Source organism: Pseudarthrobacter sp. LT1, from assembly GCF_035621795.1.
In the GTDB taxonomy this organism is placed as follows: Bacteria; Actinomycetota; Actinomycetes; order Actinomycetales; family Micrococcaceae; genus Arthrobacter.
Map to the genome: position 1 here is coordinate 1,296,453 of NZ_CP141830.1, position 115,343 is coordinate 1,411,795.

The 115,343-nt window shown below is 66.3% G+C and carries 104 protein-coding genes and 1 tRNA gene; 65 read left to right on the forward strand and 40 right to left on the reverse strand.

Annotated features, from left to right (window positions below; genetic code table 11):
• The first annotated feature begins 325 nt into the window (after positions 1–325).
• Entirely contained in the window at positions 326–2,545 is a 2,220-nt protein-coding gene (locus VIK36_RS06215; RefSeq protein WP_324644521.1) for an NADP-dependent isocitrate dehydrogenase, read from the forward strand.
• Between the two features lie 87 nt (positions 2,546–2,632).
• Here the strand turns inward: VIK36_RS06215 and VIK36_RS06220 are convergent, their stop codons facing one another.
• The 7 genes from VIK36_RS06220 to VIK36_RS06250 all read right to left on the reverse strand — a co-directional run bounded on the left by VIK36_RS06220 (position 2,633) and on the right by VIK36_RS06250 (position 10,856).
• Positions 2,633–3,154 carry a hypothetical protein gene (locus tag VIK36_RS06220; RefSeq protein WP_324644522.1) on the reverse strand — a complete coding sequence of 174 codons (522 nt, stop codon included), beginning with the start codon at positions 3,152–3,154 and terminating at the stop codon, positions 2,633–2,635.
• The gene (locus tag VIK36_RS06225; protein ID WP_324644524.1) at positions 3,151–4,452 is read right to left on the reverse strand and encodes a serine/threonine-protein kinase; all 1,302 of its coding nucleotides are present in this window, start codon (positions 4,450–4,452) and stop codon (positions 3,151–3,153) included. The genes VIK36_RS06220 and VIK36_RS06225 overlap by 4 nt, the downstream gene beginning before the upstream one ends.
• Positions 4,453–4,734: 282 nt before the next feature.
• A complete protein-coding gene (locus tag VIK36_RS06230) occupies positions 4,735–6,249 on the reverse strand; it encodes a hypothetical protein (RefSeq protein ID WP_324644525.1) in 1,515 nt (504 codons plus the stop codon).
• Between the two features lie 90 nt (positions 6,250–6,339).
• Positions 6,340–7,299: a hypothetical protein gene (locus VIK36_RS06235; protein WP_255174821.1), complete on the reverse strand. Its 960-nt coding sequence runs from the start codon at positions 7,297–7,299 to the stop codon at positions 6,340–6,342.
• Positions 7,300–7,506: 207 nt separating this feature from the next.
• Positions 7,507–8,577 carry a Gfo/Idh/MocA family oxidoreductase gene (locus VIK36_RS06240; RefSeq protein WP_324644526.1) on the reverse strand — a complete coding sequence of 357 codons (1,071 nt, stop codon included), beginning with the start codon at positions 8,575–8,577 and terminating at the stop codon, positions 7,507–7,509.
• A 144-nt stretch (positions 8,578–8,721) separates the two neighbouring features.
• Complete coding sequence (locus VIK36_RS06245) at positions 8,722–9,429, reverse strand: ABC transporter ATP-binding protein (protein ID WP_324644528.1); 708 nt, start codon at positions 9,427–9,429, stop codon at positions 8,722–8,724.
• Between the two features lie 2 nt (positions 9,430–9,431).
• The gene (locus tag VIK36_RS06250) at positions 9,432–10,856 is read right to left on the reverse strand and encodes an ABC transporter permease (RefSeq protein ID WP_324644529.1); all 1,425 of its coding nucleotides are present in this window, start codon (positions 10,854–10,856) and stop codon (positions 9,432–9,434) included.
• Between the two features lie 352 nt (positions 10,857–11,208).
• Between VIK36_RS06250 and VIK36_RS06255 the strand changes: the two genes are divergently transcribed.
• Entirely contained in the window at positions 11,209–12,594 is a 1,386-nt protein-coding gene (locus VIK36_RS06255) for a pectate lyase family protein (RefSeq protein ID WP_255174824.1), read from the forward strand.
• 78 nt (positions 12,595–12,672) lie between these two features.
• On the opposite strand, the gene VIK36_RS06260 is transcribed toward VIK36_RS06255, so the two are convergent.
• The 4 genes from VIK36_RS06260 to VIK36_RS06275 all read right to left on the reverse strand — a co-directional run bounded on the left by VIK36_RS06260 (position 12,673) and on the right by VIK36_RS06275 (position 18,030).
• Positions 12,673–13,770: a sugar-binding protein gene (locus VIK36_RS06260; RefSeq protein ID WP_324644530.1), complete on the reverse strand. Its 1,098-nt coding sequence runs from the start codon at positions 13,768–13,770 to the stop codon at positions 12,673–12,675.
• A gap of 49 nt (positions 13,771–13,819) precedes the next feature.
• Positions 13,820–15,106, reverse strand: coding sequence for a multiple monosaccharide ABC transporter permease (mmsB, locus tag VIK36_RS06265; protein WP_324644531.1), 1,287 nt, complete (start codon positions 15,104–15,106; stop codon positions 13,820–13,822).
• A 45-nt stretch (positions 15,107–15,151) separates the two neighbouring features.
• Positions 15,152–16,708: a multiple monosaccharide ABC transporter ATP-binding protein gene (gene mmsA / locus VIK36_RS06270; protein ID WP_255174827.1), complete on the reverse strand. Its 1,557-nt coding sequence runs from the start codon at positions 16,706–16,708 to the stop codon at positions 15,152–15,154.
• Positions 16,709–16,839: 131 nt separating this feature from the next.
• Positions 16,840–18,030: an ROK family transcriptional regulator gene (locus VIK36_RS06275; protein ID WP_324644533.1), complete on the reverse strand. Its 1,191-nt coding sequence runs from the start codon at positions 18,028–18,030 to the stop codon at positions 16,840–16,842.
• A gap of 235 nt (positions 18,031–18,265) precedes the next feature.
• On the opposite strand from VIK36_RS06275, the gene VIK36_RS06280 reads away from it, so the two are divergent.
• Positions 18,266–19,126 carry a nitrilase-related carbon-nitrogen hydrolase gene (locus VIK36_RS06280; protein ID WP_324645226.1) on the forward strand — a complete coding sequence of 287 codons (861 nt, stop codon included), beginning with the start codon at positions 18,266–18,268 and terminating at the stop codon, positions 19,124–19,126.
• A 10-nt stretch (positions 19,127–19,136) separates the two neighbouring features.
• Here the strand turns inward: VIK36_RS06280 and VIK36_RS06285 are convergent, their stop codons facing one another.
• The gene (locus VIK36_RS06285; RefSeq protein ID WP_255174828.1) at positions 19,137–20,753 is read right to left on the reverse strand and encodes a PucR family transcriptional regulator; all 1,617 of its coding nucleotides are present in this window, start codon (positions 20,751–20,753) and stop codon (positions 19,137–19,139) included.
• 188 nt (positions 20,754–20,941) lie between these two features.
• Here VIK36_RS06285 and VIK36_RS06290 point away from each other — a divergent pair, with 188 nt between their 5' ends.
• Together VIK36_RS06290 and VIK36_RS06295 are read left to right on the forward strand one after the other, a co-directional pair.
• Entirely contained in the window at positions 20,942–22,468 is a 1,527-nt protein-coding gene (locus VIK36_RS06290) for an amino acid permease (RefSeq protein ID WP_420716251.1), read from the forward strand.
• A complete protein-coding gene (locus tag VIK36_RS06295) occupies positions 22,465–24,201 on the forward strand; it encodes a flavin monoamine oxidase family protein (RefSeq protein ID WP_255174830.1) in 1,737 nt (578 codons plus the stop codon). The genes VIK36_RS06290 and VIK36_RS06295 overlap by 4 nt, the downstream gene beginning before the upstream one ends.
• Here the strand turns inward: VIK36_RS06295 and VIK36_RS06300 are convergent.
• Together VIK36_RS06300 and purU are read right to left on the reverse strand one after the other, a co-directional pair.
• Positions 24,198–24,719, reverse strand: coding sequence for a gamma carbonic anhydrase family protein (locus VIK36_RS06300; protein ID WP_324644535.1), 522 nt, complete (start codon positions 24,717–24,719; stop codon positions 24,198–24,200). The genes VIK36_RS06295 and VIK36_RS06300 overlap by 4 nt on opposite strands.
• 40 nt (positions 24,720–24,759) lie before the next feature.
• The gene (gene purU / locus VIK36_RS06305; protein WP_159632582.1) at positions 24,760–25,620 is read right to left on the reverse strand and encodes a formyltetrahydrofolate deformylase; all 861 of its coding nucleotides are present in this window, start codon (positions 25,618–25,620) and stop codon (positions 24,760–24,762) included.
• 276 nt (positions 25,621–25,896) lie between these two features.
• Between purU and glyA the strand changes: the two genes are divergently transcribed.
• The 10 genes from glyA to VIK36_RS06355 all read left to right on the forward strand — a co-directional run bounded on the left by glyA (position 25,897) and on the right by VIK36_RS06355 (position 34,855).
• Positions 25,897–27,195, forward strand: coding sequence for a serine hydroxymethyltransferase (gene glyA / locus VIK36_RS06310; protein ID WP_159632581.1), 1,299 nt, complete (start codon positions 25,897–25,899; stop codon positions 27,193–27,195).
• A 3-nt stretch (positions 27,196–27,198) separates the two neighbouring features.
• Positions 27,199–28,101, forward strand: a complete 903-nt coding sequence (locus tag VIK36_RS06315) for a bifunctional methylenetetrahydrofolate dehydrogenase/methenyltetrahydrofolate cyclohydrolase (RefSeq protein ID WP_324644537.1) — start codon at positions 27,199–27,201, stop codon at positions 28,099–28,101.
• Between the two features lie 187 nt (positions 28,102–28,288).
• On the forward strand, positions 28,289–29,425 hold the full coding sequence (locus tag VIK36_RS06320; RefSeq protein ID WP_324644538.1) for a sensor histidine kinase: 1,137 nt from the start codon (positions 28,289–28,291) through the stop codon (positions 29,423–29,425).
• Complete coding sequence (locus tag VIK36_RS06325; RefSeq protein ID WP_324644539.1) at positions 29,422–30,087, forward strand: response regulator transcription factor; 666 nt, start codon at positions 29,422–29,424, stop codon at positions 30,085–30,087. Before VIK36_RS06320 ends, VIK36_RS06325 begins: the two co-directional genes overlap by 4 nt.
• Positions 30,088–30,237: 150 nt before the next feature.
• Positions 30,238–30,570: a hypothetical protein gene (locus tag VIK36_RS06330; protein ID WP_324644540.1), complete on the forward strand. Its 333-nt coding sequence runs from the start codon at positions 30,238–30,240 to the stop codon at positions 30,568–30,570.
• Positions 30,571–30,645: 75 nt separating this feature from the next.
• Complete coding sequence (locus VIK36_RS06335) at positions 30,646–31,209, forward strand: hypothetical protein (RefSeq protein WP_255174835.1); 564 nt, start codon at positions 30,646–30,648, stop codon at positions 31,207–31,209.
• A gap of 10 nt (positions 31,210–31,219) precedes the next feature.
• The gene (locus VIK36_RS06340) at positions 31,220–32,053 is read left to right on the forward strand and encodes an exodeoxyribonuclease III (protein WP_324644541.1); all 834 of its coding nucleotides are present in this window, start codon (positions 31,220–31,222) and stop codon (positions 32,051–32,053) included.
• Between the two features lie 16 nt (positions 32,054–32,069).
• Positions 32,070–33,113: a tryptophan--tRNA ligase gene (gene trpS, locus VIK36_RS06345; RefSeq protein ID WP_255174837.1), complete on the forward strand. Its 1,044-nt coding sequence runs from the start codon at positions 32,070–32,072 to the stop codon at positions 33,111–33,113.
• A 4-nt stretch (positions 33,114–33,117) separates the two neighbouring features.
• A complete protein-coding gene (locus VIK36_RS06350; RefSeq protein WP_324644542.1) occupies positions 33,118–33,822 on the forward strand; it encodes a 2'-5' RNA ligase family protein in 705 nt (234 codons plus the stop codon).
• A 58-nt stretch (positions 33,823–33,880) separates the two neighbouring features.
• Positions 33,881–34,855 (forward strand): YihY/virulence factor BrkB family protein, encoded by a 975-nt coding sequence (locus VIK36_RS06355; protein WP_324645227.1) that lies wholly within the window; start codon positions 33,881–33,883, stop codon positions 34,853–34,855.
• A gap of 21 nt (positions 34,856–34,876) precedes the next feature.
• On the opposite strand, the gene VIK36_RS06360 is transcribed toward VIK36_RS06355, so the two are convergent.
• The 5 genes from VIK36_RS06360 to sdhC all read right to left on the reverse strand — a co-directional run bounded on the left by VIK36_RS06360 (position 34,877) and on the right by sdhC (position 39,368).
• Entirely contained in the window at positions 34,877–35,653 is a 777-nt protein-coding gene (locus VIK36_RS06360; protein ID WP_324644543.1) for an alpha/beta hydrolase, read from the reverse strand.
• 177 nt (positions 35,654–35,830) lie between these two features.
• A complete protein-coding gene (locus tag VIK36_RS06365) occupies positions 35,831–36,613 on the reverse strand; it encodes a succinate dehydrogenase iron-sulfur subunit (RefSeq protein WP_255174839.1) in 783 nt (260 codons plus the stop codon).
• A 1-nt stretch (position 36,614) separates the two neighbouring features.
• A complete protein-coding gene (gene sdhA, locus VIK36_RS06370) occupies positions 36,615–38,414 on the reverse strand; it encodes a succinate dehydrogenase flavoprotein subunit (RefSeq protein WP_159632569.1) in 1,800 nt (599 codons plus the stop codon).
• A 108-nt stretch (positions 38,415–38,522) separates the two neighbouring features.
• Positions 38,523–38,984, reverse strand: a complete 462-nt coding sequence (locus tag VIK36_RS06375) for a succinate dehydrogenase hydrophobic membrane anchor subunit (RefSeq protein WP_142130710.1) — start codon at positions 38,982–38,984, stop codon at positions 38,523–38,525.
• 3 nt (positions 38,985–38,987) lie between these two features.
• Positions 38,988–39,368 (reverse strand): succinate dehydrogenase, cytochrome b556 subunit, encoded by a 381-nt coding sequence (sdhC, locus tag VIK36_RS06380; RefSeq protein ID WP_081620212.1) that lies wholly within the window; start codon positions 39,366–39,368, stop codon positions 38,988–38,990.
• Between the two features lie 275 nt (positions 39,369–39,643).
• On the opposite strand from sdhC, the gene VIK36_RS06385 reads away from it, so the two are divergent.
• The 28 genes from VIK36_RS06385 (at position 39,644) to VIK36_RS06520 (ending at position 68,649) form a co-directional block, all read left to right on the forward strand.
• The gene (locus VIK36_RS06385) at positions 39,644–40,777 is read left to right on the forward strand and encodes a mannose-1-phosphate guanylyltransferase (protein WP_159632567.1); all 1,134 of its coding nucleotides are present in this window, start codon (positions 39,644–39,646) and stop codon (positions 40,775–40,777) included.
• Between the two features lie 97 nt (positions 40,778–40,874).
• Entirely contained in the window at positions 40,875–42,092 is a 1,218-nt protein-coding gene (locus VIK36_RS06390) for an amidohydrolase (protein WP_255174842.1), read from the forward strand.
• A gap of 128 nt (positions 42,093–42,220) precedes the next feature.
• Positions 42,221–42,655: a MarR family winged helix-turn-helix transcriptional regulator gene (locus VIK36_RS06395; RefSeq protein WP_255174843.1), complete on the forward strand. Its 435-nt coding sequence runs from the start codon at positions 42,221–42,223 to the stop codon at positions 42,653–42,655.
• A gap of 44 nt (positions 42,656–42,699) precedes the next feature.
• The gene (locus VIK36_RS06400) at positions 42,700–43,131 is read left to right on the forward strand and encodes an organic hydroperoxide resistance protein (RefSeq protein WP_324644544.1); all 432 of its coding nucleotides are present in this window, start codon (positions 42,700–42,702) and stop codon (positions 43,129–43,131) included.
• Positions 43,128–44,144: an NADP-dependent oxidoreductase gene (locus tag VIK36_RS06405; RefSeq protein ID WP_324644545.1), complete on the forward strand. Its 1,017-nt coding sequence runs from the start codon at positions 43,128–43,130 to the stop codon at positions 44,142–44,144. The genes VIK36_RS06400 and VIK36_RS06405 overlap by 4 nt, the downstream gene beginning before the upstream one ends.
• A gap of 254 nt (positions 44,145–44,398) precedes the next feature.
• Complete coding sequence (locus VIK36_RS06410) at positions 44,399–45,508, forward strand: BMP family lipoprotein (RefSeq protein ID WP_420716252.1); 1,110 nt, start codon at positions 44,399–44,401, stop codon at positions 45,506–45,508.
• 180 nt (positions 45,509–45,688) lie between these two features.
• Positions 45,689–47,275, forward strand: a complete 1,587-nt coding sequence (locus tag VIK36_RS06415; protein WP_324644546.1) for an ABC transporter ATP-binding protein — start codon at positions 45,689–45,691, stop codon at positions 47,273–47,275.
• On the forward strand, positions 47,268–48,650 hold the full coding sequence (locus VIK36_RS06420; RefSeq protein ID WP_324644547.1) for an ABC transporter permease: 1,383 nt from the start codon (positions 47,268–47,270) through the stop codon (positions 48,648–48,650). Before VIK36_RS06415 ends, VIK36_RS06420 begins: the two co-directional genes overlap by 8 nt.
• Complete coding sequence (locus VIK36_RS06425) at positions 48,647–49,972, forward strand: ABC transporter permease (protein WP_324644548.1); 1,326 nt, start codon at positions 48,647–48,649, stop codon at positions 49,970–49,972. Before VIK36_RS06420 ends, VIK36_RS06425 begins: the two co-directional genes overlap by 4 nt.
• 20 nt (positions 49,973–49,992) lie before the next feature.
• The gene (locus tag VIK36_RS06430; protein WP_324645231.1) at positions 49,993–50,400 is read left to right on the forward strand and encodes a cytidine deaminase; all 408 of its coding nucleotides are present in this window, start codon (positions 49,993–49,995) and stop codon (positions 50,398–50,400) included.
• Positions 50,397–51,713 (forward strand): thymidine phosphorylase, encoded by a 1,317-nt coding sequence (locus VIK36_RS06435; protein ID WP_324644549.1) that lies wholly within the window; start codon positions 50,397–50,399, stop codon positions 51,711–51,713. Before VIK36_RS06430 ends, VIK36_RS06435 begins: the two co-directional genes overlap by 4 nt.
• 6 nt (positions 51,714–51,719) lie before the next feature.
• Positions 51,720–52,349, forward strand: coding sequence for a DedA family protein (locus VIK36_RS06440; protein WP_324644550.1), 630 nt, complete (start codon positions 51,720–51,722; stop codon positions 52,347–52,349).
• A 133-nt stretch (positions 52,350–52,482) separates the two neighbouring features.
• Positions 52,483–53,208, forward strand: a complete 726-nt coding sequence (locus VIK36_RS06445; RefSeq protein ID WP_324644551.1) for a DedA family protein — start codon at positions 52,483–52,485, stop codon at positions 53,206–53,208.
• A 53-nt stretch (positions 53,209–53,261) separates the two neighbouring features.
• Positions 53,262–54,398, forward strand: a complete 1,137-nt coding sequence (locus VIK36_RS06450; protein WP_324644552.1) for an adenosine deaminase — start codon at positions 53,262–53,264, stop codon at positions 54,396–54,398.
• 79 nt (positions 54,399–54,477) lie between these two features.
• Entirely contained in the window at positions 54,478–55,068 is a 591-nt protein-coding gene (locus tag VIK36_RS06455) for a MazG nucleotide pyrophosphohydrolase domain-containing protein (RefSeq protein WP_324645234.1), read from the forward strand.
• A 118-nt stretch (positions 55,069–55,186) separates the two neighbouring features.
• Complete coding sequence (gene eno, locus VIK36_RS06460; RefSeq protein ID WP_110542781.1) at positions 55,187–56,467, forward strand: phosphopyruvate hydratase; 1,281 nt, start codon at positions 55,187–55,189, stop codon at positions 56,465–56,467.
• 136 nt (positions 56,468–56,603) lie between these two features.
• Complete coding sequence (locus VIK36_RS06465) at positions 56,604–57,284, forward strand: FtsB family cell division protein (protein WP_324644553.1); 681 nt, start codon at positions 56,604–56,606, stop codon at positions 57,282–57,284.
• A gap of 27 nt (positions 57,285–57,311) precedes the next feature.
• Positions 57,312–57,983, forward strand: coding sequence for a DUF501 domain-containing protein (locus VIK36_RS06470; protein ID WP_255174851.1), 672 nt, complete (start codon positions 57,312–57,314; stop codon positions 57,981–57,983).
• On the forward strand, positions 57,980–58,927 hold the full coding sequence (locus VIK36_RS06475) for a Ppx/GppA phosphatase family protein (RefSeq protein ID WP_324644554.1): 948 nt from the start codon (positions 57,980–57,982) through the stop codon (positions 58,925–58,927). Before VIK36_RS06470 ends, VIK36_RS06475 begins: the two co-directional genes overlap by 4 nt.
• A 4-nt stretch (positions 58,928–58,931) precedes the next feature.
• Entirely contained in the window at positions 58,932–60,314 is a 1,383-nt protein-coding gene (locus tag VIK36_RS06480; RefSeq protein ID WP_324644555.1) for a S8 family serine peptidase, read from the forward strand.
• Positions 60,315–60,373: 59 nt separating this feature from the next.
• Entirely contained in the window at positions 60,374–61,837 is a 1,464-nt protein-coding gene (locus tag VIK36_RS06485; RefSeq protein WP_324644556.1) for an NAD(P)/FAD-dependent oxidoreductase, read from the forward strand.
• A gap of 112 nt (positions 61,838–61,949) precedes the next feature.
• Positions 61,950–62,023 (forward strand) — tRNA-Leu (locus VIK36_RS06490).
• Positions 62,024–62,270: 247 nt separating this feature from the next.
• On the forward strand, positions 62,271–63,503 hold the full coding sequence (locus tag VIK36_RS06495; protein WP_159632549.1) for a branched-chain amino acid ABC transporter substrate-binding protein: 1,233 nt from the start codon (positions 62,271–62,273) through the stop codon (positions 63,501–63,503).
• Positions 63,504–63,656: 153 nt separating this feature from the next.
• Complete coding sequence (locus VIK36_RS06500) at positions 63,657–64,664, forward strand: branched-chain amino acid ABC transporter permease (RefSeq protein WP_159632548.1); 1,008 nt, start codon at positions 63,657–63,659, stop codon at positions 64,662–64,664.
• Positions 64,661–65,908: a branched-chain amino acid ABC transporter permease gene (locus tag VIK36_RS06505; RefSeq protein ID WP_324644557.1), complete on the forward strand. Its 1,248-nt coding sequence runs from the start codon at positions 64,661–64,663 to the stop codon at positions 65,906–65,908. Before VIK36_RS06500 ends, VIK36_RS06505 begins: the two co-directional genes overlap by 4 nt.
• Positions 65,905–66,885, forward strand: a complete 981-nt coding sequence (locus VIK36_RS06510) for an ABC transporter ATP-binding protein (RefSeq protein ID WP_255174856.1) — start codon at positions 65,905–65,907, stop codon at positions 66,883–66,885. Before VIK36_RS06505 ends, VIK36_RS06510 begins: the two co-directional genes overlap by 4 nt.
• Positions 66,878–67,585 carry an ABC transporter ATP-binding protein gene (locus VIK36_RS06515; RefSeq protein WP_369693215.1) on the forward strand — a complete coding sequence of 236 codons (708 nt, stop codon included), beginning with the start codon at positions 66,878–66,880 and terminating at the stop codon, positions 67,583–67,585. Before VIK36_RS06510 ends, VIK36_RS06515 begins: the two co-directional genes overlap by 8 nt.
• Positions 67,586–67,734: 149 nt before the next feature.
• On the forward strand, positions 67,735–68,649 hold the full coding sequence (locus tag VIK36_RS06520) for a Bax inhibitor-1/YccA family membrane protein (protein ID WP_255174858.1): 915 nt from the start codon (positions 67,735–67,737) through the stop codon (positions 68,647–68,649).
• A 101-nt stretch (positions 68,650–68,750) separates the two neighbouring features.
• Here the strand turns inward: VIK36_RS06520 and galK are convergent, their stop codons facing one another.
• Positions 68,751–69,938 (reverse strand): galactokinase, encoded by a 1,188-nt coding sequence (gene galK / locus VIK36_RS06525; RefSeq protein WP_324644558.1) that lies wholly within the window; start codon positions 69,936–69,938, stop codon positions 68,751–68,753.
• A complete protein-coding gene (gene galT / locus VIK36_RS06530) occupies positions 69,935–71,092 on the reverse strand; it encodes a galactose-1-phosphate uridylyltransferase (RefSeq protein ID WP_324644559.1) in 1,158 nt (385 codons plus the stop codon). Before galT ends, galK begins: the two co-directional genes overlap by 4 nt.
• 101 nt (positions 71,093–71,193) lie before the next feature.
• Here galT and VIK36_RS06535 point away from each other — a divergent pair, with 101 nt between their 5' ends.
• Genes VIK36_RS06535 through VIK36_RS06550 form a run of 4 tightly spaced genes read left to right on the forward strand, consistent with a single transcriptional unit; the run spans position 71,194 to position 75,412 of the window.
• Entirely contained in the window at positions 71,194–72,150 is a 957-nt protein-coding gene (locus VIK36_RS06535; protein WP_324644560.1) for an aldose 1-epimerase family protein, read from the forward strand.
• 35 nt (positions 72,151–72,185) lie between these two features.
• On the forward strand, positions 72,186–73,532 hold the full coding sequence (locus tag VIK36_RS06540) for an AI-2E family transporter (protein ID WP_324644561.1): 1,347 nt from the start codon (positions 72,186–72,188) through the stop codon (positions 73,530–73,532).
• A 3-nt stretch (positions 73,533–73,535) separates the two neighbouring features.
• The gene (gene ilvA / locus VIK36_RS06545) at positions 73,536–74,774 is read left to right on the forward strand and encodes a threonine ammonia-lyase (protein WP_159632540.1); all 1,239 of its coding nucleotides are present in this window, start codon (positions 73,536–73,538) and stop codon (positions 74,772–74,774) included.
• An 8-nt stretch (positions 74,775–74,782) separates the two neighbouring features.
• On the forward strand, positions 74,783–75,412 hold the full coding sequence (locus VIK36_RS06550; RefSeq protein ID WP_324644562.1) for a rhomboid family intramembrane serine protease: 630 nt from the start codon (positions 74,783–74,785) through the stop codon (positions 75,410–75,412).
• Positions 75,413–75,531: 119 nt separating this feature from the next.
• Here VIK36_RS06550 and greA read toward each other — a convergent pair whose 3' ends face one another.
• A complete protein-coding gene (greA, locus tag VIK36_RS06555) occupies positions 75,532–76,026 on the reverse strand; it encodes a transcription elongation factor GreA (RefSeq protein ID WP_159632538.1) in 495 nt (164 codons plus the stop codon).
• 151 nt (positions 76,027–76,177) lie between these two features.
• Positions 76,178–76,636, reverse strand: a complete 459-nt coding sequence (locus VIK36_RS06560) for a DUF4307 domain-containing protein (RefSeq protein ID WP_324644563.1) — start codon at positions 76,634–76,636, stop codon at positions 76,178–76,180.
• 133 nt (positions 76,637–76,769) lie between these two features.
• On the opposite strand from VIK36_RS06560, the gene mca reads away from it, so the two are divergent.
• Positions 76,770–77,675, forward strand: coding sequence for a mycothiol conjugate amidase Mca (gene mca / locus VIK36_RS06565; RefSeq protein WP_324644564.1), 906 nt, complete (start codon positions 76,770–76,772; stop codon positions 77,673–77,675).
• A gap of 97 nt (positions 77,676–77,772) precedes the next feature.
• Positions 77,773–78,114 carry a hypothetical protein gene (locus VIK36_RS06570; RefSeq protein WP_324644565.1) on the forward strand — a complete coding sequence of 114 codons (342 nt, stop codon included), beginning with the start codon at positions 77,773–77,775 and terminating at the stop codon, positions 78,112–78,114.
• A gap of 25 nt (positions 78,115–78,139) precedes the next feature.
• On the opposite strand, the gene trhA is transcribed toward VIK36_RS06570, so the two are convergent.
• On the reverse strand, positions 78,140–78,883 hold the full coding sequence (trhA, locus tag VIK36_RS06575) for a PAQR family membrane homeostasis protein TrhA (protein ID WP_324644566.1): 744 nt from the start codon (positions 78,881–78,883) through the stop codon (positions 78,140–78,142).
• A gap of 147 nt (positions 78,884–79,030) precedes the next feature.
• Between trhA and VIK36_RS06580 the strand changes: the two genes are divergently transcribed.
• Both VIK36_RS06580 and VIK36_RS06585 read left to right on the forward strand, forming a co-directional pair.
• Positions 79,031–79,792, forward strand: a complete 762-nt coding sequence (locus VIK36_RS06580) for an isoprenyl transferase (RefSeq protein ID WP_255175547.1) — start codon at positions 79,031–79,033, stop codon at positions 79,790–79,792.
• Positions 79,793–80,031: 239 nt separating this feature from the next.
• The gene (locus tag VIK36_RS06585) at positions 80,032–81,450 is read left to right on the forward strand and encodes a PhoH family protein (protein WP_324644567.1); all 1,419 of its coding nucleotides are present in this window, start codon (positions 80,032–80,034) and stop codon (positions 81,448–81,450) included.
• Positions 81,451–81,615: 165 nt separating this feature from the next.
• On the opposite strand, the gene VIK36_RS06590 is transcribed toward VIK36_RS06585, so the two are convergent.
• On the reverse strand, positions 81,616–82,263 hold the full coding sequence (locus tag VIK36_RS06590; RefSeq protein WP_324644568.1) for a GNAT family protein: 648 nt from the start codon (positions 82,261–82,263) through the stop codon (positions 81,616–81,618).
• A gap of 42 nt (positions 82,264–82,305) precedes the next feature.
• Entirely contained in the window at positions 82,306–83,100 is a 795-nt protein-coding gene (locus tag VIK36_RS06595) for a hypothetical protein (protein ID WP_159632532.1), read from the reverse strand.
• 60 nt (positions 83,101–83,160) lie between these two features.
• Between VIK36_RS06595 and VIK36_RS06600 the strand changes: the two genes are divergently transcribed.
• Positions 83,161–83,706, forward strand: coding sequence for a prepilin peptidase (locus tag VIK36_RS06600; protein ID WP_224025452.1), 546 nt, complete (start codon positions 83,161–83,163; stop codon positions 83,704–83,706).
• 40 nt (positions 83,707–83,746) lie between these two features.
• Positions 83,747–84,217, forward strand: a complete 471-nt coding sequence (locus VIK36_RS06605) for an NUDIX hydrolase (protein ID WP_159632530.1) — start codon at positions 83,747–83,749, stop codon at positions 84,215–84,217.
• A gap of 18 nt (positions 84,218–84,235) precedes the next feature.
• Here the strand turns inward: VIK36_RS06605 and VIK36_RS06610 are convergent, their stop codons facing one another.
• From VIK36_RS06610 to VIK36_RS06630, 5 genes are all read right to left on the reverse strand, one after another.
• Entirely contained in the window at positions 84,236–85,924 is a 1,689-nt protein-coding gene (locus VIK36_RS06610) for an MDR family MFS transporter (RefSeq protein WP_159632529.1), read from the reverse strand.
• Entirely contained in the window at positions 85,921–86,592 is a 672-nt protein-coding gene (locus VIK36_RS06615) for a TetR/AcrR family transcriptional regulator (RefSeq protein ID WP_324644569.1), read from the reverse strand. The genes VIK36_RS06610 and VIK36_RS06615 overlap by 4 nt, the downstream gene beginning before the upstream one ends.
• Before the next feature lie 136 nt (positions 86,593–86,728).
• Positions 86,729–88,156: a class II fumarate hydratase gene (locus VIK36_RS06620; protein ID WP_159632527.1), complete on the reverse strand. Its 1,428-nt coding sequence runs from the start codon at positions 88,154–88,156 to the stop codon at positions 86,729–86,731.
• An 87-nt stretch (positions 88,157–88,243) separates the two neighbouring features.
• On the reverse strand, positions 88,244–88,858 hold the full coding sequence (locus tag VIK36_RS06625; RefSeq protein ID WP_255174874.1) for a carbonic anhydrase: 615 nt from the start codon (positions 88,856–88,858) through the stop codon (positions 88,244–88,246).
• A 9-nt stretch (positions 88,859–88,867) separates the two neighbouring features.
• The gene (locus VIK36_RS06630) at positions 88,868–89,548 is read right to left on the reverse strand and encodes a DUF4245 domain-containing protein (RefSeq protein ID WP_255175548.1); all 681 of its coding nucleotides are present in this window, start codon (positions 89,546–89,548) and stop codon (positions 88,868–88,870) included.
• Positions 89,549–89,772: 224 nt separating this feature from the next.
• Between VIK36_RS06630 and glpX the strand changes: the two genes are divergently transcribed.
• A complete protein-coding gene (gene glpX / locus VIK36_RS06635) occupies positions 89,773–90,795 on the forward strand; it encodes a class II fructose-bisphosphatase (protein ID WP_200830737.1) in 1,023 nt (340 codons plus the stop codon).
• A gap of 89 nt (positions 90,796–90,884) precedes the next feature.
• A complete protein-coding gene (locus VIK36_RS06640) occupies positions 90,885–91,940 on the forward strand; it encodes a lipid II:glycine glycyltransferase FemX (protein ID WP_324644570.1) in 1,056 nt (351 codons plus the stop codon).
• A gap of 92 nt (positions 91,941–92,032) precedes the next feature.
• Here VIK36_RS06640 and manA read toward each other — a convergent pair whose 3' ends face one another.
• Genes manA through VIK36_RS06660 form a run of 4 tightly spaced genes read right to left on the reverse strand, consistent with a single transcriptional unit; the run spans position 92,033 to position 96,757 of the window.
• Complete coding sequence (manA, locus tag VIK36_RS06645; RefSeq protein WP_324644571.1) at positions 92,033–93,277, reverse strand: mannose-6-phosphate isomerase, class I; 1,245 nt, start codon at positions 93,275–93,277, stop codon at positions 92,033–92,035.
• A 42-nt stretch (positions 93,278–93,319) separates the two neighbouring features.
• Positions 93,320–94,969: an LCP family protein gene (locus tag VIK36_RS06650; RefSeq protein ID WP_255174877.1), complete on the reverse strand. Its 1,650-nt coding sequence runs from the start codon at positions 94,967–94,969 to the stop codon at positions 93,320–93,322.
• A 10-nt stretch (positions 94,970–94,979) separates the two neighbouring features.
• Complete coding sequence (purE, locus tag VIK36_RS06655; protein WP_324644572.1) at positions 94,980–95,564, reverse strand: 5-(carboxyamino)imidazole ribonucleotide mutase; 585 nt, start codon at positions 95,562–95,564, stop codon at positions 94,980–94,982.
• Positions 95,561–96,757, reverse strand: coding sequence for a 5-(carboxyamino)imidazole ribonucleotide synthase (locus VIK36_RS06660; RefSeq protein ID WP_224025459.1), 1,197 nt, complete (start codon positions 96,755–96,757; stop codon positions 95,561–95,563). The genes purE and VIK36_RS06660 overlap by 4 nt, the downstream gene beginning before the upstream one ends.
• 174 nt (positions 96,758–96,931) lie before the next feature.
• Between VIK36_RS06660 and VIK36_RS06665 the strand changes: the two genes are divergently transcribed.
• A complete protein-coding gene (locus tag VIK36_RS06665; RefSeq protein WP_159632519.1) occupies positions 96,932–97,492 on the forward strand; it encodes a GtrA family protein in 561 nt (186 codons plus the stop codon).
• Positions 97,493–97,505: 13 nt separating this feature from the next.
• Here the strand turns inward: VIK36_RS06665 and VIK36_RS06670 are convergent, their stop codons facing one another.
• Positions 97,506–98,207 (reverse strand): TIGR03089 family protein, encoded by a 702-nt coding sequence (locus VIK36_RS06670; RefSeq protein WP_255174878.1) that lies wholly within the window; start codon positions 98,205–98,207, stop codon positions 97,506–97,508.
• Positions 98,208–98,597: 390 nt separating this feature from the next.
• Here VIK36_RS06670 and VIK36_RS06675 point away from each other — a divergent pair, with 390 nt between their 5' ends.
• Genes VIK36_RS06675 through VIK36_RS06685 form a run of 3 tightly spaced genes read left to right on the forward strand, consistent with a single transcriptional unit; the run spans position 98,598 to position 104,282 of the window.
• Positions 98,598–99,131 carry a WhiB family transcriptional regulator gene (locus VIK36_RS06675; RefSeq protein WP_159632517.1) on the forward strand — a complete coding sequence of 178 codons (534 nt, stop codon included), beginning with the start codon at positions 98,598–98,600 and terminating at the stop codon, positions 99,129–99,131.
• A gap of 29 nt (positions 99,132–99,160) precedes the next feature.
• A complete protein-coding gene (locus VIK36_RS06680) occupies positions 99,161–102,526 on the forward strand; it encodes a glycosyltransferase family 2 protein (RefSeq protein ID WP_420716253.1) in 3,366 nt (1,121 codons plus the stop codon).
• Positions 102,519–104,282, forward strand: a complete 1,764-nt coding sequence (locus VIK36_RS06685) for a DUF5719 family protein (RefSeq protein ID WP_324644573.1) — start codon at positions 102,519–102,521, stop codon at positions 104,280–104,282. The genes VIK36_RS06680 and VIK36_RS06685 overlap by 8 nt, the downstream gene beginning before the upstream one ends.
• 35 nt (positions 104,283–104,317) lie before the next feature.
• Here the strand turns inward: VIK36_RS06685 and VIK36_RS06690 are convergent, their stop codons facing one another.
• On the reverse strand, positions 104,318–104,830 hold the full coding sequence (locus VIK36_RS06690) for a metallopeptidase family protein (protein WP_159632514.1): 513 nt from the start codon (positions 104,828–104,830) through the stop codon (positions 104,318–104,320).
• Positions 104,831–104,948: 118 nt separating this feature from the next.
• Here VIK36_RS06690 and VIK36_RS06695 point away from each other — a divergent pair, with 118 nt between their 5' ends.
• The 4 genes from VIK36_RS06695 to VIK36_RS06710 all read left to right on the forward strand — a co-directional run bounded on the left by VIK36_RS06695 (position 104,949) and on the right by VIK36_RS06710 (position 108,487).
• Positions 104,949–105,335 (forward strand): DUF3499 domain-containing protein, encoded by a 387-nt coding sequence (locus VIK36_RS06695; protein WP_159632513.1) that lies wholly within the window; start codon positions 104,949–104,951, stop codon positions 105,333–105,335.
• A gap of 79 nt (positions 105,336–105,414) precedes the next feature.
• On the forward strand, positions 105,415–105,642 hold the full coding sequence (locus VIK36_RS06700) for a Trm112 family protein (RefSeq protein WP_056332930.1): 228 nt from the start codon (positions 105,415–105,417) through the stop codon (positions 105,640–105,642).
• 75 nt (positions 105,643–105,717) lie between these two features.
• Positions 105,718–107,184 (forward strand): adenosylhomocysteinase, encoded by a 1,467-nt coding sequence (ahcY, locus tag VIK36_RS06705; protein ID WP_324644574.1) that lies wholly within the window; start codon positions 105,718–105,720, stop codon positions 107,182–107,184.
• Between the two features lie 64 nt (positions 107,185–107,248).
• Entirely contained in the window at positions 107,249–108,487 is a 1,239-nt protein-coding gene (locus VIK36_RS06710) for a L,D-transpeptidase (RefSeq protein ID WP_255174883.1), read from the forward strand.
• Position 108,488: 1 nt separating this feature from the next.
• Here the strand turns inward: VIK36_RS06710 and VIK36_RS06715 are convergent, their stop codons facing one another.
• Positions 108,489–109,289 carry an RDD family protein gene (locus VIK36_RS06715; RefSeq protein WP_324644575.1) on the reverse strand — a complete coding sequence of 267 codons (801 nt, stop codon included), beginning with the start codon at positions 109,287–109,289 and terminating at the stop codon, positions 108,489–108,491.
• Between the two features lie 88 nt (positions 109,290–109,377).
• On the opposite strand from VIK36_RS06715, the gene VIK36_RS06720 reads away from it, so the two are divergent.
• Together VIK36_RS06720 and VIK36_RS06725 are read left to right on the forward strand one after the other, a co-directional pair.
• The gene (locus VIK36_RS06720) at positions 109,378–110,370 is read left to right on the forward strand and encodes a stage II sporulation protein M (RefSeq protein ID WP_324644576.1); all 993 of its coding nucleotides are present in this window, start codon (positions 109,378–109,380) and stop codon (positions 110,368–110,370) included.
• A gap of 124 nt (positions 110,371–110,494) precedes the next feature.
• Complete coding sequence (locus VIK36_RS06725) at positions 110,495–111,712, forward strand: TIGR01906 family membrane protein (RefSeq protein WP_324644577.1); 1,218 nt, start codon at positions 110,495–110,497, stop codon at positions 111,710–111,712.
• Here the strand turns inward: VIK36_RS06725 and VIK36_RS06730 are convergent.
• Together VIK36_RS06730 and VIK36_RS06735 are read right to left on the reverse strand one after the other, a co-directional pair.
• Positions 111,703–113,532 (reverse strand): AMP-dependent synthetase/ligase, encoded by a 1,830-nt coding sequence (locus tag VIK36_RS06730; RefSeq protein WP_324644578.1) that lies wholly within the window; start codon positions 113,530–113,532, stop codon positions 111,703–111,705. The genes VIK36_RS06725 and VIK36_RS06730 overlap by 10 nt on opposite strands.
• A gap of 67 nt (positions 113,533–113,599) precedes the next feature.
• Positions 113,600–115,327, reverse strand: a complete 1,728-nt coding sequence (locus tag VIK36_RS06735) for a dolichyl-phosphate-mannose--protein mannosyltransferase (RefSeq protein ID WP_324644579.1) — start codon at positions 115,325–115,327, stop codon at positions 113,600–113,602.
• Positions 115,328–115,343: the final 16 nt, after the last annotated feature.

Genomic DNA, 115,343 nt, shown 5'->3' on the forward strand with positions numbered 1-115,343 from the left:
TGTCCTGTCTGAACGGGGTTTGGCCCTGGATCGGGAGTGACTTAGCGAATTTATCGCCACGGGACAAGTTTGTACACAGTAGTGAGATATCAAATACCGGCTTAGGACCCTTTCCCTGCCCCGGCTGTCTTCTGGTTGACGACGGTGGCCCCGGCACCCGGGCGTGTCCCGCCGTCGGCCGTTCTCTATCGCTGTAATCCTGCTCACCGCCGGGGTAACGCTGGGACTCCGGTACGGTTCAACGCCATGTCCTCGGGTAAGTTGTACATGGTGAAATAGACCGAATTTTTCACAATCAAGCCGACCCACAGGGAGACGCCCGCGCATGTCCAAGATTATCTACACCCACACCGACGAAGCGCCGATGCTGGCTACCTATTCGTTCCTGCCCATCATCGAGGCGTTCGCTTCGACTGCAGGTGTGGAGGTGGAGACCCGCGACATCTCGCTCGCCGGCCGCATCATTGCTGTGTTCGGTGACTACCTCACCCCGGAGCAGCAGATCGGTGACGCCCTTGCTGAACTCGGTGAGCTGGCGAAGACGCCGGAAGCCAACATCATCAAGCTGCCCAACATCAGCGCCTCCATCCCGCAGCTGAAGGCGGCCATCGCCGAGCTGCAGGGGCAGGGCTACGCCCTGCCGGATTACCCGGACAACCCCTCCTCCGACGAGGAAACCGCCGTCCGCTCGCGCTACGACAAGATCAAGGGATCCGCCGTGAACCCGGTCCTGCGTGAAGGCAACTCGGACCGCCGCGCCCCGCTGTCCGTCAAGAACTACGCACGCCAGAACCCCCACTCCATGGGCGCCTGGACCGCTGACTCCAAGACCAACGTGGCCACCATGGGCCAGGACGACTTCCGCTCCAACGAGAAGTCCGTGGTCATCGAGTCAGACGGCACGATCGCCATCCAGTTGGTCCGCGAGGACGGCTCCGTGAAGGTCCTGAAGAAGGCATTCCCCGTCCTGGCCGGCGAGGTCATCGACGGCACCGTGATGCGCGCCGCCGCCCTGGACGAGTTCCTGAAGGCCCAGGTTGCCCGTGCCAAGGAAGAAGGTGTGCTGTTCTCCGCGCACCTGAAGGCCACCATGATGAAGGTCTCGGACCCCATCATCTTCGGCCACGTGGTCAAGGCCTACTTCTCGGAACTGTTCCAGACCTACGGCAAGCAGCTCTCCGCCGCTGGCATCAGCCCCAACAACGGCCTTGCCGCCATCCTCAGCAGCCTCGAGGACCTGCCGGAAGACGTCCGCGACGGCGTGCAGAACCTGATCAAGAAAGGCCTGGAAGACGGCCCCGCCCTGGCCATGGTGGATTCTGACAAGGGCATCACCACCCTGAACGTCCCCAGCGACGTCATCGTGGACGCCTCCATGCCCGCCATGATCCGCAGCTCGGGCCACATGTGGGGCCCGGACGGCAAGGAAGCGGACACCCTGGCAGTCCTGCCGGACAGCTCCTACGCCGGCATCTACCAGGTGGTCATCGATGACTGCCGCGCCAACGGCGCCTACGACCCCACCACCATGGGCACCGTGCCCAACGTCGGTCTCATGGCACAGGCGGCTGAGGAATACGGCAGCCACGACAAGACGTTCGAGATCCAGGAAGCCGGCAAGGTGCAGATCGTTGACGGCTCCGGCAACGTCCTGATCGAGCACGAGGTCTCCGAGGGCGACATCTGGCGCGCCTGCCAGACCAAGGACGCCCCCATCCGCGACTGGGTCAAGCTGGCCGTCACCCGCGCCCGCGCCTCCCAGACCCCTGCCGTGTTCTGGCTGGACGAGGAACGCGCCCACGACGCCAACCTGATCGCCAAGGTCAACGAGTACCTGAAGGACCACGACACGGAGGGCCTGGACATCCAGATCATGGCCCCGGTCAAGGCCACTGCCTTCACCCTGGAACGCATCCGCAAGGGCCAGGACACCATCTCCGTCACGGGCAACGTGCTCCGCGACTACCTGACGGACCTGTTCCCCATCCTGGAACTGGGCACCAGCGCCAAGATGCTCTCCGTGGTCCCGCTGATGAACGGCGGCGGACTCTTCGAGACCGGCGCCGGCGGCTCGGCCCCGAAGCACGTCCAGCAACTGCTCAAGGAAAACCACCTCCGCTGGGACAGCCTGGGTGAATTCCTGGCCCTGGCCGTGAGCTTCGAGCACCTGGCCACCACCACGGGCAACGCCCGCGCCCAGGTCCTGGCCGACACCCTGGACCGCGCCACCGGAACGTTCCTGCTGGAGAACAAGTCCCCGAGCCGCCGCGCCGGTGAGCTCGACAACCGTGGCAGCCACTACTTCCTGGCCCGCTACTGGGCCGAGGAACTGGCCAAGCAGACCGACGACGCCGACCTGGCCGCCGCGTTCAGCTCGGTCGCCAAGGAGCTTTCCTCCCAGGAGGAAACGATCGTGGGCGAGCTGGCCGAGGTCCAGGGCTCACCTGTGGACATCGGGGGCTACTACCGCCCGGACGACGCCAAGGCTTCGTCCGTGATGCGTCCTTCCGCCACCCTGAACAAAGTCATCGCCAGCCTGGCCTAATACCGGCTGGTAAGGCAGAGAGAAGCGGTGCCCCGGTTTCCACCGGAGCACCGCTTCTTTTGCTTTGTCGCCTTGTCGGGCGCGGGTTCAGTTCTTGCCTTTGCCCTTGTCGCCGTTGTTCTTTCCGCCGTCCGTTCCGTTGCCGGCGGTGTTGCCCTGTGCCGGTGCCTGTGCCGGTGCCGGTGCCACTTCGGGAGCTGGCTGCGGCGCAGGTGCGGGGGAGGGGTCCTGTGCTGCCTGGCCGGCGGCAACGCGGGCGTCTTCTGCAGCCTTCGCGGCCGCCGCCTGCGCGGCAACCGCTTCAGTGAGGTCTGCCCGGACGGCAGTGGCCACCGTGGTGATGCTGCGGCGGCGCTCTTCGGAGACCTGGCCCTTTGCCTGGGCAGCTGAAAGGTCCGCTTCCAGACCCTCCAGTGCCTTCAGCGCGGCTGCCGGATCGTTTTGGGATGAAGCCTGGGTGACCTCAAGGACCCGTGCCTGGAGCTGTGTTGCCGCTTGGCGCTGCAGTCCGCTCCCGGGGGCGGCGCAGGCGTTAAGGACGGTGGCAGCCAGCAGGGCCGCGGTGCAGGCCAGCAACAGCCGGCCCGGCACACCCTGCCGCAGGCTCACGGCGCCACGCTCTTTTGAAGTTCCTGGAGGTGGTCGCCCAGGACGCCCGTCACCGTGGGGTAAGGGACGACGTCGGCGGGCCGGGCGGTGATGCTCATCAGCACCGCGGCAGCGGCTGCGGCGATCACCAGGGCAGCGAGCACTACGGCCAGCCAGATCCGCTGGTTCCTTGACAGGCGGGGCTTGCCGGAGGCCTTGGCCGGGGAGGGGGCGGCTGCCGTCCCGGAACCGGATTGCCGGACAGGATCAGATTCAGGCACAGGATCAGATGCGGTTGCAGGAGCCTGGGCCGACGGATCGTCAGAGGACCCGGAAGCCATGGCCCCGGTGGCCTCAGCTGCCTCCCGGACTTCATCCACTGATTCTTCGGCAGTGATGGTCGGAGGGTGGAAGGGCATGGCCGGCAGTACCCGCGTGGTCTCCGGCGCCAGTTCTCCGGGCGTTGAGGCCGGGGAAACCAACGCCTGGCGGAGGGCGGTCTCTATGTCGGCGGCCGATGGCCGCTCCAGCGGCTCGATGGTGGTCATGGAACGGATGAGGTCGGCCCATTCGGAGGGGACGTCGTCGGGAATTTCCGGGGCGCGGTGGAGCCGGGCAACCGCGGATTCCACGGCGCTGCCGGGGTATTCCACGGTGCCCTTGATGCATTCCAGCAGCACCAGCCCGAAGGAGTAGATGTCCGTGGCTGACGACAGCGGCTTTCCCAGGGCCTGTTCCGGGCTGAGGTAGGCGGCGGTGCCCACCATGGTGCCCGTGGCCGTGAGCCGCGTAGAATCGACAATCCTGGCGATGCCGAAGTCCGTGAGCTTGGGCCGCAGTGGCTCGCCTGGCCGGATCTGGACCAGGAGGATGTTGCCCGGTTTGATGTCGCGGTGGATGATGCCCAGGCCGTGCACATAGGCCAGCGCGTCGGCGATGCCTGCGCCGATGACGCTCAGCTCTTCAAGGGGTACCCTGCTGTGCCGGATACGGGCACGCAGGTCCTGGCCCTCCACGAGCTCCATGGTCAGGAAAGGCCGGGGCTCATCCGGAATGCGGTCATCGATACCGGCGTCGAAGAGGGTTACCAGGCCGGGGTGGTTGAGTGTGGCGAGGAGCTGGATTTCCGCTTCCTGGCGCTTGAGTTCCTCCGCGTCCGGGGCCTGCGGGGCGAAGAGCTTCAACGCCACATCGCGGCCCAGGTTTTCGTCCCGCGCACAGTACACCGATGACATTCCGCCGCGGCCAATGACATCACCCAACCGGTAGCGACCGCCGACAACTTCATTCTTGATGGAGCTAGGCGATTCCGCCACCATGACCGTTCCTCCCGGTGCGCTGCGGCACTGTCGTACCTCAAATTATACGGGCGGTGAGGTGGAACCGGCGATTGACCGGGGTCTTTCCCGTGGCGGCAGGCCGACGGCCCGGCGGTGAAAGCGTCTACCTCCACCGCCGGACCATTGGCTACAAGGACATGCGTGCTGATGACATGTTTTGTATCGTTGCTTCGTTTCCGGGCTGGTGTCCTCCTTCCGTCAGCCCGCTGAGCGCTGCCGCTTCAGGCGCCTCGCTGCGGGCGTTTCCTGTTGCGGGTGAAGTTAGGACACCTTGCGCTTGCGGAGCGCCAGGAGTCCGGCGGCCAGGAGCAGCAGGGCGAGGGGGACCAGTGATCCGTCCCAACCGGTGTTGGCGAGGCCGGTGTGGGCACCGCCTCCGTTGGCAAGGGCAGCATTGCCGCCGGCCGGGGTGCCGCGGGGTACCGTCACGGTGGCGATTGCCCCGCCCACCGCAGTTGAGCCGGCCGGTGCTGCCGTGAAGCCCTCTGCTCCCGTATCACCGGTGCCCCCGCTGGAGTCACCGTCCGTGGTGCCATTACCAGCGCCGTTGTCGCCACTGGTGTCCGAGCCCGGGGTGCTGGTGCCGGGATCCATTGTTCCGGGATCAACTGCTCCCGGATCAAGGGTGCCGGTGTCGCCCGTGGTTCCGTCGCCCGGGGTGGAGCCGGGACCTGATGTTCCCGGCGTGCCCGTGGTGTTGTCGCCGCCGAGCCCGATGCCGAGGTCAACGCCAAGATCGACAACAGCATCCAGGCCGCTGCCGTCTGCAGTCCCGGCGCCCACAGCAGCACCAAGGTCTGCGGCTGCATCGATGGCTCCTGCCGTGTCACCGTTAGTGACAGCCCCGAGGGTGATGTCGAGGGCTGCGTCCACCGTGCTGCCGGCTCCGGTGGCGTCACCATCTGTGAGGCCGCCCAGCCCCAGGCCTACGGCTGCATCGACCACGAGGTCTGCCGTGGTGCCGTCCGTAGTACCAGTGCCGGCGGTGGCGGGGTCGGTGATGGTCACAGTCCCGAGGCCGAGGTTGACGTCTGCCGCGGCTGCCAGGTCGGTGGTGCCTGTTGTAGCCCCGGTGCCGGGGGTTGCAGGATCAGTAGTCGCCACAGTGCCGAGTCCGAGGTTGACGTCTGCTGCCGCTGCCAGGTCGGTGGTGCCGGTGGTGGCGGGATCGGTGGCTGTCACTGTCCCGAGTCCGAGGTTGACGTCTGCTGCCGCTGCCAGGTCGGTGGTGCCGGTGGTGACGGGATCGGTGGCTGTCACGGTCCCGAGTCCGAGGTCCACGGTGGCGCCGACGGCGAGGTTCGCCGTGGTGCCGTCCGTCACTCCGCTGCCGCTGGTTGCAGGATCAGTAGCCGCCACGGTGCCGAGTCCGAGGTTGACGTCTGCTGCCGCTGCCAGGTCGGTGGTGCCGGTGGTGGCGGGATCGGTGGCTGTCACGGTCCCGAGTCCGAGGTCCACGGTGGCGCTGACGGCGAGGTTCGCCGTGGTGCCGTCCGTCACTCCGCTGCCGCTGGTTGCAGGATCAGTAGTCGCCACAGTCCCCAGCCCCAGGTTGACGTCCACTGCGGCGGCGACACCTGTTGATCCGGACGGCGTTGGGTCACCCAGCAGGCCCAACGATGTCGAGTCAGCGGGTGCCGCCGCCGAGATGAGGGCGGAGGCGGAAAGGTCCGTCCCCCTGGTGGTGTCCGCCGCGTTGGCGGTGGCGCAGCCGAAGGCCAGGAGGCCGCCGGCAAAGAGGGTGCTCAGCAGCCCTCTGCGAAGAGTGCAGTTCATGGTGTTTACTCCTGAAATAGTTGAGTGTCCGGGCGCTGGACAGCTGCCCGTAAAGCCGCGTGCTGCCCTCGGGAGGGCAGAGGGCCTCAACTAGTCAGGGGAAGAACCGGGGTCGAATGACACCGGCGCAGGGGCATGCTCGGGGGACCGGTCGGCGCGAACACTCCCGGCCCGGTCAAAGTCAAAGTAGAAGGGGTTGAACCACGCGGCGGCAGGGGATGTGCCGCCCGATGATCCTCCGCTGCCCGTGCCGGACGCCGGGGCTGCGGGAGCCTGGGCAGGCAGGGGCAAGGGGTCCGGCAGGGGCTGCTCTGCAACAGAGCCAGCCGTCGCGGATACCTCGAACTGCGGCGCCGCCGTATGGGCCAGGATGCCCGCGCCCGAGGGTTCCATGCTCGTACCGTTGTGGGCTGCGGGTGAGGCGGATGACGACTCAACAGCCTGGTCAGATTCCGGGGCCGTGACCATGCCATCCGGCGCATCTTCCACGGCTGCGGGCTGATCCTGGGCGGGAGCAGGGACTGCTTCGGTGGGGACATCCACTTGCACGGCATCCAAAGGCGGGACGGGCAACGGGGCAGCGCCGGTCAAAAGATCTGAAACCGGTTGGAGCACCGGCTCAAGGACCGGAACCGTCTCGGCTGCAGGGGCTGCAACTTCCTGGGCCACACCGGCAGCCACGGTATCGGCCAACTCAACAAGGGGAGCCGAGACCTCGGAAACAGTTCCGGCCGGAACCAGCTGGTCCACCACGGGAACGGCGGCAATAAGGTCGTCTGCGAGGCCGGCAACCGGCGTTACGACAGGCTGCAGCAGCCCGGGGGATTCGGCGGGTCCAGTCGTGGAGGCGGCAGGAACGGGTGAAACCGTAGCCGCAAGATCATGGCTCAGGGACGACACCGAACTGGTAACGCCACCGAGCAGTGAAGTGGAATCGGTCCCGGCATCGGCAGTTGCAGCCGTAGATGAAAGGGTTAACCAGGTGGCCGCGGCCGCTCCTGCCAGGAGCACCGGGCGCAGGGCATGCCATGGAGAACTACTACGAGCCATGCGTACCACCCCCCAGTGACCGGCGCAATCGATGCTTTCTAAATGCTAAGACTGCTTATCGCATGAAGTCCAGCATTCACTCAAGGGAATTTACAAATGCCGGTAACGGACGCAGAAACTGTCAATGGCAGAACCGGGCCGTCACGGTGACTTGACGTTCGGGCAAGAGCTGCCCGCCGCCGTCGTACGCCGCCTTTGAGGATCCTGCTAGTGGCTGTCGTTGGGGTAGGTCACTCCGAGTTGGGCGCGCACACCGTCGAAGAGGCGCATGGTGTTCAGGGTGTCCTCAAGCGGCATGACCGGACTCTCGGTCAGCCCCTGCTGGACACACCTCATCACCTCGCGCAGCTCGTAGGCGTAGCCCTTTCCCACGACGTCGAAGGTCTCCGTCCGGCGATCCTCCCACCCCTTGGCGATGACGAGTTCGCGGGGGTTGTTGATGGAACCAACGCTTTGCAGGAAGCCCAGGCTGCCGGCCACCGTGGCAGTGCGGGGTCCGTGGGCCAACAGGGAGGAGGTGAGCTGGACCTGGGCGGCGTGGCCGTAACCAAGGCTCAGGGCGTTCTGCGCATCGACGCCGTCGTCGTTGACGAAGCCTGTGGCGCTCACGGTCTGCGGGAAGCCGAGCGTGCCGAGCGCCCATAGGAGCGGGTAGACGGACAGATCCAGCAGTGCGCCCCCGCCGTCCTTCCGGGCCCACAGCCTCGCGGTGGGGGAGTACGGTGCCGGGAAGCCAAGGTCAGCGGTCACCCAATGGATGTCGCCCAGCTCTCCGGAAGCAGCGATTTCGAAGGCACGCTGCATCGAGGGCAGGAACCGGCTCCAGACCGCCTCCATGAGGAAAAGCTTCCGGCTGCGCGCCACCTCGATGAGCTCCGCCGCTTCCCGGGCGTTGATGGTGAAAGCCTTCTCGCACAGCACGTGCTTGCCGGCGTTGAGGGCGGCGAGAACCATCTCGTGGTGCTGCGCGTGCGGCGTCGCGACGTACACAACATCCACGGCGTCATCGGCGAGCAGCCGCTGGTAGCCGGGCACCCCGCCGTCGTCCCCGTACGCCTTGGAAAAGTCATACGCCACGGCAAACGCGTCCGCGCTGTCCTGCGCCCTGGAACTGACCGCGTACAGTTCGGCATCATCAAGCAGCGCGAGATCCTGGGAGACGGCGCGGGCAATGCTGCCCGTGGCGATGATTCCCCAGCGCAGGGGAGCCCCGGTGGCGGACCGGGGATCCTGGTTGGGCTGGGTGGAAAGCCACGGCTTTGCGATCGGAGCAGTCATAGCTGCAATCCTGTCACAGGGCCGCCGGACGGCCCCGGAATTCCGCACTTTGTGCGGTGGCGGGCAGCGGGAAGAGGCCGACGGCGGGAGGATACGTTGGGCGTTCCCCCCGCCGCCGGCCCTGCCGGGCCAGGTTTCTCCGGGTCAGGCCGTGGCGACGACGGCGCTCCGTCCCCGGACCGGCTCTTCCGTCAGCTTGCCCTGCTGCAGGCGGAACCGGCGGTCGGTCTTGTTCGCCAGGACCTTGTCGTGGGTGACCACCAGGATGGTGGTGTTGTGGTCGCGGCTCAGCGAGCTGAGGAGCTCGATGATGTGGTCGCCGGTCTGCTCATCCAGGTTGCCGGTGGGCTCGTCGGCCAGGATCAGCTTCGGCTCATTGGCCAGGGCACGGGCAATGGCCACGCGCTGCTGCTCGCCGCCGGAGAGCCTGTTGATCCGCCGGTCGTGCTTGGACGGATCAAGCTGGACCTGTTCCAGCAAGTCCTTGGCGCGCTGCAGCCGGGCGGCCTTGCGGACCCCGGCGAACTCCATGGGCAGCATGACGTTGTCCACGGCGGACAGGTTGGGGATCAGGTTGAACTGCTGGAACACGAAGCCGATGTCCCGGCGTCGGTATTCCGTCAGCTTGGTGTCAGGCAGGCTTGCCAGGATGACGCCGTCCACCACGACGTCCCCGCTGGTGGGTTTGTCCAGCGCGCCCAGCAGGGACAGCAGGGTGCTCTTGCCGCTGCCGCTCTTGCCCACGATGGAGGCCCGGGTGCCCTGCTCCAGGACAAAGCTGACGTCGTTGACCGGCTTGATGGTGCGGTCACCGGAGTTGAAGGTGCGGACGAGGTTCTTGACTTCAATCATGGCTATTCTCCTCGCAGGACTTCGATGGGACGGATGCGCGCGGTGAGCAGCGCGGGGACCAGGGCGCCGATGATGGCGACGCCGAACACGGCGGCGATGCCACCGGCGATGACGCCGGGTGATGCGCTCGCGGTGACCGAGTTCAGCAGTTGGGTGGCGCCACCCAAGGGGCCGCCCTGGAAGCCGCCTGCCCCGCCGGGCCCGCGGCCCGTGGTGGCAGTGGTTCTGGTGGTGTTGCTGCTGATCAGGGCGGACGCGATCCCGCCGCTGGCGAAGGATGCGATGGCTGCGCCCACTGCGCTGCCCAGGGCCGCCAGGACCAGGGCTTCGAGGACGAACTGCAGGCCGATGGTGCGGTTGGGTGCGCCGATGGCCTTCAGGACGCCGATTTCGCGGCGGCGCTCGCGGACCAGCATCACCATGATGAGCAGGATGATCAGTCCGGCGGTTCCGAGGGCGGCGATGAAGGCGATGAAGGAGATGTTCTTGACGCTGTCCAGGGAGCTGACCGCGGTCTGCAGGTTCTGCCCCTGGGTGACGTCGGCCTTGCCGGTGCCCAGGGCGGCCTGCAGGGCCGTCTTGGCGGTGGCGACGTTGTCCATCGAGTTGACGGTGACGATCATGCTGGACAGTTCACCCGGTGTCCCGGCGAGCGTCTGGGCGGTGGGGAGCGTGACGTAGACGGCGTTGTTCCCGAAGGCAGTGCCGGCGTCGAACAGTCCCGTCACCGTGTAGGTCTGGTCGTTGATGGTGAAGGTGGACCCAACGGTGAGGCTGTTTTTCTCCGCCAGCGTGGTGCCCAGCAGTGCTCCGGTGGAGGCTGCCGAGTAGTCACCCAGCCCGGTGCCCTGCGTAATGTTCAGCGCCTTGCCCGTGGTGTCCACCTCAGCGCCGATGCCGGTGGCTGTGATCGGCAGGGACCGGACCGGCTGCTGTGTGGTTCCGGTGGATCCGGTGGTTCCGTTGGCCTGCTGGTTGCGGTTGCCCAGGGTGCCTGCATCCACTGCCGCGGTGAGGCTTGTGGTCAGGGTGGTCGCGGCCTGGCCGCCGGGGGCCGCCTGCCCGGTTTGGCCGCCCGGTGCGGTTTGTCCAGCCTGCGCCGTCTGTGCCGCGGCAGCAGCCGTGTTCCGCAGCCGCAGGGATGAGGTCCCGACGACGGCACTGACGTTGGGGACGCCGGCGGCGGTGGCTGCCTGGTCGGCTGTGAGCGGCTCGCCGCCGCCTTCGAAGCCTTGGCCGCCGGCAGGGTTGACGGTCAGGACGGTGCCGACGGAGGCGTTAAGCTCCTGCACTTTCGCCCCGACTGCCTGGTTCGCCACCAGCATGGCCAGTGCCAGGCCAATGGCGACGGCCAGCACCGCAACAACAGCTGCGGTGCGGACCTTGTTTCTGAAGGCATTGCCTACGCTTCGGGCAAGGACGCTCACGTTACTCCTATGGCTCAGGTGCCGGCGCGGGAGGCCGGCTTCCCACCAACCCTCGCCGGGCATGCTGTGCAGGAATCCGGCCAAAGCTGTGTGTGTGCTGTGAAGTACTATTGACAGCTTTGTCACAGGAGTACTACTTATTAAGGGTCTCCTCAGAAAGCGTTTTCTGACTGGAGGCGTAAACCCATCCGATGCACCACGTACCAAGGCATGTGGTCTATTTGGCATGCCGGAAACCAGGCCAATGACGTCCCTGAAAAAGCTTCGACCCTCCTCAACCATGCAGCGGTCCCTACCGCGCGTCGCTTCGATCTCCACTTCCGTCGCCTGTGCGCTGGCCTTCGGAATTTCCATGGCAGCTCCCGCCCCGGCTACGCCCGCTCCAGGCGGCGGCGGCATCATCCGTGCCGATGATGGGGCACCAACTGGCTGGGCCGCCGTCGGAAGCGGTACCAAGGGCGGCGCCGGCGCACCTGCCGCAAACATCTATGAGGTGGGCACACTTGCCGGGCTGAGAACTGCACTCGCCAACCATGGCGAGCCAACAGCGCCGAAGGTGGTTTACGTCAGTGGCACCATCGACGGAAACCAGGCCCCGGACGGCCGCATCCTCGGAGAGCAGGACTACGCGTCCGGATACGACATCACCAAGTACATGTCCTGCTTCGGGCCGGAGGGCAAGGCGTGGAGCGACCAGACCTTCGATTACTGCAAAAAGCAGCGCCAGCTTCGCCAGACGGGCAGCAACAACATGAAGCGGCAGATCGAGGTCAGCATCCCAAGCAACACCACCCTTGTTGGGGTGGATGGCGGCGCTGGCTTCGTGGGTGCCAACATCGTGATCCTCAACTCCTCGAACGTGGTGATTCGAAACCTCAGCATTGAAGCGCCCGTGGATTTCTTCACCACATGGTCTCCCGACGACGGTGACGGTGCCTGGAATGCGCGCTTTGATGCTGTCTCTTCGGTGACCTCCGACCACGTTTGGATAGACCACGTCCAATTATCCGACGGCAGGTTCCCCGATATTGAGGCGCCCATGGGCTTCCGTGGGAAGCCTGCGAACCGACACGATGGACTGCTGGATCTTAAGGACGGCACCAATTTCGTCACTGTTTCCAACAGCAGGTTGTCGAACCACGACAAGACCATGCTCCTGGGCTCGGGCGATGAGCATGTGGATAAGGACGGCGGGAAGCTTCGTGTCACGTACATTGGGAACCTTTTCGAGAACATCCAGCAGCGCGGTCCGCGCGTACGCTTCGGCCAGGTCCACGTGGTCAACAACTACTTCGTTGGCAGCACGGATCATCCCGAGTACCCCATGATCAGTGAAGGGCAAGGCGGGCACAGCTACTTCCTCGGCGCCGGATATGAATCACGAATCTATTCCGAGCGGAATGCGTTCGAGTACACCGGGCCCGGAGCTGACCAAAGCGTCATGGTCAGCAGCTACAACGGCAACCGCTTCAGCGATACTGGGTCCTGGTTCAATGGCTCGGAAGCCGACCTGAACGCCGTAGCCCGTGCATCTTTTGAGCAGCACCGCGCGGAGGCTCTTACTGAAGCAGAAGCGACAGGAATTCCCGCCGCCGACTGGACCGGCTGGGACTTCACCACAGATGTTGGCTGGGACCCCAATGACGCATATAGCTACAAGGCATTCACAACACGGGAAGCCGTCCGGAACCACGCCCTGCAGTTCACGGGACCGGGGGTGCTGAGCGTCAAGCGATAAGCACACGCAGGAATGCCCGGCCCCACCGAGGGACCGGGCATTCCGGTTGCCGGGCGTACCGGCTGGTTCTAAAGGGTGTTACTTGGTGATCGGGCCGAGTACGGGATCGTCCTTGTAGGCCGTCTTCACGTTGGCGGCGGTCACGATGACCGGCTCCAGCAGGTAGGCCGGAACGGTCTTGACCTTGTTGTTGTAGGACTTGTCGTCGTTGACCTCAGGCTTCTTGCCTGCCTGGAGGTCCTTGACCATGGTGATCGCGTGCTCAACGAGCTTGCGGGTGTCCTTGTTGATGGTGGAGTACTGCTCGCCCGCGAGGATGGACTTGACGGATTCAACCTCGGAGTCCTGGCCGGTGATGACAGGAATCGGCTTGCCGGCTGCCTTGACCGAGGTCAGGACGGCGCGGGCCAGGGTGTCGTTGGGGGAGAGTACTCCGTCCAGGGTTGCGCTGCCATAGCTGCCCGTGAGCAGCGTGTCTGCACGGCGCTGGGCGTTCTCTGCCTTCCAGCCCTGGGTCACTGCCTGCTCAAAGCCGGTCTGGCCGGACAGGACCTTGAGGGTGCCGTCGTCGATCTTCGGCTTCAGGACGCTCATGGCGCCGTCGAAGAACACCTTGGCGTTGGCGTCGTCAGGGGAGCCGGCAAAGAGCTCGATGTTGTACGGGCCTGTCGGCTTCTTGGCCTTCATGCCGTCCAGCAGGGCCTGTCCCTGGAGGACGCCGACCTTGAAGTTGTCGTAAGCGACGTAGTAGTCCACGTTCTCGGTGTTCAGCAGCAGGCGGTCATAGGCGATGATCGTGGCGCCGCTGTCCTTGGCCTGCTTCAGCTGCGTTCCCAGCTGGGAGCCGTCGATGGCGCCCACGATGATGACCTTGGCACCCTTGGTGACCATGGCGCTGATCTGGTTCTGCTGCTCCGACACGCCGCCGTTGGCGAACTGGACGTCAGCCTTGAACCCTGCACCGCTGAGGCCGTCGTTGAAGAGCTTTTCGGCCAGAACCCAGTTTTCACTGGTCTTCTGCGGGAGTGCCACGCCGATGGACGAGTCCTGCGGGAATCCGCCCGCGCCGCCGCTGGCTCCGCCCGAAGGGGACTCCGAGCGGCCGCAGCCCGTCAGCGCCAGTGCTGCGATGGCAGCAACCGCTGCGGCCTTCCCTGCTTTACCAATCATTCGCATTGTTGGTTCTCTCTCTGTGTTGTGTGTAACTCGGTCAGGTCGCGCGAGCTCAGGCTTCCCTGGCGATCGCTTCCTTGGTGGAGGTGGTCTCGTCGGGCTGGAGCGGGTTGCTCGGGCCACTGCCGGAGGGACGGTTGAAGTTCCTGGTCAGCATGCCGATGATCGAGGTCTTGCCCTGGGATTTGTTGTAGACGTCGAAGGCGACGGCGATCAGGAGCACCAGGCCCTTGATGATCTGGGTAAGGTCGGCGCCGACGCCCAGGAGCTGCAGGCCGTTGTTGAGCACTGCCATGACCAGGCCACCGATGATGGACCCAATCACGGTGCCTACGCCGCCGGTAACAGCGGCGCCGCCGATGAAGACTGCCGCGATGGCGTCAAGTTCCCAGCCGACACCATCGAACGGACCTGATGCGGTGGACCGGCCGACGAAGATCATGCCGGCCAGGCCGGCCAAGATGGACATGTTCATCATGACCAGGAAGTTGACCTTCTTGGACTGGACGCCGGAGAGCTCTGCTGCATGGCGGTTGCCACCCACTGCGTAAACGTGGCGGCCGATGACCGTGCGGGAGGAGATGAAGCCGTAGATCAGGACCAGGACGGCCAGGATGAGGCCCGGGATGGGGAAGGACGTGCCCGGACGGCCCGTGGCGAACAGGTATGTGGCGTAGAGAATGGCGGCGCAGACGAGGACCAGCTTGAGGACGGTGACCCACATTTCTGGAACTTCAGCACCGAGTGCCTTGGCCCTGGCGCGGGACCGGAGTTCGCTGACAACCACGAAGGCAGCGGCGGCAAGGCCGAGCAGCAGGGTCAGGTTGTTGTAACCGATGTTGGGTCCTACTTCGGGCAGGTAGCCGGAGCCCAGGTACTGGAAGTCCGAGGGGACGGGGATGGTGTTGGACTTGCCCACGAACTGGTTGAAGCCGCGGAAGAGGAGCATGCCGGCCAGCGTCACGATGAACGCCGGGATTCCGACGTACGCGGTCCACCAGCCCTGCCAGGCACCGATCAGGGCACCCAGGAGCAGGCCGAGGAGGACCCCGGCATACCAGGGAATACCCCAGTCTCGGATAGCCAGGGCCACGGTGACGCCCACGAAAGCCGCGACCGAGCCGACGGAGAGGTCGATGTGTCCGGCAATGATCACCAGCACCATGCCGATGGCCAGGATGAGGATGTAGGAGTTGCCGTTGAAGAGGTTGATGACGTTGCCGGAGGTAAGCGTCCGGCCTTGGGTGGCAATCTGGAAGAAGATGATCAGCGCCACCAGGGCGAAGATCATGCCGAATTGGCGGGTATTCCCACCAAAAAGCTTCTTGAGGGCGTTCATGGTTTCAGTCCTTGTGTCCGGAAGGTTCTGGAATGGGCCAGAGGGTCAGGCGGCTTTGCGGGCGGAGGTCATCAGCTTCATCAGGCTTTCCTGAGTGGCCTCGTCTTTGTTCAGGACGCCGGTGATGGCGCCTTCGAAGATCGTGTAGATGCGGTCGGACAGGCCCAGGAGTTCGGGGAGCTCCGAGGAGATGACGATGACTCCCTTGCCCTGGTTGGCCAGCTGCTGAATGATGCCGTAGATCTCGTACTTTGCCCCGACGTCGATGCCGCGCGTGGGCTCATCCAGGATCAGCAGGTCGGGATCGGTGAACATCCACTTGGCCAACACAACCTTCTGCTGGTTGCCGCCGGAGAGTTTGGCCACGCCTTCCTCCACGGAGGGCGTCTTGGTGCGCAGGGATTTGCGGTATTCCTCCGCCACCGTGAACTCCTGGTTGGCGTCGACCACAAAGTTGTGGCTGACTTTCCTCAGGTTCGCCGCCACGGTGGTGGTCTTGATGTCGTCGAGCAGGTTCAGGCCCAGGGTCTTGCGGTCCTCGGTGACGTAGCCCAGCCCGGCGTCGATGGCCTGGCGGACATTCTTGAGCGTGACCTCGCGGCCGTCCTTGTAAATGTGGCCGCTTACGAACCTGCCGTAGGACCTTCCGAAGACTGATCGGGCCAATTCCGTGCGTCCTGCCCCCATCAGGCCGGCAAATCCCACGATCTCGCCACGGCGGACGAAAAAGTTGGAACCCTTGCACACGAGGCGGTCCTGGACGGCCGGGTGGCCCACGGTCCAGTCCTTGACCTCGAAAAACACTTCCCCGATTTTGGGGGTGTGGTCCGGGAACCGGGATTCGAGGGTGCGGCCCACCATGCCCTTGATGATCCGGTCCTCGTCGACGCCGTCAGCCTTGACGTCAAGGGTCTCAATGGACTGGCCGTCGCGAATAATGGTGATGGAGTCGGCGATCTGCTCGATCTCGTTGAGCTTGTGGGAAATGATGATTGAGGTAATGCCCTTGGCCTTTAGGCCCAGCATCAGGTCCAGCAGGTGCTGTGAGTCCGATTCGTTCAGGGCCGCGGTGGGCTCGTCCAGGATGAGGATCTTCACGGACTTGTTCAGGGCCTTGGCGATTTCCACCAGCTGCTGCTTGCCGACACCGATTTCCTTGATGGGGGTGTCGGGGTCGTCCCGCAGGCCCACACGCGCCAGGAGGTCCAGGGACCGCAGCCGGGCCTCGGCCCAGTCGATCACGCCGCGCTTGGTGGGTTCGTTGCCCAGGAAGATGTTCTCCATGATGGACAGTTCGGGGATCAGTGCGAGTTCCTGGTGGATGATCACAATGCCCGCGTGCTCGCTGGCGCGGATGTCCCGGAACTGCTGGACCTGTCCCTGGTAAACGATGTCGCCGTCGTAGCTTCCGTACGGGTACACGCCGGACAGGACCTTCATGAGCGTGGACTTGCCGGCGCCGTTTTCGCCGCAGATGGCGTGGATCTCGCCGGCCTTCACCCTAAGGCTCACATTCGACAAGGCTTTAACGCCGGGGAATTCCTTGGTGATGGACCGCATCTCGAGGATGACCGGATCCGTGTGCGTGGTCTGGGACGTCATGAACCCTAACCCTCCAATGCAATGACTTCTTTGTCCGGCCGGCAAAGCGCAGGGCCGTCTGAACCAAAAGTAAACTGGATCACAGCTATTGTCGTCAAGTCTTTAACGCAATTACCGGATAACGAAATGGTCTAGGGCTTCCGGATGCCGGCGTGCTGGAAGACGAGGGCGGCCGCTCCCAAGGCCTCTGCACGGTCGCCGAGCGAGGACATGGTGAGGGTTGTCGTCTCACCGATTACCGGCACTGCATGGCGGATCAATCCTCTGCGGATGGGGTCCAGCAGGATGTCGCCAAGGCCCGCCAGGGGTCCTCCCACCACGATGACCTCGGGGTTGATCAGGTTGGCCACGTTGCCCAGTGCGCGGCCCACGGCGAGTCCGGCATCGTCCACGACGCGAAGGGTGGCGGAGTCCCGGTTCAGGGCTTTGCGGACAATGTCAGCCGGAGTCATCGGAGGGTCTTCGCCGCGGCTGAGGAGCTCGATCATGGTGGTGGTGGAGGCGATGGTTTCCAGGCAGCCGCGGTTGCCGCAACGGCACACCAGGCCCTGCTCATGGATGGTCGCGTGCCCTATTTCGCCGGTGATTCCCACGTTGCCGTAGTAGGGGGCGCCGTTGAGGATCAGGCCGGCGCCGATGCCCGATCCGATTTTCATGAACATCAGGTTGCTGACCCCGGAGTGCTGCCCCCACGTCACCTCGGACCAGGCGCCAAGGTTGGCGTCATTGTCAACAAACACTGGAATTCTCAAGGTTTCCTCAAGGTGCTGGAGGATGTTGATGCCCACCCATTCGGGAAGGATTGCGCCCTGGGCCACCGTCCCGGTCCGGCGGTCGATGGGGCCCGGAATGCCGACGCCGGCGCCCACTACCGAGGAGCGCTCCACCCCGCTTTCCCGCAACAGTTTCTCCAGCACCGCCACCGCGGCCTGAATACCGTCATCCGCCTGGTGGCCCAGGGGGAGCATTATCGATTCTTCGGCGATGACGTGGTAGCTGAGCGAGGCGAGGACCACCCGCAGGTGCCGCCGGCCGAAGTCGATGCCCACGGCCACGGCGCCGTTGCTGTTCAGCCGCACGTTCAGTGCCCGCCGCCCGGAACTGGTGATCGGCTCGGTGGATGCCAGGCCCGAATTGAGCATGATCTTGACGATGTTGGAGACCGTGGCGGTGGACAGCCCCGTCTGCCGGGCCAGTTCCGCCTGGGTGGACGGGCCGCCCATCAGGGTCTCGATAATCCGCTGTTGGTTCAGCTGCCGCAGGGCGGACTGCGATCCGGGATTTTTAGGTTTGCTCCTCGTTGAGCGCGTAGTTGCGGACATGCTAAGAAGATTGCCCTACCGCTGCGCTTGTAGTCAAGAAGTTAACGCATGACTCCGGCGGACGCAGTTGGCAACGGTACGCAGGGCTCCGACCGAATCCCCGTGCATTCCGTCCCGGCCTGCGTGCGGGTGGGTCCAAACGACCCGTCATCCACCGTCTGGGGCTGGCTAGGCTGGTAGGCGGAAACAGTCCAGCCCAGCCACGTTCCCGTGGACGGGCATGAAGAAGGTGGTAATGATGCTGCTCTCCGTCCTGCAGGCGAACGCGGTGGTCCTGGATATTGGGGCAAACCTGCGCATCGTGGACGATGCCGCCCGCCGGGCCGCGCAGGCCGGCGCCCACGTGCTGCTCACGCCGGAACTGTTTCCCGTGGGCTACGCCCCGCTTCGGCTGCGCAGCGAACTGGATCCGGCGGCCCTCCCCGCCATCCGCGGACGCCTGGCGGACATTGCGCGCCGGAACAGGATCGCGCTCGTCTACAGCCTGCCCGCCCCGGTGGGCGCCGAACCGAAGTCCGCCGGTGCGGCCGGATGGCACATCTCAGCCACCCTGGTGGACGCCTACGGCGTGGAGATCCTCAACTACGCCAAGGTGCACCTCTTTGGCGGTGAGGAACGCGAGGCATTTGTCGCAGCCGGGGAACCTCCCGCCGTCGTGGATTTCCACGGCATCCGTACCTCACTGCTGATCTGCTACGACATCGAGTTCCCGGAGGCCGCACGGGCGGCTGCTTCCCGGGGCGCCGAGCTGGTCCTGGTGCCCACCGCATTGTCGGCCGGCTTCGAGGCAGTGCCGCAGGTGCTTGTCCGCGCCCGTGCGCTGGAAAGCCAGCTCACTGTGGCGTATGCCAACCACTGCGGAACCGAGGACGCCTACGCCTTTGGTGGCGGAAGCGTGGTGGCGGGGCCCGACGGGACGCTCCTCGCCGAGGCCGGCGACGCCCCGGCGCTGCTGTTTGCCGAGGTGGGCGCGGAGGCCGTCCGGGCAGCACGCAATGAGGTCCCGTACCTGCGGGAACGCCGGCCCGGACTGTACCGGGAGTGGGAGGAAGCTCTACTGCGGGAACCGGGCCACCCGGGGGGCAGCGGCGAGTAGCCGCTGCCCGTCAGTCCGCCCTGCCTGCCAGGTTGTCTGCATACTGCAGCGCAATCCACAGCTCTGCCCGCACCTGTGCCTGGTTCAGGTCCATCTCGAGCAGTTCACCCAGGACGCCGATCTGCCGCCGTACGCTGTTCCGGTGCAGGCCCAGCAGCTTGGCGGACGCGTCCCAGCTGCCGTTCTCGCTGAGCCAGCCGCGGAGGACTGCCAGCAGCGGATGGCGCCGGTCCGGCTCCAGCGCCAGGACCGGCCGCAGGAGGCGTTGGGCCAGCAGTGTCCCGGCGTCACGGCCCAACAGTCCGGTGACCGACCAGGACACCTCATCGGCCCGGATGCTCACTCCGCTCCTCTGGACCTGGCTGCGCAGGGAGGTAGCGCGCTGGTAGGCGGCGGGCAAGTCCGTGAGCTCGGTCGGTTCGCCGACCACCAGGCGCCACCCGAGCTTCTCCACATCGGCAAGCAGGGCATCATCCACCCTGAGCCGGGTCACGGCGGCGAACCCGTAGTCAGTGATCTCCACCAGTTTTGTGTCGAGCATCCGGCGCCACTGCAGCAGCTCCCGGACCGGGCCGTCACCGGCCGGCCAATGGGGTGCTTCCACGTTGATGCCCTGCACAACCCGCATGGGCGCGGACCGGGTGGAGGAAAGGCTCTGCGCCATCAGGTCCTTGAGCCCGTTTACATGCTTGGTGCCGCCCGTGGTGAGGCTTTCGGGGTGCAGCAGGACGGCGGTGGCCAGCTGGCTCGGGGCCAGTGACCCGCTGGTCCGTTGCCGCACCAGCAGCTCGAGCAACCCGACCGCGGACTGGACCACGTTGTTCTGCGCAGGGGTCAGCGGAACGTCGGAGCCCAGAACCAGGGCACCAAGATTGGCGTCCTTGGTGCTGCGCAGCGGGTGGCCCACCACCAGCGCCGAGCCCGGCAGGTCAAAGCCGTCCATCTCCACCCGCGGGCCGCGGCCGGACAGCAGCCGTTCCAGCATGGGTTCGAGCAGGGAAAGTTCGACGGCGGTGCTGCCGCCGGCACTGGTGCCGCGTGCCCGGACCCGGCCGTCCGCCCCCACCATGACCGCCCATACGGGCACGCGCTGGACCAGGGCGGCCAGCAGCTCATGCTCCGGTCTGGGTGAGAGGACAGCCCGCATGAGTTGCCGGTTGGTCTCCGCCAGCTGTCGGAAAACCCGGGCATTGTCGGTCTCCAGGAGCTGTGAGAACTGGAGGCCGATCGCCGCGAACGGAAGCGACTCAGGCACCTCGAACAGGGTGAGGTTGTGCCGCCGGCACGCGTCCAGCACCACGTCCGGGACGGCATCGAAGTAGGGCCTGATCCCGAACCCGAGGGCCGCCACCTTGGCCTCCACCAGCCGCTGGACATACCCATCCACCCTGGCCGGCGTGCCGCCGTCGCCCAGGAAGGGAAGCCCGGCGGTGAGCAGGAACTCACCCTCGGGCAGGTAGGGTGTGGGGTCCTCCAGTTCGCTGGGTTCAACCCACCGCAGGAGACGGCCGCCGCTGCCGCCGTCGTGGAGCGTTTTCAGCAGCGGCGGCAGCTGGTCAAGGAACTGCTGGAGGGTGACGAAGCTCAGCCGTCCGGACTCCGCGGGTTCAGCGGTCGTGGCTAGCACCGGCGTCGGCCGGCTTCCGGCAGCCGGCGCACCCGGGGGCCGCAGGCGCCGTATTGCAGGATCCGCTGTGTTTGTGCATAAAGTCTCACGGTGGATCACTATAAGTCATTTTGCACCGGGTTGAGAGTTGGCTCACATGCCAATGTTGGTGAGGGGAAACCGACAACTACTCTGAAGGGACGTCAACGGTGACTGTGCCTGTGACCACCGAAAAACCCATTGCGCCAAGCGTCGGACGGCCTGGCCTCCGGGCCCAGTTGCTCCGGCGTAAACCGATAGGCCAAATGGTCAGCGAAGCCGAAGGTGCCGGTGCGGGAACCGGCCTGGTGCGCAGCTTCGGCGTTCTGCACCTGACGATGATCAGCGTGGGTGCCACCCTGGGGACGGGCATCCTGGTGATCCTCGGCGAATCGGTTCCGCTGGCCGGGCCGGCCATCTGGATTTCATTCATCATCGCCGGCCTGGCCGCGCTGCTCTCCGCGGTGTCGTACGCCGAGATGGCCGGCCTGGTTCCGGCCGCAGGGTCGAGCTACTCCTATTCCTACGCCACCATGGGAGAGGGCATGGCCTGGATCTGCGGATGGTGCCTTGTCCTTGAATACGCCGTTTCCGTGGCCGCCGTGGCCGTGGGCGCGGGCCAGTACGTCAACGAAACGCTTGCCGTGTTCGGGCAGGTGCTGCCCGACGCGATGTCGCAGCCTCCCGGCGACGGCGGCCTGGTGAACGTCCCGGCGGTGGCCATCGTCGTGCTCGCCACCGTCCTGCTGGTCCGCGGGGCTCGGGAAAGCGCCTGGATCAACACGGCCATCGTCGTCGTCAAAGTAGGCATCCTGCTGTTCTTCTGCGCCGTGGCTTTTACCGCCTTCAACGCAGGAAACTTCGAGCCGCTCATGCCCATGGGGGCCGCAGGCGTATCCGCCGCCGCTTCCAGGGTGTTCTTCTCCTATATTGGGTTTGATGCCGCCTCCACGGCCGGCGAGGAAGCCAGGAACCCCAAGCGCGACCTGCCCCGCGCCATCCTGCTGTCCATGGTGATCGTCACCAGCATCTACGTCCTGGTGGCCGTTGCCGCCATCGGCGCCCGCCCGTGGGGCTGGTTCGACGGAACCGAAGCCGCCCTGGTCCAGATCCTTGAGGAGACCACGCACCAGCCGTGGATTGCGCTGGTCTTCTCGGTGGGCGCCGTCCTGGCCATTGCCAGCATCGTGCTCACCGTCCTGTACGGGCAGACCCGCATCCTCATGTCGATGTCCCGGGATGGACTGGTTCCCCCGGTCTTCAGCCGCGTCTCACCCCGCACCGGCACCCCGGCCGCCGGTACCCTGATCGTGGGCACCGCCGTCGCCCTCACCGCAGGGCTGGTGCCGCTCGGCGCCCTGGCCGACGCCACCAGCATCGGAACCCTGTTCGCGTTCGCGCTGGTCAACGTGGCCGTTATCTACCTGCGCCGCAACCGCCCGGACTTGAAGCGCAGCTTCCGGGTGCCGCTGTACCCTGCCACCCCCGTGCTGGGCACGCTGATGTGCGCCTACCTGATGGCCAACCTCGGCGCCGATACCTGGGTTGTGTTTGGTGCCTGGATGCTCGTCGGTATCGCCATCTACTTCGGCTATGGACGCCGGAACTCCAAGGTAGCGGCCCTGAGCGAGCTCGACTACCGTGAACTGACCGCCAAGGCCCCCAGCCAGGAACCTGTGAAAGCAGAACAATCATGACCATCGCCACCGAACTGCCCGCCTTCGACCCCTCGAGCACGTCCACGCCGCCGGCGGATGCGGCAGGGCGGGACGCGGGGGGACAGGCAGCGCCCATCACTATGTTGAACCCCGATTTCCCGTTCAGCTACGACCACTACCTCGACCACCCGGACGGACTGGGCGCAGTCCCGCCGGAGCTGTACGGCACGGAAGTGGCCGTGATCGGCGCCGGGCTTTCCGGGCTGGTCACCGCCTATGAACTGATGAAACTCGGGCTGCGGCCTGTGGTCTATGAAGCGGACCAGATCGGCGGGCGGCTCCGCACGGCCAACTTCCCGGCAGCGCCCGGCGTGGTGGCTGACCTCGGGGGGATGCGGTTCCCAGTCTCGGGCAAGGCTTTCTACCACTACGTGGACCTGCTGGGCCTGGAGACCCAGGACTTCCCCAACCCCCTTGCCGAGGCCACTTCCAGCACGGTGATCGAACTGGCAGGCAAGAAGTACTACGCGGAAAAGCCAAGCGACCTTCCGCCGTTCTTCCGCGAAGTGGCCGACGCCTGGAAAGCCGCAGTCAACGACGGCGCCAGGTTCGCGGAGATGCAGGATGCCATCAAGGCCCGGAACATGGCCAGGATCAAGGAACTCTGGAACGAACTGCTCCCGCTCATGGACGAGCAGACCTTCTACGGGTTCATCGCCGCGAGCGAGTCCTTTAAGAAGGCAGGGTTCGCACACCGGGAGGCGTTTGGCCAGGTGGGGTTTGGCACCGGCGGCTGGGATACCGATTTCCCCAACTCCATCCTGGAAATCCTGCGCGTGGTCTACACGGATGCCGACGACCAGCACCGGCTCATCCGCGGGGGAGCGCAGAGGCTGCCCGAGGCACTGTGGCAGCACGCGCCGTCGGACATGGTGCACTGGCCCGCCGGCACCTCCCTGGCCTCGCTGCACTCCGGCTCGCCCCGCGGCGCGGTCGGAAAGATCAGCCGGGACCCGGACGGAAACCTGCGGGTGCGTGAACGGTGGGGCCGCGAGGCCAGCTACCCGGCCGTGGTGACCACCTGCCAGTCATGGCTGCTGTCCACCCGCATCCACACCGAGGAAGCCTTGTTCCCCGCCGAACTGTGGACCGCGATGGAGAAATCGCACTACATGCAGTCCTCCAAGACCTTCGTCATGGTGGACCGGCCCTTCTGGAAGGACATCGATCCCGCAACGGGCCATGAGGCCCTGTCGATGACCCTGACCGACAGGCTCAACCGGGCCACCTACCTGCTGGACAACGGTCCGGACCAGCCCGCCGTCATCCTGCTCTCCTACACCTGGAATGACGACGCCCTTAAGTGGCTGGCCCTGGACGCCGACGAGCGGGTGGAGCTGATGCTGCACTCGCTGGAGCAGATCTACCCCACCGTTGACATCGCCAGCCACATCGTGGGCCAGCCCATCACCGTGTCCTGGGAGGCGGACCCCAACTTCATGGGCGCCTTCAAGGCGAACCTGCCCGGGCATTACCGCTACCAGCAGCGGCTGTTCACGCACTTCAAGCAGGACAGGCTGCCGGAATCCCAGCGCGGCATTTTCCTGGCGGGCGACGACGTCTCCTTCACCGCCGGCTGGGCCGAGGGCGCCGTGACCACCGGGCTGAACGCGGTGTGGGGCGTGGTGAAACACCTGGGAGGGTCATCGGCACCGGGCAACCCTGGTCCGGGCGACCTGCTGGACCAGTTCGGGCCAATCAGCCTCGACTAGCCAGCGTGGAGCTCGCGGTGTTTCGCCGAGAGCTCCACGTAGCGCGCCGCGTTGGCGCGGACGCCGTCGAACTCTTCATCCGTGAGTTCGCGGCGCACCTTGGCGGGCACGCCCGCCACCAGCGAGCGGGGCGGAACCACTGTTCCTTCCAGCACCACGGCGCCGGCCGCAACCAGCGAGCCGGCGCCGATCACGGCACCGTTGAGGATGGTGGCGCCCATGCCGATCAGGCAGTCGTCCTCCACCGTGCAGCCATGCACGACGGCGGCGTGCCCCACGCTGACCCGCTGGCCCACCGTGCAGGGGAAGCCGGGGTCGGCGTGCAGCACCACATTGTCCTGCAGGTTGCTTCCGGCGCCCACGGTGATGGCCGCTGTGTCGGCGCGGACGGAGACGCCGTAGAAGGCGCTGGCGTCCGTGCCCAGGGTGGCATTGCCGATGATCGAGGCCGACGGGGCCACGAACGCTGAATCATGGACAGCCGGGGAATTGCCGGCGAAAGGGTAGAGAGGAGCCATGGCTTCACCCTAAGCCACCCCTCCACCCAACCGCTGCGACCTAGTTGAAGACCACCGTCCGGTTGCCGTCCAGCAGCACCCGGTGCTCGGCATGCCACTGCACGGCCTGCACCAGCGTGCGGCCCTCCACGTCCCGGCCCATCTGCACGAACTGCTCGGGCGTGCGCGCATGGTCCACGCGGATGACTTCCTGCTCGATGATCGGACCCTCGTCCAGGGCTGCGGTCACATAGTGTGCCGTGGCTCCGATCAGCTTCACGCCGCGGGCATGCGCCTGGTGGTACGGCTTGGCACCCTTGAAGGACGGCAGGAACGAATGGTGGATGTTGATGGCCTTGCCGGTCAGGTCGGTGCAGAGCTCGTCGGAGAGGATCTGCATGTAGCGGGCCAGGACGGTCAGCTGGATGTCGTGCTCGGCGATGAGGGCGCGGAGCTTGTCCTCGGCCTGGACCTTGGTGTCCCTGGTCACGGGGATGTAGTGGAACGGGATGCCGTAGAACTCGGCGAGCCCTGCCAGGTCCTGGTGGTTGGAGACAATGGCGGGGATTTCAATGGGAAGAGTGCCGGAACGCTGCTGGAAGAGCAGGTCGTTGAGGCAGTGGGCCGAGGTGCTGGCCATCACCAGGGTGCGCACCTTGTCGCCGACGGTGTCGAGGTTCCACTGCATGGAGAACGCTTCCGCCACCGGCTCCAGCGCCGCCCGCAGCTCGGACTTGGGTGCTGCAGTGGTCACCTCCACGCGCATGAAGAAGTTGCCGGTGGAAGGGCTGCCGTACTGCTGCGAGTCCATGATGTTGCACCCTGCCACCAGCAGGGCTCCGGCCACGGCGTGCACGATTCCGGGGCGGTCCGGGCAGGACAGGGTGACGACGTACGCTTGGTTCAGCTGCTCTTGATTCACGCGTAATAGCCTACCCGCGCCGCGGGTGCCGGTTTTGGTAGGCTGGAAGGGTCGCAACTGGCGTTGGGTGGCTAACCACCAGGGAGCGGCAATCACGAAGACCACGGATCGTACGCCTGGGCCGAGGGTCATGTCTTGCCGGAATTGGGGTTGCCCCTGCGTCAGCACAGCAGCACCATGTTCGGGCTTTCACGCCCTGTCATCAACGCGGTGCGAAAGCGCGCCAGCCGGTAGCCTGACCTAAGCAGTGCCCGTATCCCTAGCCAGGAGTTCTTCGTGACTACTACAGCCACCTCAACCACAGCCGTCAGCAACCAGCCGCTGGCTGAGCTTGACCCCGAAATCGCCGCAGTCCTTGACCAGGAGCTGGGCCGCCAGCGCGGCACCCTGGAAATGATTGCTTCCGAGAACTTCGCGCCCCGCGCCGTGATGGAGGCCCAGGGCTCGGTCCTGACCAACAAGTACGCCGAGGGCTACCCGGGCCGCCGCTACTACGGTGGCTGCGAATACGTCGACGTTGCAGAGCAGCTGGCCATCGACCGGGTTAAGGCCCTGTTCGGTGCCGAGTTCGCCAACGTCCAGCCGCACTCCGGTGCGCAGGCCAACGCCGCCGCGCTCTCCGCCATGATCACTCCCGGCGACAAGATCCTGGGCCTGTCCCTGGCCCACGGCGGCCACCTGACGCACGGCATGAAGCTGAACTTCTCCGGCAAGCTGTACAACGTGGCTGCCTACCAGGTGGAGGAAGACAACTTCCGGATCGACATGGACAAGCTCCGCGAGCAGGCCATCGCCGAAAAGCCCCAGGTGATCATTGCCGGCTGGTCCGCCTACCCGCGCCACCTTGACTTCGCCGCCTTCCGCTCCATCGCCGATGAAGTGGGTGCGCTCCTCTGGACCGACATGGCCCACTTCGCCGGCCTGGTGGCAGCCGGGCTGCACCCCAGCCCGGTGCCGCACTCCGACGTCGTCACCTCCACCGTGCACAAGACCCTGGCCGGTCCCCGCTCGGGCGTGATCCTTGCGAAGGAACAGTGGGCCAAGAAGCTGAACTCCAGCGTCTTCCCCGGCCAGCAGGGCGGCCCGCTGATGCACGTCATCGCTGCCAAGGCCGTGGCCTTCAAGATCGCCGGCACCCAGGAATTCAAGGAGCGCCAGGAGCGCGTCCTGGAAGGCGCCAGGATCATCGCCGACCGCCTGAACCAGGCCGATGTCGCCGAAGCCGGCGTCTCCGTCCTCACCGGTGGCACGGACGTGCACCTGGTGCTGGTTGACCTGCGCAACTCGCAGCTGGACGGCCAGCAGGCCGAGGACCTCCTGCACTCCGTCGGCATCACCGTCAACCGCAACGCCGTGCCGTTCGATCCGCGCCCGCCGATGGTCACCTCCGGCCTGCGCATCGGCACCCCGGCCCTGGCCACCCGCGGCTTCGGTGCCAACGAGTTCACCGAGGTTGCCGAGATCATCGCTACCGCCCTCAAGGCAGGCAGCAGCGCCGACGTCGAGGCACTCCAGGCCCGCGTGGACAAGCTGGCGGCCGACTTCCCGCTCTACCCGCAGCACGAGCAGTGGTAAGCAATGACTGAAACCACAACCGCACAGATCCTTGACGGCAAGGCCACCGCCGCTGCCATCAAGGCCGAGCTGACCGAACGCGTGGCCGCACTCAAGGCCAAGGGCGTCACTCCGGGCATCGCCACTGTGCTGGTGGGCGCTGACCCTGCCTCGCAGCTGTATGTCTCCATGAAGCACAAGCAGTCGGTGCAGATCGGCATGAACTCCATCCAGCGCGAGCTCCCGGCGGACGCCACCCAGGAACAGGTGGAGGCCCTCATTGATGAACTCAATGCAGACCCCTCCTGCCACGGGTACATCGTGCAGTTGCCGCTGCCCAAGCATCTGGACACAGACGCCATCCTGGAGCGGATCGACCCGGCCAAGGACGCGGACGGGCTGCACCCCACCAACCTTGGCCGGCTGGTGTTGAACGTCAACAACAAGATCACCACGCCGCTGCCGTGCACCCCGCGGGGTGTCATCGAGCTGCTGGAGCGCAACGGGTACAGCCTGGCCGGCAAGCACGTTGTAGTGGTGGGCCGCGGCGTCACGATCGGCCGCTCGATCGGCCTGCTGCTCACGCGGCGGGACGTCAACGCCACCGTGACCTTGACCCACACCGGCACCACCAACCTGTCGGACCTGCTGCGGCAGGCGGACGTCATTGTGGGTGCAGCGGGCGTGAAGCACATCGTCAAGGCCACGGACGTGAAGCCGGGCGCTGCACTGCTGGACGTCGGCGTCACCCGCGAGACCGATCCGGAGACCGGCAAGAGCCGCGTCTATGGCGACATCGATCCCGCCGCCGCCGAGGTGGCGGGCTGGATCTCGCCGAACCCGGGCGGGGTGGGCCCCATGACGGTGGCGCTGCTGATGACCAATGTGGTGGAGGCTGCGGAACGCGCAGCAGGCGTCGGGGAGTAGTCCCGGCCCAAAGCGCTCGACGGCGGCACGGTACCTTTCGCGATGGAAGGTACCGGGCCGCCGTCGGCCATTTAAGCGCAGCGCTGGGTAAGCCCGGCGAGGCCGTGCACCTACTCCTGGGGGAGTAGGGACGCTACGCCGCCCATCTGACGACTTTCGCAGCCTGCGGCGGGAATAGGCTCGGACCATGCAGCGCCGTTTCAGGGGACCACCCACCGCCGTCATCGTGGTGGTGGTCGCCGTGATCCAGGTGGCGGGGTCGGTGTTCGCGTCGGTGCGGCAGCCCGGACACGCGCCGCTGGACCCCCTGGCGCTGGCATTGCTGCTGCTGGGGCCGGCCGCGCTGGCTTTCCGCCGGCGCGCGCCGCTGGTGATGCTGCCCGTTGCCGCCGGGGCCACCGCGGCCTACCTTGCACTGGGCTACGCGTGGGGCCCGGTGGTCCTGTCCTTTGCGATGGCACTGATCCTGACGGCGGCGGCCGGAAAGCGCGCTGTGGCATGGTCGGGGGCCGCGGCGGGAATCCTGGCATTGTTTTTTGCCGCCGCGCGCAGCGGCGATGAAGCGGCGTTCGTCCGCGCCTTCGCCGGGTCCTCATGGCTGGCCATCCTGGTCCTGATCGGGGAAGGGGTGCGGTTCCGCGGCGAACGGGTGGCCGAACGGCGCCGCCAGGAGGCCGCGGCGGAGCAGGCTGCCCGCGACGAATACCGGCTTGCCCTGGCACGGGACATCCATGACGTGGTGGCCCATTCGCTGTCCCTGATCAATGTCCGGGCCTCGGTGGCGCTGCACCTGGGCGAGAAGGATCCAGCGCAGCTCCGCCCTGCCCTGGAAACCATCAAGGCAGCGAGCCGGGAATCACTGGCTGAAGTCCGCCAGCTGCTGGGCGTGCTCCGGGAAGATGCGCCGTTGAGCCCCACCAGCCGGCCCAGCCTGGGCCGGGTCCCGGAAATAGTTGACAACGCGCGGCGGGCCGGGCTCGATGTCCGGCTCCAGACCGGCGCGCATCTGGAACACGTTCCCTATGCAGTGCAGGAAGCGGCGTACCGGATTGTGCAGGAAGCCCTGACCAATGTGGTCCGGCATTCCGGGGCGCGGACGGCCCAAGTCACCATCCACGCGGCGAAAGGGGAGTTACTGGTGGCCATTGACGACGACGGCGCCGGGGCCGGCACAGCGCCCGAAGGCAACGGCATCACCGGCATGCGGGAGCGGGTGGCAGCTTTGGGCGGCAGGCTTGAGCTGGGGCCGGAGCAGTCCGGTACGGGCTGGCGGGTCCGCGCGGTCCTCCCTCTGGCCGCCGGTGCAGGGCAGGAACCAGGATGATCAGCATCCTGCTGGCCGATGACCAGAACCTGATCCGCGCGGGCTTCCGGGCGCTGCTGGACGCCGAAGCCGACATGACGGTCGTGGCCGAATGCGGGACCGGGCGCGACGCGGTGCGGCTGGCCCGCCAGTGGCATCCCGACGTGGTCCTGATGGATATCCGCATGCCGGACGGTGACGGCCTGGAGGCAACACGGCAAATCCTCTCCGACTCGGCGCTGCCAAGTACCCGGGTGGTCATACTCACCACCTTCGAGCTGGATGACTACATCGCCGAGGCGGTGCGGGCAGGGGCTGCCGGTTTCCTGGTCAAGGACACTGAACCGGCCGAGCTGCTGCGTGCAGTCCGCATTGTGCACGACGGCGATGCGCTGCTGTCGCCCTCGGTCACGCGGCGGATCATGGCCCAGCTGGCGCGGCACTCCCGCGCCGCGGAACCGCCGGTGGCACTGGACCGCATCACCGACCGGGAGCGGGAAGTCCTCCAGCTTGTGGGGGAGGGTTTGAACAATGCGGAAATCGCCGGTCGCCTGTTCATCACTCCGCTCACGGCCAAGACGCATGTGTCTCGGATCATGGCGAAGCTGATGGTCAGGGACAGGGCGCAGCTGGTGATGCTGGCCTACGAATCCGGCCTGGTCCGGCCCGGCTGGGCAGGCTGAGTCCGGTACGGGAAGCAGCAGCGGGACTCCCCGGGGAGTACGCGGCCCGGTGCAGGTGACTCCCGCCGCCGGACGCCACGGCCGGGGTGCGGCAACGACTCGATACAAGGCCGGGTCCCCGGCCGGTTAAGAGAGTCTGGAGAACAAAAAATGTTGGCTTCACTGACCACCGCACTGTCCACCACGGCACTGTCCACTGCGCCCCTGTCCGCGGCTGCGCAGGTGCCGGCCGATACGGTCGTCTACGGACCCTGGCACGGTGCCTTTTCCCCCTGGTTCCTGTTGTTCCCGCTCTTCTGGATCCTGGTCATCGCGCTGTTCATCTTCGTGGCCCGCAGGACCTGGCGCCGCAACCAGCACTGGGCAGCCGCCCAGGGGGCCGAAGGAGTGCTGCGTGAGCGCTATGCCCGGGGCGAGGTTGACGAGACCGAGTACCGGCAACGGATGGAGGTCCTGCGCAGCGGGGACCGGCGGCAGAAGTGACCCGGCCCGCCCGGAGCTGTTCGCCGGCGGTGGAAGGCGGCCGAAGCACAGGCCGGCGTTTGAGACAATAGCTCCATGCGAACTTTGGGCAGCTCCTCGTCATCCGCCAAACCCGCCAGGGCCGGTTTTTCGATGTTCCGGATCAGCGGGCCCGGCCTGATGGTCCTGGTGACGGCGTTCATTGTGGCCGTCATCTTCGCCGCCAACCAGAACGACGTCGTGGGCTGGGTTGTTGCCGTCATCGCCGCGTTCTGGCTGGCACTGGCCGCCTTCGTGGTCTTCAGCATCCAACGGGCCGCCAAAAAAGCCGGTGCCAAGCTGTCCGAGGCACAAAGCGCCTTCCACACCGCAACCGGCCGCGCCCCGGTGCAGGCATCGGCCGATCATGGGGGCACCCGGGTGGTGTACGAACGCACCGAGGCCGACGAAGTGCGCGACCTGAAACTGGACCACTCCTTCAAAATCGTCCAGGTACAGATCCGCGTAGTGGAAGAGGAACGGGCCAAAGGCGCCGCCGCCAACCAGGACACCATCAACCGCGCGCTCGAGACCATCGAGATCACGGCCACCAATGCCAGGGACATGATCAAGTCCTCCGGCGGCAGCGGAGAGCCGGTGACCGGAACCATCATCGACTAGAGTGGAGCGGGTGAGCTCGGCATTGAACAAGGACCACCTTCGCATCGCATCAGTCAACGTCAACGGCCTCCGGGCTGCCTACAAAAACGGCATGGCGGCGTGGCTGGAGCCGCGCGAAGTGGACATCCTCTGCCTGCAGGAAGTGCGCGCCCCTGACGCCGTCGTCCGGGAGCTGCTCGGGGAAGGCTGGCATATCCTGCACGCCGAGGCGGAAGCAAAAGGCCGTGCCGGCGTCGCCATCGCCTCCCGCCAGGAGCCGCTCGAAACCAGGAACGGCATTGGGGATGACTACTTCGCCACGGCCGGGCGCTGGGTGGAGGCTGATTTCCGCATACCTGACGCTGCGGGGAACCCCGTCCAGCTCACCGTTGCCAGCGCCTACGTGCACTCCGGCGAGGTAGGGACTCCCAAGCAGGACGACAAGTACCGCTTCCTTGACGTCATGAGCACGCGGCTTCCGGAGCTGACCAAGCACAGCGACCACGCGCTGGTGGTGGGGGACCTGAACGTCGCCCACACGCCCCGGGACATCAGGAACTCCAAGGGCAACCTCAAGAAGGCCGGCCACCTGCCGGAGGAACGCGCCTACTTCGACCGTTTCTTTGGTGAGGAAATCGGCTGGCATGACGTCCACCGGAACCTTGCCGGCGACGTCGACGGGCCGTACACGTGGTGGTCCTGGCGCGGCAAGGCGTTCGACAACGACACCGGGTGGCGCATCGACTACCACATGGCCACCCCCGGACTGGCAGCGTCCGCCATTTCGGCCGTTGTTGACCGTGCAGCCTCGTGGGATACCCGCTTCTCCGATCACGCCCCGCTGGTAGTGGACTACCAGCTCTAAGCCCGAAAGTTTTTCCATGACCACCCAGACTTCCTCCACTGCCAAGAAGCGCATCCTTTCCGGCGCCAAGCCCACTGCGGATTCCCTGCACCTGGGCAATTACATCGGCGCCGTGCGCAATTGGGTGGACATGCAGGCGGAATACGACGCCGTCTTCTTCATCCCGGACCTGCATGCCATCACGGTGGATTTCGATCCCGCCGAACTGGCCAAGCGCACCCGCATTGTGGCGGCGCAGTACATCGCCGCCGGCATCGACCCGGACAAGAGCATCTTCTTTGTCCAGTCCCATGTCCCGGAGCACGCACAGCTTGCCTGGGCGCTGAACTGCATCACCGGTTTCGGTGAGGCGTCCCGGATGACGCAGTTCAAGGACAAGACCCAGAAGTCGGGCGCTGACGCCGCAACGCTGGGCCTTTTCGCCTACCCCACGCTGATGGCTGCGGATATCCTCCTTTACCAGAGCGATCTGGTGCCGGTGGGCGAGGACCAGCGGCAGCACCTGGAACTGACCCGGAACCTCGCGCAGCGTTTCAACACCCGGTTTGGCCACACGTTCACGGTTCCCGAGGCGACAATCGTCAAGGAAAGCGCCAAGATTTACGACCTCCAGAACCCCAGCGCCAAGATGTCCAAGACGGGGGAGTCCCCCAACGGTGCCATCCAGTTGCTGGAGGATCCCAAGATCGCCGCCAAACGCATTAAGTCGGCAGTGACGGACGCAGGCACGGACATCCGCTTCGACGCCGAGGAGAAGCCCGGGGTCTCCAACCTGCTGACCATCTACTCTTCCCTGACCGGGAAGTCGGTGGCGGAGCTCGAAGCCGAGTACCAGGGGAAGATGTACGGCCACCTCAAGGTGGACCTTGCGGAGGTGGTGGTGGACTTCATCACTCCGCTCCGCAACCGGACCAACGAGTTGATGGCTGATCCCGCCGAGCTTGACCGGCTGCTGGCCCTCGGTGCGGAACGGGCCCGGGAAATTGCCTCTGTCACGTTGGGCCAGGTGTACCAGCGTATGGGTTTCCTGCCGTCCCTCAGCCTCGCAGGAGTCCGCTAGCGCCATGTCTTCGAGAAACGTCACCGCCAGGGGAGGTGCCTTCTCCGCCGGCCAGGCGGAGCGGTCCCTGGCCGACCGCTTCGAAGACCAGTCCGGCCACAACGCGGCAACGGACCATGAAGTTGCCCGCAGCGACGAAATCAGTGTGGGCGTCATCCTGGGCTTCCCCGCCGAGATAGCTGACGAACTGCAGCGCTGGCGCGCGTCCTTTGGCGATCCCCTGGCCGGGGTGGTGCCCGCGCACATCACGCTGGTCACCACTACTCCCACCCAGGACTGGGAGGCCACGCTCCGGCATGTCCGCGAGGTGGCCCGCTGCCAGAGCCCCTTCATGGTGACCATCGCCGGAACCGGAACTTTCCGGCCGGTTTCGCCGGTGGTGTTCATCAACGTGGAGGACGGCTTCGAGGAGTGCGTGGACCTGCACCGCAAGCTGCAGCAGGGTCCCCTTCACCGCGAACTGCCCTTTGCCTACCATCCCCACGTCACCATCGCCCATGATGTCGCCCCTGAAAGCCTGGATGAAGCCGAAACGGTGCTGAAGAACTACAGGGCCACCTTCCCCGTGGTTAGCATGGGACTCTATGAGCATGATGCCGACGGCATCTGGCAGCTACGGGAAGAGCTGGACTTTGGGACCGAAACTGACAACCACGCCGGCACCAGCTTCACGGACGCTGCCGCGGACACCACAACCGAAAGCGGCTGACCGGCAGCCGCTGCCCACCGAGCACGCCCAGCTGGAGCTGGCCGTCATCCAGAAGCGGATGGAATGGGGGAAAGCCAGGAGAGCGGGCGGCGGCGTGGTGCCGGGCCTGATGGCACTGGTCCAGTTGCTGCTGGCCAAACTCAACACCTTGCGCCCCATGCGGGCTTTCCAGCACTACAACCGCCAGCACGGGCCCCTGCTGAGCGCCGGGATTGGCTTCCGGATGTTCTTCTCCATCACCGGCCTCCTCACCACCGGTTTTTCGATAGCCGGGCTTGTCCTCAGCGGGCAGCCGGCCCTCCTTGACACCATTGTTGCCACGGTGGCGCATAGCGCCCCGGGCCTCCTGAAAGTTGGCAACGCGGACGGACTGGTGGACCCGAAGGACCTCCTGAACCCGGGGAGCCTCGGCTGGACGGCGGTTATTGCCGCCGTGGTTACCATCATCACCTCGCTGGGCTGGATCAACGGGATGAGGGACGGGCTGCGCGGCGTCCTCCAACTTCCTCCTCTCGTGGTCAACCCCATCCTGGTGAGGCTGCGCGATGCCGGAACCCTCCTGCTGCTGGGGCTGGCCCTGGTGATCAGCGCGGGTGCCTCCCTTGTCTTCGGCACGGCGGCGGGCTGGGTGGTGGGTTTCCTGCATCTTAGCGACGCCGTGGCCGGACCCCTCACCACGTCGGTCAAGATCGTGGTTCCGCTGGTTCTTAACTGGGTCACAGCGCTGATCATGTTCCGGCTCGCCGCCGGACTCAAGCTGTCCCGGCAGGCGCTGCTCGAAGGCACCATCCTCGCCGCCGTAGGCACCACCGTTCTGCAGATCTTCAGCACCGAGCTGCTGGCAGGTGCCAGCCGGAACCCAATCCTGGCCTCTTTCGCCATCATCATCGGCCTGCTGATCTGGTTCAACCTGGTCAGCCAGGTCTACCTTGTCTCAGCCGCGTGGTCGGCGATCCGTGAGGCTGACCTGGAATCCGGCGGAGCTCCGCGGAAAACCATCCTCGGCGCGCGGCGGGCGACGCCCCAGACCTGACCTGCATCGCCCAGCGGCCGTCTAAGAGCCGTTCCCTGCGTTCAGGTACTGGTCGGCCCAGGCAGCGATGATCCGCGCTGCCCGGGCGGCCTGGCCCTTGCCGGTCAGGAGGTGGTCGCTTCCCTCCAGGGAGACGAAGTTCCGCGGGTGGCGGGCGGTCTGGAAGATGGTGCTGGCATTCTCAATCCCTACGGTGTTGTCGGTAGGGGAGTGGAGCACCATCAGCGGCTTGTGCAGCTGCCTGATGCAGTCAGTCAGGTCCGCGTTCTCCAGGTCCTCCACGAAGTGCCGGCGGATTTCCACGCGCTTGCCGCCCAGGTCCACTTCGGCGCTGCCCTCACTCAGGATCCGGTCGAGTGCGGCATCGAACACATGGGCTACGTGCTTGGGGGAGAAGGGCGCTCCCACGGTGGCAACGGCGTCCAGTTCCGGAATCTCCCGGGCAGCGGCAAGGACCGCAGCGCCGCCGAACGAATGGCCCACCAGCAGCGAGATTTCCTTCCCCTCGCTGCGCATGAATTCCGCCGCCTTCACCGTGTCCGCCACCTTGTGGCTGAAGGATCCGGCAGACCATTCCCCGGCGGAGCCGCCCAGGCCAACGTTGTCGAAACGCAGCATGCCGATGCCGCTGTCAGCCAGGGCCTTGCACATCCGTGCCGCGGAGGGGCTGTCCTTGCCCAGGGTAAAGCCGTGGGAAAAGACTCCCCAGCCCTTGACCGGGCCCTCGGGAACATCAATGATGCCGGCCAGCATTTCGCCCGTCGAACCTGCAAAGGACACTTTTTCGGAGCGGGACAAAGGGGACCCTTTCTGCGGCCGGACAGTTTGTTCTATCACTTGTGGTCCCTAAACCCCCGGCTTAGGGACCAAAGCTGATAGAGCATCCGGGGTGCTTAAGTGCTGGAACGACGACGGCGCCCTCCACCACGTGTGGTGAGTGACGCCGTCGGCCGTTGTATCTGTTGTTGAACGCGCCTAGATCCTGCGGGCCAGGATGGCCTGCTTGACCTCGGCGATAGCCTGCGTGACCTGGATGCCGCGGGGGCACGCTTCGGAGCAGTTGAAGGTGGTGCGGCAGCGCCACACGCCTTCCTTGTCGTTGAGGATCTCCAGGCGCATGTCGCCGGCATCATCGCGGGAGTCGAAGATGAAGCGGTGCGCGTTCACGATGGCGGCCGGGCCGAAGTACTGCCCGTCGGTCCAGAACACGGGGCAGGAGGACGTGCACGCAGCACACAGGATGCACTTGGTGGTGTCATCGAAGCGCTCACGGTCCTCGGCGGACTGCAGGCGCTCCCGGGTGGGCTCGTGGCCCTTGTTGATCAGGAAGGGCATGACTTCGCGGTACGACTGGAAGAAGGGCTCCATGTCCACGATCAGGTCCTTTTCCACCGGCAGGCCCTTGATGGGCTCCACCGTGATGGGCTTGGACGTGTCCAGGTCCTTCAACAGGGTCTTGCAGGCAAGGCGGTTGCGGCCGTTGATGCGCATGGCATCCGAGCCGCACACGCCGTGGGCGCAGGAACGGCGGAATGACAGGGTGCCGTCCGTCTCCCACTTCACCTTGTGCAGGGCGTCCAGGACACGGTCCGTTCCGTACATGGTCAGGTGGAAATCGTCCCAGGTGGCTTCCTCGGAAACCTCCGGGTTGTACCGGCGGACCCGCAGGTGGACGTCGAACGTGGGGATCTCGCCTCCGCCGCCGACGCCGGCGGGCAGTTCAACCTTTGAGGCTGGCTCAGCGATTTCGGTGCTCATCCTAGTACTTCCTCACCATCGGCTCGTAGCGGGTAAAGACGACCGGTTTGGTGGCGAGGCGGATACCGGCGATTGATTCCGCCGATCCGTCAGCCGGCGCGTGGTCATCCTTGTACGCCATGGAGTGCTTCATGAATTTCTCGTCGTCACGCTCGGGGAAGTCCTCGCGGAAGTGTCCGCCGCGGGATTCCTCGCGGTGCAGGGCGGCCACGGTCATGACCTTGGCCAGTTCCAGCAGGAAGCCGAGCTCAACGGCCTCGAGCAGGTCCAGGTTGAAGCGCTTGCCCTTGTCCTGGACGTTGATGCGCTTGTACCGCTCCTCGAAGGATTCGATGTCGCGCAGCACCTGGTTCAGGGTGTCTGCCGTACGGAACACCTGCATGTTCGCGTCCATCGTGTCCTGCAGTTCCTTGCGGATCTGGGCTACTTTCTCATCGCCGGTGCCGTTGCGGGCAATGTCCAGCAGCTCGGTGGTGTAGGCCAGCGGGTTCTCCGGCAGCTCCACGTACGGCGCGGTCTTTGCGTACTCCGCGGCGGCAATGCCTGCGCGCTTTCCGAAGACGTTGATGTCCAGCAGCGAGTTGGTGCCCAGGCGGTTGGAGCCGTGGACGGAGACGCAGGCAACTTCACCAGCGGCGTAGAGGCCGGGGATCACGGTGTCGTTGTCCTGCAGGACCTCGGTCTGGATGTTCGTGGGAATGCCGCCCATGGCGTAGTGCGCGGTGGGGAACACCGGCACCGGCTCGGTGTACGGTTCCACGCCAAGGTAGGTGCGGGCGAACTCGGTGATGTCCGGGAGCTTGGCGTCGATGTGCGCCGGCTCCAGGTGGGTCAGGTCCAGGAGGACGTAATCCTTGTTCGGGCCGCAGCCGCGGCCTTCGCGCACCTCATTGGCCATGGAACGGGCCACGATGTCACGCGGCGCCAGGTCCTTGATGGTGGGGGCGTAGCGCTCCATGAAGCGCTCACCCTCGGAGTTGCGGAGGATTGCACCTTCACCGCGGGCGGCCTCGGACAGCAGAATGCCCAGGCCGGCCAGGCCTGTCGGGTGGAACTGGAAGAACTCCATGTCTTCCAGCGGGATGCCGCGGCGGAAGGCGATGCCCATGCCGTCACCGGTCAGGGTGTGGGCGTTGGACGTGGTCTTGAAGACCTTGCCGGCGCCACCGGAGGCGAACACCACGGACTTTGCCTGGAACACATGCAGTTCACCGGAGGCGAGGTCGTAGGAGACGACGCCGGCCACGCGCTTCTGCTTGTAGGCAGTGCCGTCTTCGCGGACAGCGTCCTCTTCAACCGTCAGCAGGTCCAGGACGTAGTACTCGTTGTAGAACTCAACGTTGTGCTTGACGCAGTTTTGGTACAGGGTCTGCAGGATCATGTGGCCGGTACGGTCCGCGGCGTAGCATGCACGGCGGACGGGAGCCTTGCCGTGGTCACGGGTGTGGCCGCCGAAGCGGCGCTGGTCGATGCGGCCCTCGGGCGTGCGGTTGAAGGGCAGGCCCATCTTTTCCAGGTCCAGCACGGCGTCGATGGCTTCCTTGGCCATGACCTCGGCGGCGTCCTGGTCAACCAGGTAGTCGCCGCCCTTGACGGTGTCGAAGGTGTGCCATTCCCAGTTGTCTTCCTCGACATTGGCAAGGGCTGCACACATGCCACCCTGCGCCGCACCCGTGTGCGAGCGGGTGGGGTAGAGCTTGGTCAGTACTGCTGTGCGCGCGCGCTGACCGGACTCGATCGCGGCGCGCATGCCAGCGCCACCGGCACCGACGATGACGACGTCGTACTTATGGACCTGCATACCAGACGCTCTTTCTCTCAAAATTCGCTATAAAACAACGGGGCGGCTTTGCCTGCTCCGCAAAACAGGGCCCGCGGACAAGCCCGCGGGCCCAGGGTCGTGCCAGTGCTAGGCAGGGCAGAAGCCACCCGGAAGGGCAACGCCGTTCACTACGGGGCACGGGTTGAAGGTGAAGATGACCAGGGTGCCCAGGAGGATGATGACCACAGCGGCCGCGTAGAGAACGGTCTTCAGCCAGCGGCGGGTGGACGTCTTCTCGGCGTAGTCGTTGATGATGGTCCGCACGCCGTTGGTGCCGTGCAGCATGGCCAGCCACAGCATGGCCAGGTCCCAGAACTGCCAGAACGGGTCGGCCCACTTGCCGGCCACGAAGCCGAAGTCAATGGCGTGGATGCCTTCGCCGACCATGAGGTTCACGAACAGGTGGCCGAAGATGAGGACCACCAGCACCACGCCGGAAAGGCGCATGAACAGCCAGGCGATCATCTCGAAGTTGCCCTTGGAACCGCCGCTGCGGCGGTACTGGGGAGCGATCCGGCCGCTGCGGGGGCTCTCGATGGTTGCAGTCATGGCTTAGTGACCTCCGAGGGCGAGGGACAGGTGGCGGATGGAGAAGGCGACCATGGTCACGACCCAGAGGGCCAGGACTGCCCACAGCATCTGCCGCTGGTACTTGGCGCCCTTCTTCCAGAAGTCGACCGCGATGATCCGCAGGCCGTTGAAGGCGTGGAAAACGATGGCAGCCACTAGTCCGGTCTCACCCAGCGCCATCAGCGGATTCTTGTAGGCGCCGATCACGGCGGTGTAGGCCTCCGGTGACACACGCACCAAGGAGGTGTCCAGGACGTGGACCAACAAGAAGAAAAAGATCACTACACCGGTAATACGGTGTCCTACCCAGGACCACATGCCTTCACGGCCGCGGTACAAGGTGCCAGCTGGTTTTGTCGGCACTGATAAACCTCCCTGCAACACAGCGGCGCTGGCATGAGATCCATGCGGGGGGAACGCCTGCTGTGAGAGCACTCGTAGCTCAGGCCTAAATCTAGGCTTCGCTAACAGCTTATTCAATTTAGACGATTGTTGGTGCCCAGCGCTGGAGCGGATTTTGCGGGGAAATGAGACAAACACCACATCCGTGCTGGCCCGGAGGCCGGGGCAGAGGCCAAAACGCGGGCACGTGCGCCGCCACAGGAGCCGCGCGCGGCCCTTCAGCTAAAGTAGCCGTGATGAGTACAGACAAAGTGACAAGCCCGGCTTCACCCCTTGACCGCTTCATTGCGGTGATTCCGGCAGGCGGAGTGGGGACCCGCCTCTGGCCTCTGTCACGAGCAGCAGCTCCCAAGTTCCTTCACGACCTCACCGGATCGGGCAGCACGTTGCTGCGCGCCACCTACGACCGGCTGCATCCGCTCGCGGGCAACCGGATGCTGGTGGTGACCGGCCAGGCGCACCGTGAAGCCGTGTGCCGCCAGCTTCCCGAGGTGCGTGACTCCGACCTTGTCCTGGAGTCTGAGCCCAAGGACTCCGGTGCGGCAATCGGCCTTGCGGCGGCAATCCTGCACGAACGCGATCCCGACACCATCATGGGTTCCTTCGCCGCCGACCAGGTGATCAGCCCGGACAACCTCTTCCAGGAGGCAGTCCGGGAAGCCATCCATACCGCTGCTGCCGGTAAGATCGTGACCATCGGCATCAAGCCCACCCACCCGTCCACCGGTTTCGGTTACATCCGTTCCGGCAAGGCCCTCCACATTGAAGGCGCCCCCAGCGCCCACGACGTTGTGGAGTTCGTCGAAAAGCCGGACGAGACGGTGGCCCAGCAGTACGTGGACAGCGGCGACTACGTATGGAACGCCGGCATGTTCGTGGCGCCCGTGTCGCTGATGCTCAAGCACCTCGAGGCCAACCAGCCCGAACTGTTCCAGGGCCTGCAGGAAATCGCCCGTGCCTGGGACACCCCCCAGCGTGACGAGGTCACTGCCCGCATCTGGCCCACCCTGCCCAAGATCGCCATTGATTACGCGGTGGCCGAACCCGCCGCCGAAGCCGGGGACGTCGCCGTCGTGCCCGGTTCCTTCCGCTGGGACGACGTCGGCGACTTCGCCTCGGTCGGCCGCCTCAACAGCGCCAAGGAAGTGGACGACGTCACCGTTCTCGGTGAAGGCGCCCGCGTGTTCACCGAGAACTCCAGCGGCGTTGTTGTCACCGACACCAAGCGTGTCATCGCCCTGATCGGAATCCAGGACGTTGTCATCGTGGACACCCCGGACGCCCTTCTGGTGACCACCATGGCCAATTCCCAGCGCGTGAAGGCTGCCGTGGACGCCCTTAAGGCGAGCGGGGACACGGACGTCCTCTGACCGGGAACCTGCCGGCACTCCACGTGCCGGCAGGGCCGGGATGTAATGCGGCTCAGCGAATGGGCGCTAATGCCGCCACCCTCGCTAGAGTGAAACAGTGCGCAACTACACTACTGAAGCCGAGCCCACCGCCCTGGTGGCTCCCTGGCTTGAACCGCTCCTGCCGGAACTGCTCGAATTCCGCAGGGACCTGCATGCGCACCCGGAGCTGTCCTTCAAGGAGTTCCGCACCACGGACAAGCTCGCCGAGCGGCTCGAAGCCGCAGGCCTGAGCCCCCGCCGCCTGGAAGGCACCGGCCTGACGGTGGACGTAGGCGAAGGACCCATCGCAACAGCCCTGCGCGGTGACATCGACGCCCTGCCCATCATCGAGGAGACGGGCCTGCCGTTCGCGTCGAAGAACCACGGCGTGACCCACGCCTGCGGCCATGATGTGCACACCACCACCATGCTGGGCATTGCCCTGGTCCTGCACCGGATGCATCAGGAAGCACCCCTCGGCGCCACCGTCCGGATCATCTTCCAGCCCGCCGAGGAGACCATGCCCGGCGGCGCGCATGCCTGTATCGAACAGGGTGTCCTGGACGGCGTACCCCGGATCCTCGCCCTCCACTGCGACCCGCGGATCGAAGTGGGCAAGGTGGGCACCAGAATCGGTGCCATCACGTCCGCCTCGGACACCATCCGGATCGAACTGTCCGGGCGCGGCGGCCACACCTCCCGCCCGCACCTCACTGAGGACCTCGTGTTCGCGCTGGCGCAGATTGCCGTCAACGTCCCGGCCGTGCTGTCCCGCAGGGTGGACGTCCGCAGCGGCGTTTCCGTGGTGTGGGGCCAGATCACCGCAGGCTCGGCGCCCAACGCGATCCCCGGCAGCGGCTACATGGCGGGAACCATGCGCTGCCTGGACCGGGACGCCTGGCATGCCGCCGGTGAACTGCTCGACGAGGTGGTGCACCAGGTGGCCGCGCCCTACGGCGTTGACGTCCACCTTGAACACACCAGGGGAGTGCCGCCGGTGGTGAACTCCGAGCATGAGACGGCGATCATCGAGGCCGCTGCCCGCGCCGAGATCGGGGAAAGCGCCGTGGTGCTGACACCCCAGTCCATGGGCGGCGAGGACTTCGCCTGGTTCCTGGCCGAACTTCCCGGCGCGATGATGCGGCTGGGCACCAAAACGCCCGGCGGCGAGGACTACGACCTGCACCGCGGCGACTACATCCTGGACGAACGGTCCCTGGGCCTGGGCATCCGGGTGCTCACGGCAGCAGCCCTGCGCACCATCCGGGACCTGGAGCAGGCGCCCCTTTCCTAGCCCCGTCCCGCCGGGGGCCGGCCGGGAGGTGCGGATCCGGCGGCGGGAAAGCACGACGGTGGTTCAACCGAGGGCGGTTCGCGTTGCGGTAAGTTGTGCACAACTTAGTTGTGCGTTATGGTAGTTTCATGACCGAAGCTCCCCGCCTGGACCGGCAAGTATGTTTTGCGCTCTATTCGGCGTCCCGGGCCGCCACCGCCGTCTACCGGCCGGTCCTGGACGAGCTGGGCCTCACCTACCCGCAGTATTTGGTCATGCTCGTGCTGTGGGAAAGCGAACCCCGGGGAGTCAAGGAACTCGGCGGGGAACTCGGCCTTGACTCAGGCACCCTGTCGCCCCTGCTCAAGCGTTTGGAAGCCCTCGGGTTCGTGGAACGCCGGCGGTCCGGCGAGGATGAGCGCCGCGTCGCCATCCACCTGACCCCCGCCGGGCGAAGCCTCAGCGGCCCGGCCAGCGCCATCCCGCAGCGGCTGGCCGACGCCGCAGGGCTCTCGCTGGATGAACTCGAACGGCTGCGGACCACCCTGGGCAAGCTCACGGCCGCGCTGCATGAATCACTCTGAACGCTGAATCCGCCACCATCCCATCTACAGGACGGACTTATTTCGTGAAAACTCTCTACACCGCCGAGGCACTGGCCTCGGGCGAAGGGCGTGACGGTACCGCACGCAGCAACGACGGCCGGCTGGCCGTGGACCTGGCCAGCCCTGTGGAACTCGGGGGCAGCGGCCAGGGCACCAACCCTGAACAACTCTTCGCCGCCGGCTACGCCGCCTGCTTCCACTCCGCACTGCGCCTGGTCGGCCGCAAGGCAGGCGCAGACCTCACGGACTCGGCCGTCGCAGTAAAAATCCACCTTGGCCAACTGGACGGCGGCGCCGGCTTTGGGCTGGCCGCCGAACTGGAAATCGCCCTTCCCGCCCTGGACCTGGCCACCGCAGAGGACCTGGTGGCCAAGGCGCACCAGGTCTGCCCCTATTCGAATGCCACCCGCGGCAACATCAACGTCGACCTCAAGATTCTGGAGTACGCAGCATGAGCACAGCCCTCGCAACCACCACCCGTGAAATCCGGCTCGCCTCCCGCCCCGTGGGGCGCCCCTCCGGTGACAACTTCGAACTCGCAGAGTCACCGCTGCCCGCACTCGAAGACGGCCAGATCCTGGTGCGCAACCTCTTCATGTCCGTGGACCCCTACATGCGGGGCCGCATGAACGACGTCAAGTCCTACTCCGCTCCCTTCGCCGTAGGCAAAGCGCTCGACGGCGGCGCGGTGGGTGAGGTGGTCGCGTCCCGTTCGTCAGCACACAAGGAGGGCGACGTCGTCGTCCATTCCCTGGGTTGGCGGGAGTATGCGGTGGTGGACGGCAGTGCTGCCACCCCTGCCCGCACTGACCTGGCGCCGGCCTCGGCTTTCCTCGGCGCCCTGGGCATGACCGGGCTGACGGCGTACACCGGCCTGTTGAAGGTAGCGGAATTCAATCCGGGGGACGCCGTGTTCGTCTCCGGCGCCGCAGGTGCGGTGGGTTCCCTGGTCGGTCAGATCGCCAAGGCCATGGGCGCCTCGCGGGTCATCGGCTCTGCAGGCTCGCCCGCCAAGGTGGCACGCCTCCTGGAGCTGGGCTTCGACGCCGCGTTCGACTACCACGATGGTCCCGTGGTGGAGCAGCTGCAGAAGGCAGCAGGCCCCGCCGGCATCGACGTCTACTTCGACAACGTGGGGGGCGAGCACCTGGAGGCCGCCCTGGCGGTCCTCAATGTGGGCGGCCGGGTGGCAATGTGCGGCGCGATCGCACAGTACAACTCCACCGAACCGACTCCCGCACCGCACAACCTGATGCAGGCAATCGGCAAGCAGCTGACCCTGCGCGGCTTCCTGGTGGGCGGCCAGCGGCAGCACGCGGCTGAGTTCGCGGAGAAGATGGCCGGCTGGCTTGCGGACGGCACCGTACGCTACGACGAAACGATCGTGGACGGGCTGGAGAACGCGCCGCAGGCGTTCATGGACCTCCTGGACGGGGCAAACACCGGCAAGATGCTGGTCCGGCTGTAGCCGCGGCAGGCATCCGCGAGCAGTAGGGCACCGCTTTCCGCGGTGCCCCTACTGCTTGGTAACAACTTGTAAACAATCTCCCGGATGGACTCCCGGCGTGCTATGGGGACGTGGCGCAGGCCACTAAAGTAAGTGCCATCAGTGCGCTCCGGCGCAGTGCTGCGTGCCTTCAGTGAAAACAGAATTTCAGCGCCGAAACGGACACTCATTGAATTCCAGCCCGTAGCGCCACTCGCATCATCCCTGGAGGAAAATTGAAGAAATCACTGCGTGCCAGCTTCAAGCGCGGTTCAATGGCCGGCGTGGCCACCCTCGGTGCGTCCGCGCTTGTACTTACCGGCTGCGGTGCGGCCCCCGAAGCCGGAAGTACCGCATCCGCAGGTGCCAGCGACTACACAGGCTGCATCGTTTCGGACTCCGGCGGGTTCGATGACCAGTCCTTCAACCAGTCCTCCTATGAGGGCCTGAAGAAGACCGAGAAGGACCTTGGCATCAAGGTCAACCAGATCGAGTCAAAGACCAACAACGACTTCGAACCCAACCTGCGGGCCATGGTTACCGCCGGCTGCAACCTGACCATCACGGTCGGCTTCCTGCTGGGCGACGCCACCAAGGCACAGGCAACGGCCAACCCGGACAAGCACTTCGCCATCATCGACTTCGGCTATGACCAGCCCATCAGCAACGTCAAGCCCATCATCTATGACACCGCCCAGGCGGCATTCCTGGCCGGCTACCTGGCCGCAGGCACCACCAAGACCGGAACCGTGGCCACCTTCGGCGGCATCAAGATCCCCACCGTCACCATCTTCATGGACGGCTACGCGGACGGCGTGAAGTACTACAACCAGCAGAAGGGCAAGAACGTCAAGCTGCTCGGCTGGAACAAGGACTCCCAGGACGGCAGCTTCACCGGCGACTTCGAAAAGCAGGACGTTGGAAAGCAGCTGACCAAGAACTTCCTGGACCAGGGCGCTGACATCGTCATGCCGGTGGCCGGTCCCGTGGGCAAGGGTGCAGGAGCCGCGCTCAACGAAGCCAAGGCTGCCGGCAAGGACGTCAAGCTCATCTGGGTTGACTCCGACGGCTACCTCACCGCCCCGGACTACAAGGGCATCATGCTCTCCTCGGTCATGAAGCAGATGGGCGAGGCCGTGGAGACCGTGGTCTCCGAGGACAAGGACGGCAAGTTCAACAGCACCCCGTACGTGGGCACGCTCGCCAACGACGGCGTGCAGCTGGCACCCTTCCACGACCTCGATTCCCAGGTCCCCGCGGAACTGAAGTCCGACCTCGAGAAGATCAAGAAGGACATCGTCGACGGCAAGCTGAAGGTTGAGTCCGCAGCAAGCCCCAAGGCCTGACCCACCACAGGAAGCGCCACCGCCGGTCCGTCACCTACTGGCCGGCCGGTGGCGCTTTTTGCTGGCCTGACGTTTACCGCGCGCGGCCGGCGCCTCCCGGTACTGCAGCCACTAGGCTGGTGCTGCAGCCATATATCCCGTCCGGTCTGATCACCGGACGCTTCGAGATTGGTCAGAGTTTTGAAACTTGAGCTTCGAGGGATCACCAAACGCTTTGGCACGCTGCTGGCCAACGACCACATCGACGTGGTGGTTGAGCCCGGGCAGATCCACTGCCTCCTTGGAGAAAACGGGGCGGGCAAATCCACCCTGATGAACGTGCTCTACGGGCTGTACGAGCCCTCCGAAGGCGACATCCTCATCGATGACAAGCCCGTCACCTTTAGGGGCCCCGGTGATGCGATGGCGGCCGGGATCGGGATGGTGCACCAGCACTTCATGCTGGTCCCGGTCTTCACCGTGGCGGAGAACGTGGCACTGGGCGCCGAACCCACCAAGGCAGCGGGGTTCCTCAACCTGGACCAGACCCGGCAGCGCATCAAGGAGATCTCGGACCAGTACGGGTTCGATGTGGACCCGGACGCCCTGGTGGAGGACCTGCCGGTGGGTGTCCAGCAGCGGGTGGAAATCATCAAGGCGCTGGTCCGGAATGCCAAGGTCCTGATCCTCGATGAACCCACGGCCGTGCTCACGCCGCAGGAGACCGATGAACTCCTGGACATCATGCGCCAGCTCAAGTCGCGCGGCACCTCCATCGTCTTCATCTCGCACAAGCTGCGCGAGGTCAAGGAAGTCTCGGACACCATCACCGTGATCCGCCGGGGCAAGGTGGTGGGCACCGCCGATCCTGCCGCCTCCACCACCGAGCTCGCTTCGATGATGGTGGGCCGGGCCGTGAGCCTGACCCTGGACAAGGCCGCTGCCCAACCCAGGGAAACCACGTTCGACGTCCGCGACCTCACCGTCGTCGCGCCCAACGGCCAGCACGTGGTGGACCACCTCAGCTTCCACATCAAGCGCGGCGAAATCCTGGCCATCGCCGGCGTGCAGGGCAACGGGCAGACCGAACTCACCGAAGCCATCCTGGGCCTGCAGGAGCGGGTCACCGGCTCCATCGTCCTGGATGGCAAGGAACTCGTGGGCCGGTCCGTCAAGGAAGTCCTGGACGCCGGCGTCGGGTTCGTGCCCGAAGACCGCAAGGTGGACGGGCTGGTGGGCACCTTCTCCGTGGCCGAGAACCTGATCCTCGACCTGTATGACAAGCCGCCCTTCGCCAAAGGGATCAGCATGAGCCCGGCGAAGATCATGGAGAACGCCAAGGCGCGCATCGGTGAATTCGACGTCCGCACACCGTCGGCTGCAGCGGCGGCCGGAACCCTGTCCGGTGGCAACCAGCAAAAACTGGTCATGGCCCGTGAGCTCTCCCGGCCCCTGCGCCTCTTCATCGCTTCCCAGCCCACGCGCGGCGTGGACGTTGGCTCCATCGAGTTCCTGCACCGGCGGATCGTCGCCGAGCGCGACCAGGGCACCCCGGTGATGATCATTTCCACCGAGCTCGATGAAGTCATGGAACTGGCCGACCGCATCGCAGTGCTCTACAAGGGCAAACTGGTGGGCACCGTTCCCGCCGGGACCAGCCGGGACGTCCTGGGCCTCATGATGGCAGGCATCCCGCCGGAAGAACACGCACCGGCAGACCATGCACATACCCCGCAGGCCGGCACCCCGGCCCCTGCCGCCAACGCCGAGGGAGCCGACCATGCCTGACCAGCAATCCCCAGAAAACGCCCCGGACCCACAGTCCGCACCTTCGCCGCACAACGGCCAGGAGACTGCACCGGGGGAACAGACCGCGGCAGTGGTGGCCGTCGATACCGCCGGCGGAGCCATGCAGCCCTCAGCGGTGCCGGCCACGGCCCAGAGCGGACAGCTGCCCGGTGGCTCCGACACCGTTTTGCGCCGGATCTTCACCGGCAGCGGCATGGTATCGGTGCTCGCGGTGCTGCTGGCGCTGATCCTCGGCGGCTTGCTCATCGCGAGCACCGACAAACAGGTCTCCACCACCGCCGGCTACTTCTTCGCCCGGCCCACGGACATGCTGGCGGCGGTCTGGAATGCTGCCACCCGCTCCTACATCGCCCTGTTCCAAGGTTCGGTGTTCAACCCCCGCGGCAACGGGCTGGCAGCACAGTTCGCCCCCTTCATGGAAACCCTGACCATCGCCACGCCGCTCATCACGGCCGGCCTGGGCGTGGCGCTGGCATTCCGGGCCGGGCTGTTCAACATCGGTGCGCAGGGCCAGATCATCGTGGCGGGCATCCTGGCCGCGTGGGTGGGCTTCGCGCTGCACCTCCCGGTGGGACTGCACCTGCTGCTGGTGCTCGTGGCCGGAATCGTCGGCGGCGCCCTCTGGGGCGGTCTCGCCGGCCTGCTCAAAGCACGCACGGGGGCACACGAGGTCATCCTGACCATCATGTTCAACTACATTGCGCTGTACTTCCTGCGCTACCTGCTGAACACGCCCGCATTCCAGCGGCCGGGGGAGTCGAATCCTATCTCGCCCATCCTGGATCCCAGCGCCGTTTACCCGCAGATCCTGGGCAGCCAGTACAGGCTGCACCTCGGCTTCATCCTGGCCATCGGCGCCACGGTCCTGGTCTGGTGGCTCCTCAACAGGTCCACGGTTGGCTTCGAATTCCGGGCCGTGGGCGCCAACCCCAAGGCAGCGCAGACCGCCGGCATCAACGTCTCCCGGTCCACCATCCTGGTCATGGCCATCGCCGGCGGCCTTGCCGGCATGTCCGGCGTGGCCCAGGTTGCCGGCACCGAGAAGGTGCTCACCGACGGCGTCGCCGCCACGTACGGCTTTGACGCCATCACGGTGGCACTGCTGGGACGTTCGACGCCGTGGGGCACCTTCGCCGCCGGCCTGCTGTTCGGCGCCTTCCGCGCCGGGGCGGTCCAGATGCAGATCCAGACCGGCACCCCCATCGACATCGTCCTGGTGGTGCAGTCCCTGATTGTCCTTTTCATCGCCGCACCGCCGCTGGTCCGGGCCGTCTTCGGCCTGAACCCGCGGCGCAGGAAGCCCGCGCGCGCAGCCAAGTCCGGGCAGGCAGCCACTACCGGAGGTGCCGCATGAGCACAACAGTTTCATCGTCCAGGCCCGGCAGCCCGCAGCCCGGGGGCTCCAAGGCAGCCGCACCCACCGCGGCGCTTTCGGCCAAACCAGTCAGCTGGAAGACTCCCGTCCTGCTCACGGTGTTCGCCCTTGTCTCCCTGGTGTTCTTCGGCTTCCTGGCACCCAGCCAGACAGCCAGTTTCGGTATCTCCACAGGGGGCGACTTCTTTCAGCTCCCGGCGCTGGAAATCAATGCCTTTGCGGGCGGCATCGTGCTGTCGGTGCTGCTCCTGGCACTCGCCGCCTACGCCGTCTTCCTCAAGACCAGGAACCAGCCCGCGCCCGGCTGGCTCGCGGTCACCTTCATCGTGATCTTCGTGGCGGCCTTCCTCATTTGGGTGGTGGGCGGGGCCCGCACGCCCACCATCTCGCTGGCCGGCCTCATCGCCGGATCCGTGACGCTCGCGGTTCCGCTGGTGTTCGGTTCGCTGTCCGGTGTCCTGTGCGAACGCGTAGGCGTGGTGAACATTGCCATCGAGGGGCAGCTCCTGGGCGGGGCGTTCACCGCGGCCATCGTTGCCAGCATGACCAGGAACGCCTTCATCGGACTGCTCGCTGCAGCCGTTGCCGGGGCGGTGGTGTCCATGGTCCTGGCCCTGTTCAGCATCAAGTACCTGGTCAACCAGATCATCGTCGGCGTCGTCCTCAACGTGCTGGTATCCGGCGTGACGGGCTTCCTGTTCAGCACCGTGATGCAGGCCAACAAAGCACAGTTCAACTCGCCGCCGGGCCTGGACGTCATTGACATCCCCATCCTTTCCGCGATCCCGATCATCGGGCCCATCCTGTTCCGGCAGTCCCTGGTGGGCTACCTCATGTACGTGGCCGTCGCGGTGGTCTGGGTCGGCCTGTTCAAGACCAGGTGGGGCCTGCGCGTCCGTGCGGTGGGGGAGCACCCGCAGGCGGCGGACACCCTGGGCATCAACGTCAATGCCACCCGGTTCTGGAACGTCACCCTGGGCGGTGCCGTCGCCGGCATTGGCGGCTCCTTCTTCACCCTGGTAGCGATCGACAGCTTCACCAAGGAAATCTCCGGCGGCCGCGGCTTCATCGCCCTGGCGGCGCTCATCTTCGGCCGCTGGAACCCGGTGGGCGCCTTCTTCGCGGCACTGCTGTTTGGGTTCGCGGACAACCTGCAGAGCATCGTGACCATCATCGGAACGCCCGTGCCCAGCCAGTTCATGGCCATGCTGCCCTACCTGGTAACCGTCCTCGCCGTCGCCGGCCTGGTGGGCAAGTCCAGGGGGCCTGCCGCCAGCGGCATCCCCTACGTCAAGGGATGACCGCCGTGGACAAGGGACAGATGGACCCGGCACAAACGGTGGACTGGGCAGCCCTGGAGTCCGCCGCCGTCGACGCCATGAAGAATGCGTACGCCCCGTATTCAAAGTTTCCGGTGGGAGCCGCAGCCCTGACGGGGGACGGCCGGATCGTCAGCGGCTGCAACGTTGAGAACGCCAGCTACGGGCTTACCCTCTGCGCGGAGTGCGTCCTGGTGGGGGAACTGCAGATGACGGGCGGGGGACTGCTGCGGGCGTTCTACTGCGTGGACGGCCAGGGCACCGTCCTCATGCCCTGTGGCCGCTGCCGGCAGCTGCTGTACGAATTCAGGGCTCCGGGCATGGAGCTCATGACCAGCCAAGGCATCAAAACCATGGACCAGGTGCTGCCCGACGCCTTTGGTCCCGAACACCTGGAGGAGACCCGGTGACCGACAGCAAAGCCGAAGCGTTCGACGCCGTTGATATCATCCGCACCAAGCGCGACAAGGGGACGCTGAGCCCCGAACAGATTGACTGGACCATCGACGCGTACACGCGTGGGGCCATCGCGGACGAGCAGATGGCAGCCCTGAACATGGCCATCCTGCTCAACGGCATGGACCGCACCGAAATCGCCCGCTGGACGGCCGCCATGATCGCCTCGGGAGAGCGGATGGATTTCTCCAGCCTTCGGCGCCCTGACGGCGGCCTGAAATACACCACCGACAAGCACTCAACCGGTGGGGTGGGGGACAAGATCACCCTGCCCCTGGCTCCGCTGGTGGCAGTGTTCGGCGTTGCTGTCCCGCAGCTGTCCGGCCGCGGGCTGGGGCACACCGGCGGCACCCTGGACAAACTCGAGTCGATTCCGGGATGGCGGGCCAACCTGGCAAACGACGAAATCCTGGACCAGCTCCAGGACGTGGGGGCGGTCATCTGCGCCGCCGGTGCCGGCCTGGCCCCGGCGGACAAGAAACTCTATGCCCTGCGCGACGTCACGGGAACGGTTGAGGCCATCCCGCTGATTGCCTCCTCCATCATGAGCAAGAAGATCGCGGAGGGCACCGGGTCCCTGGTCCTGGACGTCAAGGTGGGCAGTGGAGCCTTCATGAAGGATGAAGCCAAAGCGCGCGAACTGGCCGAGACCATGGTGGCGCTCGGCAAGGACGCGGGGGTCAACACCGTCGCGCTGCTGACCAACATGAACACCCCCTTGGGACTCACGGCCGGCAACGCCATTGAAGTCGAGGAATCGGTGGAGGTGCTGGCGGGCGGCGGCCCGGAGGACGTGGTGGAACTGACCGTCCGGCTCGCCGGGGAGATGCTGGCCTGTGCAGGGGTCCACGACGCCGACCCCGCCGCCGCCCTCAAGGACGGCCGGGCCATGGATGTCTGGAACCGGATGATCACCGCCCAGGGCGGCGACCCCCGCGCGGCGCTGCCGGTGGCCAGGGAATCCGACGTCGTCTATGCCCCCGCCGATGGGGTGCTGGTGGAGCTGGATGCGCTCGCCGTCGGTGTGGCTGCGTGGCGGCTGGGTGCCGGCCGCGCCCGCAAGGAGGATGCGGTACAGGCGGGGGCCGGGGTGCGCATGCATGCCAAACCCGGCGCCACCGTGCGGGCAGGGGAGCCCCTGATGACACTGCTCACCGACACTCCGGAGCGGTTCGCCCGTGCCCGGGAAGCCCTGGAACACGCAGTGGTCATCGCTCCGGAAGGTTCGCGGCCCGCCCAGCAGCTCATCATCGACCGCATAGCATAGGGATCCATGCAGGCCATCAATGACTTCATCCTCGCCGCAGCCGGCCAGCCGTGGGTGCTGGTCCTGGTGCTGGCGTGCTGCGTCATTGACGGCTTCTTCCCGCCCGTTCCCAGTGAGTCCGTGGTGGTGGGCCTCGCCGCCGTGGCCGCCACCGCGGATGTTCCCAACCCGCTGCTCCTGGTGCTTGTAGCGGCAGCGGGTGCATTCCTCGGGGACAACATCGCGTACCTGCTGGGCCGCCGGGTGGGCACCAGGCGCTGGGCGTGGATGCGCGGGCCGCGCATGCAAAGCGCGTTCCGCTGGGCGGGCCGGGAGCTGCACAAACGGCCGGCATCGCTGATCCTGGTGGCCCGCTTCGTCCCGATCGGCCGGGTGGCGGTAAACCTGACCGCCGGGGTCACGCATTACCCGCACCTGCGGTTCGTGGGCCTGACCGTCCTTTCGGCGAGCCTGTGGGCCGGCTACTCGGTGGCGATCGGGCTGTTTTTTGGCCAGTGGTTCGAGAACAACCACGTCCTGGGCGCAGCGATTGCCATTGTCTGCGCGGTAGCGCTGGGCATCGTGGTGGACCTGGTCATCAACAAATTCCGGGGTAATCCCAACGTGGTGGAACGGATCCGGGAACCCGGGGCCTGACCAGCGCGTTTAAGGGGTAATTCCGGGCATTGGGGCGTAGCGGACAGGGCCCGGGGCGTGGGACACTTAGGAACGATTTCCGCTTTGGCTGCGGCACTTTGGCTGTGTCATTTTTATACAGGAGCAACACCGCGTGGAGTTTATTAATGAGGCCGTGCTCCATGCAGCGGGCCAGTGGTGGATTTACCCGGCGCTGCTGGTGTTCTTCTTCGTGGACGGCTTCGCCATGGTGGTCCCCAGCGAGACCCTCATCGTGGCGCTCGCAGCCTTCTCGCGGCACAGCGGCGAACCCAATCTCTGGATCCTGGGCCTCACTGCACTTGTTGGCGCCATTGCCGGTGACAACATGGCCTACATGCTCGGCCGCAAGATCGGCCTGGAGCGGTGGGGATGGATGCGCCGGCCCAAGGTCCGGAAAGTCTTCGCCTGGGCCCGCTATGAACTCGAGAAACGCGGCGCGGTACTGATCTTCACCGCCCGCTACATCCCCTGGGGCCGTGTGGCGGTCAACTACGTCGCCGGAAGCACCGGCTTCTCGCACCGCAGGTTCTTCGTCTTCGACGCCTTTGCCTGTGTGACGTGGGTGGCCTACTCCCTTGGCATCGGCCTGCTGGCCAGCTCGTTCCCGTGGCTGCACCACAACCCGCTGCTGAGCGCGGGCATCGCCGTCGTCTTTGCCATTGTCCTGGGTGTGGTCATCGACCACCTGCTCCGCTGGTGGCACAAACGGCTGGGCCGGCATGACGCCCCCGAGGCGGACGAGTGGGCCGAAGGGTCCTCCGGTTCCGGGCAGGAACGCAGGCCCGGCACGCAGGCCCTCGTGGTGCCCTCGGCAGAGGCCGGCCCCGCGGCCAAGTAGCGGCCGGCTTTGAACGGCTGGCTTTGAACTGCGGCCCACCCTAAGGTGGGAACGTGACTGAGCCCATTGTTGACGCTGCCCCTGCCATCGATTTTGACCTGAAGAGCCTGCCCAAGGTTTCCCTTCACGACCACCTGGACGGAGGACTCCGTCCGGCCACCATCATCGAGCTGGCGGAGGCCGTTGGCCACACACTTCCCTCAACGGACCCCGTGGCCCTGGGACAGTGGTTCCGCGAATCAGCCGACTCCGGATCCCTGGTCCGCTACCTGGAAACTTTCGACCACACGGTAGCCGTCATGCAGACCTACGACGGCCTGTTCCGCGTGGCCAAGGAGTTCGTCGAGGACCTTGCGGACGACGGCGTGGTGTACGGCGAGGTGCGCTGGGCGCCCGAGCAGCACCTCCAGAAGGGGCTCAGCCTTGATGATGCCGTGGAGGCAGTCCAGGACGGACTGGAGGCCGGCGTCGAGGCCGTCTCCGAGACCGGACGCGAGATCCAGGTGGGGCAGCTGATCACCGCCATGCGCCACGCCGACCGCGGCCAGGAGATCGCCGAACTCGCCGTCCGCCACCGCAACCAGGGCGCAGTGGGCTTCGACATTGCCGGCGCCGAGGACGGATTCCTGCCCAGCCGCTTCAGGGACGCCTTCACGTACCTGGCCCAGCACAATTTCCCCGCCACCGTACACGCAGGCGAGGCTGCCGGGCTGGAGAGCATCCAGTCCGCGCTGGTGGACGGCCGCGCCCTCCGGCTGGGACACGGCGTCCGCATCGCCGAGGACATCATGGTGGAATTCGACGATGACGAGGAAGCCGGGGACACCGTTGGCCTGGTCACCCTCGGCGACCTCTCCAGCTGGGTCCGCGACCGCGGCATCGCCCTGGAAATCTGCCCTTCCTCCAACCTGCAGACCGGCGCCATCGCGGAGTTCGGCGAAGGCATCGAAAGCCATCCCCTGGACATGCTCTACCAGCTGGGCTTCAACGTCACCATCAACACCGACAACCGCCTGATGAGCGGCGTCACCCTGACCGACGAGTTCAACCTGCTGGTGGAAACCTTCGACTACGACCTCGATGACCTGCTGGAGCTGACCCTCAACGCCGCCGAGGCATCCTTCCTGCCCCTGGAGGAAAAGGAAGCGCTGGTGGAGTACATCAACGACGCCTACGCCAACCTTGGCTGATCCGGATTCGCGGCCCGGCAGTTCTGCAACGGCGGAACTGCTGGGCCTGATTGCCCAGCTGCGCGTGCACTGCCCCTGGATGGGCGCCCTGACGCACGCGTCGCTGGTGGAATACCTCCTGGAGGAGGCCTACGAAGTGGCCGAAACCATCGAGGAAGGCCACCCCGACGCCGAGCTGCAGGGCGAGCTCGGTGACGTGCTGCTCCAGGTGGTGCTCCATGCCCGGCTGGCTGAGGAGCGCGGCGCCTTTACGTTCGACGACGTGGCGCGCGGCCTGGGTGCCAAAATGATCCGGCGGAATCCCCATGTCTTCCGGCCTGACGGCTCCCTGCAGGACAGCTTCCCGGCCACCGTGGCGGAGATCGAGCAGAAGTGGGATGCCGTCAAGCGGGCCGAAAAGCCGGAACGGCAGGACCCCTTCGAAGGCATCCCGCAGGCCCTCCCGGCGCTGGCCAGGGCGCAGAAGTTCCTGGACCGTGCAGCACGTGCGGGCCTTGGGCTCCCCGCGGGGACTCCCGTCCCTGGAAGCGAGGACGAGCTCGGAAACCTGCTGCTCGCCGTCGTCCGTTCTGCGCGGGACAACGGCATGGACGCAGAGCGCGCCCTGCATGCCGCCGTCCGCCGCTACCAGCGTGACCAGAGTGACCAAAGCGACCAAGCGCCATCATGACGTCCGGGCCTTGACCGGTTTGAGTAACCCGGAGCACTCTCGACTAGGCTGGACCGTGACGAGTACGTCGAGTTTTCTGCCTGATTCCCCCCGTTAATCGCCCATAAGGAGCAAATTCATGGCGCTTATCGATGCCATCCACGCCCGCGAGATCCTCGATTCCCGCGGCAACCCCACCGTTGAAGTTGAAGTCCTGCTGTCGGACGGCCAGATCGGCCGCGCCGCGGTTCCCTCCGGCGCCTCCACCGGTGAGCACGAGGCCGTTGAACTGCGTGACGGCGACAAGGGCCGCTACCTGGGCAAGGGCGTGCAGAAGGCCGTCGACGCCGTGATCGACCAGATCGCCCCCGCCCTGACCGGCTTTGACGCCACCGACCAGCGCAGCATCGACCAGGCCATGCTGGACCTGGACGGCACCCCCAACAAGGGCAAGCTGGGCGCCAACGCCATCCTGGGCGTCTCCCTGGCAGTCGCCAACGCAGCCGCTGCTTCCGCCGACCTGCCGCTCTACAAGTACTTGGGCGGCCCGAACGCCCACGTCCTGCCCGTGCCGCTGATGAACATTCTCAACGGAGGCTCCCACGCCGACTCCGACGTCGACATCCAGGAATTCATGATCGCCCCGATCGGCGCCGAGACCTTCTCCGAGGGCCTGCGCTGGGGCGTTGAGGTCTACCACAACCTCAAGTCCGTACTGCAGCAGAAGGGCCTGTCCACCGGCCTCGGCGACGAAGGCGGCTTCGCACCGAACCTGCCGTCCAACCGTGCAGCCCTGGACCTCATCACTGAGGCCATCAAGAACGCCGGCTACACCCCGGGCAAGGACATCGCCCTGGCCCTGGACGTTGCCTCCTCCGAGTTCTACAAGGACGGCGCGTACCAGTTCGAAGGCAAGTCCCTGTCCGCCAGCGACATGAGTGCGTACTACGGCGAACTCGTTGCCGACTACCCGCTGGTCTCCATCGAGGACCCGCTGGACGAGAACGACTGGGACGGCTGGAAGACCCTCACCGACGCCATCGGCGACAAGGTCCAGCTGGTGGGTGACGACCTCTTCGTCACCAACCCCTCCATCCTGCAGCGCGGCATCGACACCAGGACCGCCAACTCCCTGCTGGTCAAGGTCAACCAGATCGGTTCGCTGACCGAGACCCTGGACGCCGTCAGCCTGGCCCAGCGTGCCGGCTACACCACCATCACCTCGCACCGCTCCGGCGAGACTGAGGACACCACCATCGCGGACATCGCCGTGGCCACCAACGCCGGCCAGATCAAGACCGGTGCACCGGCCCGCTCCGAGCGCGTAGCCAAGTACAACCAGCTGCTGCGCATCGAAGAGGAACTGGACGACGCCGCACGCTACGCAGGCCGCAGCGCCTTCCCGCGTTTCAAGGGCTAGTAACCGCCTAAACCCATCCGCGGTGGCTATGGTTGAAAGACCATAGCCACCGCTGTTGTTTCCAGCAGCATTTGTTCAGCAGTGAACGTCCAGCACAGATAGTGGCGGCCCCGGCAGGCTGCGTTTCAGGAGTGTCATGGCTACCCGCCGCCCCAAAGTTCCCAAGGTCGCCCCCGCCCGTCCAGCCAAGGCAACGGACGACGACGGATCCTCCGGCGGTGCCGAGGTCATCCGGGCGGATTTCCGGCCGGCCAAGGGAGGGCCCGCGGCAACCCCCGCACCTGCCAAGGACAGCCACTCGGGCGGAACTGCTGCAAGCAGGCCCGGAAAAGCGGGGGAGGCCAGACCTTCGAAGCCCGCCGCCGGGCGCAAAGGCAGCAGTCCCGTTGACGGCAAGGATGCCCGCAACCCCGAAGAGGAGCAGCATCCCGTCCCCGCCAAGGCGTTTTCCGGCCGCATGCTCGCACTGGCCGTGGTGATGATCGCCATCACCGTGATGCTGGCCCCCACGGTCAAGATCTTCTTCGACAAGAAGGCCGAAATAGACGCACTGAACGCTGACATCGCCGCCCGCCAGGCCGAAGGCGACGCCCTCCGCCAGCAGGTGTCGCGCTGGCAGGACCCCAACTACGTCAAGCAGCAGGCCCGCGACCGCATTAACATGGTTATGCCGGGCGAAACCGGCTACTGGGTTTTTGGCAGCGATGAGCCGGCCGGAGAAAGCAGTAGCCCCGCCGGCGCAGCAGCACAAGACCCCGCCGATCTGCCGTGGGTGGATTCCCTGTGGGAGTCCATCAGGCGCGCGGCCACAGACTGAACCGCACAGGAAGGACGGCCCGCGACAGTGGAACACAACACGGCAGCCGCCCGGGACGAATCCCGCCAACCAACAGCACACGACCTTGAAGTACTGAGCAGGCAGCTGGGACGACCCGTCCGCGACGTCGTGGAGATTCCGGCCCGCTGCGTCTGTGGCAACCCCCTCGTGGCAGCCACCGCGCCCCGGCTGAGCAACGGTACCCCGTTTCCCACCACCTTCTACCTGACGCACCCGGTGATCACGTCCGCGGTTTCCAGGCTTGAGGCTGCCGGGGTCATGAACAGCATGAACGAGCAGCTGGCCGCTGACGCCGGGCTTGCCGCTGCCTACCGGGCGGCCCACGGGGAGTATCTGGCCGCCCGCGACGCCATCGGGCAGCGTTCCGGAATCGGTCCGGTGCCGGAGATTGACGGCGTGTCCGCTGGCGGGATGCCCACCCGCGTCAAGTGCCTGCACGTCCTGGTGGGCCACTCCCTTGCTGCGGGCAGCGGCGTCAACCCCCTGGGGGACCGGGCCCTGGACATGATCACTGAGTGGTGGACTGCTGACAAGTGCTACTGCGACGGCGCCTGGGACACCACCGGCGAGGCACCATCCCGGGACCTGAGCCGCCACGGGCCCCAAGGGCTTCCGGACATTGTGGGCCGCCCCGCCCCGGTCCGGAAATCCGCCGGAACCACAGAGGCATCCGAATGACCCGCGTCGCCGCCATCGACTGCGGCACCAACTCCATCCGGCTCCTGATCGCCGACATTGACCGCAGTAACGGCGGCACAAAGCTCACCGACGTCGTCCGGGAGATGCGCGTGGTCCGGCTGGGCCAGGGCGTGGACGCCACCGGCGAACTGGCTCCGGAGGCACTGGAACGCACGCTTGGCGCCACGGCCGACTACGCCCGCCTGATCAAAGAGCATGGCGCAGAGCGGATCCGGTTCGTTGCCACCTCCGCGAGCCGCGATGCACGCAACCGGGACGTCTTTGTGGACGGCGTCAGGGAGCTGCTGGGAGTGGAACCGGAGGTCATCTCCGGGGACGAGGAAGCGGCGTTGTCCTTTGCCGGGGCCAGCAGCGTGCTGCCCGTCCTCGACGGCCAGCAGGTGCTCGTGGTGGACCTCGGCGGGGGAAGCACCGAATTCGTCCTGGGCACCGCCGCCGGCGTGACCGCTGCCAAATCCGTGGACATCGGCTGCGTCCGGCTGACTGAACGGCACCTGCGCAACGATCCGCCCACTGCCGAACAGATTGCCGCCGCGGAAGCCGACGTGGACGAAGCCATGGCCCGCGCCGGACGCGACGTCCCCCTGGAACGCGCCACCGCCGTCGTCGGCGTGGCCGGGTCCGTCACCACCATCACCGCGCACGCGCTCCGCCTGCCGGAATACTCGCCCGACGCCATCCATGGGGCCGCGTTGCCCATCGGGGACATCCGCGACGCCGCCACCGACCTGCTGCAGATGACCCGGGCCGGGCGGGCTGCGCTGCCGTATATGCATCCCGGCCGCGTGGACGTCATCGGCGCCGGGGGACTGGTGTGGCGCCGCATCCTCGAACGGATGGGGGAGCTGACCGGCGGGAAGGTCACCGCGGCCACCGCAAGCGAGCACGACATCCTTGACGGCATCGCGCTGAGCATCGGGTAGCCCCATGCATCCCACCCCAGCTTCAACCCCGCTTGCGTCCCGTGCCGCGGCCGCCGCGGTGGCCCTCCTGCTGGCCGCGTGCTGCCTGTTCGCCGGCCTGTTCACGGCCCCCGCCGCACACGCCGACGAGTGGCGCGATAAGGAGTACTGGCTCGCGGACTCGGGCATTACCAAGGCCTGGGAAGTGTCAAAGGGCGCCGGCGTGAAGGTGGCCGTCATCGACAGCGGCATCGATGCCCAGCACCCGGACCTCAAAGGCGCGGTTGTCGGCGGTTACGATGCCTCCGGCTCAGGCCAGCCGGACGGCCAGAAAAGCGTCGGCTCCAAGCCTGAACACGGCACCCTGGTAGCCACCATGCTCGCAGGCCGCGGACACCAGCCCGCCAGCGCGAGCCCCAGCCCCAGCCCCGGGCCGGCTGTTCCGCCGGACGGCATCATCGGCGTCGCGCCCGAAGCGCAGCTCCTCTCCGTCTCCACCTGGCTGGGCTCGGCCAACCCCTCGGGCAAGAGCGACCAGGACCAGATTCCCGAGGCGGTCCGCTGGGCGGTGGACAACGGCGCCAAGGTCATCAACATCTCGCTCGGCAGCACCACGCCGCAATGGCCGCAAAGCTGGGACGCCGCCTTCCTGTACGCGGAACAGAAGGACGTGGTCATCGTAGCCGCCGCCGGAAACCGGGTGGGAGGCAATACCCAGGTGGGCGCCCCTGCCACCATCCCCGGCGTGCTCACCGTCGCCGGCCTGGACCGCAAGAACGTGGCCAGCGTGGACGCCTCCTCGCAGGGCATCAGCATTGGAGTGGCTGCGCCGGCCGAGAACCTCCTGGGCGGCCTTCCGGGCGGAGGCTATGCGGAATGGGCCGGAACCTCCGGGTCCACGCCCATCGTGGCAGGCGTTGCTGCCCTGATCCGGTCCAGGTGGCCGGACATGAGCGCCGAACAAGTGATCAACAGGATCGTCTCCACGGCGAAGGACGCCGGCGCCCCGGGGAAGGATCCACTGTACGGCTTCGGCATCCTCAACGCCGAGGCAGCGCTCAAGGCTGACGTCCCGGAGGTTTCAGTGAATCCGCTGGGCACCATCGCCGAGTGGATCCGCGTGCACAGGCGGGGCAACGCCGCCCCGGCAACCCCGCTGCCCACCGCAACCTCAGCGCCCAGCGCGGCACCCACGCTGCCCGAAGCCACCGTTCCCGCCGCGAAGGCGCCGTCCCAGCGCGACAGTGCCATCGGCGCCGCCGTCGTGATCGGTTTTGCCGCCCTGTTCGTGGCCATCATCGCCGCCGCCGGCATCCAGCTCCGACGGGCGGCCCGCAACCCTTCCCTTGCCGTGGAAGAACCGGACACGGGCGTGGTGGAAGGGGTCAAATCGCGGCCTGATTCCTAGGTTACGGGGGCCTCCGCACGGCTAGTGAAGATTTTCACAAACTCCTGTATCCTTGAACAATGGCAACCACCCCACAGCTCCAGGACCGTCCCAGGGTACTCGTCGTCGGCGGCGGGTACGTCGGCCTGTACGTAGCACTGAAACTGCAGAAGAAGATCGCGAATGCCGGTGGCATCGTCACCGTCGTTGATCCCCTGCCCTACATGACTTACCAGCCCTTCCTCCCCGAGGTGGCAGGTGGCAACATCGAAGCCCGCCACGCAGTGGTCTCCCACCGCCAGCACCTCAAGCAGACGGAACTCATCCAGGGCCGCGTCACGTCGATCGACCACGTCAACCGGACGGCCGTGGTGGCTCCTGCCGACGGCGGCGAGAACTTCGAGGTTCCCTACTTCGACGTCGTGCTCGCAGCCGGCGCCATCACCCGCACCTTCCCCATCAAGGGCCTGGCGGACAAGGGCATCGGCCTGAAGACCATCGAGGAAGCCGTTGCCCTGCGCAACAAGCTGCTGGAGCGCATCGAGGTTGCCTCCACCATGACGGACCCTGCAGCCCGCGCCAGGGCCCTCACCTTCGTGGTGGTCGGCGGCGGCTTCGCCGGCATCGAGTGCATCACCGAGATGGAAGACCTCGCCCGCGCCGCCGTGCGCAACAACCCCCGCATCAAGCAGGAGGAAGTCCGCTTCGTCCTGGTCGAAGCCATGGGCCGCATCATGCCCGAGGTCACTGCAAAGCAGGCTGACTGGGTGGTTGAGCACCTGCGCAGCCGCGGCATCGAGGTCCTGCTGAACACCTCGCTGGACAGCGCCGAAGGCACCCTGAAGCTCATCAACCTCCCGGACAAGACCCCCGCCCAGGAGTTCGAGGCAGACACCCTGGTGTGGACGGCCGGCGTGCAGGCGAACCCGATGGTCCGCTCCACCGATTTCCCGCTCGAACCCCGCGGCCGCGTCCGCGTCCTGCCGGACCTGCGCATCGCAGGCGACGAAGGCATTGTGGAGAACGCCTGGGCCGCCGGCGACATCGCCGCTGTCCCGGACCTCACCGGCAAGGGCCTCCCGGACGGCACCTGCGTCCCCAACGCCCAGCACGCCCTGCGCCAGGCCAAGCGCCTCGCCAAGAACCTGTGGGCTTCCCGTTGGGACAAGCCGCTGGCCGACTACAAGCACAAGAACCTTGGTGCCGTAGCAGGCTTCGGCGAATGGAAGGGCGTCGCCAACATCAACCTCCTGGGCCGCATCGGCCTCAAGGGTGGACTCGCATGGCTGGCCCACCGTGGCTACCACGGCATGGCCATGCCCACGGTGGAGCGCAAGTTCCGCGTCATCCTGAACTGGATCATCGGCTTCTTCGCCGGACGCGACACCACGCAGCTGATGGACCTGGACAACCCCCGCGGTGCCTTCGTCTCGGCAGCCACCCCGGCACCGAAGCCTGCCGCTGCGCCCGCAGCGGTTCCGGCCGCCGGCTCCAGCGCTGCCGCCGCCGCTCCCAAGGAAACGGTAGCAGCAAACGCCAAGTAGCGCGCCTGTTCCACCACGCTTCACAGCGCACGACGGCGGCTGTCCCCTTTGCGGGGCGGCCGCCGTCGGCGTTTCCAGCCAACGCGTCCCGGGCAGGTACCATTGACCCGGCGCCCCAGTAGCCCAATTGGCAGAGGCAGCGGACTTAAAATCCGCGTGTTGTGGGTTCGAGTCCCACCTGGGGTACATCCTGTCCTTTCCGGCGCCGCCAGGGTTTGGACACCAGGAAGCCGCCTGCACAGCAGGCGGCTTCCTGCGTTTAATTCCGCATAGGCAACGACTGTTATAAGGCTGTGACCTCAGTCACTTAGTTTCGCTGCTGTCTATGCACTAGCTTGAAGCTAAATCAGGAATACCTGGTCCCATTCCGGGCGCCGAAGCGCCCCATTGATCCGCACGCGCATCGCATGGCCCTGTTTCGGAAGGCAGACAAATGTACCGAAAGAAAGTCCTCACCTCGTTGGCAGCAGCAGCCACATTCAGCATGCTGCTGTCGGCCTGTGCCAACCAGGCGGGCCCCGGCACCACCGAAAGCTCGGGTTCGTCCAGCAAGGTGAACATCCCCGCCATTTCGAAAGTCGACGTCCCTGCCGGTGCGGTAAAGCCCGCCGGTGACGGCAAGGCGACCTGCCCCGCGACCACCACGCTCGCCTACGCAGGTGCGCAGACCGGCCCCAACGCCCAGCTCGGTGTCAACATCTTCAACGGCATCCAGCTGGCCATTGACCAGCACAACAAGTCCAACCCGGGCTGCCAGGTCCAGTTCAAGAAGTTCGACACTGAAGGCGACCCCAACAAGGCCACCGGCCCCGTCACCCAGCTGGTGAGCGAGTCGGACATTGTTGGTGTGATCGGCCTGCCGTTCTCCGGCGAGTCCAAGGCCACGGGCAACATCTTCGAGCAGAAGGGCCTGGTCCACATCACCCCGTCGGCCACCAACCCCACGCTGACCGAAAACGGCTGGACCACCTTCTTCCGCGGCCTCGGCAATGACGCCGTCCAGGGCCCCGCAGCCGCCAAGTTCCTCACCGGCAAGCTCGGCGCCAAGAAGGTGTACCTGGTCCAGGATGACTCCGACTACGGCATTGGCCTGGGAACCTCCACCTCCGCGGGCCTGGGCAGCGCCCTGGCCGGAACGGAGAAGGTGACCACAGGGCAGAAGGACTTCTCCGCCGTGATCTCCAAGATCATGAACGCCAAGGCCGACGCCGTGTTCTACGCCGGCTACTACGCCGAAGGCGCACCGTTCGACCAGCAGCTGGTTGGCAAGGGATTCACCGGAACGTTCGTAGCGCCTGACGGTGTGAAGGACGACCAGTTCATCAAGCAGGCAGGCGACGCTTCCAACAACGCCTACTTCACCTGCCCCTGCCTCCCGGGCGAGCTCATCCCCGACTTCGCCTCGGCCTACAAGGACGTTTCCAAGGGAGCGGAACCCGGTACGTACTCCATCGAGGGCTACGACGCCGCAACCGTCCTCCTCTCCGGCATTGACGCAGGCAAGCAGAGCCGTGCGGACCTGCTGGCCTGGGTCAAGGCCTACGACAAGGACGGCTTGAGCAAGCACTACAAGTGGGATGCCAAGGGCGAGCTCCAGGCCCCGACCGTCTACGGCTACAAGGTGGAAAACGGAAAGATCGTTCCCATCGGCCCCATCGGGGAGTAGCAACCAGCACGAACCGGCTGTGGGGGCCAGCATCAGCAGGCCCCCACAGCCTTTTCTTGGCTTGGCAGCAGCCCAGGACCAAGCAACGTCAATAGACACAAGTCCCACGGCCGGGCCCACAAGGCCGCGTGCAACTGGATCAGGATGTTCCCCATGCTTCCCTCTCTTGTCCCACTACTCCCGATGGAAAATGACTGGATCACCTTCGACATACCGTCGCTGGCCCAGAACTTCTGGAGTGCCACGTTTGACGGCCTCACGTTCGGGGCCATTTATGCGCTCGTAGCGTTGGGCTACACCCTGGTTTACGGCGTCCTGAACCTCATCAACTTCGCCCACTCGGAAGTGTTCATCGTTGGCTGCTACGCCGTCTTCTTCACCCTCAGCAGCCTTGGCTTCGGCCCCTCAGCTCCCCGGCTCGACATCTGGGCCATCATCCTGAACCTGTTGCTGGCGCTGGTCCTGGCCATGGTGGCGTCAGCCGTGACAGCCTTCCTGCTGGAGCGGATCGCCTACAAACCCCTGCGGCAACGGAACGCGCCCCGCCTGGTCTTCCTGATCACGGCCATTGGCGCTTCCTTCACCATCCAGTACCTCATTTACCTGTGGCGTGGCCCCAGCCCCGAACTGGCCCTGACCATGTTCCGGCCCACCCCCATTTTCGACGTCTTCGGTACCATCATCGATTCGCAGCAGCTGGTGATCATCATCGCCGCCGTGATCATGATGGTGGGCATCGACAGGTTCATCAGCAAGTCGCGCACGGGCCGCGGCATCCGGGCGGTCGCCCAGGACCCCGACACCGCCACGTTGATGGGCGTCAACAAAGAGCGCATCATTATTACCACCTTCGTCATCGGAGGACTGCTCGCAGGAGCCGCCGCCTTGTTCTACGTCATGAAAATCCCGTCCGGTGTCCAGTACAGCGGTGGTTTCGTCCTGGGCATCAAGGCGTTCGCTGCCGCGGTGCTTGGCGGCATCGGCAACGTGCGCGGTGCACTGCTGGGCGGACTGCTCCTTGGCCTGATCGGCAACTACGGCCAGATCCTGCTGGGCAACTCGCAGTGGACCGACGTCGTGGCGTTCGTGGTGCTGGTGCTCGTGCTGCTGCTGCGGCCCGAGGGCATCCTGGGAACCTCCCTTGGAAGGAGCAAAGCATGAGTATGACGGACGGCCCCACGCCGCTGCAGACAGCCGCGGCCGAGCAGGCAGCAGAGGAACGCGAAGCATCGTCAAAAGCGCCGGGCAGGAGCACACTCCGGCAGCAGGGCAAACGCAAGCCCGGCTACTTCTCCGACCGCTGGCACGCCCTGTCCCGCCAACAGCAGTGGGCCTTCCTGGTCATCGTGGTCGTCCTGGCCTACCTGCTGCCGCTGCTCAACCCGCCGATCATCACCACTGAACCCGGCAACAACTTCGCCCTGGCCTGTTTCGACATGGCACGCTTTGCGCTGATCGCCGTTGGCCTCAACATCGTGGTGGGGTACGCCGGCCTCCTGGACCTTGGCTACGTCGCCTTCTTCGCGGTGGGTTCGTACGTTGCCGCCATGCTGACCAGCCCGGATTCGCCCTACCTGCACATCCCTTACCTGTGGACGCTTCCGGTGGCCATGGCAGTCACCATGTTCTTCGGCGTCATGCTGGGCGTGCCCACACTCCGTCTCAGGGGCGACTATCTCGCCATCGTGACGCTCGGCTTCGGCGAGATCATCCGCATCCTGGCCACCATCATTCCTGCCATGAAAGGCCAGGTGGGTTTCCAGAACGTCGGCCACCCGCCGGGTGACGGGGCTGACGGAACGCCGATCTTCTCCAACTCAAACGGTGTGCCCTGGTACTGGCTGACCTTGACCATCATCATCATCGTCACCCTCCTGGTGGGCAACCTGGAACGCAGCCGGGTAGGCCGCGCCTGGATTGCCATCCGCGAGGATGAGGACGCCGCGGAAATCATGGGTGTTCCCACCTTCAAGTACAAGGTGTGGGCCTTCGCGATTGGTGCTGCCGTCGGCGGCCTTTCCGGAGCACTCTTCGCCGGGCAGGTGGGGTTCGTCAACAACCAGAAGTTCGACGTCACAACATCCATCCTGTTCCTCGCCGCAGTGGTGCTGGGCGGGGCCGGCAACAAGGTGGGCGCCATCCTGGGTGGAGCCCTGGTCAGCTACATCCCGTTGAGGTTCACGGCCATCGCCGAATACAAGTACCTGATCTTCGGGATTGCGCTGGTGCTGATCATGATCTTCCGTTCCCAGGGACTTCTGCCCGCACGGCAGCGGCTGCTGGCGTATGGCAGGACGGCACTTAATAAGGTCACCAGCCGCGACGGCACGGAGCCGAAAGACCCGAACAATCCACCAGCCGGCCCCGGGACGCATGCGACCGGACAGAGAGGAGCGGAGGCATGAGCTCCGAGGAAAGGCACGCGGGCTCCAGCAGTGTGGAGGAGCAGTTGGCCCAGGACAGCACAGGCCAGGACAGTACGGTTCAGGACGGTTCGGCGGCCCCCGTCGCGCCGGAGCTGGACATCGAGGCCCTCGCCGAAGCAGGAGTGGACCAGGAATTGGCCGAGAAAGTGGCCCCGGACCGCGATATCGCGGTCAAGGTGGGCGACAACATTGTCGAGGTGCAGAACCTGACCATCAAGTTCGGCGGCCTGGTGGCACTGGACAACATCAGCTTCAACATCAAGCGTGGCGAGATCCTGGGCCTCATCGGGCCCAACGGCGCCGGCAAGACCACGTGCTTCAATGCGATGACCGGCGTGTACAAGCCCACCAGCGGAAAAGTGGTGCTGGAGGGGCAGGTCCTGAACGGCATCAAGCAGCACAAGATCACCCGGCTGGGCCTGTCCCGCACGTTCCAGAACATCCGCCTGTTCGGGGAAATGACAGCCCTGGAGAACGTGGTGGTGGGCCTGGACGCGCGGCACCGGACCAGCGTGGGCGGAGCACTGCTTCGCCTGCCCACCCACATCAAGGAGGAAAAGTCTGCCATTGAGCGCGGCATGGCCCTGCTGGACTTCGTGGGCATCGGCAGCCATGCGCATGTCCTGTCCCGGCAACTGCCGTACGGCTACCAGCGGCGGCTTGAGATTGCGCGTGCCTTGGCCACTGATCCAAAGGTCCTCTGCCTGGACGAGCCGGCTGCCGGCTTCAACCCGGCCGAAAAAGAGGAACTGATGGCGCTGATCCGCACCATCAGGGATGAGGGCTACACCGTGCTGCTGATCGAGCACGACATGAAGCTGGTCATGGGTGTGACAGACCGGATTGTCGTACTGGAATTCGGGAAGAAGATCGCGGACGGACTGCCGCGGGAGATCCGTGAAGACCCGCGTGTTATTGCTGCTTACCTAGGGGAGCCTGAAGATGACGTTGCTTGAACTTGAGGGAGTGTCCGTCCACTACGGCCGCATCCAGGCCCTTCGGGACATCTCCTTCACCGTCGACGAAGGCGAAGTGGTGGCGCTGATCGGTGCCAACGGTGCCGGCAAGACCACCACCATGCGGACCATCTCGGGCCTGCTGAACTGCTCCGAAGGCAGGATTACTTTTGAGGGCCAGGACATCACCAAGATGAAGGCCCACATCCGCGTGGTGCACGGAATCTCCCAGGCCCCCGAAGGGCGCGGCATCTTCCCGGGGATGACCGTCATGGAAAACCTCGACATGGGAACGTTCGGTCGCAAAGACAGAAGCGGCGTAGCGAAGGACCTGGACCGCGTCTTCGACCTGTTTCCGCGGCTGAAAGAGCGGGAAAAACAGTTCGGCGGCACGATGTCCGGCGGTGAGCAGCAGATGCTGGCCATCGGCCGGGCTCTCATGTCCAATCCGAGACTGCTGCTGCTCGACGAGCCCTCCATGGGCCTCGCCCCACAGTTCATCCGCCAGATTTTCAAGATCATCAAGGAAATCAACAACCAGGGCACCACGGTCCTGGTGGTGGAGCAGAACGCCAACCAGGCTCTGGCCGGGGCGCACCGCGCCTTTGTGCTGGAGACGGGGGAGATCACCCACAGCGGCACGGGCAAGGAACTGTTGGAAGATCCCACCGTCAAGGAGGCCTACCTGGGCGTGGGTTAGTTCCCGGTGGGGCCCGGTGCGTCCAGGGACGCAACGGTCACGGTTCGGTTGCAACCGGGCCCCTTGGGAACTTTCCCGGCGGCCCCCGCGTGGGAATTGGTAGCGTAACAACAAGCTCATCACCCACCCCACAATGGAGGAATCCCGCAATGGCACTTGGCGGCAACCCGATCTTCAACGGAAAGAGTTTCCGTGGAGCCACCCAGGCACCGCCTGTACCGCAGGCCCCTTATGGCGCTCCCTATGGCCAGCAGCCCTACGGCCAGCAACCGTATGGCCAGCAGCCCTACGGCCAGCAGGGCTGGGGCACGCAGCCCCAGAGCATGACTGATGAACAGCTCCGGCAGATGTACAGCCAGCCCTCGGCTGGCCCCGCCGACACCGGCCGGATGACGTTCGACGACGTCATCATGAAGACCGCCGCATGCCTCGGCGCCGTGGTGGTGGGCGCTGCCATCACCCTCACGGTGGCGCAGCAGCTGGCCTCCATGCTGATGATCGTCGGAGCCTTGGGCGGCTTCGTCCTGGCGCTCGTGAACACGTTCAAGAAGCAGCCTTCACCGGCACTGATCCTGGCCTACGCGGCATTGGAAGGTCTCTTCCTCGGCGGCCTGACCCGGATCCTGGACGGCATGTTCCCCGGCGTCGGGCTGCAGGCCGTGATCGGCACGCTCTCAGTGTTCGCCGTGACCCTGCTGCTGTTCAAGAGCGGCAAGGTCCGCGCCACCCCGAAGGCCATGCGGTTCTTCATGATCGCCATCATCGGCTACGCCGTGTTCTCCCTGGTCAACATGGTGATGATGTGGACCGGCGTCCTGCAGCAACCCTTCGGCATGCGCAGCATTGAGATCTTCGGCATCCCGCTGGGCGTCTTCATCGGCCTGTTGGCCATCGGCCTCGCCGCCTTCTCGCTGATCATGGACTTCACCAGCATTGAGGAGGGCGTCCGCAATGGTGCCCCGCAGCGCTTCTCCTGGACGGCCGCCTTCGGCCTGACCGTCACGCTGGTCTGGCTCTACGTGGAGATCATCCGCCTGCTGGCCATCCTGCGCGGCGACGACTAGGCACACCGGCAACTTCCGCCGTCGTACGTTAACCAACCGTGGGCCCCACCAAACTGGTGGGGCCCACGGCCGTTAACGTGCCCCTGACGGACCGCGCCTGCCTAGGCGATCCGCATGGCGCCGGCGGCGGGGGAGACGGTGAAGATCTCAGGCGCCGCGAAGCCGGCGTCGGCAAAAGCCCCGGCGACAGCGTCACGCACCTTCTGTTCCGCGTCCACCGGCGTCAGGGCAATTGCTGCCCCGCCGAAGCCGCCGCCCGTCATGCGTGCGCCGATGGCGCCGTTGGCACGGGAGGTGTCCACGGCCAGGTCCAGTTCCGGGCACGAGATTTCGAAGTCGTCGCGCATGGAGGCGTGGCTGGCGTCCAGCAGCGGGCCGATGGCGCCGGGACCGGGGCCGGCCAGCAGCTCCACGGTCTGGAGCACCCGGTTGTTCTCGGTGACCACGTGCCGCACGCGACGGAACGTGACCTCGTCCAGCAGCCCGCTGGCTTCCTCAAGGTCCGCCACATCCAGGTCCCGAAGGGCCTTCACCCCCATGACCTCCGCGCCCAGCTCGCAGGATGCCCGCCGCGAGGCGTAGCCCCCGTCGGCGTGGGAGTGCGACACCTTGGTGTCGATCACCAAGAGCACCAGGCCGGCGGGTCCGGTCTCAAACGGAACGAGGCGCGCCGTCTGGTCCCGGCAGTCCAGGAACACTGCGTGGCCTTTTGAACCGCGCAGGGATGCGGACTGGTCCATGATGCCGGTGGGTGCCCCGACGAAGTCATTCTCAGCCCGCTGGGTTGCCAGCACCATGTCCTCGGCCTCCAGCCCGGCGCCCGTGAGGTCGTTCAATGCGGTAATGACGGCACATTCAATGGCGTGCGACGACGACAGGCCGGCGCCGAGCGGAACGTTTGAGTCCAGGAGCAGGTCCAGCCCGGGGACGTCGATCCCCCGTTGCCGCAGCGCCCACACGACGCCCAGGGGGTACTTGGTCCAGCCCTTTGCCGTTCCCGGCTGCAGGGCTTCGAGTTTGGTGCTGACCACCCCCTGGTCGCCGTACGTGGACAGCAGCCGCATGGTGGCGTCCTGCCGCACGGCGACGGCCACCCGCGCGGTACGGTCGATGGCGAAGGGCAGGACGAAGCCTTCGTTGTAGTCCGTGTGTTCGCCGATGAGATTGACCCGGCCGGGCGCCTGCCACACGCCGTCGGGAGCGCTGCCGAACTCCTGCTCAAAGCGGGCGCCCAGGTCCTGCGGTGTGGCAACTGCGGCCTGGTTGTTGTTCTGGTTCCGGGTGGTCACGCGGAGGCTCCTTCCGGGGTGGCTGCGAGGGCGGCAGCTGGCGTGGACGACGGCGGGACGGCAACATTGCGGAGCCGTTCCGCCACGCTTTCGGGAGTGGTGTCATTGATGAAAGCGCCCATGGCTGCCTCCGACCCGGCCAGATACTTCAGCTTGTCGGCTGCCCTGCGAGGAGAGGTCAGCTGCAGGTGGAGGTATCCCGCCGGCCGCAGGACGTCATCCAGCGGGGCTTGGTGCCATGCGGAGATGTAGGGAGTGGGCGTGGGGTACAGGGCGTCGACCCGCTTGAGCAGGTCCAGGTAGACATGCGCCAACTCATCCTTTTCTTCCCCGCCCAGGGCGGCGAGGTCGGCGACCTGGCGGTGCGGCACCAGGTGGATTTCCAGGGGCCACCGGGCTGCGAAGGGCACGTAGGCGCTGAAGTGCGTCCCTTCCAGCACCATCCTGCTGCCGTCCTCCCGCTCGGCGCGCAGCAACGAACCGGTCAGGGTGTCCCTGCCGTCCCTTGCGTCGTAGTACTTCCGGGCCGCAGCACCCAGGACGCCGGCTCGGGGCGTGACGTAGGGGTAGGCGTAGATTTGCCCGTGCGGGTGGTGCAGCGTAACGCCGATGTCGGCGCCGCGGTTTTCGAACGGGAAGACTTGCTTGACCCCCGCCATGGCACTGAGGGCAGCGGTACGCTGCGACCAGGCTTCAATCACGGTCCGGGACCGCTCCTGGCTCAGCCCGCTGAAGGATCCGGTGTGGTCCGGGGTGAACGACACCACCTCGCAGCGGCCGTACGCAGGGCCCTTCGTTCCCCATCCGGCATGCTCAGGGACCGGCCCCAGCGCCGGTCCCAGGGAGGGGAACCGGTTCTCGAAGACCACCACGTCATAGTCCGCGGCAGGAATCTCGGAAGCATTCCCGGGAGTGGTGGGACAGATGGGGCACTGGTCTGCCGGCGGAAGGTGGGTGCGGGCCTGGCGGTGGGCGGCAACGGCTACCCATTCGTCCGTCAGCGCATCGAAGCGGACCTCGCCCGGTTCCCCCCGCGGCGGCAGGCCGCGGTGGTCGGTGGTGAGGTTGCCGGTGCGCGGGGTGCTGGTGCCGGCGTCATCGAAATAAATCAGCTCCCGGCCGTCGGAGAGTCTGGTGCTGGTAATCCCTGTCATGCAAAAAGTGTGGCACAAGCGATCAGAAAAGAATAGTTAACAACAAAAAGTAACATGACGCGGGATGGAGGTGTGGCGCCGCCCGTTGTACGGTAATCCCCATGACTGCCTCTTCCCCACAGGAAACCTCCGTTGCATCCACGCGGGCCTGCGCCACCGGCCGGCAATACGAACTGCGCCGGGGTGATGCCGTGGCCGTGGTCACCGAGCTCGCCGCCGGGCTGCGCTCGTTCAGCCGGGGCGGGGTCCTGCTGACCGAGACCTACGGGGACGATGAGATCTCCCCGGGTGGGGCCGGCATCACGCTCGCCCCCTGGGCCAACAGGGTGGAGGACGGGCAATGGTTCCTCGACGGCAGGAAACAGCAGCTGGACATCACCGAGGTATCCCGCAACAACGCCAGCCACGGCCTGCTTCGAAACGCCGGCTATGCCCTGGTGGGGGAGTCCCCGCACGCCGTGGCGCTGGAAGCGGTCGTCTTCCCGCAGCACGGCTACCCCTTTCTGGTGCGGCACCGGGTGGACTACCAGCTGTCCGAAGACCTCGGGCTGCGCGTCCGGCAGACCCTCACCAATGACGGGACGGCGGCAGCGCCTTTCGTCCTCGGCGCGCACCCCTACCTGCGGGTGGGTGACACTCCGGTCGAGGAACTGAAGCTGACAGTTGCCGCCGACACGCGGCTGGTGACCGATGAGCGCTTGATTCCGCGCAGTTCGGCCCCTGTCGACGGGGACGTTGACTTCCGTCCAGGCCGGCACGTCGCGGACCTTGCCGTGGACGTGGCCCTGACGGACCTCCGCTTTGAGGGCGGCGTGGCCCGGCACATCCTTGCAGCGGGTGACGGCAGTGCGGTGTCGCTGTGGCAGGACGAATCCTGCCGGTACGTCCACATCTACGTGAGCACCGTGTATCCAGGCCGGACCCGGGCCGTGGCGGTGGAGCCAATGACGGGGCCGGCCAACGCCTTCAACTCCGGTGACGGCCTCCGGTGGCTGCCTGCAGGGGAGTCCTTCAGCATGGAATGGGGGATCGACTACACACCCGGCGCGGGCCGGTAGTTTGCATTGGGCCACCGCTGGGGAAGTATTGGGATATGACGCCAAAAGAGGACGACGTTACCCTTGCCCACCCAGCACCGGTCCAACCGGCTCCCGCGCCGGCGCCGGCCGCGGCCGCACCCCTGAGGGTCCTGACGGACCGTGAGCTGGACAAGGACATACCGTACGGCATCCGCATCGCAGCTTCCTGGTCGTGGCGGCTCGGCCTGATCCTCCTGATGGCGGGAACGCTGGTGTGGCTGCTTAGCCACATCACCCTCCTGATCATTCCGATCATGGTGGCCGCACTCCTCGCCGGTCTGCTGAGCCCGGTCACGGCATGGCTGAAGCGGCGGGGGCTTCCCGCGGGACTGGCCGTCGCAGTGACAGTCCTTGGCTTCATCGGCGTCATTGCCGGTGCACTGGCCCTGGTGGGCAGGCAACTTGTGGTCGGTTTCGGCGAACTGTATTCCCAGGCGCTTGAGGGCGTCCGGCAGGTCCAGGACTGGCTGTCCGCCGGGCCTCTGCACCTGACCGCCGCACAGATTGACCAGTACATCAAGGAAGCCACCGACGCGCTGCAGAACAACAGCAGCAGCATCCTTAGCGGCGCCCTGTCCTTCGGCAGCACCGCCGGCCACTTCGCCGCCGGCATGCTCCTCTCCCTGTTCATCCTCATCTTCTTCCTCCTGGAAGGTGACCGGATCTGGGCGTTCCTGGTCAGGATGCTTCCCCGGAAGGCCCGGGCGGCGACGTTCGGTGCAGGCCGCAAGGGCTGGGCGTCCATGGTCAGCTACGCCCGCATCCAGATGTTTGTCGCGGCTGTCGACGCGCTTGGCATCGGCGTTGGCGCCGCCATCATCGGTGTCCCGCTGGCGCTTCCCCTGGGCGTGCTGGTGTTCCTCGGCTCCTTCATCCCCGTGGTAGGTGCCCTTTTGACGGGCGTCGTCGCCATTCTGCTGGCCCTGGTGGCCAACGGCCCCATCAACGCCCTGATCATGCTGGCCATCGTCCTGCTGGTCCAGCAGCTTGAAGGCCACATCCTGCAACCCCTGGTCATGGGCAAGGCAGTATCGCTGCATCCGGTGGCAGTCATCCTCAGCGTTGCGGCCGGCTCCTACCTCGCCGGGATCCCCGGCGCGCTGTTCTCCGTGCCCATCCTGGCCGTAGCAAACTCGGCTGTTCGCTACATCGCCGCCAGAACGTGGGAACATGAACAGGTGCCGGTAATTGCCGGGAAGCCCATTACGGCCGGAGCGGGCGGGGACAACACCATCGAGGACGTTGAGCCGCCGTCTGCACCTGGTTCGGGGCGGGACGCGGCGTCCGGCACCCCAGCTGAACACCGTGATGCCCGTGCTTCCTCCCCGGAAGGCGCCGGAGCAGAACCCAAAGGAGAGTAGTCCGTGAAGATCCTTGAAACCCTTCCCGTCACACTGGACGATGTCCTTGAGGCGCAGAAGCTGCTTGACGGGATCATTGCGCGCACGCCCGTGGAATCGTCCCGGGCGCTGGGGGGCATGGTGGGCGGGGACGTCCATTTCAAATGCGAAAACCTGCAGCGCGCCGGCTCGTTCAAGGTCCGCGGTGCCTACGTCCGGATGGCCCGGCTTTCGCCGGAAGAGAAAAAACGGGGCGTGGTGGCGGCGTCGGCCGGCAACCACGCACAGGGCGTTGCCGTTGCCGCCAAAAGCCTCGGCATCAAGGCCCGGATCTACATGCCGCTGGGCGTAGCGCTGCCCAAGCTTGCCGCCACCCGCAGCCACGGTGCCGAAGTCATCCTCCACGGGCACAACGTGGACGAGGCGCTCGCTGAAGCCCAGCGCTACAGCGATGAAACCGGCATGGTCTTCGTCCATCCGTTCGACAATGTGGATGTGGTGGCAGGCCAGGGGACCGTGGGCCTGGAAATCCTTGAGCAGGTCCCCAACGTTGACACAGTCCTCATGGGCGTGGGCGGCGGCGGGCTCCTTGCGGGGGTCGCCGTCGCCATCAAGGCCCGCGCAAGGGAACTCGGCCGGGAGATCCGCATTATCGGCGTCCAGGCGGAGAACGCCGCCGCGTACCCGCCCTCGCTTGCCGCTGACGCCCTGGTACCGCTTAAGCGGGTCTCCACCATGGCGGACGGCATTGCCGTGGGGCGCCCGGGACAGCTGCCTTTCAGCATCATCCGCGAGCTGGTGGATGACGTGGTCACCGTCAGCGAGGACTCTCTGGCCCGCGCGCTGATCTTCCTGCTCGAGCGGGCCAAGATGGTGGTGGAACCGGCCGGGGCAGTGGGCGTGGCAGCCCTCATGGACGGCAAGATCGAGAACCCGGGATCCACGGTGGTGGTCCTCTCCGGCGGAAACATCGACCCCATGCTGATGCTCAAGGTCATCCAGCGCGGCCTCTCCGCCGCAGGGCGCTACATGACCGTTCGGATGATGCTTGATGACCGCCCCGGCTCCCTGGCAACCATTGCCCGCATCATCGCCGAAAATGATGCCAACGTCACCGGCCTGGACCACACCCGGGTGGGGGGATCCATCAGCATGGGCGATGTCTCGATCACCGTGAACCTGGAGACCAAGGGCCACCAGCACGGTGAGCAGGTCCTCAGTGCCCTCCGTGCTGAGGGTTTCCAGCCGATCGTTGTGCACTAGGACCGGCCATGGCCGGACCGGGCAGCGGACTGACGGGTAACGGAGGCGGCCCGGCGCGGCAAACCATCGCCGCGCGCGCCAAGGGCGGCCTCGTGGTTCTGGGCGGCTTCGTGGCCCTGCTGTTCGCCATCGAGGTGGTCAACACGCTGATGATGGGCGCCCTCACGCGGACCTTCGGCCTGCGGCCCAGGAGTGCCGACGGGCTGCTGGACATCTTCACCTTCCCGCTCCTGCATGCCAACCTGAACCATCTGCTGTCCAACAGCCTGCCCCTGGTCATCTTCGGCTTCCTCGTGTTCCTCTCGGGGCTCCGTGTGTTCCTCACCGCGCTGGCGTTCAGCTGGCTCGGCAGCGGAGTCACCGTCTGGCTTATCGGCAACGGTGTCACGGTGGGCGCGTCCGGCCTGGTCTTCGGGCTCTTCGCGTTCCTTTTGGTGCGTGGGTTCTTCAACCGCAGCTGGCGGCAGATCCTGCTCGCGGTGGTCCTCTTCATGGGGTACGGGAGCATCCTCCTGGGCGCCCTGCCGTTTGTGGCCGGCTACGTAAGCTGGCAGGCGCACCTGGGCGGCGCCGCGGGCGGGGTAGTGGCGGCATTGCTGCTTCGTCCGCGCCTCCCTGCGCTCCCTCGGGAGTCCTGACCGCCAGTCCTCCCCGACGGCGTGCCCGGGCGGTCCCTACGGTGCAGACAGAAAGCGGCGGCCGTCCCAGTGGGGACGGCCGCCGCTTTTGCTGGACCGGCTTGCTGCTTGTCCTGGCGTTACCCGGCGTAGGGCTTGGCGGAGAGGATCTCCACCTTGATGTCCTTGCCGTTCGGTGCAACGTAGCTGAGGGTCTCGCCCTCCTTGTGCCCCAGGATGGCCGCACCAAGGGGGGACTTCTCGCTGAAGACATCCAGGTCCGAGTCGCCGGCGATTTCGCGAGACCCCAGCAGGAAGGTCTCCTCATCCCCGGCGATCCTGGCAACCACGAGCATGCCGGGCTCAACGATGCCGTCATCGGCAGGCGCTTCACCCACATGGGCGTCCCGGAGCAGGACCGTCAGCTGGCGGATGCGGGCTTCAATCTTGCCCTGTTCCTCCTTGGCCGCGTGGTAGCCCCCGTTTTCCTTGAGGTCCCCCTCTTGCCGCGCTGCTTCAATCTTCTGGACGATCTCCGCCCGGCCTGCGCCGGAAAGGTGGTCCAGCTCTGCCTTCAGGCGGTCAAAAGCTTCCTGGGTAAGCCAGGCTGCAGATGCGCTGTTGGTGGTAGACACGGACTTCTCCTCTAGTGGTCCTACATGCAAAAGACCCCGCCACGGTGGCCACTTGTGGAACAGTAACCAGCTCAGCGGGGTAAAGGTATCTCTCCATTGTAGTCAATCCCTTGGAGATAACCCAACAAGCAAGCGTCGCGCATCACATCCCTTACGACTCCCCGCCGGGAATCCAGCAGCTGTCCACCACGCCGGACACGGACGCCGACTCCGTGCGCAACGTGACGCGCTGGGCGACTGTCCGGCCGCCGTCGGGCGTTGAGTCCGCCGCGGACGGCGGGATGTCCACCACTTTCCAACCCACCACGGCAAACTTGGCGTCCAACGCCTTCACGGCGCATTTGACGGGCTTGGCCGGTTCCCGGGTCACCTGGAAGTCGACTTCGGCGAGGGTGGCATCGGCGGTGCTGTAACCCACGTCCTTGAACGACACCCCGGAGAGCGAATTGGACGTGGTCACCCAGGCCAGGAACCCGATCCCCACGGCCAGCGCGACGCCGATGGCCAGCCGGGCTGCCTTGGGGGAAAGCCGGCGCTTTTTAGCACCATACCGATTGGCTAGGCTAGTGTCTGCGGGCACGGATTGGGCCGGCTGGTCCGGGGAAGTCACCAGACCAGTTTAGTGCCCATTCCGCCGGCGCTTTCGCGGTGGCACCAACTGCCGGCAAGGCGCGGCGCCCGCCCGCATCACCCGTAAGCTGCCCCAGAGCCGCTAAAGACAAAATTAAGGAGCCGTCCCCTCCATGACAGCGCCCAGCAAATCCCAGGTGCCGCTCCGGCTGCTCGCGGTCCACGCCCACCCGGATGACGAATCCAGCAAGGGTGCTGCGACCATGGCCATGTATGCATCCAACGGCGTGGATGTCCTGGTGGCAACCTGCACGGACGGCTCCCGCGGCGACATCCAGAACCCGGCAGTTGAAGGTGAGCCGCATCCCAAGCGGGACATGGCCGGCGCGCGCAGGCTGGAGATGCAGCGGGCCGCCGCCATCCTGGGCATCCGCCAGCGGTGGCTGGGCTTTGTAGACTCCGGCCTCCCGGAGGGCGACCCGCTCCCGCCCCTTCCGGCCGGCTCCTTCGCCACCCTGCCCCTGCAACAGGCGGCCGCGCCCCTGGTGCGGCTGGTCCGGTCCTTCAAGCCGCACGTCATCCTCAGTTATGACGAGAATGGCGGCTACCCCCACCCGGACCACATCATGGCCCACAGGGTAGCCGTGGAAGCGTTTGAGGCAGCGGGGGATCCGGAACGCTACCCGGACGCGGGGGAGGCGTGGGAGCCCAGCAAGCTCTACTACGACCGGGCCTTCAGCCCGGAGAGGTTCCGGGCACTGCACTTTGCGCTCGAAGAGGCAGGTCTGCAGTCCCCGTATGCCGAGCGCCTGGCCGCGTGGCTGGAGTCCGATGCGGAGGGGCACACGCCACCTCCTGCCGCGCACCCCACCACCACCCAGGTGGACTGCGGCGACTTCTTCGAAATGCGCGACGACGCACTGCGCGCCCACCGCACGCAGGTGGACCCGCTGGGTTTCTTCTTCGCGGTTTCGCCGGACATGCAGCGCCGGGTCTGGCCTTGGGAAGACTACTCCCTGATCCACTCCCGGGTGCCGTCCGAACTCCCCGAGAAGGACCTGTTCGCCGGGCTAAGATAGACAGGCAGGCCATTTCTATCTTGTGTAGAAGACGGGTGCGGCGACGGGCCGTTCCGTCCGCATCCTGCTGCATCCGTTCCACCAGAAGGTATTAACCGTGCATTCTCTGCTCCTCAGCCTCGCCACCACGCCGAGCCCGCTGCCCACTCCGACGCTCCGGGACGGAATATCCGAGGACCAGGTAACGCCGGGCCTTCTGGGGTTCATCATGACGGCCTTCTTTGTTGTGGCCACCGCCCTGCTCATTGTGGACATGGTGCGGCGGATCCGCAGGGTACGCTACCGCGCCCAGGTGGAGGAAGAGCGCCTGGCCGCCGCTGCCGCGGCAGACGTTGACGCCGCAGACGCCCATGATGGGCTCGACGACGGCACCCGCCAGGCAGCGCCGGACGCCAACGGAAACGGCCCGGCAGACGGGCTCCCGCGGCCCCGCGAGTAAGAGGGTCCCCGCCGCCTGGGCGGCTTTAGGCGAGGACCGCCAGCGCGATCGCCACGAAGTGGGCTGCGAAGGCAAACACGGTGAACGCGTGGAACAGTTCGTGGAAGCCGAAGTGGTAGTAGCTGAAGTTGGGCTTCTTGAGGGCGTAAAAGACAGCGCCCGTGATGTAGAGGACGCCGCCCACGCAGATCAGCACTGCTGCCGGAATGCTGGCCTGGAAGAACTGCGGCAGGTAGAACAGCGCGCCGCAGCCCAGCGCGATGTAGATCGGAACGTAGAGCCAGCGCGGCGCATCAGTCCAGAGCAGCCGGAACAGCACTCCGAGGATGGCTCCGGCACAGATCACCCACAGGAGCACCACAGCCTGCTGGCGTTCCAGCAGGGTCCATGCCAGTGGCGTGTACGTGCCGGCGATCACCAGCATGATGTTGGTATGGTCCAGCCGCTTCAGGATGAGCTTGACCCGCGGGGACCAATTGCCGCGATGGTAGACGGCGCTGACACCGAACAGCAGAACGCCGGTGGCAGCGTAGATGGCAGAGGTGACCCGGCGGTCAACCGTGGGGGCGAGGACAACCAGGATGACCCCTGCGGCAAGTGCCAGCGGGGCCGTGACGGTGTGGATCCAGCCGCGCCATTTGGGCTTGACCATCAGTAGTTCCGCCAGGCGGACCGCGGCATCATCCACCGCGCTGGGCTCCGGATCCTGGCTGGAGTTCCAGTCCTCGGGCCGGGGCGCCGGGGAGGCCTGCGGGGAGTCGCTGTTCATGGCACCAGAATAACTTACGGACCGGTAAGTTACTGATCGGTAACATACTTTCAGGCCTGTCATGAGGTCCTCCCCGTCCCGGGGTGTCCCGGGCGGTAGCCTAGGATGTGGATGTAGGTACGGTAGGAAAGTCAGGTGAGTGGACGCGTGGAGTTGCCCGGGTTCCTCTATGGCTATTACGAGCGCCGGCTGCTCAAGGACCTCCCGCGCGACCGCATTCCCCGGCACATTGGTGTGATGGTGGACGGAAACCGGCGCTGGGCCAAGCAATTCAATGCCCCCACCGCCCAGGGCCACCAGGCGGGTGCGGACAAGATCCACGAATTCCTGGGCTGGTGCCAGGAGCTCGGCGTCAAGGTGGTGACGCTGTACATGCTCTCCACGGACAACATGAACCGCTCCAGCGAGGAACTGGACCTCCTGATGGGGATCATCGCCAACACCCTGGACCGGCTGGACGAAGACGCGAACATCTCCGTGCATGCCATGGGTGCCCCGGAACTGCTTCCGGACTATCTGGCCGAGCGGCTGAACAAACTCACGGCCAGGACTCCTGTCCGGGAAAAGATCCACGTCAACGTGGCAGTGGGGTACGGGGGCCGCAGGGAGATCGTCGACGCCGTCCGTGAACTCCTGCATGACGCCGTCGCCAAGGGCACGGACATTTCCAGGCTCGCCGATGACCTGTGCGTCGATGACATTTCCCGGTACCTGTACACCCGGGGCCAGCCGGATCCGGACCTGGTGATCAGGACGTCGGGGGAGCAGCGCCTCTCCGGCTTCCTGATGTGGCAAAGCGCCTACAGCGAGTTCTACTTTTGCGAGGCCCTGTGGCCCGCCTTCCGCAAGGTTGACTTCCTCCGCGCCCTGCGGGACTACGCCGGGCGGCAGCGGCGCTTTGGCACCTGAACCCCGCGGTTCATCACGGGTTCATACATCCGCCGGAGAAATCGCCGCCAAATAGTTGCGGAAATGACCCGGAGTGGATTTACGTTATATCCATCAGCAGGCAAAACCGCCGGCTGATCGGGGAGGCCAGTACATGGAGCGAAACATCGCACCGGGTGTATGGGAGGCCGGATCCGGCCTCGTGGCCGAGCCGCCTCACCAATAACAATTCCGGGCTGGCGCCCGGGGCTGGAGTCGATGTGGCTACTTCTGAACAACTGCCCGAGGTCCTGGTTGGACAGGGCGGAAAAGCTACCTCTCGCGCCGAGCGAGCCACCTCTGTGACCGGCGCAGCAACTGATGCTGCGGCCGGTCTTGCCGTCTCCGGAAGGGAAGCCGACATCCACACCTTCGTCATCGACACCTCCGTCCTGCTCTCCGACCCGCGGGCACTCCTGCGCTTCGCCGAACATGAGGTGGTGGTCCCCGTCGTGGTCATCACCGAACTCGAAGCCAAACGGCACGATCCGGAACTGGGCTATTTCGCCCGGAATGCCCTGCGGCTCCTGGACGACCTCCGGGTCAAGCACAGCGGCCTGAACCAGCCCCTGCCCATCGGGAATGAGGGCGGCACCCTCATGGTGGAACTGAACCACATCTCCACAGAGGTGCTCCCGCTGGGCTTCCGCAGCGGGGACAATGACAGCCGCATCCTCGCCGTCGCCAAGAACCTGGCCAACGAGGGGCGCAACGTCACGGTTGTCTCCAAGGACCTGCCCATGCGCGTCAAAGCATCCGCCATGGGGCTTACTGCCGACGAGTACCGGAACGAGCTGGTCAAGGACTCCGGCTGGACCGGCGTTGCCGAAGTCGAGGCGGACGAACAGGACATCGCCACCCTCTACGGCCACGAACCCGTCTTCATCCCCGCCGCCGCGGAACTGCCCGTCAACACCGGGCTGGTGCTGCTCTCCAACCGCGGCTCCGCACTGGGCCGGGTGGGCGCCGACAAGCAGGTCCGCCTGGTCAAGGGCGACCGTGACGTGTTCGGCCTCCACGGCCGTTCGGCCGAACAGCGGCTGGCCATCGACATGCTGATGGATCCCGGCGTGGGCATCGTATCCATCGGTGGCCGCGCCGGCACCGGCAAGTCGGCACTGGCCCTCTGCGCGGGCCTCGAGGCTGTGCTGGAACGCCGCGAACACCGCAAAGTGATCGTCTTCCGGCCCCTTTTCGCGGTGGGCGGCCAGGAACTCGGTTACCTGCCGGGTTCCGAGTCCGAGAAAATGAACCCCTGGGCACAGGCAGTCTTTGACACCCTGGGCGCCCTGGTCAGCCAGGAAGTGGTGGAAGAGGTCATGGACCGGGGCATGCTCGAGGTCATGCCTCTCACCCACATCCGCGGACGTTCCCTCCACGATGCCTTCGTGATCGTCGACGAGGCCCAGTCTCTCGAAAAGAACGTCCTCCTCACCGTCATGAGCCGCATGGGCCAGAACTCCAAGATCGTGCTCACCCACGACGTCGCCCAGCGTGACAACCTGCGCGTGGGACGCCACGACGGAATCGCCGCCGTCGTCGAAACCCTGAAAGGACATCCCCTCTTCGGCCACATCACCCTGACCCGCTCGGAACGTTCACCGATCGCGGCCCTGGTGACGGAACTCCTGGAGGGCTGACCTCACCTGAGCAAGGGGCCGTGGCCGGGTTCGCCGGGCCACGGCCCTTGTGCGTGACCGGGGTTGCGTCCGCGGGACTGCTGCCCTTCGTGCGTGTCCTTGGCCGGGTTCACCAGGCCACGGCGAAGGGCTCGAGGCGGACGAACCCGGCCACTGCCCGGCAACTCAACGCACGCTGAGGAACTTCGCCGCTGCTTCGTGGCCCTCGACCTGCAGCTCCCAGTCCGGGCGGTTGAAGGTTTCCGGGGTGAGGCGGACGTGCTGGAGAGTTTCGACTTTTGTGCCCCAGGCTTTGCGGGTGGTGCCGTTGAGTTCGTAGCCGAGGGAACGGGAGACGCCCAGGGAGGCGCTGTTCCAGGCGGCGGCCTCCGACTCGGCGACTTCCGCGCCGAGCCACTCAAAGGCCCACAGGACGACGGCGGCACGCATCTCCCTGCCCAGTCCCCGGCCCTGGACGGACTTCTTGAGCCAGGAGCCGGTGGCGACAGTCTTCAGCACCGTGAAGTCCTTGGCACCAACGTCCTGGCACCCGATGAACTGCCCTTCATGCCAGATCCCCAGGAGCAGCGTCCAGTGCTCCGGCGTGAACTCCCCGCGGCAGCGCCAGTACCAGCGGGCCATATTGGAGCCCAGTTCGTCACCGGGCAGCTCGGTCCACGGCGTGCTGAACGGGTTCGTGGCGGGGTCGTGGATTCCGCTGCGGGCGGCGTCGACAGCCGCCGGGATGTCCTGGTCGGTGATGGGCCGGAGCTCCAGCCGGGGCGTGGTCAGCCTGAGGTCGAACAGGGGCCAGATGGAGCTCATCGTCGTCATCCGCGAAGCCTAGCCGACCTGGGCCGGGAGGACCTGTCACGATCAGGCCGGAATGTCCCAGCTGATGTGCCGGCGGACGTCGGTGAGGTTCATGGACTGGGCCAGGAACAGGTCATCCAGCATGTACTCGTCCACGGCGATGATCCGGATCCAGTGGCCATAGCCTTCCGTCTCCGGTTCCAGCGACTGGCTGGACACACAGACGCCGGTCCCCACGTCTACGCGCAGCAGGGACCGGCCGGGCAGGCACAGGGGAGCGGCAGGATCAACGGGGCGGTAGGCGGCGTTGGGGACCACCACGGCTTCAAGGACTGTCCGCCCCTCGTGGTCGGAATACCGCACCTCCCGGATGTCCAGCGCGTTGCTGCCGGGAAACTCGATGGGCACGGGTGCATTGCCCGCGAGCTCCACGGGGTCCAGCGCAGCCGAGAAGCGGCCGTTGCCGAATCCGGGCTCGCCGTAGGCGGCCTCGGGGCGGCGGCGTACCAGTCCGGCGTCGTCATAGACGGGGGTGACCAGGTGCGGGGGGAGGAGCCAGGACTTGCGCGTGGCGCTCACATAGAAGACGTCCCGGGAATCGTTGATCCCCGTAGTGCTGTGCAGGACCAGGCGCTCGGGGCTCTCTAGCCGGAGCGCCCCCGGACGGCGCAGCCAGGCGCGGACGAACGGGGCGCCCGGGGCGGGGGCCGACGCAAAGGCCTGGTCCCAGTACTCAAACCGCATTGACTGCCACTTCCAAGGGGAGGAGCGGCAGAGGTTCCGGAACACGGCGGCCAGGTCCGCCGGGGAGGCAGGTGATTCCGGAACCGGGCTGCGCCGGGAGTCCCAGGTCGACATATCCACATTTTACGCGGGGGCGCTACGGCGGGAATGGGTGGATCCAGTAGCATCCGAGGGGTGATCGGACGACTCGGTGAACTTTGGCAGCACACCCCGCTTGCCTTCTGGCTGGTGCTGGCGGCCTGCCTCTACTTTGCGGTGATGGCGGTGCGGCTGACCATCATCGACGTCCGGCACCACCTTTTGCCCAACCGGATCGTCTTTCCGTCCTATGCGGTGGCCGGCGTGCTTCTTCTGGCGGCAGCCGCCGTTGCCTGGGCCAGCCCACTTTCGGCCGCCGGTGACACCACTGGGATCCTGTCGGCCCCTGCCCTCCGCGTGGTGGCCGGGGCCGGGATCCTGTGGCTGTTCTACTTCGTTCTCCGGTTTGTGTACCCGCCGGGCATGGGGTTCGGCGACGTCAAACTCGCAGGAGTGCTGGGCATGTACCTTGGCTATCTCAGCTGGGGACACCTGTTCGCGGGGACCTTCCTGGCCTTCCTGCTGGGCGGCCTGTGGTCCGTAGCCCTTCTTGCAGCCCGGCGGGGGACTTTGAAATCGTCCATCCCGTTCGGGCCGTTCATGCTCGCCGGGGCCGCAGCCGCCATGCTGCTTCCCGCCTGAGCGGCGGGGCGTCCGCTTGGTGATTGGATAGGCTGGCGCTATGCCTGCACCCGAATACGTCCTGAAGCTCCGCAAGAAGATCGGTAACGATCCCATCTGGGTTCCCGGTGTGCGGGGCGTGGTGGTGGATGACGCCGGCCGGATCCTGCTGGCCCAGCGGGCTGACAACGGCCAGTGGGCGCTGGTCAGCGGCATGCTGGACCCCGGCGAGCAGCCGGCCCGCGGGCTGATCCGTGAGATCTTCGAGGAAACGGCTGTGGTGGCCGAGGCAGAGCGCGTGGTGTCGGTTGGCGCTGTGGGGCCGGTCACGTATCCCAACGGTGACGTCTGCGAATTCCTGGACGTCGTGTTCCTGTGCCGCTACGTCTCCGGCGAAGCCAGGGTCAATGACGACGAATCCCTGGCTGTCGGCTGGTTTACCCTTGATGACCTTCCCGACCTGATGCCCGGGCACCTCACCAGCATCCGCCAGGCGCTGGCACCCTCCGCAGCCGTCCACTTCGAGCCCTAGAGGCTGCCGCGACGGCGGTCAGCGGCCCGGGGAAACCAGCTCGCCGTCGTCGTCCTTAACAAGGTCCCCGTTACGTCCGGCTTCCGCGTCCTCGGCGGCGGCGGCGGCGGGAAGCCCGGCGGCGAGCCGCTCTGCCTCCTCGCCGCCCACGGCCTCACCGCGGGCCACCATACCGGCGGTGTCGGACAACGGGATCTGCTTCAGCGTGAGGGCCAGCAGCAGCGCGACGGCGATGAAGGGGAGCAGGTACCAGAACACGGGCGCCAAGGAGTCGGCGTAGGCGTTCACGATGGCGTCGCGCAGCTGTTCGGGGAGCTGGTTCAGTGCCTGCGGATCCAGGGTCCGCGTGGACTGCCCGGCCTGCTCGGCGGAGGCGCCAGCGCCGGTGAACGCGCTGGTGAGGGCCTCGGACAACCGGGTGGTGAAGATCGAGCCGAACACGGCCACGCCCATGGCGGCCCCCACTTCGCGGAAGTAGTTGTTGGTGCTGGTGGCGGTGCCGATCTGGTCGGCCGGTACGGAGTTCTGGACCACCAGGACCACCACCTGCATGATCAGGCCCAGGCCGGCGCCGAAGACGAACAGCTGCAGGCAGATGACCCAGATGGGGGTGCTGGCGGCAAGGGTGGTCATCCAGAGCATGGCGGCCATGGTGAAGACGGCGCCCAGGATGGGGAACATCCTGTACTTGCCTGTTTTGGAGATCCGGATGCCGGAGTAGATGGAGGTGCCCATGAGGCCGGCCATCATGGGGAGCATGAGGAGCCCGGATTCTGCGGCGGACGTGCCGGAGGACATCTGCAGGAACGTGGGGACGAATGCGATGGCGGAGAACATGCCCAGGCCCAGGGTGAAGCCGATGGCCGTGGCGTTGATGAAGATCCGGTTCCGGAACAGGCTCAGCGGGATGATGGGGTCCTCGGCGCGCCGCTCAACCATGATGAAGGCGGCCGCGGACACGAGCAGGCCCATTCCAAAGGCCCAGGTGAGGGGCGAATCCCAGCCCTGGTCCTTCTTGCCGCCAAAGTCGGTGAAGAAGATCAGGCACGTGGTGGCGGCGGACAGCAGGACAACGCCCAGGACGTCGATCCGCTTTTCCGCCTTCTTGTTGGGCAGGGTCAGGGCGAACCAGGCGATGGCGAAGGCGGCCAGGCCAACCGGGATGTTGATGTAGAAGGCCCATTCCCAGGTGAGGTGGTCCACGAAGAAGCCGCCCAGCAGCGGGCCGGCCACGGCCGAGAGGCCGAAGATGGCACCGAGCGGACCCATGTACTTGCCGCGCTCCTTGGCGGGAACGATGTCGGCGATGATCGCCTGGGAGAGGATCATGAGCCCGCCGCCGCCCAGGCCCTGAACGGCGCGGAAGATGACGAATCCCCAGAAATCGGTGGCCAGGGCGCAGCCCACCGACGCGAGCGTGAAGAGCGCGATGGCCACCAGGAAGAGGTTGCGGCGGCCCAGGATGTCACCGAACTTGCCGTAGATCGGCATCACGATGGTGGTGGCCAGCAGGTAGGCGGTAGTGATCCAGGCCTGGTGCTCCACGCCGCCAAGCTTGCCCACGATGGTGGGCATGGCCGTGGAGACGATGGTCTGGTCCAGGCTTGACAGCAGCATTCCGGCGATCAGCGCGGAGAAGATGATCCAGATGCGTTTTTGCGTCAACAGCAGGGGCCCTGCCGGCGCCTTGGTGGTGGCGGTACTCATAATTGTCCTTCTGCTGCGGTGGTGTCAGGGGTGTTAAACGGTTGTGAAAACAGGACGCTGGCGGCGGAAATGTTCTCCAGCAGCAGGTCCGGGTAGCTGCGGGTGTTGCCGTCGGAGAAGTAGGCCATGCTGCTCTTGCGGGCGATCGTGCTGAGCAGCACCACGGCCATCTGCACCACCGGGTGGTCGGCGGACACTCTTTCACGCCGGGCGACGTCCCGGGCGAACTGGGCCTCGCGCTGCTCCGTGACGCCGATGATCCTGAGGATGAGCTGCGGTTCCTTGCGGACCACCCCGATGAGCTGCCGGGTGTCTTCTTCCGAGGCTGACATGCCTTCGGCTAATCGCAGGGAGAGTGTCACCAGGTCCCGAAAGAGCGTTGGGGAGATCTGTCCTGCCGGTGATCCGGCTCCGCCGGCAATGAAGTCCTCGATGATGTCGGACGGAATGTCGTCGTCCACGTGGCCGATGATGGCGTCTTCCTTGGTGGGGAAGTAGTTGAAGAAAGTCCGGCGGGAGATGCCCGCGGCCTCGCACACTTCCTCCACGGTATAGCCGGTGAGCCCGTGCTCGGCGGTCATGCTCCGCGCGGCAGCAGTGATGGCGCGCCGGGTTGCAGCCCGCTTGCGTTCACGCAGGCCGGGATCGGAAGTTGCACTGTTTGTCACAAAGTAAAGTTTTGCACTCTGTTGAATTGAGTGCAAATTGTGAGCTGGCCGGCAGGTTAAAGTTCGACGGCGGCCGGTCACCTTTCATTCAAAAGGTGACCGGCCTCCGTCGGACGCTTGGGCCCTGTCTGGCTTGTTAGGCCTTGTGGGCCGGAGCCGTCATGGTGGTGACGTCCAGGGCCTTGTCGAGATCAGCCTCGGAGACCTTGCCGTCACCCTCGCCGACGAAGCCGAGCTTCTCGGTGGCCTGGCGGATGGTCAGGCCCTCCTTGACGGCGGTCTTGGCGATCTTGGCCGCGTTCTCGTACCCGATGTACTTGTTCAGCGGGGTGACGATGGACGGGGAAGCCTCGGCCAGGAAGCGGGCGCGCTCCACGTTGGCGGTGATGCCGTCGATCATTTTGTCCGCCATGACGCGGCTGGTGTTGGCCAGCAGGCGGATGGACTCCAGCAGGTTGGCGGCCATGACCGGGATACCGACGTTCAGTTCGAAGGCGCCGTTGGTGCCGGACCAGGCGATGGCGGTGTCGTTGCCGATGACCTGTGCGGCCACCATGATGGAGGCCTCGCAGATAACAGGGTTGACCTTGCCGGGCATGATGGAGGAGCCGGGCTGCAGGTCCGGAATGGCGATCTCGCCCAGGCCCGTGTTGGGGCCGGAGCCCATCCAGCGGAGGTCGTTGTTGATCTTCATGAACGAGATGGCGATGTTGCGCAGCTGGCTGGACGCTTCGATCAGGCCGTCGCGGTTTGCCTGGGCCTCGAAGTGGTCGCGGGCCTCGGTCAGCGGCAGGCCGGTATCGGTGGCCAGCAGCTCGATGACGCGTTCGGGGAAGCCTGCGGGGGTGTTGATGCCGGTGCCCACGGCGGTGCCGCCAAGGGGAACCTCAGCTACGCGGGGGAGTGAGGCATTGATGCGCTCGATGCCGTAGCGGACCTGTGCGGCGTAGCCGCCGAACTCCTGGCCCAGGGTGACCGGGGTGGCGTCCATGAGGTGGGTGCGGCCGGACTTTACGACGTCCTTGAACTCAACGGCCTTGCGCTCCAGCGACTCTGCCAGGTAGCCCAGGGCGGGGATGAGGTCGTTGATCAGGGCGGACGTGGCAGCGACGTGCACGGACGTGGGGAACACGTCGTTCGAGGACTGCGAGGCGTTGACGTGGTCGTTGGGGTGGACCACCTTGTCGCTGCCTGCAGCCTTCAGCGCACGCGTGGCCAGCTCTGCGAGGACCTCGTTGGTGTTCATGTTCGAGGACGTGCCGGAGCCGGTCTGGAAAACGTCGATCGGGAAGTCGCCGTCGTACTTGCCGGCAGCCACCTCATCGGCAGCGTCTGCAATCGCTTTGGCCAGCTCGCCGTCGAGCACGCCCAGTTCTGCGTTGGCCTGGGCGGCAGCCTTCTTGACCCGGGCAAGCGCTTCGATGTGGGTGCGCTCCAGGGTCTTGCCGGAGATGGGGAAATTCTCTACTGCCCGCTGCGTCTGCGCGCGGTACAGTGCGTTCACGGGGACGCGGACTTCGCCCATCGTGTCATGTTCAATACGGAACTCTTCAGTGGAAGTCATGGGGCTAGCTTATGGCTCCCGGCCGCCCCATCGAAAACCGTTAAGGGAGCATTGCCGGCGGCCCGGCGGGCCGCCGGCGTGGGGTTCCTAGAGCTCGCCGATTCCGGAAACAAGGTCGGCGCGGCCCTCTGCCAGGCGGTAGGAGAGGCCGATGACCGCAGTGCGGCCGTTTTCAATTGCGTCCGAAATCACACGCGAACTGTCCGCAAGGCGATGGGACATCTGCTTGACGTTCTCCACCACCATGTCATTGACCTCGGGCTGGTTGTTCCGCAGGGACGTCAGGACGGAAGGCGTAATGCGTTCCACGAGGTCGCGGATGAAGCCTGCGGGCATTTCACCCGTCTCCACAGCGTCCCTGGTGGCGGTCACTGCGCCGCAGCTGTCATGCCCGAGCACAACGATCAGCGGCACCCCCAGCACCGCAACGCTGTATTCGAGCGAGCCCAGGACGGCGTCGTCAATCACTTGTCCGGCGGTGCGGACCACGAAGACGTCGCCGAGGCCGACGTCGAAGATAATTTCGGCAGCGAGCCGGGAGTCGGAGCAGCCAAAAATCACGGCGAACGGATTTTGCGTATCCACCAGCGATGAGCGCCGCGAAGCGTTCTGGTTGGGATGGGAGGACTCGCCGTTTACGAAACGTTCGTTGCCTTCGCGCAGGCGGCGCCAGGCCAGTGCAGGGGTCAGGTTAGTCGTCACGGCCCCACTTTACGGGGTGGGACCCGCCGACGGTGAAACCGTGACGGCCGGGTTGCTCTCCAGGGAGTTCACGACGGCGGCCGCGAGGGTTGCGAACTCGTCCAGTTGCGCTGCACCGGAGAGGACAACGGTGCTGCCGCGGTAGTTCAGGACCATCGACTTTTCGCCCTTGCCGGTGTCACGCAGTTCCCATTCCCGGCCACCGGCATTCCGCGAGCCGGTAACGGGGGCGTTTTTGGTCTGCTGGAGCAGCCAGGTGGGGTTGGCCTGCGTGGTCTGCACCAAGGCGATGAAGGACGTCTTGGGGGTCACGTAGCCAACCTCCCAGGTAGGCACGCCGCTGCCCGTCCCTGCTTCCCACCGGGCGTAATTTGCCCGGAAGGCGTTGCCGGTGTCCGGCGCAACGGGTGTGAATCCCGCCACATCTGCCGCGTTCCGGGCCACCGACGCCACGTCGATGTCCGGGCGGTACCCCTCGCTTTTGGGCTGCGGATTCATGAGAACAACGGGCAGGAACGCCGCGATGCTGAGCACCAGGGCAATGATCATGCCAATCACCGAAGCATTGGCGCGCTTGGCCGCGGCCGCCGGAATGACGGGCTTCACCGGGGTATCGGCGCTGCTGTCCGCGGCGCCGGGACGGCCATCGGGCTGTGCCGGGCCGGAGCTGGGACTGGTGGCTTCCTGCATGTCATTCACCCCTCTATAGTCGCCCATCCCGGAGCCGGAGTTCCATTCGGGCCGGTTCGCGGGCCCCTGCCGGCGGCAAGGCACATTTCGGGGTTGCGTCACGGGCCACCCCCAGCGCGGCGCCGCGACTATGATCGGTAACAGAGGAATCACCGTTCTGCTGCACCGGCGGGCGGGTTCAATGATCGCCACTCGAAGAAGAGGTTCACGTGTCACCAGCGTCCATGACCCAGAAGTACTCCACGATTTCGCCGTCCCTTGCGGTGGGCCACGACGAGCCGGACCGCAACCTTGCCCTTGAACTTGTCCGCGTCACCGAAGCCGCGGCCATCGCCGGCGGCCACTGGGTTGGCTTCGGTGACAAGAACACCGCCGACGGCGCCGCCGTCGACGCCATGCGTTCTTTCCTGCAGACCGTCCACTTCAACGGCGTTGTGGTCATCGGCGAGGGCGAGAAGGACGAAGCGCCCATGCTGTTCAACGGTGAGCGCGTTGGCGACGGCACCGGCCCCGAGGTGGACGTCGCCGTCGACCCGATCGACGGAACCCGCCTGACCGCCCTTGGCATCAACAACGCACTGGCCGTCCTGGCTGTTGCCGAGCGTGGCTCCATGTTCGATCCCTCTGCCGTGTTCTACATGGAAAAGCTCGTCACCGGCCCCGAAGCCGCAGACATGGTGGACCTGCGCCTGCCGGTCAAGCAGAACCTGCACCTGATCGCCAAGGCCAAGGGCGTGAAGGTCAACCAGCTCAACGTCATGATCCTCGACCGCGACCGCCACCGCCCGCTGGTGGAGGAGATCCGCGAAGCTGGTGCCCGCACCAAATTCATCATGGACGGCGACGTCGCCGGCGCCATTGCCGCGGCCCGCTCCGGCACCGGCGTGGACGCGCTCATGGGCATCGGCGGCACCCCCGAGGGCATCGTGGCGGCCTGTGCCATCAAGTCCCTTGGCGGCGTCATCCAGGGCCGCCTGTGGCCCACCAGCGACGAAGAGAAGCAGAAGGCCATCGACGCCGGGCACGATCTCGAACGGGTGCTCTCCACCAACGACCTCGTCTCCAGCGATAACTGCTACTTCGCCGCCACCGGCATCACGGACGGCGACCTGCTCAAGGGCGTGCGCTACTCCAAGGACAAGGTCCTCACCCAGTCCATCGTGATGCGTTCCAAGTCCGGAACCATCCGTTTCGTGGAGGGCGAGCACCAGGCCAGCAAGTGGGAAGGCTACGCCCGCAAGAACTGACCGCCAGGTCCTGCTGACTGCGAAGCCCCCGGTGCGCCACACGCGCGCCGGGGGTTTTGGCGTTAAGGCCTTGGTATAGGGTTTAAGCCATGATTCCTGCTGTTGTTCCCTGTACTGACCGCGCCCTCTGGGACGAGCACGTTGACCGGTTCCAGGGGCATCCGCAACAGCTGTGGGGCTGGGGCGAGACCAAGGCGGCGCACGGCTGGTCCGTTGACCGGGTCCTGGTCAAGGCCGGGGACGAAACCATCGGCTGCGCCCAGCTCCTGGTCCGCCGGCTTCCCGTCCCCTTCCGTGCCCTGGTCTACATTCCCCGGGGACCCATGTGCTCAGTGGAGAACGCGCAGTTGGTCCTGAACCGGCTGGCCGAGCACGCCGCCCTCCGCCACCGGGGCGTGGCCCTCAGCATCGAACCGGACTGGGACCGGGATTCCGCATTTGCCGGTGCCGTGGCCGCCGCGGGCTTCCGGGAATCCACCAACACCGTCCTCATCCCGCGCACGCTCATCCTGGACCTCAGCCGCTCCGACGACGAGCTGATGGCCGAGATGTCCAAGTCCACGCGGGCAAACATCCGCAAGGCCATGCGCAGCGACGTTGAATTCCGGAAGGTCAAAAACGATTCCGAGCTGGACCAGGTGCTGGCCATCTACCACCAGACCGCGGAGCGGGCAGGATTCGGCATCCACGAGGACCAGTACTACCGGGACATCTTCCGGAACCTCGGTGACTCCTCGCCGATCATCGCCGCGTTCGATGGCGAGCAGATGCTTGCCTTCACCTGGCTTTCGCGCAGCGGCGCCACCGCCTTCGAGCTCTACGGCGGTGTCTCCGCCGAAGGCCAGAAGCAGAGGGTGAACTACGGCGTGAAGTGGGCGGCGCTGCAGGCCATGCGGGAAGACGGCTGCAGCCGCTACGACTTCAACGGCCTCCTGAACGACGGCATTTCCGATTTCAAGAAGCAGTTCGCCAGGCACGAAAACATGCTCATGGGAACGTGGGAACGGCCGTTGTCGCCGTTCTACCCCGCCTACTCGAAGGCCATGCCGCTCGCCCGCAAGGGCCTCCAGCAGGCGCGCCGGCTGCTGAAAGGCGCAGCCGGGCAGGTCCGCCCATTGGTCCGGAAGCTGCGTCCGGGCAGCTAGCTGCGGCAACCAACCCGGTCAACGCCAAAGGGCGGCGACGGCACCAGCCCGGGTGCCGTCGCCGCCCTTTGCTGTTGCGGCTGCCGGAAGTGCTAGAGGCCGGTGGTCACGGCGAAGGCCAGTGCCGGCCCGGTGCTGCCGGCCACCCGGTGGACGTTGACCGGGGCCTCGGCCGCGGCGATGAACGCGCTGCCGCCCTGTGCGAGTTCCAGGTCGCCCTTGGGGGAGTCGAGGTAGACGGCGCCGGCCACCACAATGACCACTGCCGCGCCTGCCTGCGCCAGCGGGACCGGAGCAGCGTCCGGCCCCAGTTCGATGCGCTGCAGCTGGAACTCCCCGAAGGGGGGACGGAACAGTTCCTGGTCCATCACCGTCTTTTCCGCGCCGAGCATCGGAACAGCCACAGGGTGGAAATCGATGGTGTTCAGGAGTTCCGGGACGTCCACGAATTTGGGCGTCAGGCCGCCCCGCAGGACGTTGTCCGAGGACGCCATGACCTCCACGCCCAGCCCGTGGAGGTAGGCGTGCACGTTGCCTGCGGGAAGGTAGACCGCCTCACCGGGCTTCAGGGAGATCCGGTTCAGCAGCAGTGAGATCAGCACGCCGGGATCGCCGGGATACTTTTCGTTGAGGCTGATGACAGTGCCCAGCTCGGCCTGGTAGGGCTCAAGCGGTGCCCCGGACAGGAGGGCTGCCACCACCAGGGCGGTGTCCTCTGCCACGCCCTGGCCGCCGGCGATCAGCCGTTCAAAGGCCTGGCGCAGTCCTGCGCTTTCATCCGGGGCGGCAAGATCGTCGATCAGGGCCTGGACCAGCTCCGGGGACTGGCTGCCCGCGGGGAAGGCATCCGCAACGTGCTGCAGGATCTTCCGGGTCTCGGCCACCGGCCGGAATCCGCACAATGCCTCGAACGGCGTGAGCGCGAAGATCATCTCGGGCTTGTGGTTGTCATCCTTGTAGTTCCGGTTCGGGGCATGGGCATCCAGTCCGGCTGCGTTTTCCCGCGCGAATCCTTCCCGGGCCTGGTCCAGGCTCGGGTGGACCTGGAGGGAGAGCGGCTGCGCGGCCGCAAGGATCTTGGCCAGGAACGGCAGCCGGGGGCCAAAGGCCGCCACGGATTCCGCGCCCAGGAAATGTTCCGGGTCGGAGGAGATCAGGGAGTCCAGCGGGCTCCGGGTCCCGTCCTCCGGCAGGTGCGCCACCGACGGCGAGTCAGGGTGCGCGCCGATCCACAGTTCGGCCTCGGGGCGCCCCGACTCGGGACGCCCCAGCAGCGAGGCGATCGCCGTCGTCGAACCCCAGGCGTAGTCCCGCAGGACGTTGTCAATCTCGTACAAAACCGTTCCGTTCCTTGATGGTTGGGAGCTGATGGGTGGGCCCTAGAGCGGGGCGCACTGACCGTTGGTGGCCACGAGTTGGCGGATGGCCTCTTCGTTGCCCTCCAGCTTGAGCTGGGTCAGCATCTCTTCGGTGATCGGCTCGCCGTCGGGTGTGGTGGTCACCGGCGTGAAGTCCGACGGCGAGGGCTGCCGGACAGCGCTGCCCGCGGCGGGCAGGGTGGCGGGGACAGCCCCGGCCGCCTGGACGTGTCCGGCGCCTGCCTGCGGAACTGCCGTGCCGTCGTCGGGAATTCCTGCCGACTGTGCACCCTTGGCGGATGCCGATGCCAGCAGCTGGTCCACCCGTTCGTGGATCTGGTCGAAATCGGGGTTCGTGGAGAACGATGCATCGAAGTCCGGCGGCCCGATGGTCAGCCGTTTGACGTCCTTGCCCCGCGCCTTGATGGCGAGGTCCAGGAAGCTGCCCAACTGGGCGGAAGAGATGTTTGACTCCACCACCTTTGTTCCCGCGCCGGCGATGTCCTCGAACTTGGACAGCAGGGTGGCGGGGTCAAGCTGTTTCAGCATTGCCTGCTGCACGCACTGCTGGCGCTGGATGCGGGAGTAGTCGTCCACGTACTCGCGCGACCGCCCGTACCAGAGGGCCTGCGCGCCGTTGAGCGTCTGGTCCCCGGCCGGAATCCACCCGAGGGGCATCCCGTGGGTCTTGGTGGCCTCGTCGAAATAGCCGCTCATGGGAACCCAGCCGCCGGCCTTGATCCGGATGCCGCCCATGGCGTCGATCAGGGTGGAGAACCCCTCCATGTCAACGAGTACGTAAGCCTGGATCTTCATGCCCAGCGTTCCGGAAACGGCTTCCATGGTTGCCTGCGCCCCGGGGTCCGCCACGCCGGGATAGAGGTCCGCGTGCTCGTTGGTGACCTCGGTGTTGATGGCGTTGATCAGGCACTCGTCGCCGCAGTCGTAGCCGTCGGGGTAGAGGGCCCGCATGGGGGAGCCTTCGCTGAACTGCGCGTTCTGGAAGTTCCTGGGCACGGAAATTATGGCGGTCTGGCCCGTTTGGGCGTCCACGCTCAGGATGGACAGGCTGTCAGGCCGGCGGCCCGTGCGGTCATCGCCGGCGTCGCCGCCCATCATGAGGAAGTTGTACCGACCGTCCACCGGCTCGATGGCGGGACCGGACGAGAAGATGTTGCCGATGGCGTTGCGGCCTACGTTCAGCAGGTAGGCGGCATACCCCATGGAGCCGCTGCCCAGAACCAGCGCCACCACCAGGGCAATGCCGACGGCGGGGCGGGCCCGCGGTGCCAGCAGGACAGGGCGGATGAGGCGCAGGGTATTCAGGAACAGCAAAGCCCAGCCGAGGGCCAGTGCCGACATCACCACCACCAGCAGCAGCGAGGTGACCGGGTTGGTGGCGATGCTGATGACCAGGCTCCGGTTGACCAGCAAGAGCACCACTGCCAGCAGCAGGAGTGCCCACACGCAGAGCGTTACCCGCAGGGCTGTCCGTCCCAGCTTCCTGTCGCCTGCCACGAGCTGGGCGCTGCCCGGTACCAGGAGGGTCAGCAGGACCAGGACGAAGGCACGCTTGGTCCGGACCGCGGGAGAAGCGCTGACCGGATAGCGGACCGGGTCCGTCAGTGACGGACCGGAGCCGGTATTGAGAACGCTGCTGCTGCTGGCCATGCCCGGCGCCCTAACGGCTGCCCCGAAGGGCGCTGGAGCCGCCGGGGAAGACTTCGCTGACTTTTTGCCGCAGGTTCGCGCCCTTGCGGGCGGCGACGGCGTTCAGGTCCGCAGCGAAGTCGAGGAGATCGGAGCGCAGGGACGCGGCAAGTTCATCGGTGCCGGACGCCAGCATCCGCACGGCCAGGAGCCCTGCGTTGCGGGCACCGGCGATGGAAACCGTGGCCACGGGCACGCCTGCCGGCATCTGGACGATGGAGAGCAGGGAGTCCATCCCGTCAAGGGTTTTCAGGGGAACAGGAACCCCGATCACTGGCAGAGGCGTGACGCTGGCAAGCATGCCTGGCAGGTGGGCCGCGCCGCCGGCGCCGGCGATGATGACGCGCAGCCCGCGCTCGTGCGCGGTTTGGCCGTACCGGATCATCTCGGTGGGCATCCGGTGGGCGGAGACGACGTCGGCTTCAAAGGGGATGCCGAATTCGGCCAGGGCGTCCGCCGCAGCCTCCATGACCGGCCAGTCAGAATCGGAGCCCATGACCAGGCCCACCAGGGGGCCCGCGGCGGAACCGGCGGCGGGGGTGGCTTCGGCGCTCATGCGTTCTCCTCGAAAATTGCGGAAGGTTCTTCGGTGGTAACCCGCCCGTCGCGGATGATGCCCGCCACGGCCGTGGCCCGGCGGCGGACGGAGTCCACCTCCGTCGTCGAACTGCCCATCAGGTTGACGTGGCCGATCTTGCGCCCGGGCCGCACCGACTTGCCGTAGCAGTGCACCTTGGCAGCAGGTTCGGTGGCCAGCGCCATGGGGTAGGCGGAGTACAGATCCTGGTTGTCTCCGCCCAGGAAGTTTTTCATCACGGTCACGGGTGCCAGCGCGTCGGTGGCACCCAACGGCAGGTTCAGGACTGCGCGGAGGTGCTGTTCGAACTGGCTGGTGATGGAACCGTCCTGGGTCCAGTGGCCGGTGTTGTGCGGCCGCATGGCCAGTTCATTGATCAGGAAGCCAGCCCCTGTGCCCGGGGTTTCGAACAGTTCCACGGCAAGGACGCCGGTGACGTCAAGCTCGGCGGCGATGCGCAATGCTGCGTCCTCAGCTGCGGCAGCAACCTCCAGCGGGATGTCCAGCGCGGGTGCGATCACCTCGTCGCAGACGCCGTCCACCTGGATGGTGTGGACCACGGGCCAGGCGCGGGCCTCGCCGTCGGGGGTGCGGGCCACGAGCGCGGAGAGTTCGCGGGTGAACTCGACCTTCGCCTCGGCCAGCAGGGGACTCATGGCGGCAAACCAGTCAGCGGCTTCCGCGGCCTCTTCGGCTGAAGCGACGATCCGCACACCCTTGCCGTCGTAGCCGCCCCGGGGGGTTTTCAGTACTACGGGCCAGCCTGTTTCGTCCCCGAAGCGGACCAGCGCGTCAACGTCCGCCACGGACGCCCACGCGGGATTGGGCAGTTCCAGCCGGTCGATGGCGGCACGCATGACCAGCTTGTCCTGGGCATGGACCAGGGCATCCGGTCCGGGCTGGACGTTAACTCCGGCATCCTGCAGGGCGCGGAGGTGGTCCGTCGGTACGTGCTCGTGGTCGAACGTCATCACATCCAGGCCTTCTGCGAAGTCCAGGAGTGTTTGCAGGTCCTTGTAATCGCCCACCGGTGTGGCAGGGACGGCCGACACTGCCGAAACGTCCTCACCTTCAGCGAGGACACGCAGTTCAAAGCCGAGTGCTGTAGCGGCAGGGGCCATCATTCGCGCGAGCTGGCCGCCGCCAACCACGCCTATCACTGGAAAAGTCACATCTGCCAGCCTACCGAAGACGGGCCCGATCCCGCTTTTACGGCCCGGCGGGGGAACGGTATTTTCCATGGGCGGGACATAGGTCACCTGCTTCTGCCGGGCGGCTCAAAGCTTTGGGGGCTAAAATGGACCTTTGGCCGAGTGGCCCACAGTTCGTCGCGGCCATGGAGGGTCATGTTTAGTGCACTTGCAGATCGTATCCGGGGGCTCGCCTCACTCTTCTGGCGCGAGGTGGCCAAGTTCGGTGCGGTGGGCGGTGTGGCGTTCGTCATTGACAACGGCCTGACCTATTACCTGATGCACGGCCCCATGTCGGACAGCGAGGCGAAGGCACGATTTGTGGGCGCGACCGTTGCCACGGTCTTCTCGTGGGTGGCAAACCGCTTCTGGACCTTCCGGCACCGCCGCCAGGCCAACGTGCTCCGCGAGTTCATCATGTTCGTTATCATCAACGGCATTGGCATCGGCATCTCCACCGGGTTTACGGCGCTGGCCAAGTACTGGATGGGAATTGACGACAAGAACCTGCTGTTCCTTGCGGGCGTGGCCGGCATCCTGGTCGCCACGGTTGTCCGCTTCTTCGCGTACCGGTTCCTGGTCTTCAACCAGGAACTGGACCAGGAGCCGGAATTCTCCCACGACCACGAAATCATCGAAGCCCACCCGCACCGCGAGCCCGCACGCGCGGCGGAGCGTCCGGCGCCTACTTCCGCCGACGGCGGCCCGCAGGCCTAGCGCTCACCAGCTGCTAGCTGCCGTGGATGCGTTCGTCCGCGCGCAGCTTGTCGGTGAGGGCCACATCGGGATGGGTCAGCACCACCGAACCGTCGCGCTGCCAGGCTCCCAGCGCACTGGACAACGCTGATTCGAGTCCCCGGTCTGCGGGGATATGAACCCTGGCGCCGTCCTCATGCTGCAGGGCAAAACCGGTCAACAAGTCCCGGTGGGGGACGGTATGCCCGTCGGCGGTCCGGAGGGCGCAGCCTGCCGGATCCGGATCGGTGTGCGGCATGAACACGTCCCCGTGGGAACGCACTTCGGCCGCGTAGTCGATCCAACCCGCGGGAAGACCGCCGGCCCACCGCATGGCGAGGGCGGGGAGCGCCACGGCGATGACAGCGCCATGCTGCCCAGTGGCCGCAGTGGGATCGTCCGTGGCGAGGAAGTCGGCCGGGCCGCCGTCGAATACTGTTTCCAGGCCAAGCTGCCAGCCGGCCAGCGCCCACACCATGGCTTTCCAGTGCGCCGGAAGGGCAAGCCGCAGCCGCATGCCCGGCTCCGCGTCCAGTTCGTCCTGGAGCAGGTTGCTGGTCTTTGCCACCCAGTTGTCCAGGACCCGTCCGGACAATTCCACCCGCTCCGAGTCTGGGCCGTACCACGTGAGGCGTGGGGCCGTGGAGTTGCCCGAGCGAAGGGTGCCCATCAGGTCGATTGCGGGGGTTGTCGTCATGGTTTCATCCTGCCACTCCGGTTTGCCCCGGTCATCCGGCGGCAGCGGCGTTTCCCTCGCACGCAACAGGAAGTGATGTTAATCACTATCGTTGCTAAGTGTGCTTGCTATTTCGGCGAAGACCGGGTATTTTCCCCGCCAGCCCTGCGTTTTGGAGGGGTTTCAGGCCCCTAACGCCACGCTGCCGTCCCCGCCACGCCCGGGGCCGGAGAAAATCCCGGGCGTGGCGTACGCAAACTTCTGAACCGGGACTGTCTATTATCCCGGCAGCGGCTTGACTAGCCCTAGTTACACACGTGTAATTAGGTAACTAAAGCAATTGCGTAAATACCGGCACACAACCGAGTGTCCACGTATCCAGGCAGTGGCTGAAACATCAGGAGGGTCGCCGTGGGGCAAGCAGAGCGTATCCAGGAAGATGCCGTCGTGGCCGGTCAGGCAACGGCAAAGTACCGTGCGCGGGGGGTGCCCAGCGATTGGTACGTGGATCCCGCCGATCCTGATGCTGCGGAGCGGTACAACAGGAATTCCACCAGCGTCCTCGAAGACCAGGCTACGGCGTTCCTTGCAGCGCATGAAGCCCTCCTGGACGGCGGCGCGGAGCCGGAAGACGACCTCGATCCGCCCATGGAAATTGCTGCCGCCGGGACGGCCCAGCCGGTCTGGATCGGGCTGCCGCTCCAGCAGGACTTCGACGACGAAGGTGAACTGGGCTGGCAGACGGACGCTCTGTGCGCACAGACGGATCCGGAGGCCTTCTTCCCCGAAAAGGGCGGCTCCACCCGCGATGCCAAGAAGGTTTGCGGCGCCTGCAACGTGAGGTCCCAGTGCCTTGAGTACGCGTTGGCCAATGACGAACGGTTCGGTATCTGGGGAGGCCTTTCCGAGCGTGAGCGCCGGCGGCTAAGGAAGCGAGCAATCTAATTCTTCAGGATGTCCATGTCACTGCCGTTGTGGTTGCCCACAACGGCAGTGCCTATCTGCCCAGAACCCTTTCAGCCCTGGCGGCCCAAACCCGCCCGGCTGACCGTGCCGTTGGCGTCGACACCGGCTCCGGCGACGATTCCTGCAGCCTCCTCAGGGAGGCCCTGGGCGACGCCGCCGTTCTCAGCCAACCCCGGGGCAAAGGCGGCATGGGTGCCGCCGTCTCCGCCGCGCTTTCAGCGCTGGTGCCCTTCGACGGAAACGCCGACGGTGGCCGGACAGAGTGGATCTGGCTGCTGCACGACGACGCCGCGCCCGCGCCGGAAGCCCTCGCGGAACTTTTGGGCGCTGTGGAGCGCGCACCCTCGGTGACTGTTGCCGGCTGCAAGCAACTGGACTGGCATTCGCCGCGGAAGCTGATGGACGTGGGCCTTTCCACCAGCAGGTGGGCCGAGCGGCTTACGCTCATCGACGCCGATGAGATGGACCAGGGCCAATACGACGGACGCACCGATACCTTCGCCGTGAATTCCGCCGGCATGCTGGTGCGCCGCGACGTCTGGGAACACCTGGGCGGTTTCGATCCCGCCCTCCCCGGCAGCGGCGACGACGTCGACTTCTGCTGGCGGAACCGCCTGGCGGGACACCGCGTGGTGGTGGTGCCCGCGGCCAGGATGTTTCATGTGGCGCACCGGCCGCACGCCCTGGGCAACCCATCCGCAGCCCGCAAGGCGCAGGTCCACCTGCGCCTGAAGCACAGCCCGCTGTGGATGGTTCCCATCCATGGCCTCGGCGCATTGCTTGGCAGCCTCTTCAAGCTGGTCCTGAGCATCGTGGTCAAAGACCCCGGCCACGGCATCTCCCAACTTCTTGCCACGTCCGCCGCCCTGGGGCGGCCCAGGGCCGTGGCCAAGGCCCGCCGGGCAGCCAAACGTACGCGCCGCATCCGCCGCTCCGTCATCCGCAAGCTCCAGACCCCGCGCCGTGAGGTGTGGAGCCACCGCCGGTCCTTGATGGAGGCGCTGGGATCCGACGGGTCAGGCGCCGACCACCTCGTGCAGGATCCGCTCGCGCACCAGCCCACCGGCGACGCCGCGGACGACTTTGCCGCCCTCGCCACCAGCAAACGCGGCTGGGTGGGCAACGGCGCCCTGGCAGCCGTCATCATCGCATCGGTGGCCTCGCTGCTGGCGCTGGCAGGACTGTTCCGGGCCCAGGCTGTAACCGGCGGCGCCCTGATCCCCGTGTCCGCGGGGCTGGGGGACATCTGGCACAACGCCTCCAGCTGGTGGATCAGCCTGGGTGCGGGCCTTCCCGGCCGAGGCGATCCCTTCGACTATGTCCTGTGGGTCATCGGCCTCTCCGGCGGAGGCGATGCCAACGCCGCCATGGCCTGGCTGCTTCTGCTCGGTGCCCCGCTGTCCGGACTCACCGCGTGGTTCGCCGCCGGCGGGGTGACCGAACGCCGCCGGCTCCGTTTCGCGGCCGCAATCTTCTGGGCTGCCGCACCGGCGCTCCAGGCCGCGCTGAACCAGGGGCGGGCAGGGGCGTTGATCGCGCACATCATGCTGCCGCTGGTCGTCCTGGGCCTGCTGCGCGCAACGGGCTCGGCCGTTGGACACGGACGGTTCAGCACCACCGCGGCGTCCATCTACCCGGCTGGTGAGCAACTCCCGGCCAAGGCGGGCATCAACGGAGTCCCGTCGTGGACAGCGGCCGCAGCTGCCGGCCTGGCGCTGGCGGTCACCACCGCGTCGGCGCCCTCCCTGCTCATCCCCGCCACCGTGGTCGTCGTGCTGTGCGGCCTCCTGCTGGGATGGCGCGGACGGACAGTGTGGTGGGCGCTGCTGCCCAGCGCAGCCCTGTTTGTCCCCTTTGCACTTTCCACACTCGACAGGCCGCGTGCACTCCTGGCCGACCCGGGACTCCCACTGGGATTCGACGCCGCTCCGCTGTGGCAGCAAATCCTGGGCCAGCCCTTGTCATTCGACCCCGCCGGCGGCCTCCAGGGATTGGCGGCCTTCACGGGCGGGACAGCGCCCTGGGCCCTGCTGCTGGCCGTGCTCATCGCAGGACCGGTGTTGATCCTTGCCATTGTGGGACTCTTCAGCGCCGGACGCCGCGCCCGGACTGCCAGATGGTTCTGGACCGGTTCCATCATTGCTCTGGCCGGTGGTTGGCTGGCAGGCCACGTTGCAACCGGCCTCAGCGCGGATGTCATGGTGACGCCATTCCCCGGACCCGCAGTGTCCGCCGCGTCCTTTGCCCTCCTTGCAGCCGCCCTCCTCGGTGCCGAACAACTGCTGTCCGCAGCCGACCGGGCTTCCGGTGACGGCGCGAAGACCGGGACGGCGGCCCGCACCGTCCTGGCGCTCGGCCTGGTGGTACTGCTGGCCGGGCCACTGGCAGGCATGGCCGCCTGGTCCGCGCAGAACCTGCTGCGTCCGGCCACCGCTGCCGCACCCGCACCCCAGGCTGTCCCACCCGCTTCATCCGCTGCGGCGTCCGGGAACGGGGGAGCGCTGGGTGCTGCGCGGCTGGTGCAGGCCGCGACCGGACGCTCCCTTCCCGCCACCGCCGTAGACCGCGGAACCGGTCCGGAACAGACGCGCACCCTCCTGCTCAGCACCGGAGACGACGGCACCTTCAGCGCGTCGTTGATGCGCGGGTCCGGCACAACGCTGGACAGCCTCTCCGCCATCGCCTCCGCCCGAAACATCATCGGTGCCCCCGGTGCTGAAGAAGTGCGCGACGACGACGACGTCACCGCAGCCGTCCGACGCGTTGTAGCCACCATGGTTGCGGGGCAGGGCGTGGATCCCCGTTCCGACCTCGAACAGCTCGGCGTTGGCTTCGTGGTGCTCCGCTCCGCGGATACCGCCGCCCAGCTGACCGCAAGCCGGATGGACGCAGTCCCCGGCCTGGTGGCCGTGGGGCAGACCTACGTCGGCTGGCTGTGGCGGATCAGCCCGCTGAACCAGCGGAGCCTCCAGGCCGCCGACGTGGCGCACCGTGTCCGTATTGTTGACGCCGGCGGTTCGGCCACAGCGTTGGTCGCTTCCGGCACCGACGACGTCGACGCAGCTGTCCCTGGGGGACCGGAAGGCCGCCTGGCAGTACTTGCCGAGCGGGCGGATCCCGGGTGGAGTGCCTGGCTCGACGGGCGGAAGCTGACCTCCACCACCTCCGGCTGGGCACAGGCCTTCACCCTCCCCGCAACCGCCGGCCAGCTGACGGTCCGCTACGAGAACCCGTGGTCGTTCTGGGCTGCTGCCGGCCAAATCGTGGTGATTGGGCTCACCGTCATCCTCGCAATCCCCATGCCCGCCCGGCGGCCGCGGACCGGCCTCTCACGGGACGAGGGCTCCCTGCGTAAGGAACACCAACATGCATGAGCACACCCCACCGGCTGCCAAGGCGGGGGCCGGCGCCGGAGCGCCGGACGCTGCCGAGGCGCCGCTGCCCGCCCAACAGCCGGCACCGGCGGGGAAACCCGCTTCCGCCGGAGAGCCTGCCGTAGCGGAAACCGGAGCCGGCCGCGGCCGGAAGACGTCCGGCAGCGGCTCCACTCGGATGCCTGGCGGGAAGGGCCGTGCCGCTTCCGTCGCTGGAGTGGCGGCAGGCGTCCTGATTCTTGCCGGCGGCGGAGCTGTAGTGGCCGCCGGATCGTTGATGCCCGAGCCTGCCTCCAGCCGGACGGTCCTGGCTGCCGAAGCCGCTGTTCCCGCGGGGGCGAGCCTCGGCGTGTGCCCGGGTCCTGCGCGGCTGCTGGAGGGCACCGAGGCCGGCACCGATGCCCAGTTCCGGCCCGAGTCGGCCACTGCGGCAACCCGGGTCAGTGCGGCAGTGCTCAGCGCCGGAGGTGTGCTGCCGGGGAGCCGGCTGGCGCACCTGGATGGGACGGCCGCCGTCGACATCGCCAAGGACCCGGGTCCGGCGCCCACGCCCGGGGCCCCCCAGGAGCTCCGTGCCGGAGTGGTGGCGGACCGCACCGTGGACCAGGTGAACGTCCTGAGCGCCAACGCCGTGGCAAACCAAAATGCGTCCGCCGCGGGCGCCATGAAATACACGGCCACCGACGGCGACCTGCAGGGCAGTGCTGCGGCCACCTGCGTGCAACCCTCGAACGACCAATGGCTGGCGGGTGCCAGCACCACGGTTGGCCGCACCTCCATCCTCGCGCTGACCAACGCCTCCAGCACACCAGCCACGGTGAGCCTTGAACTGTTTGGCTCGGGCGGCCAAATCCAGGCGCCCGGCAGCCGGGGGCTGCTGGTGGCCCCCGGCACCACACGCAGCGTAGTCCTCGCCGGCCTCGCACCCAACGAGTCCCAGCTCAGCGTGCACGTCCGCAGCGCCGGTGGACCGGTTGCAGCCTCGATCCAGCAAAGCTTCCTTCGCGGCCTTACCCCGGGCGGGGTGGACTACATCAGCCCCGGGACTGCCCCTGCGGTCCGTCAGGTGATGACAGGAGTGGACATCCAGGACCCAGCCGGACTCGCTGCCCTGACGGCACAGCCAGGGTACCGTGACGCCGGGCCGGCCCTCGAACTGACCGTTCCCGGCGCCTCCGATGCTGTGGTGGAAATCAAGCTGTACGGACGGGACGGCCAGCACGCGCTTCCCTCCGGCGGCGTCATCACCGCAAAAGCCGGTTCAACCACCGAGGTGTCGCTGGCCGGGGTACCCGCCGGGCAGTACACGGTAGCCGCCTCATCCGACGTCTCCTTCCTCGCCGCGGCACGGATGAGCCGCGGGTTCCAGACGGGACAAGCCTCGGATGTGGCGTGGGCGGCATCGGCCGTGCGGCTCGGCAGCCAGCACGTGGTTCCAGTCCCCAAGGGCGGCCAGCGCCAACTGGTGTTCGGGGTCCTGGATACCAGGGCCACCATTACCTATGCCCCCATCACGGCTGACGGAAAGGTGCGTGCCGCGGCCTCCGCAGACATAGCGGGCGGCACCACGGCCTCCATCAGCATTCCTGCCCAGGCCGAGGGCGCGGACGTGGTGGGCTATGTGGTCTCCGCCTCCGGTGACGCCGCCTATGGAGCGGTGCTCGTGGGGCAGGACGGCCGCAACGATGTTTCCTCCCTGGCCTTCCTGGCTGCTGCTGCGGGCCAGGAAACGGTGCCGGTCACGCTGGGCTACTAAGGCGGCCCCCGCTACTAAGGGGGGGCGGCGCCGGTTCAGTAGCGGCGGCGATACACGGGATCCAGGGTCTCCGGTGCCACGCCAAGCATCTCCGCCGTGTGTTCGACCACCACGTCGTGGACCAGGTCCTGGAGCTCTTCGACGCTGGAGCACGCCTGTTCCACCACGCGCCGGTACACCGTAATCATGGGTCCGTCTTCACCCGCGGCGGGTGTGTAGGAGCCCATGGGTGGCGTGGACGCATTCGCGGCCAGCTGCTCGAGGTCCGGCGGGATCTCATCCACGCCAAACCGTACGCCGTCCAGGGTCTTGCCCCAGATGTCGTGCAACCGCTGGGCTGAGTCCAGCACCATGTCGTCGAAGCGGTCGGCGCGCGTGCGGTATCCGGGATGGGTGGGCAGCATCACCTCGCCGCGGAGGCCGCGGCCGTGCCGGTTCCGGCGCCGCCTGGAGAAGCTCCTGCCGGCGGTTTCCACACCCGATGCCGCGGGGGCATCCGGGTCAGCCAACCGGACCGAAAAACCTGATTCATGGTTCGATGACTGCATACATCGACTGTAAACCCGGGGGAGCATTTACGCGATACATCCCCTCTGCTCCGGGGGCGCGTCGGGCCTTGCCTGCAATGCACGGGTTTTGGGTGCCGAAGGGGTAGTCTGTGATGTCGTGGGAGCTATCCGTCAATGTTCAAGGTCTGCCTGCCGCCAGTCGGCGGTAGCCACCCTGACGTACGTGTACGCGGACTCCACCGCCGTCCTGGGTCCGCTCGCCACCTACGCCGAACCGCACTGCTACGACCTCTGCGAGCAGCACGCTGATTCTTTGACGGTGCCCCGCGGCTGGGAAGTACTGCGCCTGGCAATGCCGTCCACCCCGCAGCAGCCGGGACCCGATGACCTGCTGGCGCTTGCCAACGCTGTTCGCGACGCCGCCGCCCTCCCTCCGGAGCCGCAGGCGCCTGCCCAGCGGGCACACCATTCCGCCCTGGAAGCTCCGGCCGGCACCGAAGGCGCACGTCGGGGGCACCTGCGGGTCCTCCGGGAACCTTCCTGAGCCCCATCTGGCGGTAGGCTGGAAGCTGCACATCTTTTCCGCTACCGGCGCGAGCGCGCCCGCCAGGGAGCATGAACAAATGCCAAAGATCAGTCCCGAGCTGTTGTCCGTCCTGCGTTGCCCCGTGACCGGCTCGCCCCTGGTCCAGGAGGGGGAGGAGCTGGTGGCCACCGCCGCCGGGGATACGGGCATCAGGAACCGGTACGCCATCGAGGACGGGATCCCTTTGCTGCTGCCTCCCGAGCTGCTGGCTGCAGCAGCCTCGGCAGGTTCCGACCAGCACGATCCCGCTGCGGCAGGGCACTAGTTCGCCTGCCTCCGCACGCACAGAAACAGCAGCACGGGGACTGGACCAGGACCCGGACCAAGCAAAGGACCACCCATGACTTTTGACTACAAAGTTGCCGACATCTCGCTGGCGGAAGCCGGCCGGCACCAGATCCGCCTGGCCGAGCACGAAATGCCCGGCCTGATGTCCCTCCGCGAGGAGTTCGGCCCCACCCAGCCCCTCAAGGGTGCCCGCATTGCCGGTTCCCTGCACATGACGGTGCAGACCGCCGTGCTGATCGAGACCCTTACGGCACTGGGCGCCGAGGTCCGCTGGGCCTCCTGCAACATCTTCTCCACCCAGGACGAAGCCGCCGCAGCAGTGGTGGTGGGCAAGGGCACCGTCGAGGATCCGCAGGGCGTGCCGGTGTTCGCCTGGAAGGGCGAGACCCTTGAGGAATACTGGTGGACCGCCGAACAGATCCTCACCTGGCCCGGCGCCGAAACCAACCCCGAGCTCGGTCCCAACATGATCCTGGACGACGGCGGCGACGCCACCATGCTGGTGCACAAGGGTGTGGAGTTCGAGGCCGTTGGCAACGTTCCGTCCGCGGATCCCGAGGATTCGGAGGAATACGGCATCTTCCTCGACGTGCTGCGCCGTTCCCTGGCCGCAGACGCGCAGAAGTGGACCCGGACCGCTGCCACTATCAGGGGCGTCAGCGAGGAAACCACCACCGGCGTCCACCGCCTGTACCAGCTGGCTGACCAGGGCAAGCTGCTCTTCCCTGCCATCAACGTCAACGATTCCGTGACCAAGAGCAAGTTCGACAACAAGTACGGCATCCGCCACTCCCTGCCCGACGGCATCAACCGGGCCACGGATGTGCTCATGGGCGGCAAGGTCGCCGTCGTGTGTGGCTATGGCGACGTGGGCAAGGGTGCCGCCGAGGCCCTCCGCGGCCAGGGTTCGCGCGTGATCGTCACGGAGATTGACCCTATCTGCGCGCTGCAGGCAGCCATGGACGGCTACCAGGTGGCCAAGCTGGAATCCGTCCTGGCGCAGGGCGACATCTTCATCACCACCACGGGCAACAAGGACGTCATCCTGGCCGAGCACATGGCCGGTATGAAGAACAAAGCGATCGTGGGCAACATCGGCCACTTCGACAACGAAATCGACATCGCCGGGCTGGCCCGCATCCCGGGCGTCAAAAAGGTCGAAATCAAGCCGCAGGTCCACGAATGGGTCTTCGATGAAGGCACCGCCACCGAACGGTCCATCATCGTCCTGTCCGAAGGCCGCCTGCTGAACCTCGGCAACGCCACGGGCCACCCGTCATTCGTCATGAGCAACTCCTTCGCCAACCAGACCATCGCCCAGATCGAGCTGTGGACCAAACGGGACCAGCACGAGTATGAGAACAAGGTCTACGTCCTGCCCAAGGTCCTGGATGAAAAGGTGGCGCGGCTGCACCTGGACGCCCTGGGCGTTGAGCTCACCGAACTGAGCAAGGACCAGGCGGAGTACCTGGACATCGATGTGGCCGGCCCCTACAAGCCTGACCACTATCGTTACTGAGACGTAAGGGCCCGGGCGCGTTCAAGCGCCCGGGCCGTTATTTTCTGCACGTAGGATCGAAAACATGGAGCCTGATGTAAAGCCCCGTCGCAAGGGGACCACCAAGAAAGTCCTTGCCGTGGCGGCCGTCTGTGTCCTGGCTGCCGTGGGCGGGGTTTTCGCCGCTGTCGCTCCAGGCCTTGCGGGCGGACCCCTTGAATCCGAGGCAGGCTCCGCACTGCGGACATCGCCGGGCATCGCATCGCCCGTTGTGCCGCCGGTCAAGCTTGACGCCGCCCCGGCCAACGGTGCCAAGCAGGTCAATCCCGCCGCCCCGGTGTCCCTGAAGGTAGGCAACGGGATCATCCAGCGTGTCACCCTCGCCAGCACTGCCGGGAAGACCATTGACGGCAGCATTGACCCCAGTGGGACGTCGTGGTCCGCCACCGCTCCCTTGGAGTTCAACACCGAGTACAGCTACACGTACGTGGTCAAGGACACTGCAGGACGCGAAACCAGCACCACCCAGTCCTTCAACACCGTCTCCAGCTCGCATGAGGCGGACGCCGCCATCTATCCGCTGAACGGCATGAAGGTTGGCGTCGGCCAGCCCCTGCAGATCATCTTCAGCGAGCCCGTGACCAACCGTGCCGCCGTGGAAAAGGCCATCAAGGTCACCACCACGGCAGGACAGGCCGGAGCCTTCCACTGGTACAGCGACACCATGGTCCGGTACCGGCCCGAGAACTTCTGGGCGGCGAACTCCACCATCACCATGGACATGCAGCTTTTCGGCGTCGACCTTGGGAACGGCCAGATCGCGAACTTCAACAAGAAGGTGAACGTCAACATTGGGGACAAGAAGGTGGCCGTCGCGGACGCCACAGCCCACACGTTCACGCTGAGCGTCAACGACCAGCCCGTCAAGACGCTGCCCGTCAGCATGGGGGACAAGCGCTTCCCTTCCGCCAAGGGATACGCGGTGCTGATGGAAAAGAACCGGTTCGACCACTTCAGGGCTGCCAGCATCGGCCTGAAACCGGGTGACCCCGCCTTTTACGGTGAGGCCGACGTCGAATACACCATCCGCCTTACCCTGAGCGGCGCCTACATCCACCAGGCACTCGAGTCCGCCTATCCATACATCGGGAACACCAATGTGTCCCACGGCTGCATCGGGTTCCTCCCGGACGGGGCAGCCTGGGTGTTCGACAACATGGGAACCGGTGACGTCGTCCAGATCATCAATACCGAGGGTGATTATGCTGCGAACACCGACGGGTTTGGCGACTGGAACATTCCGTGGAGCGAGTACGACAACTGAGTCAATCGGCGAAGGGCAGGCGCTGCAGCCGCTGGCCTGTCTCCGTGTTCCGCCGGCGTGACTGCGTCAACCTGGTGTACTCCCTGTTCCGGCGTTCAGCGACGACGGCGGCCAGGTAGTCATCGGGACCGGTCCCGGTTGGCGGGGCGGGTGCCACATGGGCCGACAGTTCCTCGGCGATCGCCTGGGCCCTCCCTGCCCTGGAAAGCGGAGCCATCCGCCCGGCCTGGCGGATGAACTGGGCGGCCCTGCGCGCCGTGGCGTCGGGGATACGTCCAATGTCCGCCGCGGCAGCCCAGGACTGCAGGTACGGCGGCACGAAAACCCGGACGGCCGCTTCCGCGGGAACCCGGCTGCGCACAGCGTACGTGCCGGCGAGCAGGTCGCCGAGCCGCCGGGATTTGTCGTTGAAGAGTGCCACGGCGAGGGCAAGCCCGCCAAACGTCAGGTAAATCTCAAGGAATCCGGTCAGCCCGCGGATCACGGCGTGACGGAAGCGGATGGCGCCCCCGTCCTCACGCACCACCCGCAGGCCGGTGGCCAGTTTGCCGAGCGACCGGCCCCGGCTCAGTGTTTCCACCCCCACCGGCACCATCACCAGGCAGAAAACGACGGCGGCCAGGCCAAGGGCGCGCGCGGCTGCATCGTCCAGGTCAGCGCCGGCGGCGGACAGGCCAATCATGATTAACACGAGCAGGACCACATGGACGACGACGTCGATGACCAGGCCCAGGGCCCGGGCAGCGAAGCTCGCGGGCCGCAGCTCGAGTACTACTGCCTCGCCGGTGATTATCTGGCTCACACTGCGTCCCCGCCCTTCGCAGCTGCTGGTATGGACCGTCCGATGGTGCGGACGGTCAAAGTCTAATGCCGGGCGCTAGGCTGTAGCCGTGGACATGGATGCCTTCGCCGCCGTTAACGCGGACAAATGGGCGCGGCTGCAGGAGCTCGCGGGAAAAGGCAGGCTCACCGGCGCCGAGTCTGACGAGTTGCTGGCGCTGTACCAGTCGACGTCCGGCCACCTGTCGCTGGTCCGTTCCGTGGCCCCGGAAAGCGGGCTGTCGGCATCCCTCTCCGCCACGCTTGCCCAGGCCAGGACGCGTTTTACCGGTGCACGGTCCAACGCCATGGCGGACCTTGCGAGGTTCTTCGTGGTGGCACTGCCGGCTGCGCTGTACCGACTGACCTGGCTGACGTTGGCGTGTGGAGCAGCCTTCGTCCTCATCGCCGCGGCGTACGCGGCATGGATCGGGACGTCACCGGAGGCACTCAGGGCCGTAGCCTCTGAGACCGCCGCCGCCCAGTACGTGGAGCAGGACTTTATCAACTACTACTCGGAGAACCCTGCAGCGTCCTTCGCCGGAGCCGTATGGACCAATAACGCGTGGATCAGTGCCCAGGCCGTGGCCCTGGGGATCACCGGGGTCTGGGTGCCGATGATCCTGTTCGGCAATGCCCAGGGAGTGGGCATTGCCGCCGGAATCTTCGCGTCCGCCGGCAAATCGGACGTTTTCTTCAGCTACATCCTGCCGCACGGACTGATGGAGCTGACCGCCGTCTTTGTTGCCTCGGCCGCGGGACTGCGGATCTTCTGGGCCATGGTCTCGCCCGGGCCGCGGACCAGGGGACGGGCGGTCGCGGAAGAAGGCCGGTCGCTGGTTACGGTGGCCGTGGGGCTGGTCTTCGTACTGTTCGTCTCGGGGTTGGTGGAAGGCTTTGTCACGCCCAGTCCGCTGCCTGCCTGGGCCAGGATCGGCATCGGTGCGGCAGTCCTCGCCGCGTACTGGATCTACGTCCTGGTGTGGGGCAGGCGCGCATTCCTCGCCGGGGAACGCGGCGACCTCCGCCGGGAAGACGCGGGCTACACGGAAATCGCTGCCTGAATCGTTGTAATCCTGCCGGGGTGGTTCCTCGCCCAGCGGAAGTCCCGGACGGTAGGCTCGAAAGCAGAATCGATCGCACCGGCGGCATGGGGCCGGTGCGGAACCCAACGGAAGTGACGCTGCTGTGAATGACGAAACACCGGTCCGCGCCAAAAGCGCTGCGCCGCAGCCGGAACCTTTGCTGGATACGTCCGGGGACTCCGATGAGCCCGCGTTCTCCTGGCTGACGCCCACTGGTGGCGGCAAGACCGGCGGCGACAAGTCCGGCGGGGGAGAACCCGGCGGCGACAAGTCCGGCAGGGGAGAACCCCTCGGCGACAGGCCTGACCGGCAGGAGTCCGTGGCGGAGGGTAAGGCCGCCCAACCCGAAAGCCGTGCACACCGAAAGGCTGCGGAAGCCGCCGTCGAATCCTCCGCCACGGGAAATCCCGCTGCCGGCCCGTCCGCTGCCGGCCGGGCCGGCGCCGGCCTGTCGACCGCCGCCACGTCCACGGATGGGCATGCCGGCAGCAGTGCTTCGCCGGTTTTCAACGAGCCCCTTCCCACCTCCGCCCTGCACGTCCGTCCCCCTGAGGAGGAAGTGGAGCGCCGCAACGCCCAGCGCGAAAGCGCCGCGAATGCCAAGCCTGTGGCGCCCCGCGTCATGCAGGTCCTGCTGGCCATCATCTACCCGTTCATCCTCCTGATCCTTGCCGTCCGCGCAGTGACCACCCCGCTCTTCCTCTGGGTGGAGTACAACCGTCCCGGTTTCCCGGGCGACGGCTATGGCTTCAGCACCGACGACAGGATGACCTACGGCTCCTACGCGGTGGACTACCTCCTCAATTGGGCCGGCCCGAGGTACCTGGGCGATCTGGTGCAGCGCGGCGGCGAAAAACTCTTCAAGGACGGCGAAGTCAGCCACATGGCCGACGTCAAGACGGTCATCATGTCCACCTTCGGCGCCGGTGCGCTGCTGCTTCTCCTGGCACTGATCGCAATCCTGTACCTGCGCAGGCGCAGCACCGGCGGAGTCCGGCGCGGCCTCTTCGCCGGCTCCATCATCACGCTGGTCCTCATCCTGGGCCTGGGCGCACTGGCGGCGCTGGGCTGGCAGCAGTTCTTCACCGAGTTCCACCGGATCTTCTTCGCTGACGGGTCCTGGACGTTCAGCCTGGACGACACCCTGATCAGGCTGTTCCCCAGCCAGTTCTGGATCGACGCCGGCATCGGCATCGGCGCCCTGGTGCTCCTGGCATCCATCGTGACGCTGGTGCTCACGTGGCCCACCCGACGCCGCCGAGGTGTTGCACCGCAGGAAAAGCGCGGGGACGCGGAACAGGAAAAGGTGGATCAGCCGTAGATTTTGGCGATCTCCGCCTGGAACTCCTTGACGACGGCGGCCCGCTTCAGCTTCAGTGACGGCGTCAGGTGCCCGGACTCTACGCTGAATTCGGCGTCCAGGAGCCTGAACGTCCGCACCGACTCGGCTTTGGACACCATCTGGTTGGCAAGGTCCACTGCCTCCTGAAGGGCGGCCAGGACCTGGGGGTCACCGGCAGCTTCACTGAGGGGGAGCGGAGGCAGGCCACGCTCGGACCGCCAGTCAGCAACGCCTTCCGGGTCCAGCGTCAGCAGGGCCGAGACGAAGGGCTTGCCGTCGCCCACCACCACCGCGTGGCCCACCAGCTGGTGGGCGCGGATCTTTTCCTCCAACGGCCCCGGCGCCACGTTCTTGCCGCCTGCAGTGACCAGCAGGTCCTTCTTCCGGCCGGTGACGGTGAGGAAGCCGTCCTTGTCCAGGACACCAAGGTCACCGGTGCGGAAGAAGCCGTCCACGAACGCCTCGGCGTTCGCCGCCGGGTTGCCGTGGTAGCCCCTGAAGACGCCGATTCCCTTGACCAGGATTTCGCCGTCTTCAGCCACGCGAATGGTGGTGCCTGGAATGGGGATCCCCACGGTTCCCACCTTGGTGCGGGACGGCGTGTTGGCGGTGCAGGGCGCCGTGGTCTCGGTCAGCCCGTAACCCTCCAGGACGGGAATGCCCACGCCACGGAAAAAGTGTGCATCCTCGGACGCCAGCGCACTGGCGCCGGAAACGGTGTATCCCACCTCTCCGCCCAGCGCCTGGCGCAGCCGCGGATAGACCAGCCGGTCGTACACTGCATGCCGGGCCCGGACCAGCAGCCCAGGACCCGGACCCTCGCCGCGGCTCTGCCGGTCAAGTTCCCGGGAGTACGCGATCGCGGCTGCTGCCGCGGCATCGAACAGCCTCCCCTTGCCTGCCACGGCGGCCTTGTGCGCTGCCGTTGCCCGGACCTTTTCGAAGATACGGGGCACCACCAGCAGGAAAGTGGGCCGGAACGTGCCGAGGTCTTCCAGCAGCTGCGCCGCACCGGGGGTGTGTCCCAGGGTTGCCCCTGCGGCCAGGCAGACCACCTGGACGGCCCGGGCCAGCACGTGGGCCAGCGGCAGGAACATCAAGGTGCGGGCCTGGTCCTTTTGCAGGATTTCGGGCAAGAACGCAACGATGTTCCGGGCCACCAGGGCGAAGTTCCCGTGCGTGATCTCGCACCCCTTGGGCTTTCCCGTGGTGCCCGAGGTGTACACCAGCGATGCGAGGTCGGACAGCCCCGCGCGGCTTCGCTGCCGCTCCAGCTCGGCATCGCTGACTCCGGTGCCTGCAGCGGCGAGGCTGGCAAGGTCCGGGGCCTCGCCGTCGTAATCCATCCGCACCACGTTGACCAGGCGGTCGCTGAGCTCGGCGGAACCTGCCACCACGCCGCTGACGAGCTGGACCGTGGCGCGGTCGCCGGCGAAGACGCGACGGACTCCTGCGTCCTGGATGATCCACTGCACCTGGCTTGCGGAGGACGTCTCGTAGATGGGTACCGTGACGCCGCCGGCGAACCAGATGGCAAAGTCCACCAGCGTCCACTCATAGGAGGTGCGGGACATGACGGCCACGGTGTCGCCGGGCTCCAGGCCGCCGGCGATGAGGCCTTTGGCCAGGGCGCTGACGTCCTGCAGGAACTTCTGCGCGGTGACATCCACCCAGCCGTTGGGGCCCTTCCGCCGGTACAGGGCGTGGGCCGGGTTGGCGGCGTGCTGCTCCAGCAGCAGGTCCGTCACGTTGCTGCCGGCGTCAAGCTCAACCAGCAGTTCGGTACTCGCTTCTCTCACAGCAGGTCTCCGTTTCCGCTGCCACGCCGCGGCAGCGGCTCCATCAGGTCTCTGTTGCCATCCTGCCCTAGATCCAGGATGGCATCCACATCCGGACTTTCCAGTCGACGTACGGGATCACTTCGGCGGTCCAGATCGGGTAGAAGAATGCCGAGAGCAGTAATACCGCAGCAAGGAACAGGACCACCAAGTACAGGCCGGAGCGACGGCGCCACGGCGGATCCGAGGACCTTCCCAGCACCAGCCCCAGGCAGTACACCAGGGCCAGGACAAGGAACGGTTCAAAGGAGACCGCGTAGAAGTAGAACATGGTCCGCTCCGGATACATGAACCACGGCAGGTAGCCCGCAGCGACGCCGGCCAGCACGGCCCCGGCGCGCCAGTCCCGGCGTCCCGCCCACCAGAACAGCAGGACCACCAGCGCGATGGCCGCCGGCCACCAGATCAGCGGGTTCCCGACCGACAGGATGGCGGAGGTGCACTTGTCCACGTCACAGCCCGGGGTGCCCTGGGGCGGGGATTCATAGAAGAACGACGTGGGCCGCCCCATGACCAGCCAGCTCCAGGCGCTGGCCTGGTAGGGGTGCTCCGAACTCAGGCCCTGATGGAAGTTGTACGCTTCCAGGTGGTAGTGGACAAGGGACCTCACGGAGTCCGGGAGCCATCCCCATTCTGCCGAAGGGTTGCTTTCCGCCCAATGGCGGAAGTAGGCGTTGTCCGACAGGAACCAGCCTGTCCAGGTCGCCGAGTAGACGATCCCTGCCACAGGGACCATGCCGAGGAACGCCGGGATGCCGTCCCGGATGGCTCCGCCGCTGATCCAGCCCCGCATGCCCGCCACCCGCCGGGCGTTGAGGTCCCAGAGCACGGTGAGGAGGCCAAAGCCGGCCAGGAAGAACAGGCCCGACCACTTGGTTCCCACCGCCAGGCCCATGCAGACCCCGGCGGCAACCCGCCACCAGCGCACCCCCAGCCATGGGCCCGTCAGCAGGGCGCCGGCCGGTGGCTGTCCGCCGTTCGCGGCAGCGGCGCGTGCCAGCCGGGCCGCCAGGCGGCGGCGCCCATCGTCGCGGTCCATCAGCAGGGCACCGAAGGCGGCGAGGATCCAGAACGTGAGGAAGATGTCCAGCAGCGACGTCCGGGACATCACCAGGTGGTGGCCGTCGACGGCGAGGAGCAGCCCCGCGGCGCCCGCCAGGGGAAGCGAGCGGAACAGTTTCAGGGCGATCAGGGAGACCAGCAGCACGGTGAGGGTGCCTGTGAGTGCTGCCGCGAAGCGCCAGCCAAAGGGGTTCTCCGGCCCGAACAGCCACATGCCGGACGCAATCATCCATTTGCCCACCGGCGGATGGACCACATATTCGGGAGTGTTCAGCAGGACATCGGGGTTCCCGGCGTTGAAGGAATCATTGGCTTTGTCCGGCCAGCTGCGTTCGTAGCCGCTGATGAGGTAGGAGTAGGCGTCCTTGACGTAGTACGTCTCGTCGAACACCAGCTTGTGCGGCACTTCGAGGCGGATGAACCGGAGGAGGCCGCCGGCCACGGCCGTGAGCACCGGGACCAGGATGTACCAGAGCCGGAGCGACGGCGGGTAGTCGCGCCAGGATGGTCCGGTACCGATCAGCCTGGTCTTCAGCGCCTCGGCCGTGAACGCTTCATTCGGCCGGCTGATCCAGGGGCGGCCTGCTTTCCCGCCGTCTTCCCCTGCAGTGGCGCCGGTGCCGGCAGGGGATGCCGCCGGGCTGGGTTTCCCGGCCCCGGCGGGCCGCGTCGAGGTCTGCGTCACGAGCCCCATGCTACCTTTTGCGGCT

What these genes read in the sequence shown, in the direction of transcription:
- VIK36_RS06510 (WP_255174856.1), top strand. Translation starts at nt 65,905, where the DNA reads ATGAGCTCCGAGGAAAGGCACGCGGGCTCCAGCAGTGTGGAGGAGCAG.
- VIK36_RS06640 (WP_324644570.1), top strand. Translation starts at nt 90,885, where the DNA reads ATGATTCCTGCTGTTGTTCCCTGTACTGACCGCGCCCTCTGGGACGAG.
- trhA (WP_324644566.1), bottom strand. Translation starts at nt 78,883, where the DNA reads ATGAACAGCGACTCCCCGCAGGCCTCCCCGGCGCCCCGGCCCGAGGAC.
- VIK36_RS06590 (WP_324644568.1), bottom strand. Translation starts at nt 82,263, where the DNA reads ATGACGACGATGAGCTCCATCTGGCCCCTGTTCGACCTCAGGCTGACC.
- VIK36_RS06475 (WP_324644554.1), top strand. Translation starts at nt 57,980, where the DNA reads ATGACCCGCGTCGCCGCCATCGACTGCGGCACCAACTCCATCCGGCTC.
- VIK36_RS06425 (WP_324644548.1), top strand. Translation starts at nt 48,647, where the DNA reads ATGAGCACAACAGTTTCATCGTCCAGGCCCGGCAGCCCGCAGCCCGGG.
- eno (WP_110542781.1), top strand. Translation starts at nt 55,187, where the DNA reads ATGGCGCTTATCGATGCCATCCACGCCCGCGAGATCCTCGATTCCCGC.
- VIK36_RS06280 (WP_324645226.1), top strand. Translation starts at nt 18,266, where the DNA reads ATGATGCTGCTCTCCGTCCTGCAGGCGAACGCGGTGGTCCTGGATATT.
- VIK36_RS06260 (WP_324644530.1), bottom strand. Translation starts at nt 13,770, where the DNA reads ATGCGAATGATTGGTAAAGCAGGGAAGGCCGCAGCGGTTGCTGCCATC.
- VIK36_RS06620 (WP_159632527.1), bottom strand. Translation starts at nt 88,156, where the DNA reads ATGACTTCCACTGAAGAGTTCCGTATTGAACATGACACGATGGGCGAA.
- VIK36_RS06485 (WP_324644556.1), top strand. Translation starts at nt 60,374, where the DNA reads ATGGCAACCACCCCACAGCTCCAGGACCGTCCCAGGGTACTCGTCGTC.
- VIK36_RS06735 (WP_324644579.1), bottom strand. Translation starts at nt 115,327, where the DNA reads ATGGGGCTCGTGACGCAGACCTCGACGCGGCCCGCCGGGGCCGGGAAA.
- VIK36_RS06605 (WP_159632530.1), top strand. Translation starts at nt 83,747, where the DNA reads ATGCCTGCACCCGAATACGTCCTGAAGCTCCGCAAGAAGATCGGTAAC.
- VIK36_RS06465 (WP_324644553.1), top strand. Translation starts at nt 56,604, where the DNA reads ATGGCTACCCGCCGCCCCAAAGTTCCCAAGGTCGCCCCCGCCCGTCCA.
- VIK36_RS06275 (WP_324644533.1), bottom strand. Translation starts at nt 18,030, where the DNA reads ATGTCCGCAACTACGCGCTCAACGAGGAGCAAACCTAAAAATCCCGGA.
- ahcY (WP_324644574.1), top strand. Translation starts at nt 105,718, where the DNA reads ATGACTTTTGACTACAAAGTTGCCGACATCTCGCTGGCGGAAGCCGGC.
- VIK36_RS06335 (WP_255174835.1), top strand. Translation starts at nt 30,646, where the DNA reads ATGCGAACTTTGGGCAGCTCCTCGTCATCCGCCAAACCCGCCAGGGCC.
- VIK36_RS06385 (WP_159632567.1), top strand. Translation starts at nt 39,644, where the DNA reads ATGAGTACAGACAAAGTGACAAGCCCGGCTTCACCCCTTGACCGCTTC.
- VIK36_RS06405 (WP_324644545.1), top strand. Translation starts at nt 43,128, where the DNA reads ATGAGCACAGCCCTCGCAACCACCACCCGTGAAATCCGGCTCGCCTCC.
- mca (WP_324644564.1), top strand. Translation starts at nt 76,770, where the DNA reads ATGACAGCGCCCAGCAAATCCCAGGTGCCGCTCCGGCTGCTCGCGGTC.
- VIK36_RS06710 (WP_255174883.1), top strand. Translation starts at nt 107,249, where the DNA reads ATGGAGCCTGATGTAAAGCCCCGTCGCAAGGGGACCACCAAGAAAGTC.
- VIK36_RS06315 (WP_324644537.1), top strand. Translation starts at nt 27,199, where the DNA reads ATGACTGAAACCACAACCGCACAGATCCTTGACGGCAAGGCCACCGCC.
- VIK36_RS06610 (WP_159632529.1), bottom strand. Translation starts at nt 85,924, where the DNA reads ATGAGTACCGCCACCACCAAGGCGCCGGCAGGGCCCCTGCTGTTGACG.
- VIK36_RS06505 (WP_324644557.1), top strand. Translation starts at nt 64,661, where the DNA reads ATGAGTATGACGGACGGCCCCACGCCGCTGCAGACAGCCGCGGCCGAG.
- VIK36_RS06375 (WP_142130710.1), bottom strand. Translation starts at nt 38,984, where the DNA reads ATGACTGCAACCATCGAGAGCCCCCGCAGCGGCCGGATCGCTCCCCAG.
- VIK36_RS06365 (WP_255174839.1), bottom strand. Translation starts at nt 36,613, where the DNA reads ATGAGCACCGAAATCGCTGAGCCAGCCTCAAAGGTTGAACTGCCCGCC.
- VIK36_RS06330 (WP_324644540.1), top strand. Translation starts at nt 30,238, where the DNA reads ATGTTGGCTTCACTGACCACCGCACTGTCCACCACGGCACTGTCCACT.
- VIK36_RS06670 (WP_255174878.1), bottom strand. Translation starts at nt 98,207, where the DNA reads ATGACGACAACCCCCGCAATCGACCTGATGGGCACCCTTCGCTCGGGC.
- VIK36_RS06665 (WP_159632519.1), top strand. Translation starts at nt 96,932, where the DNA reads ATGTTTAGTGCACTTGCAGATCGTATCCGGGGGCTCGCCTCACTCTTC.
- VIK36_RS06325 (WP_324644539.1), top strand. Translation starts at nt 29,422, where the DNA reads ATGATCAGCATCCTGCTGGCCGATGACCAGAACCTGATCCGCGCGGGC.
- sdhA (WP_159632569.1), bottom strand. Translation starts at nt 38,414, where the DNA reads ATGCAGGTCCATAAGTACGACGTCGTCATCGTCGGTGCCGGTGGCGCT.
- VIK36_RS06300 (WP_324644535.1), bottom strand. Translation starts at nt 24,719, where the DNA reads ATGGCTCCTCTCTACCCTTTCGCCGGCAATTCCCCGGCTGTCCATGAT.
- VIK36_RS06685 (WP_324644573.1), top strand. Translation starts at nt 102,519, where the DNA reads ATGCATGAGCACACCCCACCGGCTGCCAAGGCGGGGGCCGGCGCCGGA.
- VIK36_RS06255 (WP_255174824.1), top strand. Translation starts at nt 11,209, where the DNA reads ATGGCAGCTCCCGCCCCGGCTACGCCCGCTCCAGGCGGCGGCGGCATC.
- VIK36_RS06395 (WP_255174843.1), top strand. Translation starts at nt 42,221, where the DNA reads ATGACCGAAGCTCCCCGCCTGGACCGGCAAGTATGTTTTGCGCTCTAT.
- trpS (WP_255174837.1), top strand. Translation starts at nt 32,070, where the DNA reads ATGACCACCCAGACTTCCTCCACTGCCAAGAAGCGCATCCTTTCCGGC.
- glpX (WP_200830737.1), top strand. Translation starts at nt 89,773, where the DNA reads ATGACCCAGAAGTACTCCACGATTTCGCCGTCCCTTGCGGTGGGCCAC.
- VIK36_RS06690 (WP_159632514.1), bottom strand. Translation starts at nt 104,830, where the DNA reads ATGCAGTCATCGAACCATGAATCAGGTTTTTCGGTCCGGTTGGCTGAC.
- mmsB (WP_324644531.1), bottom strand. Translation starts at nt 15,106, where the DNA reads ATGAACGCCCTCAAGAAGCTTTTTGGTGGGAATACCCGCCAATTCGGC.
- VIK36_RS06295 (WP_255174830.1), top strand. Translation starts at nt 22,465, where the DNA reads ATGACCATCGCCACCGAACTGCCCGCCTTCGACCCCTCGAGCACGTCC.
- VIK36_RS06480 (WP_324644555.1), top strand. Translation starts at nt 58,932, where the DNA reads ATGCATCCCACCCCAGCTTCAACCCCGCTTGCGTCCCGTGCCGCGGCC.
- VIK36_RS06540 (WP_324644561.1), top strand. Translation starts at nt 72,186, where the DNA reads ATGACGCCAAAAGAGGACGACGTTACCCTTGCCCACCCAGCACCGGTC.
- VIK36_RS06350 (WP_324644542.1), top strand. Translation starts at nt 33,118, where the DNA reads ATGTCTTCGAGAAACGTCACCGCCAGGGGAGGTGCCTTCTCCGCCGGC.
- VIK36_RS06595 (WP_159632532.1), bottom strand. Translation starts at nt 83,100, where the DNA reads ATGTCGACCTGGGACTCCCGGCGCAGCCCGGTTCCGGAATCACCTGCC.
- VIK36_RS06230 (WP_324644525.1), bottom strand. Translation starts at nt 6,249, where the DNA reads ATGAACTGCACTCTTCGCAGAGGGCTGCTGAGCACCCTCTTTGCCGGC.
- VIK36_RS06320 (WP_324644538.1), top strand. Translation starts at nt 28,289, where the DNA reads ATGCAGCGCCGTTTCAGGGGACCACCCACCGCCGTCATCGTGGTGGTG.
- purE (WP_324644572.1), bottom strand. Translation starts at nt 95,564, where the DNA reads ATGAGCGCCGAAGCCACCCCCGCCGCCGGTTCCGCCGCGGGCCCCCTG.
- VIK36_RS06215 (WP_324644521.1), top strand. Translation starts at nt 326, where the DNA reads ATGTCCAAGATTATCTACACCCACACCGACGAAGCGCCGATGCTGGCT.
- VIK36_RS06630 (WP_255175548.1), bottom strand. Translation starts at nt 89,548, where the DNA reads ATGCAGGAAGCCACCAGTCCCAGCTCCGGCCCGGCACAGCCCGATGGC.
- VIK36_RS06420 (WP_324644547.1), top strand. Translation starts at nt 47,268, where the DNA reads ATGCCTGACCAGCAATCCCCAGAAAACGCCCCGGACCCACAGTCCGCA.
- VIK36_RS06440 (WP_324644550.1), top strand. Translation starts at nt 51,720, where the DNA reads ATGCAGGCCATCAATGACTTCATCCTCGCCGCAGCCGGCCAGCCGTGG.
- VIK36_RS06355 (WP_324645227.1), top strand. Translation starts at nt 33,881, where the DNA reads ATGGAATGGGGGAAAGCCAGGAGAGCGGGCGGCGGCGTGGTGCCGGGC.
- VIK36_RS06235 (WP_255174821.1), bottom strand. Translation starts at nt 7,299, where the DNA reads ATGGCTCGTAGTAGTTCTCCATGGCATGCCCTGCGCCCGGTGCTCCTG.
- VIK36_RS06225 (WP_324644524.1), bottom strand. Translation starts at nt 4,452, where the DNA reads ATGGTGGCGGAATCGCCTAGCTCCATCAAGAATGAAGTTGTCGGCGGT.
- VIK36_RS06700 (WP_056332930.1), top strand. Translation starts at nt 105,415, where the DNA reads ATGCCAAAGATCAGTCCCGAGCTGTTGTCCGTCCTGCGTTGCCCCGTG.
- VIK36_RS06430 (WP_324645231.1), top strand. Translation starts at nt 49,993, where the DNA reads ATGGACCCGGCACAAACGGTGGACTGGGCAGCCCTGGAGTCCGCCGCC.
- mmsA (WP_255174827.1), bottom strand. Translation starts at nt 16,708, where the DNA reads ATGACGTCCCAGACCACGCACACGGATCCGGTCATCCTCGAGATGCGG.
- galT (WP_324644559.1), bottom strand. Translation starts at nt 71,092, where the DNA reads ATGACAGGGATTACCAGCACCAGACTCTCCGACGGCCGGGAGCTGATT.
- VIK36_RS06240 (WP_324644526.1), bottom strand. Translation starts at nt 8,577, where the DNA reads ATGACTGCTCCGATCGCAAAGCCGTGGCTTTCCACCCAGCCCAACCAG.
- VIK36_RS06550 (WP_324644562.1), top strand. Translation starts at nt 74,783, where the DNA reads ATGGCCGGACCGGGCAGCGGACTGACGGGTAACGGAGGCGGCCCGGCG.
- VIK36_RS06495 (WP_159632549.1), top strand. Translation starts at nt 62,271, where the DNA reads ATGTACCGAAAGAAAGTCCTCACCTCGTTGGCAGCAGCAGCCACATTC.
- VIK36_RS06245 (WP_324644528.1), bottom strand. Translation starts at nt 9,429, where the DNA reads ATGATTGAAGTCAAGAACCTCGTCCGCACCTTCAACTCCGGTGACCGC.
- VIK36_RS06650 (WP_255174877.1), bottom strand. Translation starts at nt 94,969, where the DNA reads ATGGCCAGCAGCAGCAGCGTTCTCAATACCGGCTCCGGTCCGTCACTG.
- VIK36_RS06535 (WP_324644560.1), top strand. Translation starts at nt 71,194, where the DNA reads ATGACTGCCTCTTCCCCACAGGAAACCTCCGTTGCATCCACGCGGGCC.
- VIK36_RS06520 (WP_255174858.1), top strand. Translation starts at nt 67,735, where the DNA reads ATGGCACTTGGCGGCAACCCGATCTTCAACGGAAAGAGTTTCCGTGGA.
- VIK36_RS06455 (WP_324645234.1), top strand. Translation starts at nt 54,478, where the DNA reads ATGGGCGCCCTGACGCACGCGTCGCTGGTGGAATACCTCCTGGAGGAG.
- VIK36_RS06500 (WP_159632548.1), top strand. Translation starts at nt 63,657, where the DNA reads ATGCTTCCCTCTCTTGTCCCACTACTCCCGATGGAAAATGACTGGATC.